General features: G+C 69.9%; 92 protein-coding genes and 1 tRNA gene (1 of these 93 cut by a window edge). 29 read left to right on the top strand and 64 right to left on the bottom strand.

Translation table 11 applies throughout. The features are described from left to right. Window positions 1-75 precede the first annotated feature (75 nt). The 20 genes from OG878_RS13615 to OG878_RS13710 form a co-directional block, all read right to left on the bottom strand. Complete coding sequence (locus tag OG878_RS13615; RefSeq protein WP_328887046.1) at window positions 76-891, bottom strand: F0F1 ATP synthase subunit delta; 816 nt, start codon at window positions 889-891, stop codon at window positions 76-78. After that, window positions 888-1433 (bottom strand): F0F1 ATP synthase subunit B, encoded by a 546-nt coding sequence (locus OG878_RS13620; protein WP_277328386.1) that lies wholly within the window; start codon window positions 1431-1433, stop codon window positions 888-890. The genes OG878_RS13615 and OG878_RS13620 overlap by 4 nt, the downstream gene beginning before the upstream one ends. A gap of 42 nt (window positions 1434-1475) precedes the next feature. Continuing rightward, window positions 1476-1706 carry an ATP synthase F0 subunit C gene (atpE, locus tag OG878_RS13625; RefSeq protein ID WP_024884520.1) on the bottom strand — a complete coding sequence of 77 codons (231 nt, stop codon included), beginning with the start codon at window positions 1704-1706 and terminating at the stop codon, window positions 1476-1478. Between the two features lie 74 nt (window positions 1707-1780). Further along, complete coding sequence (gene atpB / locus OG878_RS13630; protein WP_277328385.1) at window positions 1781-2638, bottom strand: F0F1 ATP synthase subunit A; 858 nt, start codon at window positions 2636-2638, stop codon at window positions 1781-1783. Between the two features lie 189 nt (window positions 2639-2827). Then, entirely contained in the window at window positions 2828-3265 is a 438-nt protein-coding gene (locus OG878_RS13635; protein WP_277328384.1) for a hypothetical protein, read from the bottom strand. Window positions 3266-3526: 261 nt separating this feature from the next. Beyond that, a complete protein-coding gene (locus tag OG878_RS13640) occupies window positions 3527-4912 on the bottom strand; it encodes an MraY family glycosyltransferase (protein ID WP_328887047.1) in 1386 nt (461 codons plus the stop codon). Between the two features lie 92 nt (window positions 4913-5004). After that, the gene (gene glyA / locus OG878_RS13645) at window positions 5005-6270 is read right to left on the bottom strand and encodes a serine hydroxymethyltransferase (RefSeq protein WP_328887048.1); all 1266 of its coding nucleotides are present in this window, start codon (window positions 6268-6270) and stop codon (window positions 5005-5007) included. 88 nt (window positions 6271-6358) lie between these two features. Then, window positions 6359-7000 (bottom strand): arsenate reductase/protein-tyrosine-phosphatase family protein, encoded by a 642-nt coding sequence (locus OG878_RS13650; protein ID WP_277328381.1) that lies wholly within the window; start codon window positions 6998-7000, stop codon window positions 6359-6361. Beyond that, window positions 6997-7644, bottom strand: coding sequence for an L-threonylcarbamoyladenylate synthase (locus tag OG878_RS13655; protein ID WP_328887049.1), 648 nt, complete (start codon window positions 7642-7644; stop codon window positions 6997-6999). The genes OG878_RS13650 and OG878_RS13655 overlap by 4 nt, the downstream gene beginning before the upstream one ends. Window positions 7645-7702: 58 nt before the next feature. Further along, window positions 7703-8548 carry a peptide chain release factor N(5)-glutamine methyltransferase gene (gene prmC / locus OG878_RS13660; protein ID WP_328887050.1) on the bottom strand — a complete coding sequence of 282 codons (846 nt, stop codon included), beginning with the start codon at window positions 8546-8548 and terminating at the stop codon, window positions 7703-7705. Window positions 8549-8590: 42 nt separating this feature from the next. Beyond that, window positions 8591-9667 (bottom strand): peptide chain release factor 1, encoded by a 1077-nt coding sequence (prfA, locus tag OG878_RS13665; protein WP_328887051.1) that lies wholly within the window; start codon window positions 9665-9667, stop codon window positions 8591-8593. Window positions 9668-9853: 186 nt separating this feature from the next. After that, window positions 9854-10078, bottom strand: a complete 225-nt coding sequence (gene rpmE, locus OG878_RS13670; protein WP_019764351.1) for a 50S ribosomal protein L31 — start codon at window positions 10076-10078, stop codon at window positions 9854-9856. Between the two features lie 358 nt (window positions 10079-10436). Then, window positions 10437-11543 (bottom strand): LCP family protein, encoded by a 1107-nt coding sequence (locus OG878_RS13675; RefSeq protein ID WP_328887052.1) that lies wholly within the window; start codon window positions 11541-11543, stop codon window positions 10437-10439. A 346-nt stretch (window positions 11544-11889) separates the two neighbouring features. Beyond that, entirely contained in the window at window positions 11890-13899 is a 2010-nt protein-coding gene (rho, locus tag OG878_RS13680; RefSeq protein WP_328887053.1) for a transcription termination factor Rho, read from the bottom strand. A 384-nt stretch (window positions 13900-14283) separates the two neighbouring features. Continuing rightward, window positions 14284-15201 (bottom strand): homoserine kinase, encoded by a 918-nt coding sequence (thrB, locus tag OG878_RS13685; protein ID WP_328887054.1) that lies wholly within the window; start codon window positions 15199-15201, stop codon window positions 14284-14286. 303 nt (window positions 15202-15504) lie between these two features. Then, window positions 15505-16575, bottom strand: a complete 1071-nt coding sequence (gene thrC, locus OG878_RS13690; protein ID WP_328887055.1) for a threonine synthase — start codon at window positions 16573-16575, stop codon at window positions 15505-15507. A 6-nt stretch (window positions 16576-16581) separates the two neighbouring features. After that, a complete protein-coding gene (locus tag OG878_RS13695; protein ID WP_328887056.1) occupies window positions 16582-17883 on the bottom strand; it encodes a homoserine dehydrogenase in 1302 nt (433 codons plus the stop codon). Between the two features lie 96 nt (window positions 17884-17979). After that, window positions 17980-19371: a diaminopimelate decarboxylase gene (gene lysA / locus OG878_RS13700; protein WP_328887057.1), complete on the bottom strand. Its 1392-nt coding sequence runs from the start codon at window positions 19369-19371 to the stop codon at window positions 17980-17982. Window positions 19372-19397: 26 nt separating this feature from the next. Beyond that, window positions 19398-20462: an ArgS-related anticodon-binding protein NrtL gene (gene nrtL / locus OG878_RS13705; protein ID WP_328887058.1), complete on the bottom strand. Its 1065-nt coding sequence runs from the start codon at window positions 20460-20462 to the stop codon at window positions 19398-19400. Window positions 20463-20517: 55 nt separating this feature from the next. Further along, on the bottom strand, window positions 20518-21000 hold the full coding sequence (locus tag OG878_RS13710) for a response regulator (protein ID WP_328887059.1): 483 nt from the start codon (window positions 20998-21000) through the stop codon (window positions 20518-20520). Between the two features lie 206 nt (window positions 21001-21206). On the opposite strand from OG878_RS13710, the gene OG878_RS13715 reads away from it, so the two are divergent. Then, window positions 21207-21278: transfer RNA gene (locus OG878_RS13715), tRNA-Arg, on the top strand. Window positions 21279-21427: 149 nt separating this feature from the next. On the opposite strand, the gene OG878_RS13720 is transcribed toward OG878_RS13715, so the two are convergent. The 12 genes from OG878_RS13720 to OG878_RS13775 form a co-directional block, all read right to left on the bottom strand. Further along, a complete protein-coding gene (locus OG878_RS13720; protein ID WP_328887060.1) occupies window positions 21428-22897 on the bottom strand; it encodes a tyrosine-type recombinase/integrase in 1470 nt (489 codons plus the stop codon). Continuing rightward, on the bottom strand, window positions 22894-23085 hold the full coding sequence (locus OG878_RS13725; protein WP_267007958.1) for a helix-turn-helix transcriptional regulator: 192 nt from the start codon (window positions 23083-23085) through the stop codon (window positions 22894-22896). The genes OG878_RS13720 and OG878_RS13725 overlap by 4 nt, the downstream gene beginning before the upstream one ends. Then, on the bottom strand, window positions 23082-24245 hold the full coding sequence (locus OG878_RS13730; protein WP_328887061.1) for an AAA family ATPase: 1164 nt from the start codon (window positions 24243-24245) through the stop codon (window positions 23082-23084). The genes OG878_RS13725 and OG878_RS13730 overlap by 4 nt, the downstream gene beginning before the upstream one ends. After that, window positions 24242-25141, bottom strand: coding sequence for a bifunctional DNA primase/polymerase (locus OG878_RS13735; protein ID WP_328887062.1), 900 nt, complete (start codon window positions 25139-25141; stop codon window positions 24242-24244). Before OG878_RS13735 ends, OG878_RS13730 begins: the two co-directional genes overlap by 4 nt. Before the next feature lie 86 nt (window positions 25142-25227). After that, entirely contained in the window at window positions 25228-25827 is a 600-nt protein-coding gene (locus tag OG878_RS13740) for a hypothetical protein (protein WP_328887063.1), read from the bottom strand. An 11-nt stretch (window positions 25828-25838) separates the two neighbouring features. Then, complete coding sequence (locus tag OG878_RS13745; protein WP_328887064.1) at window positions 25839-26027, bottom strand: hypothetical protein; 189 nt, start codon at window positions 26025-26027, stop codon at window positions 25839-25841. A gap of 161 nt (window positions 26028-26188) precedes the next feature. Beyond that, window positions 26189-26440 carry a hypothetical protein gene (locus OG878_RS13750; RefSeq protein ID WP_328887065.1) on the bottom strand — a complete coding sequence of 84 codons (252 nt, stop codon included), beginning with the start codon at window positions 26438-26440 and terminating at the stop codon, window positions 26189-26191. A gap of 139 nt (window positions 26441-26579) precedes the next feature. Continuing rightward, window positions 26580-28802, bottom strand: a complete 2223-nt coding sequence (locus tag OG878_RS13755; protein ID WP_328887066.1) for a cell division protein FtsK — start codon at window positions 28800-28802, stop codon at window positions 26580-26582. 339 nt (window positions 28803-29141) lie between these two features. Next, window positions 29142-29513, bottom strand: coding sequence for an RRQRL motif-containing zinc-binding protein (locus OG878_RS13760; RefSeq protein WP_328887067.1), 372 nt, complete (start codon window positions 29511-29513; stop codon window positions 29142-29144). Continuing rightward, complete coding sequence (locus OG878_RS13765) at window positions 29513-30166, bottom strand: GGDEF domain-containing protein (RefSeq protein ID WP_328887068.1); 654 nt, start codon at window positions 30164-30166, stop codon at window positions 29513-29515. The genes OG878_RS13760 and OG878_RS13765 overlap by 1 nt, the downstream gene beginning before the upstream one ends. Continuing rightward, window positions 30163-31179 carry a DUF2637 domain-containing protein gene (locus OG878_RS13770; protein WP_328887069.1) on the bottom strand — a complete coding sequence of 339 codons (1017 nt, stop codon included), beginning with the start codon at window positions 31177-31179 and terminating at the stop codon, window positions 30163-30165. The genes OG878_RS13765 and OG878_RS13770 overlap by 4 nt, the downstream gene beginning before the upstream one ends. Then, on the bottom strand, window positions 31176-31469 hold the full coding sequence (locus OG878_RS13775; protein WP_328887070.1) for a hypothetical protein: 294 nt from the start codon (window positions 31467-31469) through the stop codon (window positions 31176-31178). The genes OG878_RS13770 and OG878_RS13775 overlap by 4 nt, the downstream gene beginning before the upstream one ends. A 464-nt stretch (window positions 31470-31933) precedes the next feature. On the opposite strand from OG878_RS13775, the gene OG878_RS13780 reads away from it, so the two are divergent. Beyond that, a complete protein-coding gene (locus OG878_RS13780; protein WP_328887071.1) occupies window positions 31934-32320 on the top strand; it encodes a GntR family transcriptional regulator in 387 nt (128 codons plus the stop codon). 216 nt (window positions 32321-32536) lie between these two features. Here OG878_RS13780 and OG878_RS13785 read toward each other — a convergent pair whose 3' ends face one another. Next, window positions 32537-33067 (bottom strand): flavoprotein, encoded by a 531-nt coding sequence (locus OG878_RS13785; protein WP_328887072.1) that lies wholly within the window; start codon window positions 33065-33067, stop codon window positions 32537-32539. Window positions 33068-33096: 29 nt separating this feature from the next. Continuing rightward, window positions 33097-34332 carry a helix-turn-helix domain-containing protein gene (locus tag OG878_RS13790; RefSeq protein WP_328887073.1) on the bottom strand — a complete coding sequence of 412 codons (1236 nt, stop codon included), beginning with the start codon at window positions 34330-34332 and terminating at the stop codon, window positions 33097-33099. Between the two features lie 454 nt (window positions 34333-34786). On the opposite strand from OG878_RS13790, the gene OG878_RS13795 reads away from it, so the two are divergent. Beyond that, window positions 34787-35053 carry a DUF7660 family protein gene (locus OG878_RS13795; protein ID WP_328887074.1) on the top strand — a complete coding sequence of 89 codons (267 nt, stop codon included), beginning with the start codon at window positions 34787-34789 and terminating at the stop codon, window positions 35051-35053. 139 nt (window positions 35054-35192) lie between these two features. Here the strand turns inward: OG878_RS13795 and OG878_RS13800 are convergent, their stop codons facing one another. Together OG878_RS13800 and OG878_RS13805 are read right to left on the bottom strand one after the other, a co-directional pair. Beyond that, window positions 35193-36584 carry an IS1380 family transposase gene (locus tag OG878_RS13800; protein WP_328885304.1) on the bottom strand — a complete coding sequence of 464 codons (1392 nt, stop codon included), beginning with the start codon at window positions 36582-36584 and terminating at the stop codon, window positions 35193-35195. Between the two features lie 497 nt (window positions 36585-37081). After that, the gene (locus tag OG878_RS13805) at window positions 37082-38311 is read right to left on the bottom strand and encodes an IS110 family transposase (RefSeq protein WP_328891083.1); all 1230 of its coding nucleotides are present in this window, start codon (window positions 38309-38311) and stop codon (window positions 37082-37084) included. Window positions 38312-38612: 301 nt separating this feature from the next. On the opposite strand from OG878_RS13805, the gene OG878_RS13810 reads away from it, so the two are divergent. After that, window positions 38613-38747 carry a hypothetical protein gene (locus OG878_RS13810; protein WP_328887075.1) on the top strand — a complete coding sequence of 45 codons (135 nt, stop codon included), beginning with the start codon at window positions 38613-38615 and terminating at the stop codon, window positions 38745-38747. A 601-nt stretch (window positions 38748-39348) separates the two neighbouring features. Here OG878_RS13810 and OG878_RS13815 read toward each other — a convergent pair. From OG878_RS13815 to OG878_RS13850, 8 genes are all read right to left on the bottom strand, one after another. After that, window positions 39349-39795: a hypothetical protein gene (locus OG878_RS13815; RefSeq protein ID WP_328887076.1), complete on the bottom strand. Its 447-nt coding sequence runs from the start codon at window positions 39793-39795 to the stop codon at window positions 39349-39351. A gap of 1516 nt (window positions 39796-41311) precedes the next feature. Beyond that, the gene (locus tag OG878_RS13820; protein ID WP_328887077.1) at window positions 41312-44251 is read right to left on the bottom strand and encodes a type I restriction endonuclease subunit R; all 2940 of its coding nucleotides are present in this window, start codon (window positions 44249-44251) and stop codon (window positions 41312-41314) included. Further along, the gene (locus tag OG878_RS13825; protein ID WP_328887078.1) at window positions 44248-45429 is read right to left on the bottom strand and encodes a restriction endonuclease subunit S; all 1182 of its coding nucleotides are present in this window, start codon (window positions 45427-45429) and stop codon (window positions 44248-44250) included. The genes OG878_RS13820 and OG878_RS13825 overlap by 4 nt, the downstream gene beginning before the upstream one ends. Beyond that, window positions 45426-46934: a type I restriction-modification system subunit M gene (locus OG878_RS13830; RefSeq protein WP_328887079.1), complete on the bottom strand. Its 1509-nt coding sequence runs from the start codon at window positions 46932-46934 to the stop codon at window positions 45426-45428. Before OG878_RS13830 ends, OG878_RS13825 begins: the two co-directional genes overlap by 4 nt. Then, on the bottom strand, window positions 46931-48424 hold the full coding sequence (locus tag OG878_RS13835; protein WP_328887080.1) for a type I restriction-modification system subunit M: 1494 nt from the start codon (window positions 48422-48424) through the stop codon (window positions 46931-46933). Before OG878_RS13835 ends, OG878_RS13830 begins: the two co-directional genes overlap by 4 nt. A 781-nt stretch (window positions 48425-49205) precedes the next feature. Continuing rightward, complete coding sequence (locus OG878_RS13840; RefSeq protein WP_328887081.1) at window positions 49206-50696, bottom strand: hypothetical protein; 1491 nt, start codon at window positions 50694-50696, stop codon at window positions 49206-49208. A 485-nt stretch (window positions 50697-51181) separates the two neighbouring features. Further along, a complete protein-coding gene (locus OG878_RS13845; RefSeq protein WP_328887082.1) occupies window positions 51182-51511 on the bottom strand; it encodes a DUF6233 domain-containing protein in 330 nt (109 codons plus the stop codon). Window positions 51512-51513: 2 nt separating this feature from the next. Beyond that, complete coding sequence (locus OG878_RS13850; protein WP_328891230.1) at window positions 51514-51852, bottom strand: hypothetical protein; 339 nt, start codon at window positions 51850-51852, stop codon at window positions 51514-51516. A gap of 486 nt (window positions 51853-52338) precedes the next feature. Between OG878_RS13850 and OG878_RS13855 the strand changes: the two genes are divergently transcribed. Beyond that, window positions 52339-54450 carry a SpoIIE family protein phosphatase gene (locus OG878_RS13855; RefSeq protein WP_328887083.1) on the top strand — a complete coding sequence of 704 codons (2112 nt, stop codon included), beginning with the start codon at window positions 52339-52341 and terminating at the stop codon, window positions 54448-54450. Here the strand turns inward: OG878_RS13855 and glyA (OG878_RS13860) are convergent. Then, complete coding sequence (gene glyA, locus OG878_RS13860) at window positions 54420-55730, bottom strand: serine hydroxymethyltransferase (protein WP_443049253.1); 1311 nt, start codon at window positions 55728-55730, stop codon at window positions 54420-54422. The two genes, OG878_RS13855 and glyA (OG878_RS13860), sit on opposite strands and share 31 nt — an antisense overlap. A 252-nt stretch (window positions 55731-55982) precedes the next feature. Between glyA (OG878_RS13860) and OG878_RS13865 the strand changes: the two genes are divergently transcribed. Further along, window positions 55983-57620 (top strand): hypothetical protein, encoded by a 1638-nt coding sequence (locus OG878_RS13865; protein ID WP_328887085.1) that lies wholly within the window; start codon window positions 55983-55985, stop codon window positions 57618-57620. Between the two features lie 191 nt (window positions 57621-57811). Next, on the top strand, window positions 57812-59755 hold the full coding sequence (locus OG878_RS13870; protein ID WP_328887086.1) for a S53 family peptidase: 1944 nt from the start codon (window positions 57812-57814) through the stop codon (window positions 59753-59755). 175 nt (window positions 59756-59930) lie between these two features. On the opposite strand, the gene ku is transcribed toward OG878_RS13870, so the two are convergent. Then, window positions 59931-61025, bottom strand: a complete 1095-nt coding sequence (gene ku / locus OG878_RS13875; protein ID WP_328887087.1) for a non-homologous end joining protein Ku — start codon at window positions 61023-61025, stop codon at window positions 59931-59933. A 78-nt stretch (window positions 61026-61103) separates the two neighbouring features. Between ku and ligD the strand changes: the two genes are divergently transcribed. The 7 genes from ligD to OG878_RS13910 all read left to right on the top strand — a co-directional run bounded on the left by ligD (window position 61104) and on the right by OG878_RS13910 (window position 69748). Continuing rightward, the gene (gene ligD / locus OG878_RS13880; RefSeq protein ID WP_328887088.1) at window positions 61104-62000 is read left to right on the top strand and encodes a non-homologous end-joining DNA ligase; all 897 of its coding nucleotides are present in this window, start codon (window positions 61104-61106) and stop codon (window positions 61998-62000) included. 150 nt (window positions 62001-62150) lie between these two features. After that, on the top strand, window positions 62151-64283 hold the full coding sequence (locus OG878_RS13885) for a HEAT repeat domain-containing protein (protein WP_328887089.1): 2133 nt from the start codon (window positions 62151-62153) through the stop codon (window positions 64281-64283). Next, window positions 64280-64594 (top strand): zinc-ribbon domain-containing protein, encoded by a 315-nt coding sequence (locus OG878_RS13890; RefSeq protein WP_328887090.1) that lies wholly within the window; start codon window positions 64280-64282, stop codon window positions 64592-64594. Before OG878_RS13885 ends, OG878_RS13890 begins: the two co-directional genes overlap by 4 nt. A gap of 113 nt (window positions 64595-64707) precedes the next feature. Continuing rightward, window positions 64708-65472, top strand: coding sequence for a hypothetical protein (locus tag OG878_RS13895; protein WP_328887091.1), 765 nt, complete (start codon window positions 64708-64710; stop codon window positions 65470-65472). After that, on the top strand, window positions 65469-66788 hold the full coding sequence (locus OG878_RS13900) for an ATP-binding protein (RefSeq protein WP_328887092.1): 1320 nt from the start codon (window positions 65469-65471) through the stop codon (window positions 66786-66788). The genes OG878_RS13895 and OG878_RS13900 overlap by 4 nt, the downstream gene beginning before the upstream one ends. 52 nt (window positions 66789-66840) lie before the next feature. Continuing rightward, entirely contained in the window at window positions 66841-68220 is a 1380-nt protein-coding gene (locus tag OG878_RS13905; protein ID WP_328887093.1) for an FtsW/RodA/SpoVE family cell cycle protein, read from the top strand. 70 nt (window positions 68221-68290) lie between these two features. Next, window positions 68291-69748: a peptidoglycan D,D-transpeptidase FtsI family protein gene (locus tag OG878_RS13910; RefSeq protein WP_328887094.1), complete on the top strand. Its 1458-nt coding sequence runs from the start codon at window positions 68291-68293 to the stop codon at window positions 69746-69748. Window positions 69749-69817: 69 nt separating this feature from the next. Here the strand turns inward: OG878_RS13910 and OG878_RS13915 are convergent, their stop codons facing one another. Genes OG878_RS13915 through OG878_RS13925 form a run of 3 tightly spaced genes read right to left on the bottom strand, consistent with a single transcriptional unit; the run spans window position 69818 to window position 72758 of the window. Beyond that, window positions 69818-70681: a hypothetical protein gene (locus OG878_RS13915; RefSeq protein WP_328887095.1), complete on the bottom strand. Its 864-nt coding sequence runs from the start codon at window positions 70679-70681 to the stop codon at window positions 69818-69820. A gap of 53 nt (window positions 70682-70734) precedes the next feature. Continuing rightward, on the bottom strand, window positions 70735-71631 hold the full coding sequence (locus OG878_RS13920) for an ADP-ribosylglycohydrolase family protein (RefSeq protein ID WP_328887096.1): 897 nt from the start codon (window positions 71629-71631) through the stop codon (window positions 70735-70737). Next, window positions 71628-72758, bottom strand: coding sequence for a ferritin-like domain-containing protein (locus OG878_RS13925; protein ID WP_328887097.1), 1131 nt, complete (start codon window positions 72756-72758; stop codon window positions 71628-71630). Before OG878_RS13925 ends, OG878_RS13920 begins: the two co-directional genes overlap by 4 nt. A 178-nt stretch (window positions 72759-72936) precedes the next feature. On the opposite strand from OG878_RS13925, the gene OG878_RS13930 reads away from it, so the two are divergent. The 5 genes from OG878_RS13930 to OG878_RS13950 all read left to right on the top strand — a co-directional run bounded on the left by OG878_RS13930 (window position 72937) and on the right by OG878_RS13950 (window position 79107). Next, window positions 72937-73872 carry an AurF N-oxygenase family protein gene (locus OG878_RS13930; RefSeq protein ID WP_328887098.1) on the top strand — a complete coding sequence of 312 codons (936 nt, stop codon included), beginning with the start codon at window positions 72937-72939 and terminating at the stop codon, window positions 73870-73872. Between the two features lie 41 nt (window positions 73873-73913). Beyond that, window positions 73914-74666 carry a TetR/AcrR family transcriptional regulator gene (locus OG878_RS13935; RefSeq protein ID WP_328887099.1) on the top strand — a complete coding sequence of 251 codons (753 nt, stop codon included), beginning with the start codon at window positions 73914-73916 and terminating at the stop codon, window positions 74664-74666. A 33-nt stretch (window positions 74667-74699) separates the two neighbouring features. Beyond that, a complete protein-coding gene (locus OG878_RS13940) occupies window positions 74700-74966 on the top strand; it encodes a hypothetical protein (protein WP_328887100.1) in 267 nt (88 codons plus the stop codon). Between the two features lie 86 nt (window positions 74967-75052). Continuing rightward, a complete protein-coding gene (locus tag OG878_RS13945) occupies window positions 75053-77755 on the top strand; it encodes an outer membrane protein assembly factor BamB family protein (RefSeq protein ID WP_328887101.1) in 2703 nt (900 codons plus the stop codon). A gap of 179 nt (window positions 77756-77934) precedes the next feature. Further along, entirely contained in the window at window positions 77935-79107 is a 1173-nt protein-coding gene (locus OG878_RS13950) for a C40 family peptidase (RefSeq protein WP_328887102.1), read from the top strand. 162 nt (window positions 79108-79269) lie between these two features. On the opposite strand, the gene OG878_RS13955 is transcribed toward OG878_RS13950, so the two are convergent. Next, window positions 79270-79470 (bottom strand): hypothetical protein, encoded by a 201-nt coding sequence (locus OG878_RS13955; RefSeq protein WP_328887103.1) that lies wholly within the window; start codon window positions 79468-79470, stop codon window positions 79270-79272. A 758-nt stretch (window positions 79471-80228) separates the two neighbouring features. Between OG878_RS13955 and OG878_RS13960 the strand changes: the two genes are divergently transcribed. Both OG878_RS13960 and OG878_RS13965 read left to right on the top strand, forming a co-directional pair. Beyond that, window positions 80229-80891, top strand: a complete 663-nt coding sequence (locus tag OG878_RS13960; RefSeq protein WP_328887104.1) for a CAP domain-containing protein — start codon at window positions 80229-80231, stop codon at window positions 80889-80891. A 99-nt stretch (window positions 80892-80990) separates the two neighbouring features. Continuing rightward, entirely contained in the window at window positions 80991-82205 is a 1215-nt protein-coding gene (locus OG878_RS13965) for an IS30 family transposase (RefSeq protein ID WP_328887105.1), read from the top strand. A 205-nt stretch (window positions 82206-82410) separates the two neighbouring features. On the opposite strand, the gene OG878_RS13970 is transcribed toward OG878_RS13965, so the two are convergent. From OG878_RS13970 to OG878_RS13990, 5 genes are read right to left on the bottom strand one after another with little or no spacing between them, the layout of a single operon-like run. Next, window positions 82411-83658 carry a styrene monooxygenase/indole monooxygenase family protein gene (locus OG878_RS13970; RefSeq protein WP_328887106.1) on the bottom strand — a complete coding sequence of 416 codons (1248 nt, stop codon included), beginning with the start codon at window positions 83656-83658 and terminating at the stop codon, window positions 82411-82413. Window positions 83659-83701: 43 nt separating this feature from the next. After that, window positions 83702-84352, bottom strand: coding sequence for a GTP-binding protein (locus OG878_RS13975; RefSeq protein WP_328887107.1), 651 nt, complete (start codon window positions 84350-84352; stop codon window positions 83702-83704). Beyond that, window positions 84333-84746 (bottom strand): DUF742 domain-containing protein, encoded by a 414-nt coding sequence (locus tag OG878_RS13980; RefSeq protein ID WP_277328339.1) that lies wholly within the window; start codon window positions 84744-84746, stop codon window positions 84333-84335. Before OG878_RS13980 ends, OG878_RS13975 begins: the two co-directional genes overlap by 20 nt. Beyond that, a complete protein-coding gene (locus OG878_RS13985; RefSeq protein ID WP_328887108.1) occupies window positions 84743-85222 on the bottom strand; it encodes a roadblock/LC7 domain-containing protein in 480 nt (159 codons plus the stop codon). The genes OG878_RS13980 and OG878_RS13985 overlap by 4 nt, the downstream gene beginning before the upstream one ends. After that, on the bottom strand, window positions 85219-88242 hold the full coding sequence (locus OG878_RS13990) for a sensor histidine kinase (RefSeq protein ID WP_328891231.1): 3024 nt from the start codon (window positions 88240-88242) through the stop codon (window positions 85219-85221). The genes OG878_RS13985 and OG878_RS13990 overlap by 4 nt, the downstream gene beginning before the upstream one ends. A gap of 363 nt (window positions 88243-88605) precedes the next feature. Here OG878_RS13990 and OG878_RS13995 point away from each other — a divergent pair, with 363 nt between their 5' ends. Continuing rightward, window positions 88606-89391, top strand: coding sequence for a protein phosphatase 2C domain-containing protein (locus OG878_RS13995; protein ID WP_328887109.1), 786 nt, complete (start codon window positions 88606-88608; stop codon window positions 89389-89391). A 120-nt stretch (window positions 89392-89511) separates the two neighbouring features. Here the strand turns inward: OG878_RS13995 and OG878_RS14000 are convergent, their stop codons facing one another. Beyond that, on the bottom strand, window positions 89512-90009 hold the full coding sequence (locus OG878_RS14000; RefSeq protein WP_443049105.1) for a MarR family winged helix-turn-helix transcriptional regulator: 498 nt from the start codon (window positions 90007-90009) through the stop codon (window positions 89512-89514). A gap of 225 nt (window positions 90010-90234) precedes the next feature. Between OG878_RS14000 and OG878_RS14005 the strand changes: the two genes are divergently transcribed. Together OG878_RS14005 and OG878_RS14010 are read left to right on the top strand one after the other, a co-directional pair. After that, window positions 90235-91083 (top strand): lysozyme, encoded by an 849-nt coding sequence (locus tag OG878_RS14005; protein ID WP_328887110.1) that lies wholly within the window; start codon window positions 90235-90237, stop codon window positions 91081-91083. Between the two features lie 216 nt (window positions 91084-91299). Next, window positions 91300-92064, top strand: a complete 765-nt coding sequence (locus OG878_RS14010) for a polysaccharide deacetylase family protein (protein ID WP_328887111.1) — start codon at window positions 91300-91302, stop codon at window positions 92062-92064. Window positions 92065-92353: 289 nt separating this feature from the next. On the opposite strand, the gene lon is transcribed toward OG878_RS14010, so the two are convergent. After that, a complete protein-coding gene (gene lon / locus OG878_RS14015) occupies window positions 92354-94777 on the bottom strand; it encodes an endopeptidase La (RefSeq protein WP_328887112.1) in 2424 nt (807 codons plus the stop codon). 160 nt (window positions 94778-94937) lie between these two features. Between lon and OG878_RS14020 the strand changes: the two genes are divergently transcribed. The 5 genes from OG878_RS14020 (at window position 94938) to OG878_RS14040 (ending at window position 102790) form a co-directional block, all read left to right on the top strand. Continuing rightward, window positions 94938-95759 (top strand): nucleotidyltransferase domain-containing protein, encoded by an 822-nt coding sequence (locus OG878_RS14020; RefSeq protein ID WP_328887113.1) that lies wholly within the window; start codon window positions 94938-94940, stop codon window positions 95757-95759. 213 nt (window positions 95760-95972) lie between these two features. Continuing rightward, window positions 95973-96665: a spermidine synthase gene (locus OG878_RS14025; RefSeq protein ID WP_328887114.1), complete on the top strand. Its 693-nt coding sequence runs from the start codon at window positions 95973-95975 to the stop codon at window positions 96663-96665. A gap of 236 nt (window positions 96666-96901) precedes the next feature. Next, window positions 96902-97639: a response regulator transcription factor gene (locus tag OG878_RS14030; RefSeq protein WP_267001914.1), complete on the top strand. Its 738-nt coding sequence runs from the start codon at window positions 96902-96904 to the stop codon at window positions 97637-97639. Continuing rightward, a complete protein-coding gene (locus OG878_RS14035) occupies window positions 97636-98712 on the top strand; it encodes a HAMP domain-containing sensor histidine kinase (RefSeq protein ID WP_328887115.1) in 1077 nt (358 codons plus the stop codon). Before OG878_RS14030 ends, OG878_RS14035 begins: the two co-directional genes overlap by 4 nt. Window positions 98713-98971: 259 nt before the next feature. Continuing rightward, window positions 98972-102790, top strand: coding sequence for a multifunctional oxoglutarate decarboxylase/oxoglutarate dehydrogenase thiamine pyrophosphate-binding subunit/dihydrolipoyllysine-residue succinyltransferase subunit (locus OG878_RS14040; protein WP_328887116.1), 3819 nt, complete (start codon window positions 98972-98974; stop codon window positions 102788-102790). A 95-nt stretch (window positions 102791-102885) separates the two neighbouring features. On the opposite strand, the gene fxsT is transcribed toward OG878_RS14040, so the two are convergent. The 7 genes from fxsT to OG878_RS14075 form a co-directional block, all read right to left on the bottom strand. After that, complete coding sequence (fxsT, locus tag OG878_RS14045; protein WP_328887117.1) at window positions 102886-105879, bottom strand: FxSxx-COOH system tetratricopeptide repeat protein; 2994 nt, start codon at window positions 105877-105879, stop codon at window positions 102886-102888. Window positions 105880-105969: 90 nt separating this feature from the next. After that, window positions 105970-107355, bottom strand: coding sequence for an aKG-HExxH-type peptide beta-hydroxylase (locus tag OG878_RS14050; RefSeq protein WP_328887118.1), 1386 nt, complete (start codon window positions 107353-107355; stop codon window positions 105970-105972). Continuing rightward, window positions 107352-108497 carry an FxsB family cyclophane-forming radical SAM/SPASM peptide maturase gene (locus OG878_RS14055; RefSeq protein ID WP_328891233.1) on the bottom strand — a complete coding sequence of 382 codons (1146 nt, stop codon included), beginning with the start codon at window positions 108495-108497 and terminating at the stop codon, window positions 107352-107354. The genes OG878_RS14050 and OG878_RS14055 overlap by 4 nt, the downstream gene beginning before the upstream one ends. A 284-nt stretch (window positions 108498-108781) precedes the next feature. Further along, entirely contained in the window at window positions 108782-108991 is a 210-nt protein-coding gene (fxsA, locus tag OG878_RS14060; protein ID WP_443049106.1) for an FxSxx-COOH cyclophane-containing RiPP peptide, read from the bottom strand. Window positions 108992-109091: 100 nt separating this feature from the next. Continuing rightward, complete coding sequence (locus OG878_RS14065) at window positions 109092-112565, bottom strand: SAV_2336 N-terminal domain-related protein (protein WP_328887119.1); 3474 nt, start codon at window positions 112563-112565, stop codon at window positions 109092-109094. Window positions 112566-112572: 7 nt separating this feature from the next. Then, window positions 112573-113622, bottom strand: a complete 1050-nt coding sequence (locus OG878_RS14070) for an AAA family ATPase (protein WP_328887120.1) — start codon at window positions 113620-113622, stop codon at window positions 112573-112575. 118 nt (window positions 113623-113740) lie between these two features. After that, window positions 113741-115343 carry the 3' portion of a VMAP-C domain-containing protein gene (locus OG878_RS14075; protein ID WP_328887121.1) on the bottom strand. 419 nt of this gene lie beyond the right edge of the window, so 1603 of the gene's 2022 nt are visible here — the last part of the coding sequence; its start codon lies off the right edge, out of view; the stop codon is at window positions 113741-113743.

Raw genomic sequence — 115343 nt, forward strand, 5'->3', positions numbered from 1 at the left:
ACCCCCAGGAATCTTCTGCAATTTCTGCACGGCCCAACCGGGCCGCTGGTCTTGCTTGTTCTGTTGCTGCGCTTGTCAGCCGGCCATGCGACGGGTCGCCTCGTCGAGGCGCTCCGCGATGGTGCCGTTGATCTGCTCGTCACCGACGCGCACCGCGATCCCGCCGAGGACCGTCGGGTCCACATCGAGATTCAGGTGCATCGGCCGACCGTAGATCTTCGCCAGTGCGGCACCGAGGCGCTGCTTCTGCTGATCGCTCAGCGGCACTGCCGACGTGACCACGGCGACCATGCGGTCCCGGCGCTCCGCGGCAAGCTTGGAGAGGGACTCGAGTCCCGCTTCCAGGCTACGTCCCCGGGGCTGGGTCACAAGCCGCACGACCACGCGCTCGGTGGCGGGCCGCGCCTTGCCGCCGAGCAGGCTGCGCAGCAGCTGGCCCTTGGCGGCGGTGGACGCGGACCGGCTGGTCAGCGCGGCGCGCAGCTCGTTGTCGGACGCGACGATCCGGCCGAACCGGAACAGCTCGTCCTCGACGTCGTCGAGGTCTCCGCTGCGCTGGGCAGCGGTGAGGTCTGCGATGTTCGCCAGTTCCTCGACCGCGTCGACCAGGTCGCGCGACTGCGACCAGCGGGAGCGGACCATGCCGGAGACCAGGTCGACGGTCTCGCCGCCCACCTGACCGCGCAGCAGCCGTCCGGCCAGCTCCGCCTTGGCCTCTCCGGCCTGCGACGGGTCGGTCAGGACCCGGCGCAGTGAGACCTCGCGCTGGAGCAGCGCCGTGACGGCGGCCAGCTCCTCGGCGAGCTTCTCCACGTCGACCGACGTGCTGTCGGTCAGCGCGTCGAGACGCTCACGTGCGGCAGCCAGCGCCTCGCGGCTCGCGCCGTTCATCGGACGGCCTCGGCCTTCGCCTCGAGCTCGTCGAGGAAACGGTCGATGGTGCCGCTCTGCCGGGCGTGGTCCTCGAGGGACTCGCCGACGAGCTTGCCGGCCAGGTCGGTGGCGAGCTTGCCCACGTCCTGACGCAGCGCGGAAGCCGCGGCCTTGCGGTCGGCCTCGATCTGGGCGTGACCGGCAGCGATGATCTCCTCGCGCTGCCGCTGGCCTTCCGCCCGCATCTCCTGCAGGATCACGGCGCCCTGCTCCTGAGCCTCCTGGCGCAGGCGCGCGGCCTCGTGGCGGGCCTCGGCGAGCTGAGCCTTGTACTGCTCAAGAACGCTCTGGGCCTCGGTCTGGGCCGCATCGGCCTTTTCGATACCGCCTTCGATGGCCTCGCGGCGCTCGTCCAGAACCTTGTTGATGTTCGGGAGGAGCTTCTTGGCGAGGAAGCCGAAGACGATGAGGAAGGCGATGAGGCCGATGACGAGCTCGGGAATCGGCGGGACGAGGGGATTCTCCATCTCCTCGGCCGCGACCGTAAGCAGCTGGCTCACATCAGTGCCTTTCGTCTGAGTGGCTGGTCGTGGATCCGAAGATCACTTGCCGTAGACGAACGGCATGACCAGACCGATGAGGGCGAGCGCCTCACAGAAGGCGAAGCCGAGGATCTGGTTGGCGCGGATGAGACCCGCAGCCTCGGGCTGACGGGCGAGAGCCTGGGTGCCGTTACCGAAGATGATGCCGACGCCGACGCCGGGGCCGATGGCGGCGAGGCCGTAACCGATGGAGCCGAGGGAGCCGCTGACGGCAGCAAGGGTCTGGGACATGCCAGTTCTTCCTTCTCTTTCACGGACCGGTGGGGGTTGGCCACCGGACGAATAAGGGTCGGAGCGCGAGATGCTCAGTGGTGCTTGGCGAGCGCGCCCTGGATGTAGGTGCAGGTCAGCAGTACGAAGACGTACGCCTGAAGCGCCTGGATGAAGAGCTCGAAGGCGGTCATCACGATGGTCATCACGAAGGACACGCCGGCATAGGCAATACCGATGCCGTTGAGCAGGTACCAGCTGGCGATCGTGAACAGCAGCAGCAGGGTGTGGCCTGCAAACATGTTCGCGAAGAGTCGCACCGCGTGGGTGAACGGCCGGACCAGCAGGTTCGAGAAGAACTCGATGGTCATGGCCAGCGGCAGCACCGGGCCGAGCGACTTGTCGTACCCGGTGAAGTTCTTGAAGGCACCGACGAAACCGTGGCGCTTGAAGGTCAGGCTCACCCACAGGACGTAGACGATCACCGCCAGCACGGCCGGGTAGGCAATGATCGCCGTCACGGGGAACTGGGCGACCGGGATGATCGACCAGAGGTTCATCATCCAGACGAAGAAGAACAGCGAGACCACGAGCGGGACGTACTTCTCGCCCTCGCGCTTGCCGATCGTCTCGTAGACGATGCCGCGGCGGATGAAGTCGTAGCCGGCCTCGGCGACCATCTGCAGCTTGCCCGGGACGACCTTCGGCTTACGGAAGGCGGCCCAGAAGAAACCGACGATGATGATCGAGCCGAGCAGAGCCAGCAGCATCGGCTTGTTGAAGTACAAGTTGCTGCCCGCTTCACCCCACAGGGGCTCGAACAGGAACGAGTGCAAGCCGGGTGCCGGGAAACCACAACCGTCGAAGATGTGGCAATCGGTCTCGAAGGCGAGCACCTGTGTCGGGTCAGCACTCACCGCGGGCTCCTTCAGCGTGGCGCATAGGTACGGCATCCTCGTTGTGTCGGCGCGGCGCGCAGCCGCGGTTCGGCACTGGACTGGTGTTACGGATGTGTGAGCGGCAGTCAGGCATTGAGCCTCGCGATCGAGCAGGCGTCAGCTCACATGCCCGCGCCCGCAGTGCCGCAGTTGGAACCGGACGATAGCAGGGTCCCGAACGTGCACTTATTCCGCCCCTACCTTTCACGTCTTCGAGCCCGTGTTCTTGGGCTTGTCACCCTGCTCGGACTCGGGTTCGACGTAAAGGATCTTGGCCTTCATGTGCGCACGCGCCTGTGCGCCGATCCACACGAGTGTCGTCGCGACCAGAGTGATCGCGAAGGCCTTCGGGTTGAACAGCGTCGTGTTCTTGAATGCGGCGACAAAGATGAACAGCAGCAGGAGCTGAGCCGTATACAGCATCAGCCCCATCGCCTGGAACAAGTGGGGCAGGGACTTCGCGGTCCGTTGCAGGACCACGAGGCCGATCCCCATGAAGAGGATCACCACGATCGTCGCAACGACCGCGCCCAGGGCACCCTTGCCGCCGGCGACGCCACCGCTGATGGCGGCGGCAACAGCGCCGGCGACAGCGGTGGGTACGGCGGCGTGAAGGAGAGTCCGGACGTCGTTGGACGGCATGGCGGCAGCTCCGCTTGCAGGGGGTGGGCAGTGTGTCGTCATGGACGAGCGTAGGCCCGGTCCGGGGCGATTCCTCGGGCCGATGGACCGTCTCACTTGGGTCCTTCGGCTCCGTCACCGGGCTTAGTGAACGGTATCACAAACTATTTGATGAGGTCTTTACCAAGAAAGTGTGGTCGCCGTCACACATGAGTGTGAACCCGCGCGTGTGAGCAAGGCAACGCGGCACGCTGTCTGGTATGGCCGTTGGTGCCCGAATTGTCAGCGGGTCGAATCAGCCTTGTGCCTGTTCGGGAAACGCGAATGGGGGCCGATCGCGGTCGCTCCGTTGACGCCCGAGACTCCGACGACGACCGGAGCCCGGCCGTGGGGATCGTCGACGTCCTGGTCCATCGGGGCTTCCCGGGACTCCTGTTGGGCCTCGTGCGCCGCCGAGAGGGCCGCCGCGGGCTCCCCTCCGCGACGGTTCCGGCGGCGGTACCTGGGCGGAACGAAGCGTTCCGCCCAGCGCGGCGCGCGCGGGGTGAAGCGGGGCATCAACAGCAGGATCAGACCCACCGCACTGAGCCCGACGATCACCAGCACGATCCACAGCGACGCCGAGTGCACGGAGTAGCCGACCGTCCCGAAGGCGATCAGGGCCGACCAGAAGTACATGATCAGCACGGCCCGGCTGTGCGAATGGCCGATCTCCAGCAGCCGGTGGTGCAGATGGCCGCGGTCCGCAGCGAACGGCGACTGGCCGTTCCACGTACGCCGCACGATCGCCAGCACCAGGTCGGCGGCCGGGATCGCGATGATGGTCAGCGGCAGCAGCAGCGGGATGAACACCGGCAGCATCGCGTGGGTGGCCTCGCGCTCACTGCCCGCGAAGAGCTTCATCGCGTCGGGGTCGACCTGCCCCGTGACGGAAATCGCACCGGCTGCCAGCACCAGACCGATCAGCATCGATCCGGAGTCGCCCATGAAGATACGGGCGGGGTGCATGTTGTGCGGCAGGAAGCCGAGACACATGCCCATCAGGATCGCGGTGAACAGCGTCGCGGGGGCGGCCGCCTCGATCATGTGCCCGTACCAGAGCCGGTACGTGTAGAGGAAGGACGCGGCGGCGGCGATGCACACCATGCCGGCTGCCAGGCCGTCCAGACCGTCGACGAAGTTGACCGCGTTGATCGTGATGACGACGAGCGCGACGGTGAGCAGCGTGCCCTGCCACTGGGTGAGGGCGACCGTACCGATGCCGGGAATGGGCAGCCACAGGATCGTCAGACCCTGGATGACCATGACCGCCGCGGCGATCATCTGCCCGCCGAGCTTGATCAGCGCGTCGATCTCGAACTTGTCGTCGAGGACGCCGATCAGCCAGATCAGGGCGGCGCCGGAGAGCAGCGCCCGGGGTTCGTTGGAGAGCTGGAAGACGCCATCGAGGTTGTACAGGTGGTCGGCGACGATCAGTCCCGCGCACAGCCCGCCGAACATCGCGATGCCACCGAGCCTCGGTGTCGGTTCGCGGTGGACGTCACGCGCCCGGATCGCGGGCATCGCTCCGACCGCGATGGCGAACTTCCGCACCGGACCGGTCAGCAGATAGGTCACCGCGGCTGTGACACACAGTGTCAGCAAGTAATCACGCACGGGCTGCCCCACAGATTTCGCCGGCCATCTCAGCCCACACCTTAACCACGTCGGCCTCATGGTTGAGGACACACAGGTACCGGTGAGGGTTGCACAGGCCGCGTCTACCCCGGATAGGGCGGATATTTCCCTGCCAGTTCCTTGATCTCGGCGCGGACGTCGCCTTCCTCACGTACGGCCGCGCCGAAGAGCACCGCGATCCGCGCCATGTCGGCCTCGTCCATGCCCTGGGTGGTGACGGCGGCGGTGCCGAGCCTGATGCCCCGGGCGTCGCCGTACGGCAGGGCGCAGGTGTCCAGCACCACGCCGGCCGCCGCGAGCCGCTCGCGGGCGGTACGGCCGTCGACGCCGAGCGGCGCCGGGTCCGCGACGATGAGATGGGTGTCCGTGCCGCCGGTGGTCACGTCGAAGCCCTCGGCCTCCAGACCGGCCGCCAGCACCCGCGCGTGCGTCACCACCCGATGGGCGTACGACGCGAAGGCCGGTGTGGCCGCCTCTCCGAATGCCACCGCCTTGGCCGCGACCGTGTGCATCTGCGCGCCGCCCTGGGTGAACGGAAAGACCGCCCGGTCGATCCGCTCGGCCAGCTCCGCGCCGCACAGGATCATTCCGCCGCGCGGCCCGCGCAGCACCTTGTGCGTGGTGGCGCACACCACGTCGGCGTAGGGGACGGGACTGGGCGCCGCTCCCCCGGCGATCAGCCCCATCGGATGCGCGGCGTCGGCGATCAGATACGCGCCGACCTCGTCGGCGATCTCGCGGAACGCCTCGTAGTCGGGGTGGCGGGGGTACGAGATCGAACCGCTGACGATCGCCTTGGGACGGTGGGCCCGGGCCAGGGTGCGCACCTGCTCGTAGTCGATCAGGCCGCTGTCGGAGTCGACCCCGTAGCCGACGAACTCGAACCAGCGTCCGGAGAAGTTGGCGGGCGAGCCGTGGGTGAGATGTCCGCCGTACGGGAGCCCCATCGCGAGGACCGTGTCGCCGGGCCGCAACAGCGCCGCGTACGCCGCGAGGACGGCCGACGAGCCGGAGTGCGACTGGACGTTGGCATGCTCGGCGCCGAAGAGGGCGGTGGCCCGCTGGACGGCGATGAGTTCGGCGGCGTCGGCCAGCTCGCAGCCGCCGTGGTGGCGGGCGCCGGGATAGCCCTCGGCGTACTTGTTGGCGAGCGGCGAACCGAGGGCTGCGAGGACCGCGGGCGAGGTGAAGTTCTCGGCGGCGATCAGCTGCAGTGTGCTCGACTGCCGGTGCAGCTCCCCCAGCAGCACATCGGCGATCTCCGGGTCCTGCCGGACCAGGGCGCCGAAGTCCTGCGGCAGGGCGGTGACGGGGGCGGAGGAGGGTGCGGCGGGGGTGGTGACCGACATCGGACGGCTCCGGGCCTGGGGAGGGGAGTGCGTGGCGTCGCATCCAATGTAGGCCGGTACCCGCGCGGCCGCCCGCTGCCCCGATGCGTCAGTGCGGCGCCGGTACACCCGTCAGTGCGGTGACCACCGGGTCGAGGGCCTGGTTGATCTCGTCGCCGATGGAGCGGAAGAACGTGATCGGGGCGCCGTACGGGTCGTACACCTCGTCGGCCTCGGCCGTGGGTGCCAGCAGCCAGCCGCGCAGCGCGGCCGCGGCGCGGACCAGCGCGCGGGCACGCTCGACGACCCCCTCGTCGCGCGGGTCGGGCAGCGTCGCGGGGTCTATGGCGCGGACCAGCCGGGTGAATTCCTTGAGTGTGAAGGTCCTGAGGCCGGCCGAGTGACCCATCGAGATCACCTGGGCGCGATGGTCGCGGGTCGCGGTGAGGACCAGGTCGGCGCGGATCACGTGCTCGTCGAGCAGTTCGCGGCCGACGAAGCCGGAGGCGTCGGCGCCGAAGTCCGCGAGGACGATCTCGGCGTTGGCCTCCATCGGGGCGCCTTCGTGCCCCCAGGTGCCGGCACTCTCCACGATCAGGCCGCCACTGAGCGGGTCGCCGAGGCGGTCCACGAGGGCATGGCGGGTCAGCCGCTCGGTGATCGGCGAGCGGCAGACGTTGCCGGTGCTGACGTGGAGGATGCGGAAAGTGTCGGCCTGCCCCGCTATGCCACGCCCCTCAGGGGCGGTCAATTGGCCACCTCGAGGTCGGGTACCACCTTGCGGAGTTCCTCGACGGAGAGCGCACCGGCGCGCAGCAGTACGGGCACCTTGCCGGTGACGTCGACGATGGACGACGGCACGATGCCGGGCGTCGGGCCGCCGTCGAGGTACACGGAGACGGAGTCGCCGAGCATCTCCTGGGCGGCGTCGCAGTCCTCGGGGGACGGGTGTCCGGTGAGGTTGGCACTGGAGACGGCCATCGGGCCGACCTCGGTGAGCAGCTCGATGGCGACCGGGTGCAGCGGCATCCGGATGGCGACGGTGCCGCGGGTGTCGCCGAGGTCCCACTGCAGCGAGGGCTGGTGCTTGGCGACGAGCGTGAGGGCCCCCGGCCAGAAGGCGTCGACGAGCTCCCAGGCCTGCTCGGAGAAGTCCGTGACGAGGCCGTGCAGGGTGTTCGGGGAGCCGATCAGGACGGGGGTCGGCATGTTGCGGCCGCGGCCCTTGGCGTCGAGCAGGTCGGCGACGGCCTCGGTACCGAAGGCGTCTGCACCGATCCCGTACACGGTGTCGGTGGGCAGCACGACCAGTTCGCCGCGGCGGACGGCGGACGCGGCTTCACGCAGACCCGTCGTACGGTCGGTCGCGTCGTTGCAGTCGTATCGCCGTGCCATCAGCCGGCCTCCTCAAGCATGTACGTGTAGGGCGGGTACGGGTGGTGCGGGGCGCCGGTCACGGCATGGCCTTGCGGGCCGTGGCGAACCGGGGGCGCCCGTTCAGGTCGGGGTGGTCGGCCGCGTCGGCCCAGCCCCGCTCCTCGGTGAAGATCCACGGCACCTGACCGCCCTGGGTGTCGGCGTGCTCGACGACGACGAGACCGCCGGGGCGCAGCAGGCGGTGCGCGGTGCGCTCGATCCCGCGGATGGTGTCGAGGCCGTCCTCGCCGGAGAAGAGCGCCATCTGCGGGTCGTGGTCACGGGCCTCGGGTGCCACGTACTCCCACTCGGTGAGCGGGATGTACGGCGGGTTGGAGATGACCAGGTCGACCTGGCCGTCGAGCTCGGGAAGGGCCGTCAGAGCGTCTCCCCGGTGCACGGTGACCCTGGACCCCTCGGCGTTCTTCCGCGTCCAGGTGAGGGCCTCCTCGGACAGCTCCACGGCGTGCACGCGCGAGCGCGGCACCTCCTGGGCCATGGCGAGGGCGATGGCACCCGATCCCGCGCAGAGGTCGACGATCAGCGGCTCGACCACGTCCATCGCACGGACGGCGTCTATCGCCCAGCCGACGACCGACTCGGTCTCCGGGCGGGGGACGAAGACGCCGGGACCGACCTGGAGCTCCAGATAGCGGAAGAAGGCGCGGCCGGTGATGTGCTGGAGCGGTTCGCGGGCCTCTCGGCGGGCGACGGCCTCCCAGTACCGGGCGTCGAAGTCCGCGTCGGGCACCCGGTGCAGCTCGCCCCGCTTGACGCCGTGCACGAACGCGGCGAGTTCCTCGGCGTCGAATCGCGGTGAGGGCACACCGGCGTCGGCCAGCCGCTGGGTGGCCTGGGCCACCTCGGCGAGCAGCAGGTTCATCGCGGTTCTCCGTACGGGTTCACGGGCGGGGCGGGGTGGGGCTCATGCGGCAGCGAGCTTGGCGGCGGAGTCGGCGTCGACACAGGCCTGGATGACCGAGTCCAGGTCCCCGTCGAGCACCTGGTCCAAGTTGTACGCCTTGAAGCCGACGCGGTGGTCCGAGATGCGGTTTTCCGGGAAGTTGTACGTACGGATCTTCTCGGAACGGTCGACGGTGCGCACCTGGCTACGGCGGACGTCCGAGGCTTCCTGCTCGGCCGCCTCCTGGGCCGCGGCCAGCAGTCGCGACCGCAGGATACGCATGGCCTGCTCCTTGTTCTGGAGCTGGCTCTTCTCGTTCTGGCAGGAGGCGACGACACCGGTCGGCAGGTGCGTGATGCGGACGGCGGAGTCCGTGGTGTTGACGGACTGGCCGCCGGGGCCCGAGGAGCGGTAGACGTCGATACGGAGATCATTGGCGTGGATCTCGACGTCGACCTCCTCCGCCTCGGGCGTGACGAGGACACCGGCGGCGGAGGTGTGGATACGGCCCTGGGACTCGGTGGACGGCACCCGCTGCACGCGGTGCACGCCGCCCTCGTACTTCATCCGGGCCCACACGCCCTGGCCGGGTTCGGTGGCGCCGTTGCCGCCCTTGGTCTTCACGGCGACCTGGACGTCCTTGTAACCGCCGAGCTCGGACTCGGTGGAGTCGATGATCTCGGTCTTCCAGCCGACGCGCTCGGCATACCGCAGATACATCCGCAGCAGGTCACCGGCGAACAGGGCGGACTCGTCGCCGCCCGCACCTGCCTTGATCTCCAGAAGCACGTCCTTGTCGTCGCTGGGGTCGCGCGGGACCAGCAGGAGGCGGAGCTTCTCGGTGAGCTCCTCGCGCTGCTTCTCCAGCTCCTTGACCTCTGCGGCGAAGTCGGGGTCGTCCGCCGCGAGCTCGCGTGCGGTCCCGATGTCGTCCCCGGTCTGCTTCCAGGAGCGGTACGTACCGACGATCGGGGTCAGCTCGGCGTAGCGCTTGTTGAGCTTGCGCGCGTTGGCCTGGTCGGCGTGGACCGCGGGATCCGCGAGCTTCTTCTCAAGATCGGCTTGTTCACCGATCAGTTCCTCGACCGCCTCGAACATCGGTGGCTCCTGGGGTGGGGTGTCCCCTGCTCCGTGAGAGCTCGGGGAAGTGACTCGACGTGCCTGCTGGACGACGTGGGGCTGTCCGGGCCGGGGTACGGGGAAGGCCCCGCACTCCCGGCCGGAAAAAAACGCCGGTCCTGGCGCCCCCGGGAAGAGGACGCCAAGAACCGGCGCAAGGGCTCGCTACTTGCTGGCGGAGCCTGCAGCCTTGCCGAAGCGGGCCTCGAAGCGGGCCACGCGGCCACCGGTGTCGAGGATCTTCTGCTTGCCCGTGTAGAACGGGTGGCACTCGGAGCACACGTCGGCGCGGATGGTGCCGCCGTCGATGGTGGACCGGGTGGTGAACGACGCGCCACAGGTGCAGCTGACCTGCGTCTCGACGTACTCGGGGTGGATGTCGCGCTTCAAGGGTGTCTCCTAGGTTCGGGAGGGCGCCGGGTCGTACGCGCGGATTTGCGCATCCGTGAACCGGGGCCGACGTACCAGTCTGCCAGGACTGGCCGTATCTCCCAAAACCGGGGTCGTGCCGCAACTATTCCCGGACGTCCGGAAACGTTCCGTCCCGGCCGGCCCACCATGCGGTGAGGCCGTGAGGGCTCTTCCATCATCCCTGGTGGATCGGCCCTGGTGGATCGCCGCGCGGCGTCGGATGCGGCGCATCGCAAGGTGCAGGCGCGTCCTCATGCGGGCGTATGCGGGATTTCCGACAACGCAGCGAGGTGCCGCAGCTGTCGTCGTGCGCCCGCCGGGGATGACGGGACAGCCCTCAGCGCACGACCTTGCCGGCGTCGCCCTTGTCGCCCGCCGACTTCGCGGTGGCGGAGGCGGGGATCGGCTTGTCCTGCTCGAGCGCGGTCCACACCTGCTTCGCGGACTCCTCCAGCGGCACGACGCGGTTCGGGTCGGCCGGGTCGTACTGCACGGGCAGCGTGACCATGCTGACGTTCCTCGATCCCAGGCCCTTGAGGCCGTTGGCGAAGCCCGTCAGCTTCTTGACCGAGCCCAGGTCGGAGTCGGTGGTGAGGGCCTTCGTCGCCGTGTCCGCGAGATCGAACAGCGTCTTCGGGTTCGAGAACACCCCGACGCTCCTGGCCTGTTCCATCAGCGCCTTGATGAAGGCCTGCTGGAGCTGGATGCGGCCGAGGTCGCTGCCGTCGCCGACGCTCTTGCGGGTACGGACCAGGCCGAGCGACTGCTCGCCGTCGAGCGTGTGGGTGCCGGGCTGCAGATGCAGATGGCTGTGGGAGTCGTCGATCGCCTCGGTGGTGGTGATCTCGACACCGCCCAGCTCGTCGATGAGCTGCTTGAAGCCGGTGAAGTCGACCTCGACGTAGTGGTCCATGCGGATACCGGACATCGACTCGACGGTCTTGACCGCGCAGGCCGGTCCGCCGACCTCGTACGCGGTGTTGAACATCGCGCGCCGCTCGCCCGCGACGGTCTCACCACTGGTGTCGCTCGTGCAGTCCGGGCGGGTCACGAGGGTGTCGCGCGGGATGGAGACGACACTCGCCGTGCGGTGGCCCTTGTTGAGGTGGACGACCATCGCGGTGTCCGAGCGGGCGGTGCCTTCGTCCGCGCCGTACTCCGAGTTCGCGCCGGAGCGCGAGTCGGAGCCGAGGACGAGGATGTCCTGGGAGCCGTTGTCGACGTCGGCGGGGCGGTTCTTGCCGAGCGCCGCGTTGATGTCGACGGCCTTGAGATTGCCGCTGAGCTTGACATACGCGTAACCCAGCCCCGCACCGCCCACGACGACCGCACCCGCCAGGGTCCAGGCGGCCACGACCGTCGCCCTGCGACGGCGGGACGGCTGCTTCCGGCGCTTGCCGGTGCCCCGTATTCGGCCGCTGCTGTTCTCACTCCGCCCGGTCATCCGTCTCCTCGCTCCTCGCCTGCTCCCGGCTACCCCCTGCAGTGGTGCGGGCACTGGTTTCATCGCTTTGTCGCCACTTTGTACGACGTGGTGACTCGAAGAAGGGTTGCACAGCGACATGTCGTGACGAGATGAAGGCGAACGCCGCACATGGCGACCGGGAACCACTGGTGACCCCCCGCTCACCTGCGGTTTCTTGCCCGATACAGGCATCGCTGGGGCGGACGGCACCGCGGTCGCCGTGTGGCAAAGGTCTCGGGCCGGGCGGAGACGGACCGGAAAAGGGCCGGCCCCGTCACCGAGGTGACGGGGCCGGCCCTGTGACGACTGTCCGAGCGGTACGACGTCAGTCGTTGCCGTTGCCCGGGGCGGGCGTCGTCTTCTGGATCTGGAGCAGGAACTCCGCGTTGGACTGGGTCTTCTTCATCCGGTCCAGGAGCAGCTCGATCGCCTGCTGCTGGTCGAGCGCGTGCAGCACCCGGCGCAGCTTCCAGACGATGGCCAACTCGTCGCTGCCGAGCAGGATTTCTTCCTTACGGGTGCTGGACGCGTCGACGTCCACCGCCGGGAAGATGCGCTTGTCCGAGAGCTTCCGGTCGAGCTTGAGCTCCATGTTGCCGGTGCCCTTGAACTCCTCGAAGATCACCTCGTCCATGCGCGAGCCGGTCTCGACGAGCGCGGTGGCCAGGATGGTCAGCGAACCGCCGTCCTCGATGTTGCGCGCGGCACCGAAAAAGCGCTTCGGCGGGTACAGCGCGGTCGAGTCGACACCGCCGGACAGGATGCGGCCCGATGCCGGGGCCGCGAGGTTGTACGCGCGGCCGAGGCGGGTGATCGAGTCCAGCAGGACGACCACGTCGTGACCCAGCTCGACGAGACGCTTGGCGCGCTCGATGGCCAGCTCGGCGACGGTGGTGTGGTCCTCGGCGGGACGGTCGAAGGTCGAGGAGATGACCTCGCCCTTCACCGACCGCTGCATGTCGGTGACCTCTTCCGGACGCTCGTCGACCAGAACGACCATCAGATGGCACTCGGGGCTGTTGACGGTGATCGCGTTGGCGATCGCCTGCAGGATCATGGTCTTGCCGGTCTTCGGCGGGGCCACGATCAGGCCTCGCTGGCCCTTGCCGATCGGCGCGACCAGGTCGATGATCCGCGTCGTCAGGACGTTGGAGTCGGTCTCCAGGCGGAGCCGGTCCTGCGGGTAGAGCGGGGTCAGCTTCTGGAACTCCGGGCGGCCGCGGCCGCTTTCGGGCGCCATGCCGTTGACCGAGTCGAGGCGCACCAGCGCGTTGAACTTCTCGCGGCGCTCGCCGTCCTTGGGCTGACGGACCGCACCGGTGACGTGGTCACCCTTGCGCAGGCCGTTCTTGCGGACCTGGGCGAGCGAGACGTACACGTCGTTCGGGCCCGGCAGGTAGCCGGAGGTCCGGATGAACGCGTAGTTGTCGAGGATGTCCAGGATGCCCGCGACGGGGATCAGGACGTCGTCGTCGGAGACCGGCGGTGCGTCGCTCGCGAAGTCGTCGCGGCCACGGCGGCCACGGCGGTCGCGGTAGCGGCCGCGGCGACCGCGACGGCCGCCTGCCTCGTCGTCGTAACCGTCGTCCTGCGGGCCGCCGCCACCCTGCTGGCTCTGACCCTGGCCCTGGCGCTGCTGGCGCTGGCCGCCCTGCTGGCTCTGGCCGCCGCCCTGCTCGTCGCCCTTGCCGCGGCGGTCGCGCTGACGGTCACGGCGGTCGCCGCGCTCACCGCGGTCGCCGCGCTGGCCGCGGTCGCCCCGACGGCCCTCGGCGGTGTCCACGGCGGCTTCGGCCTTCGCTTCGGCGCGGTCGTCGCCCTTCGGCTCGGCCTGCGTCTCCACCTTGGCCTCGGCCCTGGTCTCCGGCTTGACGTCCGGGCTGCCCGCCTGTGCGGTCGCACGGCGCCGGCGGCGCTCACCCGTGGGCTGGTCGTCGCTGGCCGGCTGGCCGGGGATGTCGATCTGCTGCTGGGCCGTGGCCTTCTCGGCGGGCGCGGCGGCGGACTCGTCCCCGGTGCGCGCCTTGGAGGTGGTGCGGCGCTTCGGCTTGGTCTCGGCGTCCGCGGCGGCGGGCGCTGCGGCGGCCTTGGGCGCGCCGCTGCCGGCCTGCGCCTCCTTGATGACCTCGATCAGCTGGCCCTTGCGCATCCGCGCAGTGCCCTTGATGCCGAGGCCGGACGCGACCTGCTGCAGCTCGGCCAGGACCATGCCATCGAGGCCGGTGCCGGAGCGGCGGCGCCGTGCGGTGGTGCCAGTGGCAGCACCTTCGGCGGGCGCAGCGCTGTCGACACTCTTGTCGGCAGTCACGCCCATCAGATCGGTGGTGTCGCTCACGAAGGGTCCTTCCCTGGAGCGGACGTCGGCCTTCTGGCTCGGCGACCGGTTGTGCTGTCCGACTGCGGTCTTTTGATCTTGCGGACCGTGCCGGGGCGGTGGTCCGCCGGGTACGGCGGAGAAATGAATGTGCAAGGGTCCGACGCGAGCATCCCCCTGCTCGGCCCACTCCTGGACGAGCGAGGGGTGTCGTGCCGGTTCCGGAGCGTGCTCGAAACTGCTCAGGCAGGCTGCTCAGGCAGTTGGGGAGGCTCTCGGAAGAAATGGTGGCCCCTGAAAGGGACACGAAGCAACGCGCCAATTAGACGTCGGTTGCAGACTTGAGGTTAACACTACCGGCTCCAACAAACATTCCCCCTCTCACTCACCGGCAATCACTTCTCGCTACGGGGCGAGCGGCAGGACGCTCGCGCCCGGGGCGTCGAGAGTGAGCCGATTGGCCGCCCAGCCCTCGCCCGCCAGCCGTGCGACCTTGTCGGCCGCACCGTCCTCGGCCAGCGCGAGCACCGTCGGCCCGGCACCGGAGATGACTGCAGGGACGCCGTCGGCGCGCAGTCGGTTCACGAGTTCCACGCTCTCGGGCATCGCGGGGGCCCGGTATTCCTGGTGCAGCCGGTCCTCGGTGGCGGCGAGCAGCAGCTCCGGGCGCCGGGTCATGGCCTCGACGAGGAGCCCGGCGCGTCCGGCGTTGAATGCGGCGTCGACATGCGGGACGGTGCGCGGCAGCAGTCCGCGGGCGGTCTCGGTCAGCACCGGTTTGCCCGGGACGAAAACCACCGGAACGATGGAATCGGAGGGATCCATCCTGATCGCGCGTGCGGACGCGCCGTCCATCCAGGCCAGCGTGAAGCCGCCGAGCAGGCACGCCGCGACGTTGTCGGGGTGGCCCTCGATCTCGGTGGCGAGCTCCAGCAGCGCGGCATCGTCGAGCCGGGCGTCGCCGCCGGTCGTGACGGCGCGGGCCGCGACGATGCCGGCGCAGATGGCGGCGGAGGAGGAGCCGAGGCCGCGCCCGTGCGGGATGCGGTTGGCGCAGACGATCTCGAGACCGCGCGGCTGTCCGCCGAGCAGGTCGAAGGCCGAGCGCAGGGAGCGTACGAGGAGGTGACTCTCGTCGCGGGGCAGCGTGTCGGCGCCCTCGCCGGCGATGTCGATGTGCAGCCCGGAGTCGGCGACGCGGACGACGACGTCGTCGTAGAGCCCCAGCGACAGGCCGAGGGCGTCGAAGCCCGGGCCCAGGTTGGCGCTGGTAGCGGGGACGCGCACCCGGACGGCGGCGGCTCGGAAGGCGGGACCGGCCATCGCTTCGACGACTCTCCTTGTGAGGCAGTGGGGGCTGTTGCTGCGGGGATTTCTGCGGAGAAGGTGGTGCCCGTGCTGGAGTGGCGCAGGGGGTGTGGCGGTGGATATGTCGTGAGCCGGTGGAGAACCCGATGGCCACGGCCACACCACCGCGGCATGTGCGGCGGGGCGGGTTGACTACAGCTTATCGAAGGAAGGTTCTGTGTCGACATAGGGCGCACGGGAGGCGCACGATGCGTGTCGCACGCCTCCCATGCGCTCTCCGCCCCGGAAAAGGGCGGTTGAGCTGCCGATGTCGGTTTTTTACGCGAGGCCCAGCTTCTCCGCGGCGGCGACCGCGTCGACCGGTACGGTGACCGGCTGCGGGGCGCCCGCGACGGCCCAGTCGGGGTCCTTGAGGCCGTTGCCGGTGACCGTGCAGACGATCTTCTGGCCGCGGTCGACCTTGCCCTCTTCGGCGGCCTTGAGCAGACCGGCCACCGACGCGGCCGAGGCGGGCTCGACGAAGACACCCTCCCGGGAGGCCAACAGACGGTAGGCGGCGAGGATCTGACGGTCCGTGACCTCGTCGATGAAGCCGCCCGACTCGTCACGCGCGGCCAGCGCGTACTGCCAGGAGGCCGGGTTGCCGATCCGGATCGCGGTGGCGATGGTCGACGGGTCCTTGACGATCTCACCGCGGACGATGGGCGCGGAACCGGAGGCCTGGAAGCCCCACATGCGCGGCGTGTGCGTGGACATGGCGTCCGCCGCGTACTCCGTGTAGCCCTTCCAGTACGCGGTGATGTTGCCCGCGTTGCCGACCGGGAGGACATGGATGTCGGGGGCGTCGCCGAGCGCGTCGACGATCTCGAACGCCGCGGTCTTCTGGCCTTCGATACGGACCGGATTGACCGAATTGACCAGCGCCACCGGGTAGTTGTCCGAGAGCGAGCGGGCGAGCGTCAGGCAGTCGTCGAAGTTGCCGTCGACCTGCAGGATCCTGGCACCGTGGACGAGCGCCTGGCCCATCTTGCCGAGTGCGATCTTGCCCTGCGGCACGAGGACGGCGCAGACCATGCCGGCCCGCACCGCGTACGCGGCGGCAGAGGCGGAGGTGTTGCCGGTGGAGGCGCAGATGACGGCCTGCGCACCCTCCTCCTTGGCCCGGGTGATCGCCATCGTCATGCCGCGGTCCTTGAAGGACCCGGTGGGGTTGGCGCCCTCCACCTTGAGGTGCACCTCGCAGCCCGTGCGCTCGGAGAGGACCTGAGCGGGGACGAGCGGCGTACCGCCCTCACGAAGCGTGACGACCGGCGTCGTGCTCGTGACCGGAAGACGGTCCCGGTACTCCTCGATGATGCCGCGCCACTGATGGGTGCCCTTGCTGGTCATGGGTCCTTACTCCCCTTCAACACGCATGATGCTGGCGACACCGCGCACGGTGTCGAGCTTGCGCAGCGCCTCGACGGTCGCCGAGAGGGCGGCGTCGGGCGCGCGGTGGGTGACGACGACGAGAGAAGCCTCGCCGCCTCCGTCCTGGCGGCCTTGCTGGCGGACCGTATCGATGGATACGCCCTGTTCGGCGAAGACCGTTGCCACCTGGGCGAGTACGCCAGGCTTGTCGGCCACGTCGAGACTGATGTGGTACCGCGTGACGACCTCGCCCATCGGGCTGACCGGCAGCCGCGTGTACGCGGACTCGCCGGGGCCGGTGGCCTCACCGAGCTTGTTGCGGCAGACCGCGACCAGGTCGCCGAGGACCGCGGAGGCGGTCGGCGAACCACCCGCGCCGGGGCCGTAGAACATCAACTGCCCGGCGGCCTCCGCCTCGACGAAGACCGCGTTGTACGCCTCGCGGACGGAGGCCAGCGGGTGGCTGAGCGGGATCATCGCCGGGTGCACGCGTGCGGTGACGGACTGGCCGTCGGCGGCGCGCTCGCAGATGGCGAGGAGCTTGACGGTGCAGCCCATGCGGCGGGCCGAGGCGATGTCGGCGGCAGTGACCTCGGTGATGCCCTCGCGGTGCACCTCGCCGATCTTCACCCGGGTGTGGAAGGCGATGCCGGCGAGGATCGCGGCCTTGGCGGCGGCGTCGAAGCCCTCGACGTCGGCGGTCGGGTCGGCCTCGGCGTACCCGAGGGCCGTGGCCTCGTCGAGCGCCTCGGAGTAACCGGCGCCGCTGGTGTCCATCTTGTCGAGGATGAAGTTGGTCGTGCCGTTGACGATGCCCAGCACCCGGTTGACCTTGTCGCCGGCGAGGGACTCGCGCAGCGGCCGTACGAGCGGGATGGCACCGGCGACGGCGGCCTCGTAATAGAGGTCCCGGCCGTACTGCTCGGCGGCGGCGTGCAGGGCGGCGCCGTCCTCGGCGAGCAGCGCCTTGTTGGCGGAGACGACGCTCGCGCCGTGCTCGAAGGCGGTGGTGATGAGCGTGCGGGCCGGCTCGATGCCGCCGATGACCTCGATGACGACGTCGATGTCGCCCCGTTTGACCAGGGCGGTCGCATCGGTGGTGATCAGCGCGGGGTCGATGCCCTCGCGCACCTTGGAGAGCCGGCGGACGGCGACGCCGGCGAGCTCCACCGGCGCGCCGATGCGCGCGGCGAGGTCGTCGGCGTGCGTCGTCATGATGCGCGCCACCTCTGAGCCGACCACACCACAGCCCAGCAGCGCCACCTTCAGCGGACGCGTACGCATCATCCGACCTCGTTTCTCATCCATGCTCATGTGTGGACCAGTCTCACTCACCGGACGGGAGTTTCTGCTACGCGTCCGGATCCTGAGACGTCTATTTCATCAACCGACATCAAGACGCAGGAGATCTTCCTCCGTCTCACGCCGGACGATGACCCGCGCCTCGCCGTCGCGCACGGCGACGACGGGCGGGCGCAGCGCGTGGTTGTAATTGCTCGCCATCGAGCGGCAGTAGGCGCCGGTGGCGGGTACCGCGATCAGATCGCCGGGCGCGAGGTCGGACGGCAGGAACGCGTCCTTGACCACGATGTCCCCGCTCTCGCAGTGCTTGCCGACCACACGTACGAGCATCGGTTCGGCGTCGGAGCGACGGGAGACCAGCGCGACGGAGTACTCGGCGTCGTACAGCGCGGTGCGGATGTTGTCCGACATGCCGCCGTCGACACTGACGTACGTACGCAGCCCCTCGAGGTGCTTGACGGTGCCGACCTCGTACAGCGTGAACGCGGTGGGGCCGACGATGGCGCGCCCGGGCTCGACCGAGATCCGCGGGGTCGCGAGGCCAGCCGCCTCGCACTCACGGCTGACGATGTCGCCCAGCGCCTTGGCGATCTCGTGCGGCTCGCGCGGGTCGTCGTCGGAGGTGTACGCGATGCCCAGGCCGCCGCCGAGGTCGATCTCCGGCAGCTCGACACCGTGCTCGTCGCGCACCTCGGTGAGGAGTTGCACCACGCGCCGGGCGGATACCTCGAAACCGGCCATGTCGAAGATCTGCGAGCCGATGTGCGAGTGGATGCCGACCAGTTCGAGGCCGTCGAGGGTGAGCGCCCGGCGCACCGCCTCGGCGGCCTGTCCCCCGGCCAGCGCGATACCGAACTTCTGGTCCTCGTGGGCGGTGGCGATGAACTCGTGGGTGTGCGCCTCGACGCCGACCGTCACCCGGATCTGTACACGCTGGCGCCTGCCGAGCTGCTGCGCGATGTGCGAGACACGGACGATCTCCTGGAACGAGTCGAGGACGATCCGCCCGACACCGGCCCGGACGGCCCGCTCGATCTCGGCGACGGTCTTGTTGTTGCCGTGGAAGGCGATGCGCTCGGCGGGCATTCCGGCGTCCAGCGCGGTGGTCAGCTCGCCGCCGGAGCAGACGTCGAGGTTGAGCCCCTCCTCCTTGAGCCAGCGCACGACGGCGCGCGACAGGAACGCCTTGCCGGCGTAGAAGACATCGGCGTCCGGTCCGAACGCGTCGGCCCAGGCGCGGCAGCGGGCGCGGAAGTCGCTCTCGTCGAGGAAGTAGGCGGGCGTGCCGAATTCCTCGGCCAGCCGGGTCACTTCGATCCCGCCGACGGTGACGGCGCCGTCGTCGTCACGGGAGACGGTGCGGGCCCAGACCTTCTCGTCGAGGGCATTGAGGTCGGCGGGCGGAGCTGCGTAGTGCCCCTCGGTCAGGACGTCGGCGTGACGGGGACCGGCGGGGTGTGCGGATCGGCTCATGGTGTTGCTCTGCTCTCTCGGATCTCTCAGAGGTGTTCGGGTGCGCGGATACCGAGCAGGGACAGGCCGCCGGCCAGCACCGTCCCGGCGGCTTCGGCGACGGCCAGCCGGGAGCGGTGGGCGGCCAGGGGTTTCTCGTCGCCGACGGGCAGCGGGGATGCGCAGTCCTGGAAGTCGAAGGAGGCGTGCGCGAGGTCCTCGAGCTGCCGGGCGAGCCGGTCGGGCGCACGGTGGCGCGCAGCGGCGGCGAGGGCGTCGGGGTAGTCGGCCAGCGCGCGCATCAGTGCGGGTGCGTCGACGTCCTCGTCGTACGAGCCCTCGAAACCCAGAAGCGCGGCGCCACGGGTGAGGGCGCGGGTCCGGGAGTGGGCGTAGCGGACCAGGAACAGCGGGTTGGCGACCGTCTGCACGAGCAACTCGTCGCCGAGCGGGGCCCGGTCGTGCCCGGCCGGTCGCAGCAGCCCCCACCGGGCGGCATCCGGTCCGAGCCGCCCCAGCAGCTCCGCCGCTCCGGCACCGGCCGGTACCGGCCGGACGACGGTGAGGGTCCCGTCCGGCTCCCCTGCGGCGTCGACGCTCACACCGAGCCGTGCCCACTCCGGGTCGGGCGTCCCGTCGCAGCCGGTGCGCGCCGAGGCGCCCTGGGAGCGAGCGATCGCTGCCAGCGCGTGGGCGGTGACCGCGGCCCGGACGTCGCGGGCGTGGCGGAAGTGCAGGCGGTCCCCGGCGAGTGCGTCTCCGTGCCCGTAACGGGCACCGCGCTCCCGTACGTCATGGATGAGCGCTTCCCGCACGCGGGCGTCGGCCGTCGCGTCGAGCGTGAAATTCAGGAACCCCGGACCGGTGACCTCGACCCGCCCGATCCCTGGCATACCGGCGACCCGGTCCCGCAGGATCGCGGCCACTTCCCGGGCCGGCCGCGCGGCGGCCCCGGCCAGCTGGAGAGCGACGGCGCAGGCGTAGTCCCCGCTGCCGCCGGGCCGCGTCCGCTCCACCCGCACGCGCGCCGGCACGGGCGCGCGCAAGGCGTCCTCGTCGACCGCGCGGCGCACAGCGTGCAGCACGGTCCTGGAGAGATCGGCGGGGGTCACGGGACAAGCCTAGGGGAGAAAGGGGGGCGTTCCGCGACCCGGTTTCGCCATGCGGTCAGCCCGCGGCGCTCTCGGCCCTTCCCGCACCGTGTCTGCCGTCGAGCGGCGTCGGCTCCTCCTGGTTCGCCAGCCGCCGTACGAGCCGTACCAGTTCGCTCGGCTCGAAAGGCTTCGCCAGGAACGCGTCGACCCCCGCTGCGACACCGTTGTCCACCTCGTACTGCGTACAGGCGCTGATGATCGCAACGGGCAGATGTCTGGTCCGCGGGTCGGTCCGGAGCCGGGTGGCGGTCTGCAGGCCGTCGAGCCGGGGCATGACGACATCGAGAGTGATCACATCGGGGCAGACCCGATGCACCAGATCCAGACACTCGACACCATCGGCCGCGGTCACGACCTCGAAGCCCTCCAGCTCGAGATTGACCCTGATCAACTGCCGGATGACCTTGTTGTCGTCGACAACAAGCACGCGGCCACACGCCCCTGACACACTCCGAGGGTAGGCGGGGCGTAGGGGCTGCGTCCGGGTTTTGCCCATTTCCGGCCCCGGACGGGTGCCGGTCGAGGGGCTCCGCTGCAGGCACGGCGACGCTCTCGCGCAGGCGGGCCGACGCCGCGAAGCGTGGCGGAGCCGGGGCGCGGCGAACGGGAGGACGCGGATGGTGACCGCGTGGAAATACCTGTTCACGGACACCCTTCGGAAGCTGGTAGTGTTTCACCTGTCGCCGAGCAGCACAGCGATACGCCCCCGTAGCTCAGGGGATAGAGCATCGGCCTCCGGAGCCGGGTGCGCAGGTTCGAATCCTGCCGGGGGCACTTCAGTCCGGACAGCGTGATCAAGCCGCTGACCAGGCAAAGTGCCAAGCACAGAGGGTCGGACCCAGTCTCACTGGGTCCGACCCTCTGTCGTTGTGTGTCACTGATCGCGAGTGAGTAGCGAGTGAGTTTTCAGGGTTGATCGCAGCTCACTCGCTGGTCTCCTCCCCCCATCCCATGGACTTCTCGATCTTCCGGTTGTTCAGCTCCTCGTGTCCGTCGATACAGCCCGCGTACCGGCGGTGCACCACCTCCGGCGAGTTCCCGGCGCGGCGGGACACCTCCGCCACGGGGACGCCGGCGTTCAGCCAGTTGGTAATGCATGTGTGCCGCAGGTCGTACGGCCGGTGGGCCAGCGGCGAATCGGTCTTGTCCGGCGGCAGCGCGTAGGGGCGGGCTTCCTGCCATACCCGCCAGTAGCTGGTGGAGCCGAGGACTCCCCCGCGCTCGTTGGCGAAGAGCCGACCGTCCTTGGCCGTCCCGAACTCCTCGATGTGGGCACGGAGCATGGCAACCAGCACGGGCGGGATCGGCACTGGGCGGTCGGTGTTCGCCTCACGTGATTTAAGGCCGCGCCGGTCGTGCCGGAGACCGGAGTCCGTCCACTTCGTTCCGACCACCGGGCGTGTCTCGCGAAGAGTCAGGGTGCCCCACCCCTTTTCGGGGAGGTAGCAGTCCTTCTTCCGGAGCCCTACCGCTTCGGCCGGCCGAAGCGCGGCGTAGAGCTGGACGGCGAAAAATCCGACCAATCTACGGCCGCGATTGCGGTGAACGCTCCCCACGTACGAGACGGCAGTCAGAAGCTGCGCGCCTTGATCCTGATTGACCAATACGCGCGGGTCCACCGCGTCCCCGGCACGCGAGCCGCTCCGCCGTATGTTGGCGAGCGGGTTGCTTTCCAGGTACCCCGCTTCGATCGCGTACTCCATAGCCGTGTTCAGTCCCCGTCGGCGGCGTTTGTACGTCTCCCCCGCGGCTGGCCGGTCATCCAACTTGAAGGAAAGCCGGTACTGAACGTCCCGCAGAACTTTCGGGTCCATCAGGGATGAGAGCGGCAGCGAGTGCAGCGAGAGCCACGTACAGGCGGCCAGCAGGTCCGGCGGCGGCTCTTCGTCCTTGTGGGTAGGTACGACACGCCACCGCACCGCGTAGCGGACTTCCTCCAGCGTCGGCGCGTTGGCTCCGTCGCCCATCATGGCGAGCGCGGTCGTTGCGAGGCTGTCCGCGATACCCTCGCGGGTCTTCGCGGCGGTACTGCGCCAGCGAGCGGCCAGGTACTCGGGGCAGAAGTCCCACCACTTCGGGTCCGGCCTGGTGTTCCCCTTCTCGACGGCGGCGCGAAGTTCGGATTCTGGGAGACCCGTATCCGTATCGAAGGCCTCGCCCCTTCGCATGGCCTGCCAGAGTTCCGAGCGGCGGCTCTGCGCGAGCGCGTCCGTGGTGAAGCTCGCGGCCTTCACCTTTCCGGCGACGATCCAGCGCAGCTGATAGGGGGCTTTCTTGCTCTTCACCTTGTTGACCTTCCACACCCTTACGTCAGTGGAAAGGTCTGCGGCTTCGGGCCCTGCGGGGCGAGCACTCTCGCGCCCGCCCGGAGTACCACTCTTGCGATTGTTCACGCGGTCTCCTCAAGACCGGTGATCCACCGATCCAATTCCGAACGCCGGATACGGACGGCTCCGTTCGGCAGCTTGATAGCCTTGGGCCCTTTCCGGAGCTGCCGCCATCGATAGAAAGTCGCGCGGGGAACACCGATCTCCGTGATGACCTGGGAGATGGTCAGCATCTCGTCTCGGGCCACGGTCAGGTCCCCCCCTGCTGCCCGGCGCGGGCAGACCGATCGGACAGCCCGGACAGCTCCGTTTCTGACTGTCCGGGTTGTTTGTGCTGGTCAGGTGGGGTGACCGGACAGTCGGACAGCTGGGACACCTGTTGGGTGGTCTGTGTCCGAGTGTCGGTGTCCGGGTAGTACCTGCCGCTGCCGTCTTTGGTGAGCTGTCCGTCGGTGGCCATGCGGGAGCAGGTGCGCCGGACGGTGTCCGTATCCACGTGCGGGAGTGCGTCGGCAATGTCCTTGGGTTTGGCGCCGGGGTTGGCCCTCACGTGCCGGAGGATGGCGGCTCGGGTGTCGCCGATGGTGTGGTCGGACGCGGGCCCGTCGAGCAGGTGCCAGGCGCCGGAGGCTTCCTGAAACTGGAGGGCGTATTCGGCTTCGTTCACGTCGCGGCCGGTGACGTGGAGGATGCCGTCAGCCTGTCCGCGGGCCCGCTTGAGGACGAGCGTGGCGTCAGCTGCTCCGGCGATGCCGTTGGTTCCGGAAACCTCAGTCAGGAAGTCCTCGGAGGCCATCTTGCGGACGTGGTGGACCAGGACGACGGCGATGCCGTAGTGGTCCGCGAGCCGCTTGGCGTAGCCGACGGAGACGTAGTCCGCGTCGTAGGCGGACACGCCTTGCGGGGCTTGTCCGCGCATCTTGGCGAACACGTCGATGACGACCATCCGGGCGTCCGGGTTGCGCTCCAGCCATTGGGCGATGGCTTCGCTGCCGCCTTGTGGGAAGGGCGGGCATTCGGTCACCAGGGTCAGACCGGCCGGCGCTTTCTGCCCACCGAGCAGCTTGCCCATCCGGGTTTTCAGCCGACGCGGGGTGTCCTCCAGGGCGAGGTAGAGGACGGGGCCGCCTTCGACGGGCACGGAGTCGAACGCGTGGCCTCCGGCCGCGACGGACAGACCGAGCCCGAGGGACAGCCAGGACTTGCCGACCTTGGGCGGTCCGGCGAGCAGGCTGACGCCTTCGGCGACGATGCCGGGCACGGCCCATTTCGGCTCGGGGAACTCTGTGGCCATGAGTTGGTCCGCGGTCCACGCGGTGCGGGGCCGCTCACGCACCGGAGGTGCCGTGGGGGCGGGCTGCGGACCGCTGGGGACGGAGTACAGGTGCAGCGGGGGAATCGGGGACGCGTTCATGCCGCCACCTGCCGGGGCCGGTTGGCTCCGGCGCGCAGGCCGGAGGCGATGGTGCGGCGTGCCTCGCGCTCGCCCTGGCCGACGCTGAGCGCGGCGGAGACGAGCCAACCGGTCACGTCGTGTTCGTCCAGCCCTCCCCCGGCGACCAGCTGCCCCAAGGCAACGGAGGCGATGTAGAGCGAGGCGTTGTGCTGGTGCGGGCCGGAGTCGGTCACGCGGGCCAACTCGCCGTCGACCGCGGCCCGCAGGAACGCGGAGCGCCGATCGTGTGCGGCGAGCGCGATCGTGACCGGCCGCTGCGGAGGCAGCAGCGCGGGGCGCAGCAGCTGGGCGAGCCAGCCCGGCAGCGGCGCTGCCGGAGCGGCGTGCACGACTTCGTAGGGCCGTCCGGCAAAGGTGCTGCCCGCGCCGACTACGAGTCCTCCCACGGCCCGGGTGTCGACCTTCCAGCCCAGCCCGCGCGCGCTGTCACCGGCGGTGTTGCGCAGAGGTTCACCGTCCGGGGCGGCGAAGTACAGGTGCGTGCCGCCGCTCCAGGTGCGGACCGTGTAGGTGTCGGTGGGGAAGGGCTGGCTGTGGCGCTCGCAGAGCACAGCGAGCACGTCGGCGCCGTCGGTAACCCCGTGTTCGGCCCAATCCGCGGGCGGGGTGTCCTGCGGGTGCTTGGGCCGGTCGAGGTCGACGACGACCAGACCGGACGGGCCGGTCGCTACGCCTACGTTGTACGCGGCGCGCTCCCAGCATCGTTCGATCCGCCCGGGGTCGGTCGTGGCGCGCTCTTCCCAATTCCGGATCGCGGGAGGCTTGTCTCCGGGGATGAGCGGGAAGACGTGCCAGCCGCGGCGTGCGGCGTCCAGCGCCGCGGACAGCAGCGCGTGGTTGCGGTCATGCGTCATGCTGGTAGTTCTCCTGTTTCTGTCGAAGGGACGGAGAGCCGAGGCGGTCGCGGTCTTGTGGTGAGAGGCGACCGCCTCGGGCGTAGCTACTGGTTCGGGTTGGGCAATTCGGGCAGTCCTGCCCGTGTGAGTGCCTGCGGGTCGAAGCCGGGGAGAGTGGCGCGGGCGGTGAGTGCGGCGGCGAGCGCGTCGGCGTAGGCGACGGATTCGCGGGCCACCTCGATCTGCGTGCGGCTGCGCAGCATCTCCATCCGCTCGATGTGCGCGTGATCCTCGCGCCGCACAACGTTCTGCCGTTCGTGCGCCACGGTGTCGCGGCGGTCGGTGCGCCAGTAGCGGGCCGCGATCCCGTACGCCACCGCGGTGGCCAGCACCCAGAGCAGGAGCGGCAGGGACAGCCCATCGGCGTATCCGGCGACGCCTGCGAGGGCGAGGCCGCCGGAGGTGGCGAACGCGGTTGCGGCGAGCACTCCGTCACCGCCACCGCGCCCAGCAGCGGCGAATGCGCCGGCCGTCGCGGCTCCGGCGGCGAGGACGACCATCAACGCGGCGTTGCCGGTGCTGTGTTCGGCGCCGTTGGCGTTCCAGATCCGGCCCAGAATCAGCACCGTGGATGTAGCGAAGGCGGGTGCCGCCTTGGGGGCCGCAAGGGCGACCCAGTGGCGGGCGACGATCTGTTCGTTCATGGCGGGTCCCTTCACAGGTTCGGGATGGCTTTGATGACGGCGGTGGTGAGTTCGTTGATGGGTCCGGAGGCGCCGGTGGAGGCGAGGAAGAACCCGAACATGACGGCGATGAACGCGGAGCCGTAGCCGAGGGTGTTGGAGCGGAGCAGGAAGAACAGGACCAGCCCAAAGAGCAGGACCAGGGAGACGGTGACGGCCATGACGTAATTCGCTTCCGGTGGGAGGGAAAGGGTGAATACGCTCTGCACGCCCCGGGTGCTGGCAAGCTTGGGGGCATTGACCGGCGACCACGCCCGCCTAGCTCCTGCTCGGAGCGGGGCCCGTCTCATGACGGGTGGTCGCCGGTCGCACGCTGGAATGGTCAGCGGGTGCCGTCGCGGTGGAGGCGGGCGGCGACGTTGTAGAGGTGGCGTCCGACGCGTATGCGCTTGCCGGTGGCCTTGCAGCGACGGCAGTCCTTGCCGCGCTTCGTGCGGCCCTTGCGGTCGGTCTTGACCGCGTGGCCCATCCCGCGGCACTTGCGGCAGTCTCCAAACGGCGAGGCCGCACAAAAGCCGCCGTAACCGAAGGTGACGAGAAGGAAGAGTGCGCTAGTGACCAGGACAGGGGTCATCAGGGGCCTCCTGGGCCTGTTTCAGGGGTTTTCGCAGGTGGGGCGCTCGTGGCTAGCTCCCTGATCAATGCGGGTTTTGGCCGCTAGCGGCGCCGCTAGACCTAGCGGGGTGTGACGCTAGGTCTAGCGGCGAACCGAGTCAGCCCGCGTCTTGATTTCCGTTACGCTCCGCAATCGCGGCGAGGATGCGGGAGCGCTCGATACCGCGCCGGTTGGCGCCCTTCCCGGCCTCGGTCTTGCCCCAGACCTGACCGGTGTTGATGCCATGCGGCTTCAGCGCAACGGCCAGCTGCTCGGGCTCCCACCCGCCATACACATCCGGCCGCAGCTCGGCCAGGCGTGCGACGACAACCTCGGACCACAGCTTCGGCTCCTCGGCCGGCACCACCGCGAGGATGTCGGCGAGCAGGTCGAATCCAGCGTTTTCGCTGGTCTCGAACGTCTCCCCGGCTGCGTGGCCGGTGAGGGTTCCGGCGGCTTCGCGCAGGCGGCGGGCCCGCAGCCCGATCACCTCGGCGGTGGGCGCGTCGACGTAGACGGACGAGACGATCCTTGCGTCGGCGCCTTCACCGACGAAGTAGTGGATGCCCTTGTCCTTCCAAGAGAACATCGTGGCCCGGATTCCCCGCTTGTAGCTGGACGTGCCGAGGACCATGTCGTTCTCCAGCTGGCCCATGACCTTCAGGCACCACCGGGCCGACGCGTTCGCGCTGATTCCGGTCGGCAAGGCCTTGGCGTCCGGACGCTGCGTGGCCAGGAGCAGCACGATGCCGGTGGCGGGGCCGCGCTTGACCAGGTCGGTGCAGATTTCCTCGAACTCCCCGCCGTGCTTGGGGTGCTCGAACCAGACCTGGCACTCGTCGACCCCGATCACGATCGGGTGCAGTCCGAGCTTGGGCTTGTTGGCCAGCTCGGATGTCACCTTGGACTCGGGGCAGATATCCCGAGGCAGGGACCGGATCATCTTCGCGCGCCTGCGGAGTTCGGTGCGCAGTTCTCGCAGGTCAGCGAGTGCGTATTTGATGTCCTCGTCGTCGTCTCCGGCCCGGTGGCGGTGCGAGACGCGCTCGCCCACCGGGTCGAGGTCGCCGGTGCCCTTGAGGTCGTAGGTGTGGACTTCGGCCCGGGTGTCGAGGGCAGCGATGAGCAGGAGCAGGCGGAGCAGGAACGTCTTGCCCATGCGCGGGATGGCTCCGATGACACCGGCGATGTACATCAGGGTGATGTCGACCCAGCGTCCGCGCTGGTCAGTGCCGAACGAGACCGGCTTGAACAGGTCGACGGAGCCACCCTTGATCAGGGGCCATGCGGGCTTGGCGGCGGTCGACATGTCCTGATCGCCGACCCAGAGGACCAGGCGCCCGGTGTGCTCGTCCGGCACCGCTTCGGGCCACACGCAGCCGAGCGGGCGGCGCAGCCCGGAGGCGAGCTTGTCGCGCCGTTCGATGACGTCGGTGACGGTGACGCCGTACGGGAGGTCGCCCTCCGCACGCCATCCGGGGCCGTCGCGGGTGATCGGAGCAGTGAACGTGAACCCGTCCCGTCCCTTGCTCTGCACCTGATTGATCGCCGTGATGCCCAGCGCACCGAGGGCCCGCAGCACGATGTCGGACGTGAGCTTGGGTGCCTTGGTCATCTCCACGGCCCGGGTGATGACCGGGGCGTCGGCCTGCGTGCCGGCCGACCCCAGCGCGAGCAGCACCGCCCCGACCGACAGGGCCTGCACCCAACCCGGGGCGAGGACGTAGATGGCGAGCGCGGCACCAAGCCCGACGAACATGGCTAGCACCGTGATCAGGGTCCGCAGTCGCACCCGGCCGTCCCGCTGCCGGGACAGCTTCAGATACTCGGCCGCGTCCTCGCGCCGGACGGAAGCGAGTCGGACCGGCTCCCCCTCACGGTCGGCAACCCACCGCAGCGTCCCGCCCACGAACTTCGCCGCACCCCGCGGCGACTGGAACGCGAGACGGGCCGCGTAGTACGGGGAACGCAGCGCGTGGTACCCGGCCAGGTGCCCGTAGTGGCCTGCGGCCCAGCGGGTGGCGGTCGTGAACTCGGTTCCGGAGCGCAGCCACTGCGGGACGATCGCCCTGCGTTTGGCGCCCATGATTCGGCCCATGAACCCGGGCCCGACTTCCGCCGGACCGTCGACCATCACGGGCTCGGTCGGGTCGTCCGACCCGCTGCCCGACCGTGCGGTGTGTGGGTCGGCCGACCGGTCGGCGGTGAGGTCGGCCGACTCGGAACGGGCCGACCGTGCCTTGTCGAGGTCAACCACATCCGCCCCGGAGTCGGGTCCGGCGTTGGTGGCCATGTCGGCTTCGAGTCGGTTGAAGAGTTCGTTCTCGTCGTCGTGATTCACTGACTGTCCTTCCCGGACAACTGGGGTTGGAAAGGGGTCCGGACGGCGCTTGCCGGCAGGCGTCCGGGCCCCGCTTTTGGGGATCACTAACGTCGGGCGGGAGATCATGGCGGAGAGCAGCGGCGGCATATGGCTGGAGAGGTTTGCCCTATCGCACTGCGTGGCGGGGCCGGTGGTCTTTGCCTCGTACGCGCTGACCGCCGCATCCTGGAGCACCTCGCTGGGATGGGGCCAAGCGGCAGGCCTGGTGTGGTTCGCAGGCTGGTCACTGCTGGTGTGGGTCAAACGCCTCCGCTCGCGCAACCGGGCTGAGCGAGCGGACGCCAAGCAACGCGCTGTTCAGGAGGCGTAGGCACAGGCGGGGCACATGCCGAGCGAGGTCGGGATGCAGTACCCGGCGTCCGTGCGGCACTTGGGGCAGGTACGGCGGGCGGTCATCGCTTTGGCGAGTGCCGTCGCACGTCCCGGTGTCATCGGGCGTACGGACTTGGCCAGGTCGATGCGGTAGAGGTAGGCGACTGACACCCCCGCTTTGCGGCGGCGGGAGCGGCGCATGACCTGTGCGGCGACCGGTTGACCACCGGGCCGCAGACCGCGGGCGCGGAGCTGGCGGCGAGTGGCGTACCCGTCGGGTGCGTACTTCCACGGGAAGGTCGGTATCCCGTGCAGGGCGCCGGTCGGGTCGTAGCACTTGCCGAACGCCGGGGCCATCAGGCCGCCACCCCTGGGGCCGTTTCGGCCCCGGAGCCGCGGCGGCCGGCACGGCGGCCGGACCAGGTGGCGAACAGCCTGCCGAGCCCGGCCCGGCGGACCCCGGCCCGGCCCTGCTTTGCCGCGTACATCGCTTCATCGGCCCGACGGAGCAGACTGGACAGGTCCTCGCCCGGGTGGTCGGCGGCGCGGACCCAGCCGAGCGACACCGTGGTCTGCACCGCAGGGGCAGGGTCGAGACCGTCCGCAGGGCGGGCGAGCACTCCGTGCAGGACCGCGAGAAGGTCGGCGGCGGTGCCGTGGTTGTCGATGACGACCGCGGCGAACTCGTCACCCCCGAGCCGTCCGGCAACCCCGTGCTGGCCGACGTAGTGGGCCAACCGTTCCGCGGTCGCCTTCAACAGCGCATCCCCGGCTGCGTGGCCGTAGCGGTCGTTGATCTGCTTGAAGCGGTCGACGTCCGCGAGGACCACGACCGCCCGCGGGTCCTTGAGCAGGGTGGTGGCGCGGCGGGTGAACCCATCGCGGGTGCGGAGCCCGGTGAGCGGGTCACGGCGGGCGGTGTGCAGACAGCGACGCATCCACACCGTGTGGACGGACCACCCGGCCACGAGCGGACCGGCCGCGGCGAGGGTGGTTAAGAGGGTGCTCATGCCGCCACCGCCCCGGCATCGTCACCGTCGTTGTCCTGCCCGGTGTGGGTGTCGACGGCGTGCAGTGGCTGACCGGCGGCCCGCTCACTCTTGAGCGTGTCCCGCAGAACGCGGGCGGTGGCCTGCGAGACGTGCACCGCGGTCCGGATCCGGTCCGCGGTCAGCTCCGAGTCCTTCCAACCTGCCGTGGTCGCCCGGGCCTCGGACAGGATCTCGTCCGGGGTCCGCTTCCCCTTCGTCTTACTCGGGGTACGGCGTGTGGGCCGCTTCGCGGACGGCTTCGGCTTGGCCTCGGGGCCGCCATTCGGCTCCGGCTCCGGCTTCTCGGTAGGCGGCTCTGCCTCGCTCGGAGGATTGAGCTCCCCGAGCTTCATCAGCACCCGTTCCGGGCGGGGCGTCTTCGACCGCCACAGGCGACCGTGCCGCTCGCGCAGCTCGGCGCGGGTCAGCTGACGCTCCCGCTCGCGGGCCAGCGCATCGGCGTAGGAGGTGATCTCCCACAGCGTCATCCGCCGCCACAAGGCGAACGTGGAAGGGAAGGCCAGCAGCCAGCGTGAGGCGCGGATCTTGTCCATGCGGCGGCCGGTCACCGCACCGATCCGTACCGCGTAGATGTGGGCACCGATCTCGGAGAACACCACCCACAGCAGCGGCATCGTCCCGTGAGCGACCTTCGCCCATGTGCCGTGGCCTGCCGAGACGTTCAGACCGCAGGTCACCAGGGTGAGGACCCAGGGAACGAACCGCACCCAGGCAAGCGCCATGTCCATCCGGATCAGCAGCAGATTCGCCACGGAGAACACCGGGATGGACACGTCCATGCCGACCGGCACCATCCACGGCTCACCGAACCCCCACCGCAACGCAGCAGCGGACACCGCGTCGAACGAGGAGATCAAGCCCAGAGCACCGACCCCAGCCGCAGCGAGAGCGCCTAACCCGGCCAGACCCATTTCCGGGCGGGTCAGCGGCGGTACGGCCGGCCGATCCGCGGACTGTGTGGTGGTCGTCATGCTGCTGCCGCCTTCCGGGACGGCCGACGGCGGCCGACGGGCCGCGATAGCGAGACGACGTTGAACAGCTCCGGCGCGAACGCCTCGATCGCCTCCGCGGCGACCCGGCTCACTCGGTCGGGGAAGTCGGGGTTGTCCGCGAGGATGTCGCGGGCCGCATCCATGCGGGCCGCACGTTCCATCTCGCTCTCGCCCTCGACCCCGAGCCACAGCTCAACCGGGGTCCCCAGAGCCAGTTCCACAAAGTCGGTGTCTGAGACGACCTCGTGGCCGCCGATGAATGAACGCATTGAGCACTCCTGTAATCGAAGGGACGGGGAACCGGGCGGTCGTGGCCTTGTGGTGAGAGGCGACCGCTCCGGGGTGAAGTCGTAGTTCCGGCTCCCCTCAGCCTCGCCCGTACGAGACGGGCAAGGGAGGCAACCGGCCGCAGGCGCCGTGCGCTGCGAAGTGGTTGAAGCTGCGCTGTTCAGCGCACGGCTCTCGCCGCGCGCGCCGCCTACTTGGGCCAGGAGAGGCGACGAATCCCGATTCAGTTGTCAAGGAACGAACGCTTCCTTCGAACCCGTCTCACGGGGCCCTCCGGGCGCAGGCAGTGCGGTTCTCTCGGCTTCACCGGTGCAGGCGAGCCTTGACGCGTGATCCAGATTGACCTAGGTCAATTGCTCACAGGGAGGAAGTTACCTAGGTCGATCCGAGTCGTCAAGGGGAGCGCCAAGAATGAAATTGACCTAGGCCGGTTAGGCTCGACCCCATGGAGAAGAGCCCTGGCACACCGCGCCCTACGGCCAAGGACATCGCGGCGGACATCCGCCACGAGATCGTCAACGGCGACCTCGGCCCCGGCGATCAGCTGCGAGCCGCCCGCGAACTGGCCAAGGAGTATGGGGTGACGTTGGTCAAGGTGCAGAACGCTTACCGCGAGCTCAGTGAGGAAGGTCTCGTGTTCTCCCAGCAGGGGCGCGGCACCTTCGTGGTTGACCCTTCGCAGCCCGTCGATGATGGGCAGCGAGGAGGATCGGCGTTCGTGGCGCTCGCGACGGAGATCAGCGCGATGCACGAGACGATCCGTCAGCTTGGGAAGCGACTTGAGCGCCTTGAGCAGATCGTGAACTCCGGCGGGTCAGCACCCGCTCAGTGACGACATCGGCCCGCTGGACCAGCCGAGTCGCCTCCATACGCGCCTTGTTGAGACTCGCTCTGATCAGGGCGCACTGAGCCGGGGTAAGTCCCGCTCCGCTGCTTTGCTGTTCGAACGTCTCTGACATGCGAGACAGCTTGGGCGCGGAAATAACGATGGACCCGGACACATTGTCCGGGTCCATCGTCTTTGCAGGTCAGTGGTGTTGACCGTACGTCACTTCATTGCTCGATCAACAGCATCCAGTACTGCGGTCCACGGGAGTTCGCGTCCGGAGGGAGCCTCTCGCGGTTCGTACAGCGGCCACACATCCGGCCCGTAGACAAGGTGAACTTGCGCTTCGCGCAACGCCTCAAGGTGGCGCTGCCAGGCAGGGTGACGGGCGTGGGCCGCATTAACTCGAGGGAAGACCACGACAGGAAGTCCGATGGTCCCAATGGCTTCGGCCACCTGGGTCAGCGCCTGATTGTCCGCAATACCCGTCGCAAGCTTGGCGACCATGTTCGCGCTCGCAGGGGCGACCACGTAGCAGTCAACGGGCGGGTGCGGCCGTGCGTCTGCAGGTAGCCGCGACTCGTCCCGCACCGGGAGACTGGTCAGCTTCTCCAGCCGCTCCACCTCGCCGCTCATCCGGAGCCAGTTGCCCGCGGTCGGTGTCAGCGTCACGGCCACCGTCCAGCCGCGTTCGATCGCAGGCTCGACCAGCCCGGTGCGGAGGGCTTCAACTCCGCCGGCCGCCGATCCCACGACTCCGAGAACTCCGCGCTTCGCCGCTCTCACTGCACCGCCCTGCATCGTTGGGCCATCACGAACACCTCGGACGAGCGAGAGCCCGCAGTCATGGGGGACTGCTTGGTCAGGTCCCGCAGCGTCTCGCGCACTCTGGGATTGTTGCGCACGAGCTGCGGCGACGTCCGTTCGGCCGTGCGCAGTTCCGCGAAGGCGTCGTCTCCGTGTCCCGCGAGCGAGAGCGCGCGGGCGAAGTCGATCCGATGCGAGACGCTGCGCTCTTGGGGCATGTGGTCCACGTTGATCCGGCCGTTCTCCACCACGTACGCGACGTTGTCGAGATCCAGTTCAATGGACAGCCGGTGCAGCAACACGTTCGTCGGGCCGAAGCCGGTCTGCCAGTAGTTCTCATCCGAGCCGAGGTCTTCCGCAAGCTCTTCGGCACGGTCCAAGAGTCGGGTAGCCGTCGGACGGTCCTGGTGCCGAGCTGCGGCGACAGCCGCCCGCAGGTGAATCATGCCGAGCAGGCTCAGCGCGGCAGGGTCACCGTCCGCCACTCGCGGGGACAGCCAGGTCGCCGTTACGTCGCCCAGCTGCATCGCCGCCTCATAGCGGCCGTTGGCGAGCAGGGCGTGCGTTCCTGAGCGGGCGGCCGACGCCAGCACGAGCGGGTCATCGGACGCATCTGCCGCCTGCATCGCGCGCTCCGCCGCGAGCCATGAGATATCGGACTCCCCGATCTTCGCGAGCGTCGTGGCGGCAAGGTGGTGCGTGCGGGCCGACACCGCCCAGCAGTCGTGGCGATCCTCCTCGCGGCGCGCTGCGCGATCCTCCAGCTCCTGAGCGGTTTGGAGGAGCGCAGGAAGTGCAGCGATCACGCTGCCGAGCCGACCGCCCTGGTAGTCGTTCCACGCGTTCTCGACACGCACAGCGGCCGGAGCAGGGGTCGGAAGCTGAGCGCCTGCTTCCGGCCCGAAGAGAAGTCGGGAGAGCCGCCGCGGACTCATGAGCGCGTCGCGGACGGCCGGCACATCGTCCTGCTGCTTCTCGTCCTCCACAAGCATGGACTGCCCCACAAGGTCCCCGAGGGGAACCCGCAGGATACGTGCGAGTTCCGCGAGCATGTCGATGCGTGGCGGCTTGCGTCGTCCGGACTCGGCTTTCGCCAGCCAGTCAGTGCTACGGCCGACCAGCCCGGCCAGCACCTCTTGCGTGTATCCGCGGCGCTTCCGGTAGAACGCGATTCGTTCGCCGATGCTGAGGTGATCTCCAAGACCACGCATGGGGTGTTGCCTCCCGCTGCTGAGTAGGGGCGCCTTCACGGTACCGAGGCGGTGGTGAACGCGTAAGAGATCCCAGCGGTGACCACCGTAATCAGGGTGTAGGGCTGAACGGCGAAAGGCCCGGACGGATTGTCCGGGCCTGTGCGACCGCGCTAAAAGGTGTCCCAGCTGTCCGACTGTCCGGTTGGGGCGCTGACCTGCGACAACCGCCCGGACAGTCAATATGAGAGCTGTCCGGGGTGTCCGGTCACAGACGGGCTGCAACACCCCGGGTGTTACAGCCCGTCGGCGAAGCCGACCCTGGTAGGTCGCAGGCGCCGGAGGCGACTTCCCTCTACGGTTGTGCCCGCAGCTGGGTGTCTAGCTGCGGGCACAACGACGCGCTCACAACCGACAACGACTAAGTCGCAGGTCAGCGTACGGGCGTTGGCTGCCTAGCTATACGGTGCCCGACATGGACCCCCTTCTGAGTGCCGAGGATCACATACCGAACCGGGAGGCCCTGGTTGCCTTTCTCGCGCGCCTTCGCGAGGACCATGCGCAGCACGGCGCGGAGTGGGAGAACCAGACCCTGGACCGCTTCCTGGAGGCCCTGGGGGCTTGGATCGCGGACGCTCAGGGCTCGTATACCCACCTTAAGCAGGACCTGCCTCCCGAGGGCGGCTGGACGTTCTTTGCCAGGGCGCTAAGCCTTGATCCACCGACGTGGTTTGGGGAGTGATCTTGTGACCGGTTTCGAGCCGGTTTCAGGTCGGCGCTCGGGTATGGGCAGGTTGTAGTCGCTGGTCTGCCCAGCTTTTCCACGGGTTCGGTTCCGGTTGGGCCCTGGCGGCGGGCGGGTCGGGTAGGGGCTGTTCGCGTCAGCCGGGTGGGCCGTGAACGGTGTGGAAGAGGTGTGTCCAGGCGTGCTGCCAGGGCCAGTTGTGTGGCAGGTGCAGGGTGATGCGGCGGGCGGAGCGGGCGATCCGGGCCGGAACGTGGACCAGGTGGGTGCGGATCGTGGCGGTGGTGGCTTTGGCGTGGAAGGCGGAGGTCAGGGAGCCAGTGGCCCGCAGCAGGTTGTAGGTCATCGCCCACAGGGTGAGCCAGGCGGCGTTGGCGTGGAAGTGCCCGGAAGGCAGGTGGGCCAGGGCGCCGGCTTTGGTGTCCGCGATGACCTGCTCGATCACGGCGTGGTGGCGGTGTTCCCGCTCGGCCTGCAGGGTTGCGGCGGGCTGGTCGGTGAAGAAGGGGTGGTAGCGCCAGACGGGGAACAACTCGCCCTGTTCACCCACGACGGCGGGTTTGGCGAGGTCACGGACCCGGCGCACGATCAGCCGGGCGGTGATCTGCTCGCTCTTTTTGCGGCTCGCGAAGGCGGTGTATTGGGGTATCTCGGCGACTTCGGCGTCCGAGATGAGTTCACCGGTGGCGGGGTCGGGCACCGCGGTCGGGTAACTGATGTGCTGCCATTCCTCGTCGGGGATGCTGTGGACGGCTCGTTTGATGGAGGGGTTCATGCTGGTGGTGAGCGAGAAGTGGGCTCCGGCCCGGTGGCAGGCGGCGATCACACCGGCGTTGTAGAACTGCGAGTCGGCCCGCAGGATTCGGGTCCCGGTGCAGCCGGCCTCGCGGGCGGTGGCCAGGGCCTCGCTCACGAATTTCGGGGCGCCGCGGGAGTCTGCTGCTTTGCCGCGTCGCATCCGCACGCCGGCGATCACCGGCCTCGATTGCGGGGTGCAGACCGTGGCGAGCAGCGGGTGCAGGGTGCGGATGCCCTTGAACCGGCCGTACTCGGCGCCCTGTTTCGCCCGCCCGTAGACGCGTTTGTGGGTGGAGTCGACATCGATGAACGCCATCTCGTCCGAGCCCGGCAACAAGGGGGTGTGCGCGGCCAGTGCGGCCAGGAACCGGCGGTGGACAGCGTGGAGTTGGAGGGCATGACCGTGGGTGAACGAGCGAAGGAAGGTGCCCAGCGTGGACGGGGCACGGGCACCTGCGAACACGGCCGGCATCGCGCCGTGCCGCAGGACGTGAAGGTCGTCGATGCTGTCCGCACCCGCGGCCATGCCGCCCACAATGCTGGTGACCTTGGCATCCGCCGCAGCCCCAGCCCCGTTCTTCGCGCCGGTCAGCTTCACCTTCTCGGCCACCAACCGCGACAGCCCGCACCGCTCGGCCAGCCGCAGCACCGGCAGCAGCCCGGCATACGCGATCAGGTTCGGGTCATCGAACGCAGCGGAGACCGCTGCCGGAGTATGGGAAACTTGCATCTACGAGGTGCCTTGCTGATTGTGCGTGCTGGAAGCGTCAGAACTCCCATCATCGCAGGTCAGCAGGCACCTCTTCTTGATTGCTCATCCACAGCAAGCGAGCCACTCGGTGGATCGAGGCTAAGTGCCGCCCGAATCTACGAGTGACCGCATGTCCGCTGCGTGCCCGACCAGGCGGCGCCCATCGGGGAGTAGCGGGGAACAGCGGTTCAGCGCCCGCCTGCGCGCAGTTCAGCGAGTTGCCTGGTCAGCCGCGATCCGCATACGGGGTCTTCCAAGCTGGTGCTCCGAAGCCCAAAGCGTCGGCACCGCGTAGCCCCGCTCGACCGTCGCGTACCTTGACCGCGTGGATGAGGAACCGGTGGTCATCAAGCTCACGCACGACCAAGCGTTCGTGCTGTCGGACTGGCTCTATGAGGTGATGATGAAGTCCGACGAGCTCGATGCAATCGTCCCGGACCGTGCCGTCTGGTCAGACATCCCATGCCGTTTTGGTGTCAAGTGGTGGCCGAGAGGGTCGCGTGGTGTGACCACCCGGTGGACTCGTCGTAGGGGGTGCGTGTCTTGAGGCATCCGTGGAGGATGCCGACGAGGCGGTTGCCGAGCTGACGCAGGGCGGGGTTGTAGCCCGCGTCGCGGGCGCGCTGTTTGTCGTAGTAGCGCCGGGCTCCGGGCGAGGTGTTCAGCGCCGAGAACGCCTGCCGGTGCAGGGCGTCAGCGAGGCGGTTGTTGCGTGCGTAGCGGGCCTGAACGGCGTGTGTTCGGCCGGAGGCACGGGTGATCGGGCTGGTGCCGGCGTAGTTCTTGCGGGCCTTCGCGGAGGCATAGCGGGTGGGGTCGTCCCCGAACTCGGCCAGCACCCGGGCGCCGGTGATCGCGCCGATGCCGGGCATCGACAGGTAGATCTCAGCGTCCGGGTGCTCACGAAAATGCGCGCTCACCTGCTCTTCCATCATGGCTATCTGCTCGTTCAGGGCGATCAGGAGCCTGGCGTGCGCGGTCGCGGCGGCGCCGTAGGCGGCCGCGACCGGGGTGGCGACGCCGAGCTGGGGCTCGCGGAGTGCGGCCTGGATCGCGCCGGCCTTCTGGTCGCGGTGGTGGCGTCGGTGCCGGGCCAGGACCGCGGTGATCTGCGGCTTCGTGAGCTTCGCCGCCTGCTCCGGGGTGGGCGCCTTGACCAGCAGTTCCAGGGCATCGGTGCTGGTCAGCTCCAGGGACGCGTAGGCAGTCAGCGCGCCCGGGAAGTACTCGCGCAGTGTGTTGCGCAGCCGCTGGAAGGTGCGGGTGCGTTCCCAGATCAGGGTCTGGTGGGCGCGGGCGACCACGCGGACGGCCTGGGCTTGGTCGCTGTCGCCTGCGACGGGTCGCAGCTGGGGGCCGTCGATGCGGACCATATCGGCGAGCGCGTGTGCGTCGCCCTTGTCGCTCTTGGCCCCGGAGGTGCCGTACCGTTCCTTGAACCGCGCGGCCTGGCGCGGGTTGATCGCGTAGACGCGGTAGCCGGCTGCGATCAGCGCCTGCACCCAAGGGCCGCGGTCGGTCTCGATCCCGACCGCTACCTTCTCGGACTCCAGGTCCTCGCCGCCGTGCCGGGCTATAAGCGTGTGCAGCTTGGCGATGCCCTCCACACCCTCGGGCAGCTGGGCTGAGGCCAGTTTCCGGCCTGTCTCGTCCTGCAGCTCGACATCGTGGTGGTCCTCGGCCCAGTCATCGCCTATGAACAGCAACAACACTCAACTCCTTGCCCTCGTCCGGTACTTGCCTGCAGCCGACGGAAGGCACGGCTCGCGCCCTAATGGATCCAGTGCTCACGCCCAACCGCCCGGCGGGCACGCCATCCCATCAGCAGTCAGGCCTCCCGGCCGACCAGCAGGGGCACGGTCTGACCACAGAGCTCGAATGGCTCCGGCATGGAGAGTGCTCACCTGCTGGCGGCTACGGACCGTAGTCTCTCTCACGGCCCGATGAATCCCATTAGGCATCTACGCGATCTCCGGCACCCTGGAGAAGTCGTTCGTTGAGATCTTCATGCCCGACTACGCCGGTCGCCTGGAGCAGGCACGGCAGCGGTTGCTCGACTCCGTGGGTGGCGACGAGGGCGAGGAAGTCGAGGCGACACAAGGCGTGTCAGGCGAGCCATTTGGCGATGACATCAGCGGCTGAACCAACACTGCCGGTTACCGGCGAATCCCGCCGGACTCACGCGGCAGGTGGACCCAGCACCGGCCAGGATTGGCCGTGGTGCGCGACGCCCACGGACCGACCTGATAGGGATGCGGCCACAGCTTCAACCCCTCCAAGTGCCGTACTGACCAAGGATATTGAAGAGTCGCGCCGTCAGCACCTCGTGCAGGTCAGCGGCCGAGATCTCATGCGTCGACGCTGAGCGGGAACATGCTACTCAGCCCCCACAGCTTGCGGCTTTCTTCCTCTTCGTCGCGGACATCCCAACGCTCGTCGGCAGGGTCTCGGGGCCTCGCCTCACTACTCTTCTGGGCATCCACAGCGTCGTAGAACGCGTCGCCACAGTCATCGGATTCGCCCGTCAGAAGCACATGGGCTTCCAGCGCAACGTAGTCGAGCGATTCCCATCCGGGCCACCCATCGCCCCAGTCGCTCAGAGGACGCCCCGCCAGTCGCTGGACCCCGGAGCTGCGAGAACCCACTCCGCGAAGATCCGTGGCGAGAACCAGGGCAAGAAGGCGAGCCCCATGAGACTCCACCGACCTCTGCGATAGGAGTACTCGCCGCGGTGCGAAAGCCATCAGCCAACGTCATCTGTCTCAATGATCGTGAACCAGTTCCTCAGCTGACCTTCGCTGGGAAGATCGTCAATTAGTTCAAACTGGTTTCTGGCTACGAACCGTTCACTGGGCTTGTTCCGACTATCAATCCGACCAATGACGAGAGTCGGCTGGTCCCCTTCCTCAGCCAACATGTCTGCAAAGACGTCATCCAAGGCTTGATCCGCGACCTGTCCACCTGCCCCCCGGTAGGGACACGCCACGCCGACGGCCTTCAATGCTCTGATAGGCCCGTCGAAGCCCAGCTGACAGCGGAGCGGAGTTTCGACACCAGGATTCCTGAGACGCGCGTGAGAGACACACACCGCAAGGTCGCCCGCTGCGAACCCGAGCAGAAGGCGACCACCGTATGCGGCATCATGGTTGGCGTCAGCAAGCGCGTCTCCGGAGCGGAACCAAGTCTGCACCTCCTGCTCCCACCTGCGGTGATGCGGCGCCGAACGGCCGTTGGGGAGCTTTCGCGCTGGCTCCACGCAAGTGAAACTTTGGAGTAGGGCTTTGTCCGCTTTCGTAGCCACCCGCCACGAAAGTTCGATCAAGCCCGCTTACGCACCTTACGGCGAGGGACACTCCCAGCCCGCAGGCGATCACGGAGGGCGAGTACTGTGGCTCGACTCAGGGGCGCGTTCACGGCATCTTTGTAGCTTCGCGCCGGTGCGTCACCGCTGGTCATCCATGGGAACACTTCTGCGCTTGTTTGCGAGGTCGCGGTGATCACCATCACTTGCGACGCTTGGCCCTGGTAGCTACCTAGTTGCACCTGCATCTGGCTCGCCCCCTGCCGCCTGATCGTAAGCGTCTGCAGCGTTTTGCAGAAGTCGGATCAACTCATCAAGTCTACTACGAGTAAAGACGTAGCGGCCCAGAACGTCAACCGTTACAGCCCCAAGGCTGGCCACCTGACCCGCTACGTCATCAGGCGGCCCAACCACGAACGGCGGATCAACGTGGCCGATCATGAGATACACAGCGTCGGGGCCATCACCCGTGGGCACCCCCAGGGAAATGGCGAACTGATTGGCCACCTGCGGCTTAGGCTGCTCAGGGGGCCATTGCACACTGAGCGTATACACTCTCGCGTCCGGGTTGTCTGACATGCTCACCACTCCAGTGTGTCACGACGGCTACCGAGGTAAACATGGCAGGTCGAGCGAGCACAACGCCGCCTGAAGCAGGAATTTGGCGGCCCTGACTGCCCCGAAAATCCGGTCACACTCAGCTAAGACTTGCGATCCACCGCCCCGGTGCGAGTACGCTCCGTGACCGCAGATCAGCGTAGCGACGGAGCGTACTCGCACCGGGGCGGTGGATATGCGCTTTGCTAAATCTTTGTCCAAATCTCTAGATGCGAACACCAGCAGGTTTGGTCCACAGTGTCCGATACCCAGGTTCACAACGCCACATAGAATCGACATCCGAGCCGAGGCGAAGCACTCTCTGCAGGACTGTGAATCATTAGGTCAGTGGCTGCACCAGAAGGGCACTAGATATGGCGGACAGCCACAGTCAACGTCGGTCCATACGCAGCCCGGCACAGGCAGCGACCGGCTCATGAAGTGACGCCGCACTCGGTGAGTGTCTAACTGCGTGACAACGCCGGCGCACGGCAGCGAACAACCGTGGACCGCCAACGGACTATCAGCACAGTTGACAGGCACACCAGCACAGGTGGCAAACCCCTAGACACGTTGCTTCGGGACGAAGAGGTCGGTTCCCGGGAGAGCACGGAGCCCCGGCCGTCTCTGGGCCGCACGGGGGTGCTCAACGACGACCAACGCCGACAACCACTGACAGCTAAGCCGCAGGTCGCAGCGTTGATGGACTACACGGTCACAGCTCAGAGACCCGACCCTTCACTTCTAGGTGTCCTCTTGGGAGGCCCTGGGGAGGGAGCCCTTCTCTCCTGACCAGGACAAGGAGCAGCTAGTAGTACTCCCGGATGTATCCCAGTGCCTTCCCGAAGACATCCTGGTCGCGGATCTTGAACTTGATGTAGAGCGCCTTGCGGAGCGCCTGCTGGACGAGACGATCGCCTTCGTTGGTGTCCTGCCATCCGTCAAAGCGGACCGTGCGGACGACGGAGTCAACCTCGTCGACGACCTTCTCGGCGATTATCGGGGTCTCCTCGCTCTTGAGTGACTCGAAGAGGTCAGTCAGGGCGGCCTTTCCGCGCTCCTCGCGTGGCACCTCGGCGGCGGCCTTCTCCGCTGCGACTGTGTCTCGCGCCAGCGCGAAGAGTTCCTTGAGGAACTCCAGTGATGCCTGCTGGGAGTGGGCGTACTTCTCCCGCAGAGCATTCAACCGATGGCCGAGCTCGATGAAGGCCGGGTTGCCGACGTGCTTGGCGATGCGAGCGGTGATCCACTTCTCGACCTCGACGGGGTCGATATCCTTGCGCTTGCCGGTCATCAGGTCCTCGATGACCTGAGCGTCGAGGACGATGGTCTCCAGGTCGGTGCGGGGGACCTCGACGGTGACGTGATTGTTTATGAGCTCGAGGGTCTTGGCGCCTAGCGTGTGCCAAACCAGTCGGCCCGTAACGTCGGTGAGCTGCACAGACTGGTAGACGTCAGTCAGCCAGCGGTAGTCCGACTCGTACTCGGACAGGATTGGGTCCGGGGAGAGGGTCTCCCATAGCTGGGCGACGACGCTGTACGCAGCTCCGAAGGCGTCGCGGGACTCGTCGGAGTCGATCGCGGTCTGGGCCTGGATCAGACCCTCATAGCCGCCGACGGTGCGGTCGACGCCCGGGAAAAACGCCAGAGCGGCTTCGATCGCGGGGCCGAGCTGCTCGCGGAGTACAGAGATATTGGAGATGACCTGCTGTACGGACTTGTCGTCGAATTCGAAGGCTTTGGCGACGTCGTCGAAGATGCCGAGGTAGTCCACTATCAGGCCGTGGGTCTTCGCTGGCGGGTAGACCCGATTCGTGCGGCAGATTGCCTGGAGCAGGGTGTGCTCGCGCAGGGGCTTGTCGATGTACTGGGCGTAGAGGATCGGGGCGTCGAAGCCGGTGAGCAGCTTCGCGGTCACAATGATGATCTTCAATGGGTCGGCCGGGTCGTTGAAGCGGGTGGTGATCCGCTCCAGCTCCTCCCGGTCCGGCGTCCACTGCTTCCACGCCGGCTTGTCACCGCGACTGGTGGACATCACGATCGTGGACACGTCCGGACCCAACAGGCGGTCAAGTTCTCCCTTGTACGCCACGCAGGTGGCCTTGTCGTAGACCACGACCTGCGCCTTGAAGCCCTGCGGCTCGACCTTTGTGGTGAAGTGCTCGGCGATGTCGGCGGCGATCTTGCGGATCCGGCCGGGGGCCTTGATCAGCGCCTCCAGGGAGGCGGCTTTCTTTGACAGGGTGCTGCGTTCTTCCTCGGTGAGCCCGTGGCGGTCGGCGAGCTCATCGAAGGCTGCTTTGATCTCCTCCTCGTCCAGGTGGATCTCCGAGAGGCGTGGCTCGAAGTGCAGCGGCAGGGTGGCGCCGTCGCGGATGGAGTCGGAGAAGGAGTAACGCGAGAGATACCCGTGCTCGTCGGCCTCGGAGCCGAACCACATGAACGTGTTGCGGTCGCGCTTGTTGATCGGTGTCCCGGTCAGCCCGAACAGGAACGCGTTGGGCAGCGCCTCGCGCATCTTGCGGCCGTAGTCACCCTCCTGGGAGCGGTGGGCCTCGTCGACCATCACGATGATGTTGTTGCGCGCGTCCAGCACACCGGGTGCTTCGCCGAACTTGTGGATCGTGGTGATGATAATCTTCCGCGCCCCCGCAGCTAGGAGCTCTTGAAGCTCCTTGCGGGACTCCGTTGAGACCAGGTTCGGTACGTCGGAGGCATTGAACGTCGCGGTGATCTGGGTGTCCAGGTCGATCCGGTCGACGACGATGATCACCGTCGGCGAGGTCAGCCCCGCCATCGCGCGCAGCTTCTGCGCGGAGAACACCATCAGCAGCGACTTCCCCGACCCCTGGAAGTGCCAGATCAGCCCCTGCTTGATCCGCCCGTGCAGCACCCGCTCCACGATCAGGTTGGTCGCCTGGAACTGCTGGAACCGCGCGATCACCTTGATCTTGCGGTGCTTCTTGTCGGTCGCGAACAGCGTGAAGAACCGCAGGAAGTCCAAGATCACATCCGGATCCAGAACGCCCTCGACCGCCTCCTTGACCGCCGCGAGGCCTACCTTCACCGGCATGTGGTCCTCACCGGACTCATCCGCCCGCCACGGCCCCCACAGCTCCACCGGCATCCCGACCGACCCGTAGCGGAAGTCCTTGCCCTCAGTGGCGAAGTTGAGCACGTTCGGCACGAAGAACGCTGGGACGTTGACCTCGTAGTCCTCCTTCACCTGCGCCGCCGCATCGATCCAGGTGTACGCCGGCCGCACCGGCGACTTCGCCTCCCCCACGACCAACGGGAACCCGTTGCACCAGATCACCAGATCGAAACGCCGCTCTAACCGCCCGACCCTGTAGGTCACCTCGGTCGACACGATCCAGTCGTTCGCACTGTGCTCACCGGGGTGGCCGAAGTCGATCAGTCGCACCGTCACATGCTCACCATTGGGGCCGAACGGCATCGACTTCTGCCCCGTCAGCCACGCCGCGAACTCCTCATTAGCCACTACCGGGTTCGGCGTGTTTCGAGCCGAGATCAGGATCGCCCGAAGCTGGTAGATCATCTGATCGGCCAGCTGCGGCTCCGCCTCGATCGCCGGATTGAGGCGGATCAACGCCTCCCGCACCTGCTGGTCCAGCAGCACCTCGTCCGTACGCCGCGGCAGATGGCGCCCCGGCACGAACCGCACGTCGGCTGAGGTCACGCGATCTCGGATGAAATCGCGCACCGTGTTCGCCTCGTTGAAGGTCACCCGGCACCTCCGAAGATCTCGGCAGACACGGTGCCTCGTGAGGTATCCAGTGCGAGGAGATCGGACTGCGCCAACTTCGCCGCTTCATCGAATCGCGTAAGCCTGTCAAGGAACTCGTTCTGTTCCTTAGCGGTTGCCTTCGGAAACGCCAAGCGAGACAGCGACTGACGGTTGATCTTGACCATGCTTGTCGCACTCCCAGCGGCGCTTCTCCTCATGTGCTTGCGCCCATGTGGGCTCGCGAGAACTGCCTCTGCAAATGCGGGCTGAACGTCGTCAACGAGATGCAGACGCATCATCGTGTCCGGGAACGAGACGTCTGACCGATCCTCCGTGAAAATGCAGGGGCGGCCGACGGCCTTGACTGTGTTCGCTCGCGAGATCAACAGGTCTCCCTGATTGAGTCTGGCCGCCCTCACCTCGGAACTGTCCGGAACGTTCTTCAATTGGCCGGCGCGATAGCCGAACGGGCCGATGGCTGCCAGTGACAGCACATAGTGGCCTGTCACCTCGTCGACAGGTGCAGCGGACCACCCGCTCTCGGGGGACCGAGCCCATACACGCTCGAACGGCACAGTCTCTCTGTCCACGAGGCTGCCGATCGAATTGCCTAGCCATGCGTACCTAGCACTGAGGACTGCCGCCATCGCGCTCACGACTGAACGCCGGTGCCCCTCGATGGCCCAGAGAAGGTCGGCGAGGCGCTGCTGTTCGTCGAGAGGTGGGAGGTCGAATTCGTAGTTCGCCAGCTCTGTCCAGTTGATGTACGGGTTGACCGAACCGCGGGAGTTGGCAACCGCGTACGAGTGGAACACCTCAGCGCTGAGGACGAACGGCAAGAACCGCTGGAGCAGGACCGACTCATCACGGCTCTCCAGCACAAATGTCTTTTCTCCAGTGATGCCCTCAAACTCCGGGACGGCTGTCTTACGCAGGTAGGAGCGCCGTGAGACGTAAAGGACGTGGCCAGGCTTGAACCGCTTGTAAAACATCGGCCCGATCGGGTCGCGCCCGATGACGCCCCACCGGGTGATTGCGAGGTCGTTGCTAGGGATGTGCTCACCCGCGAGGAAGCGTTCGAGTCCAGACGTCTCGGCATCGACGCGATCGGTGACGTGCTTGGCGACGTCGCCGAGAGCGACGCGCTTCCAAGCGGACTTGTCCAGGTTGAGGTTCACCGAGACACCTCCTCGCCGAGCATTGCCAGGACTTCCTCGACCGCCCGGTCAGACTCCGCTGCGGCCGCACGCCACTTCTTCAGTGCGACATCGAGCGACTCACCATCAGCGCTAGCGCTGCTGCCCGTCGCTGAGGTGACGTACGAGGAGATGGCCAGCGAGTACCCACGCTCGCGGACCTCATCAATGGTCGCCACGGCTGCGAGGCCGTCGACGGCCTCGAAAGCCTGGTAGGCATCGAGGATCCTCGTCTGGTTCGCTGCGCGGAGGAATGACTGCGCCCGCTCGCGCGCAACCTCCTTGCTCGCATCGATCAGCAGAATTCTGCCTCGCCTCTCGCGTGGCTTCTGCGTACGCAGGATGACAACGGCTGCTGGCATCGGCGAGTTGTAGAACAGCCCTTCACCAAGCCCGAGCACGCACTCGACCATGTCGGATTCGACCAAGCCCTCCCGCACGACGACCTCGTCCCGACGGAACAGCACACCGTGCGGCAGGAGAATTGCAGCACGGCCGGTCCTCGGGTCGAGGCTCTTCGCGATGTGCTGCAGGAAAGCGTAGTCAGCCCGGTTCTGTGGCGGTACGCCCCACATGTTGCGGCCGTAGGGGTCCTTCATGAACGCGGCCCGATTCCAGGTCTTGATGGAGTACGGCGGGTTGGCCAGGACGATGTCGAAGGTCCGCAGCTGGCCGTGGGCGTCGAGGAGTGCCGGCTTGGCGAGGGTGTCGCCGTGGCCGATGTGGCCGTCGGCTATGCCGTGGAGGAAGAGGTTCATCTTCGCGATCGCCGAGGTGCCGTAGTTGAGCTCCTGACCGTAGAGGCGCAGGTTGCGCCATTCCTTGCCCCGGCGCTTGAGCTCGGCGACGGTGGAGATGAGCATGCCGCCGGTACCGCAGGTGGGGTCGTAGACCGACTCCCCCGGCTGAGGTTCCAGCATCATGGCCATCAGGTGCACCAGGGTGCGGTTGGTGTAGAACTCCTGGGCGGTGTGGCCGGAGTCGTCGGCGAACTTCTTGATCAGGTACTCATAGCCCTGCCCGAGCTCATCCTCGGGCAGGTTCGCCACCGACAGCGTCTTGGTGGAGAAGTGCTCGATCAGATCGGACAGGGTGTCGTCGGGGAGCAGGTCCTTGTTGGTCCACTCGCCGTCGCCGAAAACGCCGGTCAGGGTGTCAGGGTTGGCGGACTCGATGGCCCGCATCGCGCCCTTGAGCGCTGTGCCGACATTGCTGGTGACCTTGCGCAGGTCGACCCAGTGGGCGCCGTCGGGGATGGCGAAGCGGTGATTCTCCGGGAGGTCGGCCATCTCCTCGTCGCCGTACACCCCCAGGGCGGCGGCGTGCTCCTCGTCATAGACGTCGGAGAGGCGCTTGAGGAAGACCAGCGGGAAGATGTACTGCTTGTAGTCCCCGGCGTCGATCAGCCCCCTCAGCAGCACTGCGGCACCCCACAGGTAGGACTCCAGTTCCCGCTGGGTGATCCGCTTCGGACTCCTCGTGGTCATGCGCCCAGCCCCCACTTCGCCAGCTCGGCCTCCAGCGCTGCGCGGGTCTCGCGGGTCTTCGCGCGCGCGGTCTCCAGTCCGGCCAAGGCCTGCTCCAGCGTGATCTGCTCGCCGACCTCGGCCGGCTCAACGTACAGCGGGATGTTCAGGTTCCAGCCGTTGGCCTTGATATCCTCCAGGGTCGCGACCGCGGCCAGACCGGGCTGGTCGGCGTACTCCTGATGAGCCTTCAGAAGAGTCTCGGCGTGGTCGGGCTCGAGGGTGTTCTGGTTGCGGCCGCGCTTGAAGAGCAACTCTCCATTGACGAAGAGCACCTTGTCCTGCTGCTCGGCGGGGCGCTGACAGCGCAGGATCAGCACGCAGGCGGCAAGGCCGGCGCCGTAGAACAGGTTGGGCGCCAGGCCGATGACGGCCTCCACGAAGCCGGCTTTGAGGATGTGCTCGCGGATGCGGCCCTCGGCACCCTGGCGGAACAGGGCGCCCTGAGGGAGGACGACCGCGGCCCTTCCTCCGATGGGTGCAGCGGAGGTGAGCATGTGCTGGACCCAGGCCCAGTCGGCGTATCCCTTCGGCGGCACCCCGCCCAACTCATTTCGACCCCACGGATCGGAGGCCCACTGCTCGTGGCCCCAGTTCTTCAACGAAAACGGCGGGTTGGCGATCACGCAGTCGAACCTGGCCAGCCGGCCGTGGTCGAAGTAGGCCGGGTCGCGCATCGTGTCGCCGCGCTCGACGTGGAAGTCCTCCATGCCGTGCAGCAGCAGGTTCATCCGGGCGATCGCGGAGGTGGTGAGCACCTTCTCCTGGCCGTATAGCTTGCCGAGCACGGTCTTCGGGTCACCGCCGCGGGCCTTGATGTGCTGGATGACCTCGATCAGCATGCCGCCGGTGCCACACGCTGGGTCGTAGACCGTCTCGCCCTCCTGGGGGTCGAGGATGTTGACCAATAGCGCGACCACCTGGCGCGGGGTGTAGTACTCGCCGGCCTTCTTGTTGGACTGGTCGGCGAACCGCTTGATCAGGTACTCGTACGCCTGTCCCAGCACGTCGGGGGCGGCTTGGGAGATTGAAAGGGTCTTGGTCGAGAAGTGCTCGATCAGGTCAATCAGCTTGCTGTCTGGGAGCTTGTCCTTGTTGGTCCAGGTCGCGCCGCCGAAGATGCCGTACAGCGTGCCCTGGTTGGCCTGTTCGATCCCGCGGAAGGCGGTCTTGAGCGCCTCACCAACGTTCTCGGTGCGTTCGCGCACGTCTGCCCAGTGACATCCCTCGGGGATGGTGAACCGGTGATTCTCCTCGAACGCCGCATATGTGTGGTCGCCACCGGACTCGTCCAGCGCGCGGGCGTACTCCTCGTCGTACACATCGCTGATCCGCTTGAAGAACATCAACGGGAAGATGTACGCCTTGAAGTCCGCTTGATCGATGCTGCCCCGCAGCAGATCAGCCGCCTTCGCCAGATACGACTCCAGCTCCCCCAATGTCAACGGCATCGGAAGCTCCTGCTCCCCCACGCCGACCGCACTTGACCCCACTCGATCACTGCCCGTTTCTACACTCGACTTGCTCGGCTTGCCGTCCCGGCGAGCACATGTCGGAGCCTAGCGGGATCCGCCAGGGCTGTACCGAATACGGTCAAAGTTTCGACCTCACAGTCCAGTCCTATAGCTCCGCCGCATAATGCGCGTCGAGGACGAAGGTGTCTAAAACCGTGCAAGGTGCCACAAGGGCGACTTATCCTGCCGGTTCCCGTTCCCGGAGCTGGATGCCGACCGGACGGGGGGAGGCTCGACAATCCCACCGCACGGAACTGGACGCGAGCTATACCAGCTCCTTGACGAGGCGCCCGCCGATGATGAGGTCGCCGACCACAACGGCTTTACCCCTTCCGGCGGGAGGAGCTCGTTCAGTGTGTCCGCGACGAGGAGTCCATGAAATGAGCCACGGGCGGCTGTGCCCGTACGCCTGTGGACCGTCGCAGCACGAGGAGCTTCGATCGGCTACCACGAGTGAGTAGCGAGTGAGTGAGCCACCGGTCCAAGCCCGGTCAAGCGTTCTCACAGCTCAGATGGGTAGCCGAGCCTCATAGAGCTACGCCCTCCGGAGCCGGGTGCGCAGGTTCGAATCCTGCCGGGGGCACCGCAGTCCGGACAGCGTGATCAAGCCGCTGACCAGGCAAAGTGCCAAGCACAAAGGGTCGGACCCAGTCTCACTGGGTCCGACCCTTTGTCGTTGTGCGTCACGGATCACGAGTGAGTGGCGAGCGGGCACATCTCACGCACGGCTGAGAGCCGCCCGGGCGGGCGACGGTACGGCAGCGGGCAGGGCATCCGGCTCCTCGGCACCGCCCTTGGCCGCCGCGCGGCGCCGCGCCACGTACGCGCTCGCGATGAGCAGGAGCGCGACGGTCCCGGAGAGCACGGGCCAGTACACGTAGCGGAAGTTGGACTCGGGCGCCGTGGGCAGGTAGGCGAGGAGGTACACGAGCGAGCTGGCCCCGATGAGCCGGAGTTCTCTGCTGTAGGGGCCGGGCCAGCGGCGGCGCAGCACGAGCACCAGGGAGACGGCCAGCCAGAACCAGCCTTGGAAGAGCATCGGCAGGTAGCGGACGGAACCGGTCACATAGTTCTGCAGGGCGGACCTCAGCGTCTCGTTGACGGGATTCTCCGCCGCGATCTCGTGCAGGCGGCCGCCGGGCTCGGGATAGGTGCCGTTCTGGAAGAACTGGTTGTCCTGGAAGAGCAGCTTGGTGAAGACCCGGACCCGGTACTCGGCGTAGCCCCTCCAGTGCTTCGGCATCTGCTGCGTCCACATCCGGACCAGCACATCGGCGTGCCGGCTCAGCTCCGTCACGTCGAACGGCCGGTCGTAGGGAAAGCACTGCAGGTACGCGTCGGACGGGATGTTCCGCTTCCGGCAGTCGATGGCGGCGGTGACCATACGGTCGCGGAAGTCCGCGCTCCCGCCGGCCTGTTCGGCCGCGGTGCGCACCTGGGCCGGGGTGAGCACATGGACGAGGTCGTCCACCGGGATCACCGCGTACACGCGGGTGGCCAGCGGATGAGTGGCCGCGGACACGCCGGCGCTGCCGGCGACGGTGACCGCGACGAAAACACCGATGGCGGCCAGCCAGCGGCGGCGGCCCGGGGCGGGCCACACTGCGAGGACCAGCAGGGCGAAGACCGGGAACACGGCGGGCAATCCGTTCTTACGGACCATGCCGGCGTACACGATGAACAGCACGCCGAGCACCAGCAGGGCCCAGCGGGTCCTGGTCCGGCCCTCCGGCAGCTCACGTGCGGTGAGTGCGACCGCGCAGGCCGCGAGGAGTGCGTACGCCAGGTGCACGTCCTTCCACACCACCCCCGTGAAGTTCATGATGTGGGGCGCGAGGCCGACGGCCAGCATCGCGAGGGAGAGGCCGCGGCTGCCGGTCTTCTTCCAGACCAGGCGGGCGAGCACCCACAGCGACCCCCACAGCACGGCGGTCTGAAGGGCGGCCATCGCCGAGACGGCTCCCGTGGTCCGGATGAGGATCCGCCACACCAGCGCCAGCACCGGCGGATGCCAGTCGCTCACCGGCTGGTCCCCGAGCGCCTGCAGCAGCTGGTACTTGCTGTCCCTGCTGAAGTATCCGGGGTGGAAGACGGTGGCCACGGCGTAGCCGCAGACCGTCGCGACGGCCGCCAGGCACCATGGCCACAGCGTGCCGTGCCGCCAGGCCCCGCGCAGTGCCTTGGTCACCTGATCGATCGTTCTGGGCATGGGGGCGGAGACCTCTCCGGGGTGGGTGACGAAGCGCAAAACCGGGCGTCGGCGTGCAGGCGTTCCGTCGCGGTGGTGACCCACCGCAACACGTCCAAATGCCCGTTATCGCACGAGTTATCCGCGTCACCACGACGTCACGCGCAGGTGCGAGCGGGGTCACCCCTTCGGCTCAACGAGCCCGAACCACACCGCCCCCTCCCCTCCCAGGCCGCCGCGCGTGACTCCCCGTGCACCCCCTTGTCGGCGCGGCAGTTCAGCAGCACCGGGCCCCGGCCGCTCGTGTCGCCCCTTACTCCTCCCCTCGCAGCACGGAGGCCGTGGGCGCAGGGAAATGGGGAGTCCCGGAGCCCCCATGTGGATCGTGAGGGTGGGATGGTCGCGACGATGGACGTGAGCCTGTTCGGACTTGATGCGGGCGTGGCGGAAGATCCACCACTGGCACCGGATGCAGGCACCCGGAGCGGCCCGCATGCTCTACCCCATTACCCCAGGCCCGTCTGCGGATTGCAGACCAGGCACGGCTCGATGTCCGGCTCGTTCATCGCAATGAGCGCCTCTTCGCGGTTGATGAACCCCATCTGCGCGGTGTACGCCGCACAGCCACCGCGATGCAGCAACGCAGGACCGCCGGACCGCTGGGGCTGGAGTTTCCACGACAGCTCGGCCCTCGCCCGCTCGCGGCGCTGCTGCTCCTGCCGCTCCTGGACCTCGAGCTCGCGGACCCGGTTCCGGGTCTGGCGCAGCTGCCAGTCCAGCCACTCCTCAAGGGCCCGGAGCTTGTCCAGGCGGGATATCGACCCGGAATCGGACACGGCTACACCGCCTCGCCCGCGGTCTCATGGGCGTGCTTGAGAGCCATCCGGGCGTCCACCACACCGCTGTCGAGCGTTGCCCAGTACGAGTGGGTGGCCACCTGGGTGCTCAGCCGGAGCAGCTCCGCCCGGTACCGGGCCACCTCCGCGGCCTGCTCCGCCGTGTACCCGGGACTGTCGGCCTTGCCGGAGCGGAAGCTGGTGTACGGCTGCTTCTCACCTTCCCAGCCCGGCATCGGCTCGGCCGACCACGGCAGGCCGGCGGCGTACCGCTCGTACGCGGCGCGGGTCCGGTGCAGCGCGAGCTGGGCGTCGCGCAGATCCTCGGGAAAGTCGTACATGGGCACACACGAATGGTACGCGTGTTCGATTTTGGGATGCGAGCGCCGCGCCGGTGGCTCCGCTCCCGGTGCGCTGTCGTCCTGTGACACCGACGAAACGCCTCAGAAACCGCCGGCAGCGCCTTCGACCTGCGACAGCGCGTGACACATCCACGGCCTCCGGGGCCGGGTGCGCAGGTGCGGATCCTGGAAGGGCGCCGGAGAATCGGGTGCCGTGCAGAACCCCCCGATCAGCCGAGAGGCTGTGCGGCGGGGTGTTCATCACGCACCCCGGCAGAGCATCCGGGTCCCGTCCCTCGCAGGTTGTACGCCCTCCCCCGCCCGACCACGCCTGATCGCCTCCACGACTGCGTCCCGTCGATGGAGTGCTGCGTATCCGGTTCGGAGGGACGATGGAGGAGGCCGCAGCGAGGCGGGATACGCAGGGCGCGGCCGGGCCGGGCCGGCACGAGGCTGCCGTGCAGGTGAGCGGAAGGAGTGCCGGGGATGAGTACGGCCGACGCGTTCCGGGCCGGGCTCCGCCGGGCGGGTGTGTCGGCGCCCGGTGGTCTGCTGGATGTGTTGAGCCTTGCCGCGGTGGTGCTGGACGACCGCGGACGGATCGTGTTCTGGAGCCCGCAGGCCGACGAACTGTTCGGCTACTCGGCCGAGGAGGCGCTGGGGAAGTACGCGGCCCGGCTGCTGGTGGACGAGCAGGATCTGGAGACGGTGATCGAGCTGTTCGCCAGGGTGCTGGAGAGCGGGGAGCCCTGGGCGGGGAGTTTCCCGATCCGGCACAAGGACGGCGTCACCCGGCTGGTGGAATTCCGCAACACGCGGCTGCAGGACGAACAAGGGAGCCTCTACGCGCTGGGCATCGCCACCGACCAGGGCACGCTGAACCGTGTGGAGCAGAACCTGTCGCTCTCCATGCGGCTGGTCTCGCAGTCCCCGTTCGGCCTGGGCGTCATGGACACCGACCTGCGGTTCGTGCTGGTCAACCCGGTGCTTGCGCGCATCGACGGCCTGCCGCCGGCCGTGCTGGCGGGGCGCCCCGCCAGCACGGCGCTGCCCTTCCTGAACGAGGCTTCCATCGAGTCGGACATGCGCGAGGTCCTGTCCACGGGTGTGCCGCTGCTGGACCGGTTCGTGGCCGGCCGCAGTCTGGGCGACCCCGGCATCGACCACGCCTGGTCGGTGTCGTTCTACCGGCTGGAGGATCCTGGCGGGCGGGTGCTGGGGCTCGCCACCTCCGTGGTGGACGTCACCGAGCAGCACCGGGCGGCCGCCGACGCCGCCCGGGCCCGGCGCAGGCTGGCCCTGATCGCCGACGCCTCCGTCCGGATGGGCACCACCCTCGACCTGGAACAGACCGCCCGCGAACTGGCCGAGGTGTGCGTACCGGAGGTCGCCGACCTGGCCACCGTGGATCTCCTCGAGTGCGTCGTGCTCGGCCACCGCACCAGCGCGGACACCTTCGGCCCGGCGCGGTTCAGGGCGCTGGCGGTGGCGTCGGCCTACCCGACCGAGGCGACGCGGGCCGTCGATCCCCCCGGCGACATGGCCCAGTACGACGCCGACCGGATGATCACCCAGACCGTACTCACCCGCCGTCCCGTGCTCAGGGCGAAGGTGACCGGCCACGATCTGCGCCGCGTCGCCCGGGACCACCAGGCCGCGGCACTCCTGGACACGGCCGGGGTGCACTCGTATCTGGCGGTTCCGCTGATCGCCCGCGGCGAGGTGATCGGCGCCGTCGGCCTGATGCGTGCCCGCAACCCGGCGCCCTTCGACGAAGACGACACCGTCCTGGCCGGGGAGCTGGCTGCCCGCGCGGCGGTGTCCATCGACAATGCACGCCTGTTCCAGAGCCAGCGGCACGCCGCCCTGACCCTCCAGCGCAGCATGCTGCCGCAACGGCCTGCCGACCGGATGGGCCTGGAGATCGCCCAGCGCTACCAGCCCGCCGGCGCCACCAGCGAGATCGGCGGCGACTGGTTCGATGTCATCGCGCTGACCGACGACAAGACAGCCCTGGTCATCGGCGATGTCATGGGCAGCGGCATCGACGCCGCCGCCACCATGGGCCAGTTGCGCACCGCCACCCGCACCCTGACGCAGCTCGACCTCGATCCGGCCGATGTCCTGCACTATCTCGACCGGGCCACCGCCGACGTGGAACACACCATCGCCACCTGTGTCTACGCCGTCTTCGACCCCCACAGCTCGCAGTGCCGCATCTCGCTGGCCGGCCATCTGCCACCGGTCGTCATGCGGCCGGGTCACGCCCCCGAACTGCTCGACCTGCCCACCGGCGCCCCCCTCGGAGTGGGCGGAGTCCCCTTCCACACCACGTGCATCGACCTGGATCCCGGTGATCAGCTGGTCCTGTACACCGATGGCCTGGTCGAAACCCGCGACCAGGCCATCGACGACCGGCTCGATCTCCTGCTGTCCCTGCTCGCCGGTGCCCACCGCGACCTGGAGGAGACCTGCGACCTGCTCCTGCGGGCACTGCGCCGCCCCGGTGATCCCGATGACGTGGCACTGCTCATCGCCCGGCTGCCCGCCGAGGCGCCCGGGACCGGTCAGCCGACCGGCAGCCCCGGTGCCGGGTAGACGTCCATCAGGTTCTTCACCTCGGCGCGCACCTTCTCGACAGCGGCTTCGTCGCCCGTGCGCGCCGCCTCGACCACCCGGTCGATCCACTCCGCGACCGTGCCCATCTCCTGGACGGGGATCCCGCGCGAGGTGAGGGCCGGGGTGCCGATGCGGATGCCGGACGGGTCGAAGGGCTTGCGGGGGTCGTACGGAACGGTGTTGTAGTTGACGACGATCCCGGCCCGGTCCAGGGCCTTCGCCGCGATCTTGCCGGGCACGTCCTTGCCGGTGAGGTCGATCAGCAGGAGGTGGTTGTCCGTGCCGCCGGAGACCAGGTCGAAGCCGCGGGACGCCAGCTCCTCGCCGAGGGCGCGGGCGTTGGCGACCACCTGGTGGGCGTAGGCGCTGAAGTCGGCGGTCGCGGCTTCCTTGAGAGCCACGGCGATCGCCGCCGTCGTCTGGTTGTGCGGGCCGCCCTGAAGGCCGGGGAAGACGGCGCGGTCGATGGCGCGGGCGTGTTCCGCCCGGCTCAGCAGCATCGCGCCGCGCGGGCCGCGCAGGGTCTTGTGCGTGGTGGTGGAGACCACGTCGGCGTACGGGGCGGGTGAGGGGTGCGCGCCGCCCGCGATCAGGCCGGCGATGTGGGCGATGTCGGCGACCAGGACCGCGCCGACCTCGTGGGCGATCTCGGCGAAGGTGGCGAAGTCGATCGTCCGGGGCACGGCGGTGCCGCCGCAGAAGATCACCTTGGGGCGCTCGGCGCGGGCCAGGTCACGGACCTCGTCCAGGTCGATCCGGCCGGTGTCACGCCGGACGCCGTACTGCACCCCGCGGAACCAGGTGCCGGTCGCGGAGACGCCCCAGCCGTGCGTGAGGTGACCGCCCATCGGCAGCGACATGCCGAGCACGGTGTCGCCCGGCTCGAGGAACGCCAGGTACACGGCGAGGTTGGCGGGCGAGCCGGAGTACGGCTGCACATTGGCGTGGTCCATGTGGAAGAGGGACGTGGCCCGTTCGACGGCCACCGCCTCCACCTGGTCGATGACCTGCTGGCCCTCGTAGTACCGCTTGCCGGGGTAGCCCTCGGAGTACTTGTTCTGAAGCACCGTGCCGGATGCCTCCAGCACGGCTGCGGAGACGTAGTTCTCACTGGGGATCAGGCGCAGGGTGTCGGCCTGGAGCTGCTCCTCCGCGGTGACGAGGGCGGCGAGCTGCGGGTCGGTGGCGGCGAGCGCGGGGCGGCGGTTCTCGGGTGTCGTCACGGGATCCTCCCGGGTCTGGGCGCATTGCTGCGGCATGGACCCGGATGCCCAGGCGGACGGCTCTCCGGTGGTGACGCCTCCGGACAGGCTCGGAGTGTGCCGCTTCCTCGTGGTCGGTTCCACGGAGCACCCCTGCCGGGATGCGCGCCAGTCGCAGCGCCTCCGAGTCTACTGACGGATGCCGGAACCGCGACATATCAGGCTCGATTGACACCGTTCCGGGTGGCGAGGATGGTGGTGGTTCCGGGCGGGGTGAGCGGTGCCGCGCCCAACGGTTGGGGGGCCGGGATGAGTTGGGACGAGCGACCTTTCGGACCGGATGCCTCCCCTCCGGTACCACCGCCGCCCTCCCGCCCGCCCACCGTCGGACCACCGCCTCCGGGGGCAGCGCTGCGCGGCGTGGCGGCCGGGCTGCTCAATCTCACCGGACTCGGGCTCGGCTACGCCCTCATGCGACGGTGGTTGAGAGCCCTTCTCTGCTGGGCGGCGACGGGGGCGCTGCTGCTCGTGGCGTTGCCCGCCGATCCCGATGGCCTGACCGCGGGTCCGGTCGTCGTGTACGCGGTCGTGCTGGCGGCGGCCGCCGCGGACGGGGTACGGATCGCGCGGCGCACCGCTGTCGGCGGATCGTGGCGGCCGGTGGTGGCAGCCGGGGCCGGGCTGGTGCTGCTGGCGGTGCCGGCGGGCGGCGTGGTGTTCTACGGCTCCGCACAGGACGAGGCGCTCGAGCGGATGCTGCTCGACCGGCTGGGTGAGGGCGACCGGACCGTGCGGGCCGCTTCCGGCCGGACCTTCGACGCCGCGCGGGCCGACTACCGTTCCGCCCTTGCGGTCTACCGGGACCTCGGTGAGGACCATCCGGGGTCGCGGGCGGGCAGGCTCGTACCGGCGCGACTGCACGCGTACTACGAGGCGGTCGCCGCCCCGTACCGGCAGGGCAGGCATTGCGAGGCCGTTGCACCGCTGACGTATCTGCGGACCGTGCCCGAGTCGGTCGACCCGAAGCTGCTGGGCGACCTCGCCGACTGGCCCGACGGGCCGCTGGCCGCATCGCTGTACGCGTGCGGGGTGTCGAGGCTGGGCGGACCGGCCGTGGAGCCGTCGGGCGGCGAGCTGGCCGAGCTGCTGCGTACGTTCCCCCGTTCGGCGCAGGCCGGAAAGGTGGGCCCCGCGGTCTCCAGGAAGATCTCCGAGTTGGTCGCGGCGGTGGGCAAGGGGAGTCCGTGCGCGGCCACCGAGACACTGCGCGGGCTCCGGACGACCGTGGCGGCGATGCCGGAGACGTCGGTGTCCGCGCGGGCCCGGGAGGCCGACCGCGGGATCGAGAACGGAATGTACGCGTGCGGGGTGGACCAGTTCCGGTCCCGGCAGTTCGCCGAGGCGCGCAGGACGCTGACGGAGTTCGCCGCCACGTACGGCAAGGACGGCCGCAGGGCGCGGGCCCGGGACATCGCCATCGCCGCGGAGATCGCCGACGACCGGCCGGCGGCGGGTGAGCGGCTGCCGCCGGCAGGACGTCCGGGCGGTTCGCGGATGGAACTCGTCATCAGCAACGACGCCCCGAGCGGTGTCGAGATCCTCTACACGGGACCGGTCACCGGCCGCGTCTCGCTGAAGGCGTGCGGCAGTTGCCGGCGGTTCGCCTCGGAGGCGTCCGGGTCCGCGCTCGCCTGCAAGGCCGGGGGCAGGAGTTATCCGAAGGTGCGGTTGCGGCTTCCGGCGGGCGAGTACCACTTCCTGTACAAGCACGGCACGGGTACGGGCACGGGCGTCGAGAGCTACGCGTCGGGGTCGCGCATCCAGCCCGGCTACACGTACACGAGTTGTACGTATGTCGTCGAGAGTCCCTACGGGCTCGGTCCGCCTTCGGCGTCCGAGCCGGTGAGCGTTGCTCCCGTGCTCCTTCCCGCGCTCGCCTCCCGGTGATCCCGGAGGGAGCCATCGGGGTACGTTTCGGCCCTTCTCTGTCCGAACTGCCCCTTCGGCAGCTCCTCTTGACAGTTTCTTGGTGAATGCATGCCCCTTACATAAAGGGTTCCTCGCCAAAGTGGCGGATTACATGTGCACATCATCCGGCACATGCTCCACACGCGAAGAACCTCATCGCAGGGGGTTACATGACAATCAGCCGCGCCAGACGTCGCGCCGGGCTGAGCATGGCAGCGACACTGCCGCTGCTCGCCGGTGCGCTCGCCCTCGGCATACCGTCCGCCAGTGCGGATTCGGCGCCCGGCGGTCGCGACGCGCTGCAGGGTTCCAAGCCTGCCTGGGCCAGCGCCGAGGCCGACCAGGGTGCCACGGCCGACAACGGCAAGGTGAGTGTCCGGGTCCACCTGGCCGGGCGGGACGCGAAGGGGCTGGCCGCCTACGCCGCCGCCGTGTCGGACCCGCAGTCCTCCTCGTACGGCAAGTATCTGAGTGCCGAGGAAGCGCAGGCCCGGTTCGGGGCGACCCAGCAGCAGATCGACCAGGTCAGCCAGTGGCTGGAGTCGAACGGGCTGACCGTCACCGGTGCCAACCAGCACTACGTCTCCGCCACCGGCGATGTCGCCGCGGCCGAGAAGACGTTCAGCACGCAGCTGCGCAACTACCGCAAGGGCAGCCGGACCTACCGCGCCCCGTCCTCGAACGCCTCGGTGCCGGCCGGGCTGAGCGACGCCGTCCTGGCGGTCTCCGGTCTGGACAACGCGCCCCACAGGTCGAGCCACGACGAGACGCTGCCGCCGCCGGACGCGGTGTTCCGCAACGCCGGTCCGTTCTCCTCGTACTTCGGCTCGAAGACCGCCTCGACGCTGCCCAGCGCCTACGGGTCCAAGGTGCCGTACGCGATCAAGGGCTACACCGGCCAGCAGCTGCGTGCCGCGTACGGTGCGGGCAGCTGGACCGGCAAGGGCGTGACCGTCGCGATCACCGACGCGTACGCCTCGCCGACCATCGCGAAGGACGCCGCCGAGTACGCCAAGCGCAACGGCGACGCCTCGTACCGTAGCGGGCAGCTCCGCCAGGTGCTGCCGGACGACTACACGAAGACCGAGGAGTGCGGGGCTTCCGGCTGGTACGGCGAGGAGACCCTCGACGTCGAGGCCGTGCACGCGGTCGCGCCCGCAGCCGACATCGTCTACGTGGGCGGCGCGTCCTGCTACGACGCCGACCTGCTGGACTCGCTCAACAAGATCGTCGACCACCGGCTTGCCGACATCGTCTCCAACTCCTGGGGCGACATCGAGGCCAACGAGACCCCTGACGTCGCGGCCGCGTACGACCAGGTGTTCAAGATGGGCGCGGTCGAGGGCATCGGCTTCTACTTCTCCTCCGGCGACGCGGGCGACAACGTCGCGTCCACCGGCACGAAGCAGGTCGACGTCCCGTCCAACTCCGCCTGGGTGACGTCGGTCGGCGGCACCTCGCTGGCTGTCGGCCAGCACGACGCGTACCAGTGGGAGACCGGCTGGGGCACGCTGAAGGCCAACCTCGCCGAGGACGGCAGGAGCTGGACCGGCTTCCCCGGCGGGTACACCTCGGGCGCGGGCGGCGGCACCAGCTCGACCGTGAAGCAGCCGTTCTACCAGCGCGGTGTCGTCCCTGACGCGCTCGCACAGGCGAACGGCAAGCACCGGATGCGTACCGCCCCGGACATCGCGGCGGTCGCCGACCCGAACACCGGCTTCCTGGTCGGCCAGACCCAGACGCTGCCCGACGGTTCGCTCGGCTACGACGAGTACCGCATCGGCGGTACGTCGCTGGCGGCCCCGGTCATCGCGGGTGTCCAGGCCCTCGCGCAGCAGGCCCAGCACGGCCGGCCGCTCGGCTTCGCCAACCCGGCCATCTACGCCCGGTACGGCTCGGCGACGTACCACGACGTCACCGACCACCCGCTGGGCGCGGGCCGTGATCTCGCGGTGGCCCGGGTCGACTTCGCCAACGGCTTCGACGCGGCGGACGGCCTGCTGACGTCGGTGCGCAGCCTCGGCAAGGACGCCTCGCTCAAGGCGGTCAAGGGGTACGACGACGTGACGGGTGTCGGTACTCCGGCGGCCGGATACGTGAACTCGTACCGCTGACACCGGCGCACGGCCCGATCCGACGGCTGCCCCGGAGCTCCGGCTCCGGGGCAGCCGTCCGCGTACACCGGTCCATGACCCGCAGCACCCCTGCGGTGACCGGGACACAGGTCCTGATCACGCCGTCGGCACCGGCGACGCGCCACGGACTGCGGGCTGCGGGTCCCCCGTCCCGTCAGGCCGAGGCGCGCTTCTTGGCGGAGGTCTTCTTGGCCGCCGGTTTCGTGGCCGACGACGACTTCGCCGTCTTGGCCGCCGTGTTCGACGCCGTCTTCTTGGCCGCCGACTTCGTGGTCGACCGGGCGGCGGTCTTCTTGGCGGGCGTTCTGCCCGGTGTGGTCTTCTTCGCGGCGGTCTTCCGGGCGGCGCCGGCCGGGGCCGCCTTCTTCTTCGCTCCGGTTCCGCCGCTCTTCTTTCGTCCGGCGAGCGAGGTGACCTTGGCGACCGGGGCTTCGGTGCCCTCCTGCGCCTCCTCCGTCCCCTCCTCCTCGCCACGGGCCTTCTTCGCCGCCCGGACGCTGTTCTCCAGCGCCGCGATCAGGTCGATCACCTTGCCGCCGCCGCGCTCGTCGGCCGCCGCGGGTTCCAGCGCCTCGCCGGAGGCCTTCGCGGCGATGAGGGCCTCGACCGCCTCGCGGTAGTCGTCGTGGAGCGTGTTCATGTCGACCTTGCCGAGGGTGGCCATCAGGGCGTCGGCCAGGTCGAGTTCGGCGTCACGGACGGTGACCTCGGTCTCCGGGGCCACACCGTCGGTGGTGCGGATCTCGTCGGGCCAGAGCAGGCCGTGCATCGCGATCACGTCGTCGACGACGCGCAGCATGCCGAGCCGTTCACGGCCGCGCAGGGCGTACTTGGCGATCGCGACCTTCTTGCTCCGCTTCAGGGCCTCGCGCAGCAGGGTGTACGGCTTGGCGGCCGGTACTCCATTGGCGGAGAGGTAGTAGGCCGCATCCATCTGGAGCGGGTCGATCTCGGAGGCGGGGACGAACGCGACGATCTCGATCGTCTTGGCCGTGGGCAGCGGGAGCGAGGCCAGGTCCTCGTCGGTGATCGGGATCATGGTGCCGTCGGCGCCCTCGTACGCCTTGCCGATGTCTGCGGCCGTCACCTCCTCCTCGTCGAGCTCACAGACCTTCCGGTAGCGGATCCGGCCGCCGTCGGCGAGGTGGATCTGACGGAAGGAGATCGAGTGGCTCTCCGTGGCGTTGACCAGCTTGATCGGGATGCTGACCAACCCGAAGGAGATCGCGCCGTTCCAGATGGACCTCACCGTTCACCCCTGTCGCCGCAGACACCGATAGGTACCGATTGGTACCTATAGATCCTGAATTCATGTGATTCTTATCGTATGACGCCGATCACTGAGGTGGAGGGGCGGCGCCTGGCGCTCAGCAACCTCGACAAGGTGCTGTATCCGGCCACGGGCACCACCAAGGGCGAGGTTCTCCATTACTACGCGGCCACGGCGGCCGGGGCCCTGCTCGCGCATCTGCACAACCGGCCGGTGTCCTTCCTGCGCTATCCGGACGGGCCGGACGGGCAACTGTTCTTCACCAAGAACCCGCCGCCCGGTACGCCGTCCTGGGTACGGATCGCCGAGGTGCCGCGACACGTGGCGCAGCGGGCCGGACAGGTGGTCGTACAGGATCTGGCCTCGCTGATGTGGGCGGCGAACCTGGTGGTGGAGTTCCATACGCCGCAGTGGCAGGCCGATGCTCCGGGGATCGCCGACCGGATGGTGTTCGACCTCGACCCCGGCTCCCCGGCGACCGTCGTGGAGTGCTGTCAGGTGGCGCTGTGGCTGCGCGAGCGGCTGGCGGCGGACGGGTTGCCCGGGTACGGGAAGACCTCCGGGTCGAAGGGGCTGCACGTCCTCGTACCGCTGGAGCCGACCCCCGCCGATCGGGTGTCGGCGTACGCGAAACGGCTGGCGGTGGAGGCGGAACAGGAGCTTCCGGGCCTGGTCGTGCACCGGATGACCAGGGCGCTGCGGCCGGGGAAGGTGTTCGTCGATTTCAGCCAGAACGCGGCGGCGAAGACGACCGCCGCCCCGTACACCCTGCGCGCCAGAACCGAACCGGCCGTCTCCGCGCCCGTCACCTGGGCGGAGATCGAGGACTGCCGGACCCCTGCCGAGCTGGTCTTTCTGGCCGCCGACATGGCCGGGCGGCTGGAGCGGCACGGGGATCTGCTCGCCCCTCTGATCGATCCGGACCGGGGCCGGCCGCTGCCTGACGCACCCTGATCGGAGCCTCCGGGACCGGGTCCCCGGCCGCGCCGCCCGCCGTTGCCGCCCGCGCAGCAAAAGGCCTGCATGTGGCGGGTGGATTGTCCGAGCCGTGGTGCACACTCTGCGCAGACACTGCTGCGTGAGGTCGCGTGGGGAGGCGAGGGCGTGTTCGCAGGGATCGACGAGGTCGGCTGGGCCTCGATGGAGCATGCCTACGGGCCTGCGGATGATGTGCCCGGGCTGCTGCGGGGCCTGGCGTCCGCCGATCCGCTGGAGCGCGAGGGTGCACTGGACGGCATGTACGGGGCCGTTCACCACCAGGGGGATGTGTACGACTGCACGCTGGCCTGCATTCCGTTTCTCTTCGAACTGGTCGCGCACCCGGGGATCCAGGACCGGGGCAGCCTCGTCGAGCTGCTCACCAGCATCGGCGGCATCGATCTGGACGACGAGGACGAGATCGACGAGGAGGAGATCGAGGGCGCGGCGAACTACGCGATGGCGGCCGTCGCCGTCACCGCGGGCGCCGATGTGTTCCTCGAACTGATCGCCGACGAGGACCCGGGGGTACGGCTGGCCGTGCCCCCGGCACTCGCCACACTGCACGGCCACCCGGTGCGGGTCCTCGCACTGCTGCGGGAGAGGCTGCCGGTGGAACCGGACGAGGAGGTGCGGCTCGCGCTGGTGGAGGCCGTCGGCCGGGTCGCGCTGCGGCACCGGACGCTGGCCGGGCAGGCCGCGGACTGGCTGAGCCGGCTCGCCGCGGAGCCGTACGCCCCGGGGCTCCGGCTGGCCGCGCTCGCCCAACTGGCCCGGTGCGCGCCGGAGGCACTGCCGGGTGAGGTCGTACCGGTGGTGACCGGGCTGCTGCGCGAGCTGCGTACGGCACCGGCCGGCGCGGCGGACCCGGTGGCCGCCCCGGAGCCGCTCGACGCATCCGCTCCGGCCGCCGAGTCCGCCGACGAGCGGGGTGCGCCGGTGACCCTGGTGGGCCAGTTGCGTGCGCTGGCCGCCGCGGAGTCCGCGGGGCGCACCGCCCCCTGGACGGCCGATCTGCTGCGGACCTTGCACATCGGGCTCGACGACCGCGTCGCCGACCGGACCGCGCTGCTGACCGACCAGCTGCGCAGCCCCGATCTCCGCCAGCGGATCGACGCCGTGCGGATGAGCGCCGGGCTGATACGGGCCTGGCGGGGCCCGTACGAGGAGCTGGTCCGGCTCGTGGGCGAACAGCTCGCCGTCCCGGAGCCACAACTGGCCAAGGCCGCCTCGCATGTACTGGAGGAGCTCTTCGGCCTCGCCGCACCTGCCGCGGACGCGCTGGCGGCGCGAGTGGCGGCGGACCCCGGGGCCTGGGTGACGGAGTGGGAGAGCGGGCCGCCGGGGCTGGGCAGCGCGGTGAAGGCGCTGGCCCGGCTGGGTGACGCCCGGGCCGTGCCCGCGCTGACCGCCGCCCTGGAGCGGTCCGAGGTGCCGCACGACGTGGGGTTCGCCATCGGGCATCTGGGGGCGGCGGCGGCCCCACTGGCCGGGGTGCTGCGCCGCCGGCTCGGCGAGATCCCGCTCGACGAGGGGGCGTACGACCGGGCGAATCCGCTGCTCGGCGGGCTGACCGCACTGCGGGCGGGCGAGGCCGCGCCGCAGGTGCTGCGGGTGCTGCGGGGGGCGCCGGAGTACCGCGGGGAGTGGCTTCGGACGTCGGCGCTGCAGGCGCTCGGTTCGTTCGGGCCCGCCGCGCGGTGCGCCGTACCGGAGCTGCGTGCGCTGATACGCCGCCCCGGGACCGCGGCGGCGACGGAGGCGGCGCGGGCGCTGTGGGCGGTCGACGGGGATGCGGAGGCCGTGCTGCCGGTACTGGTCGAGGGGCTGCAGGCGCAGCAGGTGCACGAGCGCCGGTCGGCGGTGAGCGCGCTGGGCACGCTGGGAGCCCACGCACTGGGGGCGGCACCGCTGCTGCGGGCGCTGCTGTCGCACGACGAACCGTGGCTGCGGGTGGACGCGGCGATCGCGCTGTGGGACGTGTCCGGGCGGGCCGGGGAGTCCGTGCCGGTCATGCTGGCGGCCTGGGAGAACAACCGTCATGTCAGGGTCCGGGTGGCGGAATGCCTGGCGCGGATGGGTGTGGCTGGTGCAGGGTCTGATGCGGCACATGTGCTGCGTGCCGAACTCGCCTCCGTTCGCCGTCACAACGCGATGGACGGCGGGTACGGCAGCCACGACACCTATGACGACGAAAAGCTGCTGGCGCTCTGCCGGCAGGCACTTCCGGTGCACACGGGGAAGGGACCCACAACATGATCATCTTCGGCACGCGAGGTTACCTCTACCAACTGGCCGTTCTGACGCTGGTCTGCGGATGGTGCGGCAACCCGGCGGCGCACACGCTGCGCAAGCGGGTCACGAAGTTCACGCTGTTCTTCGTGCCGCTGTTCCCGTTCTCGACGAAGTACGCAACGCAGTGCACGTTCTGCGGCGGGGAGCAGAAGATTCCGAAGGAGCAGGCCGATCAGCTGCTGACGCAGCACCTCGCCTCGCAGGACGGCAACCCGTTCGGGCAGGCGCAGCAGCCGGGGTACGCGCAGGACGGGCAGAACCCCTACCAGAACTGAACAATCACCCCTCCAACGGAACCGAAACGACATAAAGGACTTCCTTCCGAATAAGGTCGATGGATCACGGGTCTGCGGACTCATGGACCGGACGGCCGGGAAGGGAGGGAACGATGCGCCCGCACCGCCGGGTGACGCACCGCGCTTCGGCGGTCCTCGTGGCCGCCGTCGGCGCCGCGTCGCTGGCCGGCTGCGGCACCGACGGCGGACAGCTGCGGAGCGCCGGACCGGCCCCGACCGTCATCGGGCCCGCCCGGCTCTGGCCCCAGCTGCCACCCGCCTCCGCCGCTCCGTACGACTACGGCGAGGGCGCGACGGCGCGCATCCCCGGAATCACGGTCCCGCACGACGATGTGCACACGCTGGACCCGGTCGCCGTGGTGCAGGCCGACCTGATGGCCACGACAAGCCGGTCCAGCGGTTCGGACGAACTCCCCGCCGACACGGTCCGCAGGATCACCGCGTGCCGCACCGCACCCACGGCCTGCCCGGTCCTACAGCCCTACTACCGCGATCTGACGGGCAACGGCCGGGACGACATGGTGCTCGGCGTGCGGCGGAACGACGGGCGGCTCTCCGTACGGGTCTACATGGCGAACTCGGACGCACTGACCCGGATCATGGCCGTCTCGGACGCCGTGATCAGCGTGGAGCTGGCCGGGCGGGACGTGATCATGCGGGTGCCGTCGGCGATCGCCGGGTACGAGTACCGGACGGTCTGGTCCTGGGACGGCCGGCAGCACGCGATGCTGCCGACGCAGGACGAGATCCTGCGCAAGACCGCGGAGACGGCGCCCAGCGCACGGCCGAGCGCGGAGCCCAGCCCTCGGCCGGCCACGACGTCGCCGTCGCCCGGCGTCTCCGAGGGGCGGCGATGAGACGACACAGCCTGCGCGCGCCCGCCTGGACCGGGACGCTCACCTGGAAGGCCGCGGTGTTCATCACCGTGATGTGCTGCGCCCTCGCCGCGCTGCTCGGCGTGCTGGTGCACACGGCGGTGACCCGGCGGACCGTCAGCGAGGCCCGCGCCAAGGCGCTCTCCCGGCTGGACGGCGTGACCAGGGCGTACGAGGAGGGCGAGGCACTCCCAGCGGATTCCGGTATCGACCCGCCCGGTCTGCCCGCCTCCCTGCGCGACCTGGCGGTGCACGGGCGCCGGGGCACCGTCGTCGCCGACTCCCACGGCCGGCCGGCCATGTGGGCCGCGGGCCCGGCCGACGGGCACGCACTGGCCACCGAGATCGACTACAGCATGAGCGCCCACACCATCAACGGCCTCGACCGGGCCATCATCGGCTCCTCGGCGCTGGCGATCGCCGCCACGCTGCTGGTCGGCGCATTCGCCGTCACCCGGGTCACCCGGCGGCTGCACCAGACGGCCCGGGTGGCCCGCCGGATCGGTGCGGGCGATCTCGACGCCCGCGTCGACGACCCGCGCGCGTCGGACCCTTCGCGCCCGCAGGACGAAGTGGCGATCGTCGCCGGTGCGCTGGACACGATGGCGTCCACGCTCCAGTGCAAGCTGCTGGCCGAGCAGCGCTTCACCGCCGATGTGGCGCACGAGCTGCGCACCCCGCTGACCGGTCTCTCGGCCGCCGCCGAGCTGCTGCCGCCCGGCCGCCCGGCCGAGCTGGTGCAGGACCGGGTGCGCACCATGCGGGCACTGACGGAGGATCTGCTGGAGATCTCCCGGCTCGACGCCCGCACCGAGGAGGTCGACCTCGCGGTGCACGCGCTGGTGCCGCTCGCCGAGCGGACGGTGAGCGCGTCGGGGACCGAGACCGTGATCCGCGTCGTGGGGGCGTGTGCCGGGGCGAGGACCGTGCAGGTCGAGACGGACAAGCGGCGGCTGGAGCGGGTCCTGGGCAATCTGATCGCCAACGCGCACCGGCACGGCCGCCCGCCGGTGGTCCTGACGGTCGACGGGCCGGTGGTGACCGTACGCGACCACGGGCCCGGCTTCCCCGACTATCTGCTGACCGGTGGTCCGCAGCGGTTCCGCACCGAGGGCGGCGGCAAGGGTCACGGGCTCGGACTGACCATCGCCGTCGGACAGTCGGCGGTCATCGGCGCCGAACTGGTCCTCTCCAATGCACCGGACGGCGGGGCGGTGGCGCGGCTGACGCTCCCGGAGTACGTACCGCTCGACACGGACGAACCCGCAGGCGGCGACGGCCGGACCGGACCGACATAAGCGGGGATCCACATAAGGGAAATAACGCCCACCACTTGCTACGTTGCGTGGCATGACCGCACCGAGGCCGGACGCGCCTCCGCCCGAGCTACGCCTGCCCAAGCGGCGCGGGGTCGAGCTCTCGCTCCTCGTCGGGGCCGTCCTCATCTCCGTCTACGGCTACGCCGACGTCGGCCTCGCACGCGACGACGCGGTCCCGCCCGATGTCGCCGGCTACGGTGCGGGCCTCGGCCTGCTCGCCCTCCTCGCCCATCTCGCCGTCCGCTTCCGTGCCCCGTACGCCGATCCGCTGCTGCTGCCCATCGCGGTCCTGCTCAACGGGCTCGGCCTGGTGCTGATCTACCGGCTCGATCTGGAGACGCCGAAGGACCAGGCGGCGCCCACCCAGCTGATCTGGTCGACGCTCGGCGTCGCGTTCTTCATCGTGGTCGTCGTCTTCCTCCGCGACCATCGGGTGCTCCAGCGGTACGCGTACCTCTCCGTCGCCGCCGCCCTCGTCCTGATGATCGTGCCGATCTTCTTCCCGGCGGTGAACGGTGCCAAGATCTGGATCCGGATCGGCGGATTCTCCTTCCAGCCCGGCGAGTTCGCCAAGATCCTGCTCGCCGTCTTCTTCGCGGCGTACCTCTCCGCCAACCGCAACGCCCTCGCCTACACCGGCCGCAAGGTCTGGAAGCTCCAGCTCCCCACCGGCCGGGTGCTCGGCCCGATCGTGGCGATCTGGCTGCTGAGCGTCTGCGTGCTGGTCCTCGAACGCGACCTGGGCACCTCGCTGCTCTTCTTCGGCCTCTTCGTGATCATGCTGTACGTGGCGACCGGCCGGACCGGCTGGATCGCGGTGGGCCTGCTGCTCGCCGCCGTCGGCGCATTCGTCGTCGGCTCCTTCGAACCCCATGTGCACAGCCGGGTGAAGGACTGGCTCGACCCTTTCGCCACCATCGCTGCGGGCCAGGGAGCCGGCCAGCTCGCCCAGTCACTGTTCGCGTTCGCCGCGGGCGGGATGCTCGGTACCGGGCTCGGGCTCGGCCACTCCGTCCTCATCGGCTTCGCCGCCAAGTCCGACTTCATCCTGGCCACGGCGGGCGAGGAACTCGGGCTGTCCGGGCTGACCGCGATCTTCCTGCTCTACACGCTGCTGGTCGCCCGCGGCTACCGGGCCGGCCTCGCCCTGCGCGACCCCTTCGGGCGGCTGCTGTCGATCGGGCTCGCCTCGATCCTGGCCCTCCAGGTGTTCGTGATCGCGGGCGGCGTGATGGGACTGATCCCGCTGACGGGCATGGCGATGCCGTTCCTCGCCCAGGGCGGTTCGTCCGTCGTCACCAACTGGATCATCGTGGCGCTGCTCATCCGGGTCAGCGACCTCGCCCGCAGACCCCACCCCGACCAGGTGGAGACCGGGGTCGTCGCACCGGTCGCGGAGAACCGGCAGTGACCGCGCACGCGCCCGGACGACCGGAAGGACGCGCCGTGACGCGCCACACCCCGCACCGCCGGGAGGACGCGTGATCCGCTACATCCGGCGGGCCGCCGCCTTCTGCCTGCTGCTGCTCATGGCGCTGCTGCTGAACGCCGCCCGCATCCAGGTGTTCCAGGCCGACGAGCTGAACGACAACCCCGCCAACCGCCGCCAGACGATCGCCCGTTACGGCCAGCCGCGCGGCAACATCCTGATCGGCGGGCGGTCCGTCACCGGCTCCAGGAACACCGGCGAGCAGCTCAGGTACGAGCGCACCTACACCGACGGCCGGCTGTACGCGCCGGTGACCGGCTACGCCTCGCAGACGTACGGCACGACGCTGATCGAGAACGCCGAGGACGACATCCTGTCCGGCACCGACCCGATGCTCGCCCCGCTGCCCCTGTGGAACGAGATCACCCGCAGCCAGCAGCCCGGCGGCGACGTCCGCACCACCATCAAGGACTCGATGCAGCGCGCCGCGTACGACGGTCTGGGCGGGCGGCGGGGCGCGGTCGCCGCCCTCGAACCGTCGACCGGCAAGATCCTGGCGCTGGTCTCCACCCCGTCGTTCGACCCCGGGCGGCTCTCCGGCACCGGCTCGTCGGTCACCGACGCCTGGCGGCAGCTCAACGCGTCGAAGAGCCAGCCGATGCTGAACCGGGCGATCCGGCAGACGTATCCCCCCGGCTCCACCTTCAAGATCGTGACGGCGGCGGCCGCACTCGACGCGGAGGTGGTCACGGACCCCGGCGCCTACACCGACACGCCGTCCCCGTACGTGCTGCCGGGGACCGACACCGAGCTCCCCAACGAGGCGCGCGGCTGCGAGGAGGCGTCGCTCTCGGAGGCGATCCGGGTGTCCTGCAACACGGTGATGGCCCATCTCGGGGTGGAGGTGGGCCTCGACGGGATGGTGGACGCGGTGCGGAAGTTCGGCTTCAACGACACCGGGCTGAAGATCCCGTCCGGGGTGGCCAAGAGCAACTTCGACACCGATATGAGCGACGACCAGCTGGCCCTGTCGTCGATCGGCCAGTTCGACACGACGGCGACTCCGCTGCAGATGGCGATGGTGGCGTCGGCCGTGGCGAACGGGGGCGACCTCATGTACCCGTATCTGGTCGACCGTACGACCACCAAGGACGGCACGACCGTCCATCAGAACACCGCGCGCCCGTACCACCGGGCGATGACCCCGCAGACGGCCGCGCAACTGCAGCAGATGATGGTCGACGTGGTGGAGCGGGGCACCGGATCGAACGGGGCGATCGACGGGGTGACGGTCGGCGGCAAGACCGGCACCGCCCAGCACGGCATCGACAACACGGGTACGCCGTACGCCTGGTTCATCTCCTGGGCCCGGGACCCGCGCTCCGGGCGGCCGGCGGTCGCGGTCGCGGTGGTCGTCGAGGACGCCGCCGCGAGGCGGGCGGACATCAGCGGGGGCGGCAGCGCCGCCCCGATCGCCCGGTCCGTCATGGAGGCGGCGCTGCGGGGCTGACGGTATGGACGCGAGGCTCCGCGGGTCCCTGTGTGCCGCGCGGTGGCCCGGGGCACTGCAGCCGGCAGATCAGCCGATCGGCTTGCGCGACTCGGCCCTGACCTGGGCCGTGTCGGCCGCCGCCTGCTCCAGGTCGACGTCCTTCGGGTCCTGGGCCGCGATCTCGGCCGTGACCAGACCGACGAAGGCCGCCGTGTTGTCGTCGCCCCAGGCACACATGGGGATGGTGCTCGTCCGTCCGGCGTCCTTCGACGTCACGACCTGACAGGACACCGTGATGTCGTACCCGTCGGGGGTGAACTCCCTGGCGGGGACGACGACGGTCATGCCCTTCTCCCCCGCGGCCCCTTCGAGGATCTTGTCCCGGGTGAGCTCGGGCATCTTGATCCGGCCCCACATACCGGAGATGACCAGGACGCCGCCCTTGGCGGAGGTGTACTGCGTGACGACGGCCTTCACATCGCGGACGCTGAGGTCGCGGACCTCCTCGACCGCCTTCCCGTCGGTCGACGAGGTGTCCGCGGCGAGGGTGTACTCCTCGTCCAGCAGCTTCTTGGGCACGGTGAGCTGATACGTGGCGTCGGGGAAGCCGCCCGCGACCGACTTTCCGGCTCCGGCCACCTGGGAGACGGTGTAGGCGAGGGCGCCGACCGCCACCAGCGCGGCGGCCGCGATCCCGATGATCAGGCCGGTCCGCTTCTTCTTCGGCGGCTGCGCACCGGGCCAGGCGGGCATGCCGGGCTGCCCCCACGGCCCCTGCGGCGCGCCCTGCGGCGGCAGTTGCTGCTGCGGGTATCCGTACGAGGGCTGCTGGCCGGGCGACTGGTGCGGGGGCTGCTGACCGTACGGGCTGTTCGGCTGCGCGTACGGGTTGTTCTGCTGGGGCGGCTGCGGCCCGTACGGGCCCTGCGGCGGCTGGGGCGGCATGCTCATGGCACTCACGTTACGTCACGCATACGAACGCGATTTCGACACGGGCGGCCGCCTCAGCTCAACGGCTCGCGGCTGCGCAACCACTGGGCGGGAACCCCGTCGACCCCGGTCGCCGCGGCGACGACCCCACCGGTGATGGCGCAGGTGGTGTCGACATCGCCGAAGCCCTCGGCCGTGGCCCAGAGCGCCGCTTCCAGGTCGTTCGGATGCCGGGCCGCGGTCCAGAGCGCGAACGGGACGGTGTCGTCCGCCCGGATGCGCTGCCCGTTGCCGAGCAGATCGGCGGCCCTCCACGGCTCGGTGCCGAACGGCACGGAGGCGGCGCGCCGGATCCCGTCCCGCACCGGCCCCTCGGGGGTACGGTCCGCGACCGCCGTCAGCGTGAACTCGCCCCGCACCTGCAGGGCCGCGGCAACGGCCACGGCCACCGCGCCCGCGATCCCCTGCGGGTGGGCGTGGGTGACCTCGGCCGACAACTGCGCCTGCCGGGCCGCGTGGCCGAGGTCCGTATGGAATCGGGCGCCGAGGGGTGCGACGCGCATGGCGGCGCCGTTGCCGAGGCTGCCGCCCTCGAACAGTTCGGGCGCGAGGATGCGCCAGTCGGCCGGGGCGGTCAACAGCTCGGGAAGCAGGATGTGCATGCCGTGCCCGTACCCGCGGGCCGGGTCGATCTCGTACGCCAGGGCGAAGCAGGCGGCGAGCCGGTCCTGGTCCACCTCGCCGTGCTCGTCGAGTACGCGCTGCAGGGCGCGTGCCATGGCGGTGTCGTCGGTCCAGTGCCAGACCGGCTCGGCGGGGGTGCGGCGGGCACGGACCTCGTTGTAGGCCTGCCGGGGTGCGCGGAAGAGCGGGAACCACCGCTCCCCGAACGCATCGCCGAGCGCGAGTCCTTCGAGACTGCGGCGGGCGGCCGCCGCGTCTGCGGGCGCGGCCGTGGACGGAGGCCTCATGCGGGTGATTCTGCCGCGCCCCCGGGGACCTCGCCCTCGGAAATCGCGTCCTCGACCTCCGCGACCCGGGCCTGCTCCTCCGCCGCGAACCGCTCCCGGTCCAGTTGTTCGGCGATCTCCTCGTCCTGGGCCATCAGCAGGTCCAGGTTGGAGTCGCCGAGCTCGAAGACGCCCATGTCGACGTAGGCCTTCTGGAGCCGTTCGCCCCACAGGCCGATGTCCTTGACACACGGCACGATCCGGCTGAACAGCAGCTTGCGGAAGAGCTGCAGATACTCCGAGTGCTCGGAGAGTTCCTTGGCCTCCTGCTTTCCGATGCCGAAATTCTGCAGCACCTCGACACCGCTGAGCCGGTCCCGCATCAGGTAGCAGCCCTCGATGACGAACTCCTCGCGTTCACGCAGTTCGGCGTCGCTCAGCTGCTTGTAGTAGTCGCGCAGGGCCATCCGCCCGAAGGCGACATGGCGGGCCTCGTCCTGCATGACGTACGCGAGGATCTGCTTGGGCAGCGGTTTGGTCGTGGTGTCGCGGATCATGCCGAAGGCGGCCAGGGCGAGTCCTTCGATGAGGACCTGCATGCCGAGGTACGGCATGTCCCAGCGCGAGTCGCGGAGGGTGTCGCCGAGCAGCCCCTGCAGGTTGTCGTTGATCGGGTAGAGCATCCCGATCTTCTCGTGCAGGAACCGGCCGTAGATCTCCGCGTGCCGCGCCTCGTCCATGGTCTGGGTCGCGGAGTAGAACTTCGCGTCCAGGTCGGGGACGGACTCCACGATCCGGGCGGCGCAGACCATGGCGCCCTGCTCACCGTGGAGGAACTGACTGAACTGCCACGAGGTGTAGTGCTTGCGCAGCTCGCCCCGGTCCTTCTCGGTCATCTTCGCCCAGTGCGGCGTGCCGTAGAGCGTGAGGGCCTCGTCCGGGGTGCCGAGCGGGTCGGCGGGGTCGACCTCCAGGCTCCAGTCGATGCGCTTGTTGCCGTCCCACTGCTTGTCCTTGCCCTTCTGGTAGAGGGCCAGCAGGCGCTCGCGGCCGTCGTCGTAGTCCCAGCTGAAGCGGGCGGCGCCGGAGGCGGGCACCTGCCACAGCATTTCCCCGGGGGCGGTGGTGTAGAGGTCGTGTGTCGACACGGACGGCTCCTTCGCCTCGCATGCTTCGATAAGTTCCGTGGCGCTTGCGTCAGTTGGCAGGTTCACACGTTGGTAGACGCCGGGTCAACAAGTCACGTGCAAGGGATTGACGGTCTTGCTGACAAGCAGTCTCATAAGAAGTGACCGCCGGTGACCCATGTGTGAGGTGCCTTCAGCCATGACGACAGTGACCGAACGCGACGTGCAGATGCTCCGCGACGCACTCGGCCCGCTCCGGGACCGCGAGCAGATCGCCGAACGCCTCCTGGAGTCCTCGGCCAAGCACTCCTTCGACCCGGACACCGAGCTCGACTGGGACATGGCCATCGAGGACGGCAAGTGGTTCTGGCCGCCCGAGCTCGTCTCGCTCTACGACACCCCGCTGTGGCGGAAGATGTCCGAGGAGCAGCGGATGGACCTGGCCCGGCACGAGGCTGCGTCGCTGGCCTCGCTCGGTATCTGGTTCGAGATCATTCTGATGCAGCTGCTGGTCCGGCACATCTACGACAAGCCGGTGACCAGCAACCACGTCCGCTACGCACTCACCGAGATAGCCGACGAATGCCGGCACTCGATGATGTTCGGCCGCATGATCCAGTGGGGCCGCGCGCCCAACTACCCCGTACCGCGCCTCTACCACAACCTCGCACGCGTCCTGAAGACCGTGTCCACCACGCCCGGTTCCTTCGCCGCCACCCTGCTCGGGGAGGAGATCCTCGACTGGATGCAGCGGCTGACGTTCCCGGACGAGCGCGTCCAGACGCTGGTGCGCGGCGTGACCCGGATCCATGTGGTCGAGGAGGCGCGGCACGTGCGGTACGCCCGCGAGGAACTGCGCCGCCAGATGGTCACCGCACCGCGCTGGGAACGCGAGTTCACCCGGCTGAGCTGCGGAGAGGCGGCGCGCGTCTTCTCCGTCTGCTTCATCAACCCGCAGGTGTACGAGAACGTCGGCCTGGACCGTCGCGAGGCCGTCGCCCAGGTGAAGGCCAGCGGTCACCGGACGGAGGTCATGCAGTCCGGCGCGAAGCGGCTGACGGACTTCCTCGACGACATCGGTGTGCTGAACGGGGTCGGGCGCAGGCTGTGGAAGAGCTCGGGCCTGCTGGCCTGAGCCGGCTCCCCCCACCGGGGGGACCGCTTACGCTTCGCGGTATGACCTCTGCCGCCGCAGCCCCGCCGACCCGTGCGTACCGACGGCTCAGCGTCGAGGAGCGCCGTACCCAGCTCCTCGGCGCCGCCCTCTCCCTCTTCGCGCACCGGGCCCCCGACGAGGTCTCGCTCGACGAGGTCGCGGCGGTCGCCGGAGTCTCCCGCCCGCTCGTCTACCGCTACTTCCCCGGTGGACGGCAGCAGTTGTACGAGGCGGCGCTCCGGTCCGCCGCCGACGAGCTGAAGCTGTGCTTCGCCGAGCCCCCCGCGGGGCCGCCCACGGAGCGGGTGACCCGGGTGCTCGGCCGCTACCTCGCGTTCGTCGACGAGCACGACGCCGGGTTCAGCGCGCTGCTGCGCGGCGGGAGCGTCGCCGAGACCTCCAGGACGACGGCGATCGTCGACGAGGTGCGGCGGGCGGCGGCCGAACAGATCCTGCTCCACCTCGGCCGGGGAGACACCCACGCACCGGGACCACGGCTGCGGATGATGGTGCGGACCTGGATCGCGGCCGTCGAGGCGGCCTCCCTGATCTGGCTGGACGAGGAGAAGCAGCCCCCCGCGGACGAGCTCCGCACCTGGCTGGTCGACCAGCTGATAGCCATGCTCGCGGCCACCGCCACCACGGACCCGGAGACCGCGGCCGCGGTGGCCGACCTGCTGCCGCTGGAGACCGCCGAGGGCCCGGCCGGGCGACTGGCGGACCGGCTCGTCCCGGTGGTCACCGAAGCGGCGCACCTGCTGCCGCCGGACTGAGCCACCGCACACCCCCTGCGTCAGACTGGGGCCGTGAGAAGCGAGAACACCACCTTCAGGGGCGGCCCGCTGGACGGGCGGGTCCTGCCCGTCCTCGTCGGCGCGACCGGCCATCCGCCCAAGTGGTACGAGATCCCGGTGCCGGACGCCGACGGCGGTCCGGCCACCGTGTACACGTACCGGCGCGTCCCGGCCGGATACTCCAAGCGGCTGGGCGTACAGCGCGGCTGGGTGTACGAGTACGCCCCGGAGGGCCGCGAGCGCCACACTCCCAAGTGGCCCTGGTCGAAACCGAGCTGACCCGCGCGCGGGTCCGGGCTGAGCGGGTCCGCCGGTCTAAGATCGACGGATCCATGGTCACGAGAACGGTCACAAGGGGGTGCGCCATGGAGGCGCTGCGTCAGAACGATCCACGCCGCTTCGGTCCGTACACCGTGGCGGCACGGTTCCGCGAGACCGCGAGCGCCGTGCAGTACCTGGCGCGCGACACGGTCCTCGACGACACCGTCGTGATCACCGCGGCCCGGCCCGAACTGGCCGCGTTGCCCGCCTTCCGCCGCCGCTTCCAGGCGGAGGCACGCACGGCGGACCGGCTGGCCGGCGGCTGGGTCCAGCCCCGGATCGCCCCCCGCGCCGACGAGGACGCCGACGACCGGCTGTGGACGGCCGTGGCGTACGTACCGGCGCTGACACTCGCCGAGGCCATCGACTTCGCGGGCCCGCTCCCCGAGCGGGCCGTGCGGATACTGGGCGCGGGCATTGCCGAAACCCTCTCCCGGGTGCACGCCACCGGGGCCGTACTGGAGGGGCTCGCCCCCAGGACAGTGCTGCTGGCCGAGGACGGGCCCCGGCTCACCGCCTTCGGCCCGCTGGGCGCGGCGGCCGAGGCCGAGGCCCGAACGGGCGGGCAGCTGTCCGTACGGCTCGGCTATCTCACCCCGGAACAGGTCGGGGGCCAGGCGGCCGGACCGGCCTCCGACCTCTTCGTGCTGGGCCTCCTGCTGGCGTACGCGGCGACCGGGACGACCCCGCTCGCCGACGGCCCGGCGGAGGAGGCGGCCGAACGGATCGCCCGTACGGAACCGGAACTGGACGGGGTTCCGGAGGAGTTGCGCGGCCTGATCGCACGGTGCCTGGCCAAGGACCCGGCGGACCGGCCGACCGCGGGAACGGTGGCGGCGGAACTGGCGCTGGAGGGTGCGGCGGGCCTCGCCAAGGGCGGCTGGCTGCCGGAGCCGGTGTCGCGGGCGGTCAGCGAACAGGCCGACCGGGTGAGGGGGCTGGCCGCCAGGACGGAGGCTGCTGCCGACCCGCCCGGCGGAGCGGTCGACACGTCCGACGACGACCTGTCCGACACGCCCACCGAGGATCCGGACGGCACGCCCACCGGCCCCTCTGCCGACTCCCCCACCCACCCCCTGCTCGGCGCGCTCGGCCACGGTCCCGCCGACTCCCACCCCGACAGCCCCGGCGGCGGGGACGACGACCCCCGGACCACCCGTATCGGCAGCGTCGGCAGCCCTCGTGCGCCGGAGCCCGACCGGCCGACCACCCAGCTGTCCATCCCGCGCGAACGCAGCGGTCCGCCGGCCGAACTGCCCACCGGACTGCCGCCCGTCGCACCGCTCGTGCCGCGTCCCCTTCCCGCCCCCGGGGACCAGGCCGCCCCACCGGTGTCGGCCACTCCGGCACCGGCACCCACCACGCCCGCCGCGCTCCCTGCCCTCCCTCCGGCGCAGGCTCCGGCCCCCGAAGCCCCCTCCCGGCTCGCCTTCGACCGTCGCGCCCTGCTCCTCGGCGGCGCCGCCGGGGCTGCGGGGCTCGCCGTCGGGGGCGGGGCCGTGTTCGTCCTCGGGTCCCACGATTCCGGGCCCGCCGACGATGCCAAGCCCGCGCCGACCCCCAGCCGCCCCACCGTGGCCGGGCTGCCGCCGCGCCCGCTCTGGGTGTACACGCACCCGGATGCCCAGCCGGCGCCGCTGACCGCCGCGCTCTGGCTCGACCGGCTGCTCGTCCTGACCAGCGACACCCAGGCCGTCGGTATCGATCTGCGTACCGGACGCCGGGCCTGGGAGTGCCCGGACGGAGCCAGGGGTCAGGCGGCCCTGCCGGTGGGGGACGATCTCTGCTTCGTCGCCGGGCCGTCCGAGTTCCTCTGGCTGTCGCCCAAGGACGGCCAGGTCGCGCACCGGGTGGCGTACGAGGACCAGTTCGAGGACGCGCCGTATCTGAAGGTCTCGGACATCGTCGGCCAGTCCGGCGCCGTGATCTGGTTCACCGGCTCCCATCAGGTCACCGTCAAGGCCCGGAAGCCGAAGAAGGGCAAGAAGCCCGGGCGGGACACCCAGGTCACCGTGTCGTTCCTGTTCGCGTACGACGTCGTGCAGCGCAGGGAGCTGTGGCGGACCCCCGTCCCGACCGGACGCGAATCGGCCGCCCCCGCCTATCGCTTGATCGCCGTCCGGCCGGACGACATCGTCGTACGGCAGAAGAGTGCGACGCTCACTCCCGGCGACGTCAGGGCCGCCAGGGGCAGGGCGGTCTTCCGCTGCTTCGACCAGGAGACCGGAAAGCTGCTGTGGACCGGGTCGTTCGGCAGAGTCAGGCCGGACGGGGCGGCCGCGGGGGACGACCAGGGGCTGTTGTACGCGGCGGCGGGCGACGATCTCCAGTCGTTCGAGATGCCCGGCGGCAAGCCTGGGTGGACCCTGAACGGCACCGCCGGCTCCGTGTTCGGCACGCCGGTGCCGGCCGGAGCGCTCCTGCACACCACGAACGTCAACCAGGAGGTCGGCGCGGTCGACCGGGCCACCGGAAAGCTCCGCTGGCAGCGGTCCACCGAGGCGGCGCCCGGGGACTTCGCGCCGTCCGTCACCCTCAGCCCCTCCGGCAAGACGCTGCTGGCGGCGGGCAGGACGCAGGTCACCGCGTTCGCGGCGGCCGACGGACGGCGGCTGTGGAAGTTCCAGGACATCGGGGCGCAGGATCCGAAGGGAGCCACGGTCACCGCTCCGTACCGGGTACTGACGTTCGGGAAGACCGCGGTGGTCCAACGCGACCGGATCTTCTACGCGTTCCCGGTGGCGTGAAACCCCGGGAACCCGGCCCGAATCCGAAAGAGGACACCCTGCACCCGCCTTCCGGGGGAACCCCGCGGCCGCCACGCCGCGGGGTTCTTGCATCGTCCGGCACCCGGTGACGGTATGGATGCCTTGCGCTCACTCATGGGGTAGTCCCACGCGATCGCCCCTTCGCCGGAGGTGATCCCGTGTCAGGCACGGTCCTGCGCACTGTCTGCTCGGCGGCACTCGTCGCCCTCGTCGCGGCCTCGCCCGCCGTGGCCGTCCCGGCGAAGCCGGAGCCCGGCCCCTCGGGCGTGGCCACCGGCGGCGGCCCGGACTCCACCAAGACCATTTCCCAGCTGCTGACCGAACTGCGGAAGCTGTACCAGCAGGCTGAGGAGGCCACCGAGACCTACAACGGCACGGCAGCGGATCTCAAGAAACGGACCGCACAGGCGAAGAAGCTCGGTTCCGCCCTCTCCACCGCCAGGCGCGCACTGACCCGCAGCCGCGACGACGCAGGACAGCTGGCCCGTGAGCAGTACCAGGGGCGGTCCGACTTCTCCTCGTACGTGCAGCTGCTGCTGGCCCGCGATCCCGAACACGCCCTGGAACAGGGGCATGTGATCCAGCGGGTGGCCGCCGGCCGGGCGGCCGCCGTCAAGCGGCTCACGGGGGCGGAGAAGCGCGCCGACGAACTGGCCACCGCCTCCCGGAAAGTGCGCGACAGACAACGGGTGCTGGCGGCGCGGCAGAAGAAGCAGCGCGACACGGTGAAAGCGCGACTGCGGAAGGTCGAGGCACTGCTGGCGACGCTCTCCGCCCAGAGGATCGCCCAGCTGTCCCGGCTGGAGCAGCAGGCCACGGCGAAGGCCCAGGACGCCCTGCTCGCCTCGGGGGCCCTGTCCTCGTCCCGCACACCGTCCGAGGAAGGAGGCGAAGCGGTGAACTACGCGGTCCGGCAGCTCGGCAAACCGTATGTGTGGGGCGCGGAGGGGCCCGGCTCGTTCGACTGCTCCGGGCTCACCTCGCAGGCATGGGCGGCGGCGGGCCGGGCCATTCCGCGGACGTCGCAGGAGCAGTGGCGCCAGCTGCCGAAGGTGGGGCTGAATGCGCTGCGCCCGGGTGACCTGGTGATCTACTTCCCGAAGGCCACACATGTGGCCCTGTACATCGGCAACGGCCTGGTGGTGCAGGCGCCCCGGCCGGGGACACAGGTGAAGGTCTCGCCGGTGGCGTCGAACCCTCTGCTCGGCGCCGTACGGCCGGATCCGCAGAACAGGCCGCTGCGTACGTACCGGCTGCCGCAGCTGGCCCAGGGCCCGTCGGGCGGCTCGGACACGGGGTACAGCGCGTCGTCCGCGCCGGCCGGCGCGTAACCGGATCACAGCGCAGCCGGACTCCGTACGCACGTCGGCCGAGCCGTTTCCGCGGGGCGCTGTGGATCTGTGTGCCGGGGCTGTGGAGCGCGTGCCTGTTCGTGGTGTGTGCGCCGCTGCGGCGGATGAGGCCGTTGCCGGACAAGGTCTGAGCCCGGGGACTCAGTCCTCGTCCGGGGCGCGCCGCCAGGGCCGGGCGGCAGCGACGGCGACGGCGACGGCGACGGCGCAGCCGCTTTCGTCGTCCACCGTCACCCCCGGGCACTCCGCGCCGTCCGGCACCCACGCGCCCCGGGCCATCAGGAACAGGCCGACGACGACCGGCACGACGTACAGGGTGAGCAGTGCTCCGCGAAACCTCATCCGGAGACCCTGGTACCGGTGCCGGTCGGGACTCGTTCCTGCCTGCACCCCTCCGAGGCGGCGGTGCAGGGTGAACCACGGCAGCTGTGTGGGCTCCCGTGGGAGCGGACGAACCTGAAGGGCGTAGAAGGCCGGCTCAGGTCATCGGTGCCGCGAGGACGGCACATCTGCCGCCCTCGGCGGATCGGCGCCGTGCCTGCCGTTCGCGTGTGCGACGTCCCGCTCAGCCGTCGCCCGGGCCCTCTGCAAGTCGAATGCGGACCGAGACCGGACACCTCGTACCGCGCGGGTCGTCGGCCGCCGGCCCGGCCGTGCCGGCCCGAGCCAGGCGTGCAGCGAGGCCGGCGCACCCGTCGCCGCGTGACATCAGCCACACGGACTTTTGGCTCTCAGGTCGTCGCATAGTAGATCGAGGCTTGGCGGCATAGTGCGTTTTATCCGTCTTGATGCAGAAATACTCCGAGCCGGTTCGAGTGATATTCGACCCGCTCAACACTTTCGCGCGTTCGGGCGGTGAACAACGGCTTCTGACGGACCAACGGACTTCTTCACCACCCCGGGAGCCGGATCAGCACGCCTGCGCGCCCGTTTCAAGAGCCGTCCATGGCTACGGGCCGAGGTAGTACTGCCGCTTGTTGCCGCACCCCGACAGCAGTTCTAACAATGTCGGCCGCAAGGCGTCTCCGCGGCCCAGGTGCAGGAACTGGGCAGAGCCGGACCCCCTGGGGGCGCTCCGCGATCACCGAGCGAGGTCACGCATGAGGAAGCACCGCAGGAAGTCGTACTACCGGCCGATAGCCATCGCTGTCATCGCCGTAGGAGCCGTGGGTGTGCCCTCCGCCGCCATGGCCTGTCTGGGCACTCAGGGTGATGCGGGCGGTCGCCCCTCCGGCCACTGGGCGAACGTGAGCTCCCACCAGCGGTGGACGGGCTCGTCCTGGGGTCATGGGCCGACTGCGGGGGCGTCGAAGAGCCCCACTGCGGCTCCCGGCGCACCGCAGACCACCGCGTCTCCCAGCGCACCTGCTACGACCGCACCGGCATCCGGGGACACGGCCCGTGTACTGACGCTCGTCAACAGCGAACGCAGCAAGGCCGGATGCTCTCCGCTGACGACGAACGCGAAGCTGACCAAGGCCGCTCAGGACCACAGCAAGGACATGGCATCCCACCGGAACATGTCCCACACGGGTTCCGACGGGTCGTCGCCCGGCGACCGGATCACGCGTGCCGGTTACAGCTGGAGCTCCTACGGCGAGAACGTCGCCTACGGCTACTCCACGCCCGAGAAGGTCATGGCGGCCTGGATGTCCAGCCCGGGCCACAAGCGCAACATCCTCGACTGCTCGTTCAAGGAGATCGGCATCGGCCTCGCGCAGCCCAGCAGCTACTGGACTCAGGACTTCGGCACGGCCCGATAGGGACACTGCGGGGATGGTGCGCATTCTCCATCGGGTGAAGGCCCCGACCGGTTCCTTGGGTTCTAGTGGTTGTCGCAACACCCCAGCTCAGGGGATGCGATGGACTACAAGATCCGCAAGGACCGGAAGCCGCAGGGACCGAGGAAGCTCGCTGAGGAGCGGGCGGCATACTTCCAGCTCATGCAGCAGGGCATGAGCAATCCGCAGGCGTGCAGGACTCTTGGGATCAACCGGCGGACCGGCCAGCGCTGGCGGAACGGACGCAACGCGTCCGGCAAGGACAAGGCGGCACCACCGATTCGTTCGGCGGTGCCGCCCTCCTCGTCATCCCGGTACCTGGGCCAGGCCGACCGGATCCACATTGCTGACCGGCTACGGGAGAAGGCCACGATCCGGGCGATCGCCGCCGAGCTGGACCGCAGCCCGTCTACGATCAGTCGGGAGATCCGCCGCAACCGCCACTCCATCAACGGCCAGTACCGCCCGTTCGCGGCCCAGGCCCGCGCGGACGAGCGCCGGCCACGGCCGAAGCCAGGAAAGATCGTCCGGAGCCCCGAGCTGCGGGACGCCATCCAGTCATGCCTGGACGAACTGTGGAGCCCGGAGCAGATCTGCCACGCTCTGCGCAGGCAGTTTCCCGACCGGCCGGAGATGCACGTGGTCCACGAGACGATCTACCAGGCCCTCTACGTGCAGGGCCGCGGGGAACTGCGACGCGAACTCGCCGGCGCCCTGCGGACCGGACGGGCCCGCCGCAAGCCCCACCGGCAGGCCAACTGCCGCCAGTCCCGCTTCGCCGATCCCATGGTCATGATCAGCGAACGCCCGGCAGAGGCGGACGACCGCGCTGTTCCCGGCCACTGGGAGGGCGACCTGATCATCGGCAAGGATGGGGGCTCAGCCATCGGCACTCTGGTCGAACGCGCCACCCGCTACGTCATGCTCCTCCACCTGCCCAACGGCCGAAATGCCGAGCAGGTCCGCGACGCGCTGGCCCAGACCGTGCAGACGATGCCATCCCACCTCAAACGGTCCCTGACCTGGGACCAGGGCTCCGAGATGGCCGCCCACAAGAGCTTCACCCTCGCCACCGACATCCCGGTCTACTTCTGCGACCCGGCCAGCCCTTGGCAGCGCGGCTCGAACGAGAACACCAACGGCCTGCTGCGGCAGTACTTCCCCAAGGGCACCGATCTGGCCGTCCACGGCCCCGAACACCTCACGGCGGTCGCCGCCCAACTCAACGGCCGCCCACGCAAAACGCTCGGCTGGGAGACCCCAGCCGAGCGCCTGCATAAACTGCTCGCAGCCTGATCAAACCGACCACGTGTTGCAACGACCCCTAGAAACCGCCTTCGCCGGCCGGGGCCTTCACCATTGGTGCATTTCCGTGCGGGTGGGCAACCGTCGCCGCATGTCATGGCACAGACGGGGCAGGCGCCGCGGCGGCGGTCTGTGGGCCGTCCGAGGACGGCCCACCACCACCGGCGTTGACCGACGCAAACCGCTGCTTCGCAGGTCAGGCGGCCGATGCGGCCACGGCCACCTCGGCGAGGTACGCGTTCGTCTTCTCCGGGTCGAAGAAGAAGTTGTCGAAGTCCGCCGGGTTGTTGAAGCCGTTGGCGAAGCGGTCGGCGACCGGCTGGAGCTGGCCGGCGGCGCCGATCAGGTTCAGCACGTGCTCCGGCGGGACGCCGAGCATCGCGTTCGTCCACTTCACGACGTGCTGCGCGGTGTCCCAGTAGCGGTCGAACGTGGACTGCATCCAGTCCGCGTCGAACGGCCGGTCGCCGTGCTCGATGATCGACTGCAGATACGCGTTCGCGCACTTGGAGGCCGAGTTGGAGCCCTGGCCGGTGATCGGGTCGTTGGCGACGACCACGTCCGCGACACCGAGCACCAGGCCGCCGCCGGGCAGCCGGCCGATCGGCTTGCGGACGGTCGGGGCGTATCGGCCCGCCAGGGTGCCGTTGGCGTCCGTCAGTTCGACCTTGGTGGCACGGGCGTACTCCCACGGGGTGAACTGCTCCATGAGCTCCAGCGTCTTCGCGAGGTGCTCGGAGGGGTCCTTGATGCCCTGGAAGACGTCCAGCGGTCCACCCGGAATGCCCTCCCAGAACAGGATGTCGGCACGGCCGGACGTGGTCAGGGTCGGCATCACGAAGAGCTCACCGACGCCCGGGACCAGGTTGCAGCGGACCGCGTCGAACTCGGGGTGCTCGGGACGCGGGCCCATGCCGTGGACGTACGCGACGGCCAGTGCGCGCTGCGGGGCGTCGAACGGCGAACGGGACGCGTCCCGGCCGAACATGGAGACCAGCTCGCCCTTGCCCGCGGAGACCATCACCAGGTCGTAGGTGCGGGAGAAGTAGTCGAGGTCCGAGACGGCCGCACCGTGGATGACGAGCTGGCCACCGCGCTGGGCGAACGTCTCCATCCAGCCGGCCATCTTGACGCGCTGGTCGACGGACTGGGCGAATCCGTCCAGCTTGCCGACCCAGTCGATGGGGCGCGAGGAGTCGGGGGCCGCGACCGAGACGCCGAGACCCTCGATGCGCGGGGCCTGGGACTCCCAGAAGTTGAGCTGGAGGTCACGCTCGTGCTGCAGCGCGGTGTCGAACATGCACTGCGTCGACATGACCCGGCCGGACCGGATCTCGTCGGCGGTGCGGTTGGACATCAGGGTGACTTCGTACCCACTGGACTGCAGTCCGAGGGCGAGCTGGAGACCGGACTGGCCGGCGCCGACTATGAGTATTTTCCGCATCGCGGTTCTCCGTTACATCTGCGTGTTCGAGCGCGTGGTCTGTCTATGCGGGTGCGACGTCAAGAGCGTGGCCCACCAGGGCCAGCAGCGACTCGACGACGGTGATCCTGTTACGCGCGTCCATGATCACAACGGGTACGTGCGGGGGCACGGTCAGGGCCTCCCTGACGTCCTCCGCCTCGAAACCGGGCGTCCCCTCGAAGTGGTTGACGGCCACGATGTACGGCAGTCCGCAGCTCTCGAAGTAGTCGAGCGCGGGGAAGCAGTCGGCGAGCCGCCGGGTGTCGGCGAGCACTATCGCGCCTATCGCGCCGCGCACCAGGTCGTCCCACATGAACCAGAAGCGCTGCTGTCCGGGCGTGCCGAACAGGTACAGCACGAGGTCGTCGTCGAGCGTGAGCCGGCCGAAGTCCATCGCGACGGTCGTGGTGACCTTGTCGGGCGTCGCGGCGAGATCGTCGGTCTCCTCGCTGGCCTGGGTCATCAGCGCCTCGGTCTGCAGCGGGGTGATCTCCGAGACCGAACCGACGAGGGTCGTCTTGCCGACGCCGAACCCGCCCGCGACCACGATCTTCGTGGCGATGGGGGCTCTGGTGTGATCCAGCTGCCAGGCCTGCAACGACTCCTCGGCCCGGTCCTCCGGTCCCGGCTGACGCGGGGCGGACAGCAGCGAATCAGAGACGACGGAGTCCATTCAGCACCCTTTCGAGCAGTGCGCGGTCGGGCTGACCGGTTCCGTGACCGGTTCCGTACACGCGGATCTTTCCCTGGTCGGCCAAGTCGCTGAGCAGCACTCGGACCACGCCGAGCGGCATCTTCAACAGGGCCGAGATCTCCGCGACCGTACGCATGCGGCGGCAGATTTCGACAATGGCCCGGAGCTCCGGCATCACGCGCGTCGTGAGACTGCCGTTGGTGAGCTCGCGGCGCTCCTCGGGCGCTTCCAGCGCTGCCACGAACGTCTCGACGAGGAGGACGTGACCGAAGCGGGTGCGGCCGCCGGTGAGCGAGTACGGGCGGACCCGGGCGGGCCGACGGTCGGCCCCGCGGACGGGCAGCCTACGGGCGGGTTCAACGGCGGGGGTCACTGGGCGCTCTCCATCGATTTGCGCAGCTCACTGCGGAGTTCGGGGGTGAGTACGTGTCCGGCACGGCCGACGAAGAGCGCCATGTGGTACGCGACGACGCTCATGTCGCAGTCAGGGGTGGCGTGCACGCCGAGCAGGGAGCCGTCACTGATCGACATGACGAAGACGCTGCCCTCCTCCATGGCGACCATGGTCTGCTTGACGCCACCGCTGTCCATCAGCTTCGCGGCACCGATGGTGAGGGAGCCGATACCGGAGACGATGGTGGCGAGGTCGGCGCTGGAGCCCCGGGGGCCGTCCTGTCTGCCCGCCGCCCTGGCTGCGTGGTGGCCGGGATCGGAGGAGAGCAGCATCAGTCCGTCGGACGAGACGACCGTGACCGAGTGGACCCCTGGCACCTCCTCGACGAGATTGCTCAGCAACCAGTGAAGGTTCCGGGCCTCGGTACTCAGCCCGAATGTGCTGGGCGCAGTCAACTGCGTGCCTCCTCGACTGTGTCCCCCGTGTCATCGGTTCGACCGCCGGAGCGGTCTGCCAGTTCGGTGTGCGGGGTCTGCGCGGTGCGCTCGTGCGGGTCGACTCCGAGGGCGGGGCCGGCGCCTTCGGCGATCTCCGCCTCGACATCGCGGCGCCCGTCCATGGCCCCCCGGTGGAAGCCGCCGAGGCGGCGGCGCAGGGCGTCCTTGTCCAGGCCGCCCTTGCGCGCGGCGGCCGGGGCGGTGGCGGGCTTCGCGATCTTGGGGGTGCGCTTGGGCAGCCCCTTGTCGGTGAGGCGCTCGGGCTGCGTCTGGTCCGGCTCCGGGCTGCGGGGGCCGGGAAGCGTCGGCTCGGCCACGGGTGCGGCAGGGGCGGGAGCGGCAAAGGGCTCGGAGATCTCGTCCGCGGTGCGCTCGTGGCGGTCGGGGCCGATGGCGTACGGGTCGGACTCCGCCGGGGCCGCAGGGGCCTGCGGGACCTCCCGGAAGTCGGGGAGCCGGAACTGCATGGTCTTCTCGACGTCGGTCTCGGCGTCGAACAGCTCGGGGGCGGGTACCTCGGATGCGACCGGTTCCGCGGCGAACGGCTCGGCGAACGGCGGCTCGGCGGCCACGGGCGCCGGTGCGAACGGCTCGGATGCGATCGGCTCTGCAGGCACCTCTGCCGCGAACGGCTCGGGTGCGGGCACCTCGGTGGCGGAGGTCTCCGCCGCGGGCATCCCCGGTGCGGCCGCCTCGGCCGGCGGCGTGTCACGGAGCGTCTGCTCGGCCGCGGCGATCAGCGGGTCGCCGGGCAGCGCGGGCGTCCGGCCCGGCAGCGAGTTGGAGTTGGCCTCCGCGACCGAACCCGGCAGGTTCAGCGCGGGCGCCGCCCCCGGCACCGGTACGGGCGGCGGAGTGGCGGTCGCCGGCGCCTTCGGCAGCAGCGCCTGCGGTACGACGACGACCGCCGTCACACCGCTGCCCTTCTGCTCGCGCAACTGGACCCGCACCCCGTGACGCGCCGCCAGCATCGACGTCACCCGAAGCCCGAGGCCCGCGCCGTCCGCGCTCTGCTCACCCGACTCGAACGAGGAAGGGTCGGCCAGCCGGGCGTTGAGCTCGCCCATCCGGACCGACGACATCCCGATGCCCTCGTCCTGCACGGAGAGCATCACCTCACCGGTCTCCAGCAGCCAGCCCGAGAGCTGGACGTGCGAGTCGGGCGGCGAGAAGGAGGTCGCGTTCTCCAGGAGTTCGGCGATCAGGTGGCTCAGGTCGTCGGCGGCGAAGCCGGCGATCTGGGCATGCGGCGGCAGCGACTGGATGGTGACCCGCTCGTACCGCTCGATCTCGCTGACGGCCGCGCGCAGGACGTCGACCAGCGGGATCGGGCCGGCGTGCCCGTGGCCGTGCTCGGCGCCGGCGAGGACCAGCATGTTCTCGCTGTGGCGGCGCATGACCGTGGCCATGTGGTCGAGTTTGAAGAGGGTGGAGAGCCGCTCCGGGTCCTGCTCGCGCTCCTCCAGGCTCTCGATGACGCCGAGCTGGCGCTCGACGAGGCCGAGGGTCCGCAGCGAGAGGTTGACGAAGGTGTGGTGGACCGTGTTCCTCAGCCGCTCCAGCTCGGCGGTCAGGTCGGCCGTGCGGCGCTGGAGTTCGGCGCGCTGAAGGGTGAGGGCCTCGCGTCCGGCGATCAGCTCGCTGCGCTCGTGGTCCAGGTTCGCGAACCGGCCGTTGAAATCCTGCAACAGCCCGTGCACCTTGCCGTGCAGGGCGTTGAGGTTCCGTACGACCTGGGCGAACTCGTCGTTGCGGCCGGTGTAGCGGACCGGCTCGGCGGTGCCGGGCTCGGCGGCGAGGCGGGCGGCGCCGATCCGCAGGACGGCGAGCGGCTGGGTGAGCGTGCGGGCCACGGCGGTGGAGACGCCGACCGCGATCAGCAGACAGCCGCCGAGGAGCGCGATGTGCAGTTCGAGCGCGGTGACGTCGTCGTCGCGCAGCTGCTCCAGACGCTGGAGGCGGGCGGTGCCGAGGGCGGACTCGACGCTGCGCATGCGGTCGACCCGGGCGGAGAGCGCCGCGGCGACCTTCTTCCGGCTGGCCCGCTGGTCGGCGTCCGACAGTTCGGGGCGGTCGGTGAGCGCACCGAGGTACTTCTCCGCGCTGGTGACCTCGGGACCGGTGACCGTCGAGGAGAGCTTCTCGCGGGCGGCGGAGCCCGCTGCCTGGTCGAAGTCGGCGAGCGAGGCGAGCTCGCCGACCCGGGCCTGCTGGGCGGCGGCGCTCAGCTCGTCACGGTTGCGGTCGTCCTCGGTCGGACCCTCGTCCTGGGGCTGCACGGGCAGCCCGGTGAAGGGGTCGATCTGCGGGCCGGGGTCCTCCTTGCGGGGCACCGAGAGCGCGGCGATCAGCAGCCCACGGGTGGCGGAGGCCTGCTCGGTGGCCCGGCCGAGGGCGAGCGGCGCGCGGGTGGCGTCGGCGGCGCGCGGCGGGGTCTTCTCGGCGAGCTCGTCGGCGAGGTCCTGGAGCTTGGCGATGACCTCGGAGTACGCCTGGTGGGCCGCGAGCGCCGAGCCCTTGCCGGTCAGCGCGGTGCGGCGCAGCGAGGGGATCGTGGAGAGGTCGCGGCGCAGCCCGGCGGAGGCCGTGGCGCGGATCTCGTCGATCTGCTGGTCGACGCGGGCGCTGCGGCTGCTGGGCCCCTCGCTCACCTTGCCGGACTTCTCGTCGCGGCCGCCGGCGATGTAGGCGGTCACCTCGTCGCGCTCGTCCGCGAGGGCGTGCGCGAGGGCCACCGCCTGCTGGTTCAGCTCGGCGAGCGTGACCAGCCGCTGGGACTCGGTCAGTTCGGAGGATGCGCCGAGGGCCGCGGGTGCGCCCGCGGCGATGACGGTGATGCCGACGACCGCGACGCCGGCGACCAGCCGGCTGCGTACGCGTACGGCGCGCCGAGTGGGCTCACCTTCGGCCGGAGGCAGAGGTGTCGCCCCGGAACCGCTTCGCTTGCTGCCCTTGCTCCGAGGCCGCTTCTTCTGCACCGGTGCTCGCAATCTTGACTCGTCCACCCATGAAGCAGAGGTGACGCTCGGTCACATGGAACGGCACCCCGCCCCCCTGGTACGGCTTCCGACCATTCCAGTGCTTTTGAGAGGGGGGCGCGCATCAACCGCTCCGCCACCCGAACGAGTGAACATCACTCCCGAGTTGGCGAACAAGTCTCCCCCCGTGCGCGAATTCGCACACCCGGGCCGCGGGCTGGAACTTCCGCGCAGGCTTTGGCAGGATGCCCGCCCGCACCCGCACGGAGCCGATCGTTCCGCTCGACGCGGACCGCTGACCTGCCGGTACGGCCCAACACCGGGCCGTGCAGGGCCGGTGAAGACGTCGTGCAGACTTGCCGCATGCGTATCGACTCCGCCACCGCTCCCGGCCGGCCCGAACGCCCCAACGAGGACTGGGCGGCCACCGTACTTCCGGCGTCCGGCCAGGGCGGGGTGCTGATCCTGCTCGACGGCGTCACTCCGCCGCAGGGCGGGACCGGTTGTGTGCACTCCGTCCCGTGGTTCACCGCGCGACTGGGTGGGTCACTGGCCGAACTGTCCGGTTCGCGGCGGGATCTGACCCTCACGGAGATCCTGGCCGAGTCCATCCGGCGCACCGCGGACGCACACCGCTCCTCGTGTGACCTTTCTCACGTACGGACGCCACAGGCGACCGTCGTGATGGCGCGTTGGAACGAACGCGAGATCGAACACCTGGTCCTCTCCGACTCGGTGCTGCTGCTCGAATCGCCCGACGGATCGGTGCGCGCACTGCTCGACGACCGGCTCGACCGGCTGCCTCCGGGTTCTCTGGCCACCGAGGCGATCGCCGACGCACAGGCGCGGAACAAGGAGGGCGGCTTCTTCACTGCCGCCGCCGATCCGGAGGTGGCGGCCCGCGCGGTGACCGGCCGGACGCCACGCGCAGAGGTACGGGCGGTGGCCGCACTGACGGACGGCGCGAGCCGCTGGACCGAGATGTTCCGCGAAGGGGACTGGACGGCCTGCCTCGGGGTGCTCCACAAGGAGGGCGCGCAGGGGCTGATCGACCGGGTCAGGGCGCTGGAGGACGCGGACACGGAGCGTACGTATCTGGGGCGCAGCAAGACGCACGACGACGCGACCGCGCTCTACGCGGTGCTGTAGGCCGCCCGGGTGGGGGCCGGCCGGGGACGCGGGGGCGCTCCCCGGAGCGGGTGGCTTTCCCGCGGGGGCGGGGTCCGGGAGCGCCCGAGGGTGCCGGTCCAGGTGCACGCCCTGCCGGCGTCAGTCCTCGGCCCGGGCATTCAAGTGGTGCAGCAGCCTGGCCAGTTCCGCCACCTCGGCCCGGTCCCAGTCGGCCAGTTTGCGTACGTACCGCTCGCGCCGGGCGTCGCGGACGCTCCGGTAGCGGGCGAGTCCCTCCTCGGTGAGATGCACGAGAAAGGCCCGCCCGTCGGCCGGGTCGGGCTCGCGCGCCACCAGTCCGAGGTCCTCCAGGGCGCGCAGCTGACGGCTCATGGTCGCCTTGCCTACCCCGAAGTACCCCGCGAGATCGGTGGCCCGCTGCTGCCCCGCCGACTCCAGCCGCACGAGGAGTCCGTACGCCGCGGCCTCCAGGTCGGGGTGGACCTCGCGCGCCATTTCGCCGGAGTTGGACCGTGCGCGGCGCAGGAAAACGGCCAATTCCCGCTCCAGTGCCAGGAATTCCTGGTCCACACCACTCGTCCCGGTCGCGCCGGGGTCACTACCGCTCTCGCTCCCGTGCACGTCAACACCCCTCATGAGCTTTCCCGCCACTGAAAGTTTCTTTCACCGCCGGCCATCGCCGCAGCTCGGTCAGTATTTCGCAGGCGTAGACCAACGGCAGCGCCCAGGCCCTCTTCCGCCGTGCGGGTCTACGTGCGTAGCGTCATGAATGACATGTCCACACCATGACATGTCATGGGGGCGCGCCGAGTCGCACCCCACGGTCGACAGTTCCCCCCACCGAGGCCTCGGAGGCACGCAATGCCCGTGCACAGATCCGGATCCGGAACGACCCGACGCTCGCGCTTCGCGGCGATGGGCACTCTCCTCGCAGCTCTCTCGCTTCTGCTCACCCTGCCCGGCGCGGCCACCGCCGCCGACTCCCCCGCCGGCGTCACCCTCCCCGCACGCGGGACAGCCAGGATGGGCATGGGCGTCGTCGCCCATGACGGTCAGGGCGGAGTGCCGCGCGACACGAGGGCCGTGCAGACCGAAGGCGTGGACGTCGCCAGCTACCAGGGCAACGTCAACTGGGCGACCCTCTGGAACAGCGGCGTGAAGTGGGCCTATGCCAAGGCCACCGAAGGCACGTACTACACCAACCCCTACTTCGCCCAGCAGTACAACGGCTCGTACAACATCGGCATGATCCGGGGCGCGTACCACTTCGCCACCCCGGACACCACGAGCGGCGCCACCCAGGCCAACTACTTCGTGGACCACGGCGGCGGCTGGTCGAAGGACGGCAAGACGCTGCCCGGCGTCCTCGACATCGAGTGGAACCCGTACGGCGACCAGTGCTACGGCAAGACTGCGGCGAGCATGGTCTCCTGGATCCGCGACTTCGTGAACACGTACAAGTCGCGCACCGGCCGCGACGCGGTGATCTACACCGCGACCAGCTGGTGGCAGACCTGCACCGGCGACAACGCGGGCTTCGCCGCCACCAACCCGCTCTGGGTGGCCCGCTACAACACCACCGTCGGCACGCTCCCGGCCGGCTGGACCTACTACACGATCTGGCAGTACACGTCGTCCGGTCCGACCGTCGGTGACCACAACCACTTCAACGGCGCCCTCGACCGCGTACAGGCTCTCGCCAACGGCTGAGCCCCCGCCCCCGCAGAGCCCCGGTGACGCACCCCGTCACCGGGGCTCTGCCGTGTCCACCGCACCGGCATCCCCGACGGACCCCGGCACCGACCAGGCACTTCACGCCGCAAGCAGCACCCCGAGCCCGCTATGCACTCGACGTATACGCCGTGTGTATAGTTCCTGCTCGTCGCACATCGCGTGCGCCGTTCAGCCATGAGGGAGTGACCCGCCTTGCGCAGGAAGACGAAGTCGATCGGTACGGGGTTGGCCGCCACTCTTGTGACGGCGCTCACTCTGACGCTCAGCGGCTGCTCGACGCAGACCGTCGCCCCGGCCTCGCAACGGGCGTCCGCGGCATCCGATGCCAAGGGCTCGTTCGGCCCCGTGGACTGCCGTAAGGCGAAGTGCATAGCGCTGACCTTCGACGCGGGTCCGGGCGACGACACCCCGCATCTCCTCGACATCCTCAAGGAGAAGAAGGTGCACGCCACCTTCTTCCTGCTGGGCAAGAACCACGTGCTCAAGCACCCCGACACCGTGCGCCGCCTCCAGGCGGAGGGCCACGAGGTGGCGAACCACACCTGGTCGCACGAGATCCTGACGGACAAGAAGCCCGCCGAGATACGCGCCGAGCTGGAGAAGACACAGGACGCGATCGCGGAGATCACCGGCAGGAAGCCGCGGCTCATGCGCCCGCCGCAGGGCCGGACCGACGACACGGTCTCCGGCATCAGCAAGGAGCTGGGGCTCTCGCAGATCCTGTGGAGCGCCACCGCCAAGGACTACTCGACGACCGACTCCGCACTGATCAAGAAGCGGATACTCGACCAGGCGAGCAAGGACGGCATCATCTTGCTCCACGACATCTACAAGGGGACCGTGCCCGCGGTGCCGGGGATCATCGACGAGCTGAAGAAGCGCGGCTACACCTTTGTGACGGTCCCGCAGCTGATGGCCCCCACCGAGCCGGTACCGGGGGCCGTCTACCGCCCCTGAGTGCGACCGGTCACCACGCACGACAGGGCCCCGGCAGCGGTACGCCGGGGCCCTGCCGCTCAGCTGCCGCCACCCGCAGTGACCCGCGGGGCGTTCGCGGGTCACCGGGTCCGTCCAGCCGGTGGTGCCGTCGATCCGCACCACCCGCCTGCCGGTTTCCGCCGCTGCGAACGACTGCCCACCACCGTTCGCACCCCGGTACATGCGGAACGGCCCGCACCGCCCTCTCGGGGGTGCGGGCCGTCCGACCGGCCGCGCACGTCATGCCACGCCCGTCACGCCATGGCGCTCACGCCGCGGCCGGGATCCTCTCCTCCGCCGCCCTGGACGAAGCCGGGGCGAGGGCGATCTCCAGCACCTGACGCACATCCGTCACCGGGTGGACCTCCAGCCGGTCCAGGACCTCGGCCGGGACGTCGTCCAGATCCGCCTCGTTCCGCTTCGGGATCACCACGGTCGTGATCCCCGCCCGGTGGGCGGCCAGCAGCTTCTGCTTCAGCCCGCCGATCGGCAGCACCCGCCCGGTCAGCGACACCTCACCGGTCATCGCCACATCCGTACGGACCAGCCGCCCGGAGAGCAGCGAGGCCAGCGCCGTCGTCATCGTGATGCCGGCGCTGGGGCCGTCCTTGGGGACCGCGCCCGCCGGGAAGTGGATGTGCACTCCGCGGTCCTTGAGGTCGGCGACGGGCAGTTCCAGCTCGGCGCCGTGCGACCGCAGGAAACTCAGCGCGATCTGCGCGGACTCCTTCATGACGTCGCCGAGCTGACCGGTGAGGGTCAGTCCGGAGGCACCGGTCTCCGGATCGGCCAGCGACGCCTCCACGAAGAGCACATCGCCACCGGCACCGGTCACCGCGAGTCCGGTCGCCACGCCCGGCACCGCGGTGCGGCGCTCGGCCGGGTCCTGGGCGGACTCGGGAACGTGGTGCGGCCGTCCGACGAGACCCCGCAGGTCCTCGTCGGTGATGGTGAACGGGAGTTCCCGGTCGCCCAGTTCGTGCTGGGCCGCGACCTTGCGGAGCAGCCGGGCGACGGCCCGCTCGAGGTTGCGTACGCCCGCCTCGCGGGTGTACTCGCCGGCCAGCTTGCGCAGCGCCGACTCGTCGAGGGTGACCTCGCCCTTCTCCAGACCGGCCCGTTCCAGCTGGCGCGGGAGCAGGTGGTCGCGGGCGATGACGACCTTCTCGTCCTCGGTGTAGCCGTCGAGCCTGACCAGCTCCATGCGGTCGAGCAGGGCCTCCGGGATGGCCTCCAGGACATTGGCGGTGGCCAGGAAGACGACGTCGCTGAGGTCGAGCTCGACCTCCAGGTAGTGGTCGCGGAAGGTGTGGTTCTGCGCCGGGTCGAGGACTTCGAGCAGCGCCGCGGCCGGGTCGCCGCGGAAGTCGGAGCCGACCTTGTCGATCTCGTCGAGCAGGACGACCGGGTTCATGGAACCGGCCTCCTTGATGGCGCGGACGATGCGTCCGGGGAGCGCACCGACGTACGTACGCCGGTGGCCGCGGATCTCCGCCTCGTCCCGCACACCGCCGAGCGCGACGCGGACGAATGTGCGCCCCATGGCGTGCGCAACGCTCTCGCCGAGGGACGTCTTGCCGACGCCGGGGGGACCGACGAGGGCCAGCACCGCACCGCCACGGCGTCCGCCGACGACCCCGAGGCCGCGGTCGGCACGGCGTTTGCGTACGGCGAGGTATTCGGTGATCCGTTCCTTCACGTCCTCCAGGCCCGCGTGCTCGGCGTCGAGGATCTCCTTGGCGGCGCGGATGTCGTACGCGTCCTCGGTGCGTTCGTTCCACGGCAGTTCGAGGACGGTGTCCAGCCAGGTCCGGATCCAGGAGCCCTCCGGGCTCTGGTCGGAGGAACGCTCCAGCTTGTCGACCTCCTTGAGCGCGGCCTCGCGGACGTGCTCGGGAAGGTCGGCGGCCTCGACCCGTGCCCGGTAGTCGTCGGACTCGTCCTCGGGGTCGCCGTTGAGCTCGGAGAGCTCCTTGCGCACGGCTTCGAGCTGCCGCCGCAGCAGGAACTCGCGCTGCTGCTTGTCGACACCCTCCTGGACGTCCTTGGCGATGGACTCGGCGACGTCCTGCTCGGCCAGGTGTTCGCCGAGCCACTGGATGGCGAGCTTCAGCCGGGCGACCGCGTCCGCGGTCTCCAGGAGCTGCACCTTCTGGGGGGTGGTGAGGAAGGGGGAGTATCCGGAGTTGTCGGCGAGCGCGGAGATGTCGTCGATCTGCTGGACCCGGTCCACGACCTGCCAGGCGCCGCGCTTCTTCAGCCAGCTGGTGGCGAGGGCCTTGTACTCCTTGACCAGGTCGGCGGCGGCACCGGGAAGCGGCTCGGGGACGGACACGTCCACACGGGTCCCCTCCACCCAGAGGGCGGCCCCGGGTCCGGTGGTCCCGGCCCCGATCCGCACCCGGGCACGGCCACGGATCAGTGCACCCGGGTCGCCGTCCGAGAGCCGGCCGACCTGCTCGACGGTGCCGAGCACACCGGTCCCGGTGTACGTCCCGTCGATCCGAGGAACGAGCAGCACCTCGGGCTTGCCTCCACCCGGCCGGACGGCTGCCTGAGCGGCCTCGACGGCTGCCCGCACATCGGCGTCGGACAGGTCGAGAGGAACCACCATTCCAGGCAGCACGACCTCGTCGTCGAGCGGCAGCACGGGCAAGGTCAGCGGAGTGACCGCGTTGGACTCAGTAGCCATGATCTCCCCTTCGGCATTCAAGTTGAGCTATGCAGGCTCAATGCTCCTGAGTTGCTTTATGTTCCCGGAGCTGCGTTCGCTCTGAGCGATCTTCTTCCGCCGCGCCCGTCAGCTGCGAAAACCGCTCGCGCCCGGCCGCACTCCGGGGGAGAGTGCCCGTATGGGTGACACAGAGCTGCGCGACAGAGGCCTCGCCGAGGACGGGACGATCAGACGCGAGGGCTCGCTGAGCCGCGTGCCGGTGGTGTTCGCCCCCGTGGTCGAGGCGGCCCGCTCCCGGATCACCGATGCGTTCGGCCCCGCGCGGCTGCACAGTGCCTACCTCTACGGCAGCATTCCGCGGGGCACCGCCATTCCCGGCGTCTCGGACCTGGATCTGCTGCTGGCCCTGCGCGACGAACCGACCGAGGCCGACCGGGCCGCCGCCCGCTCCGTCGAGGCCGCACTCGACGCCTCGTGCGACCCGATCGACGGCGCCGGCATCCTCCTCTTCGCTGCCGGCACCCTCCTCAGCCGGCTCGAACGCAACGACATGGGCTTCTTCGTCGCCTGCCTCTGCACCCCTCTCCTGGGCGACGACCTCGCCACGCAACTGCCCCACTACCGCCCCACGCCCCTGCTCGCCCGTGAGACCAACGGCGATCTGCACCTGTCGCTCCCCCGCTGGCGCAGCCGGGCCGCCGGGGCCACCACCGACGCGGAACGCAGGAACCTCAGCCGCGGCGCCGCCCGACGTGTCGTCCGGTCGGGCTTCACGCTGGTCATGCCGCGCTGGGGCGGCTGGACCAGCGACCTCGTTGAGTCGGCGGAGATCTTCGGCCGCTACTACCCGGAGCGGCTCGACCAGATGCGCATCGCCGCGGCCACCGCCCGCGCCCCCTCGACGGACCCGGCGGTCCTCAGCCTGCTCATCGACGATCTGGCGCCGTGGCTGGCAGCCGAGTACGTCGCGGTGCACGGCGAGAAGGCCCCCCGGCCCTGACCCCACCGGGCACTCCGGCCCGAGGCTCCGGCGGCGGCGGCCGGGAGCGGCATCGAGCCACGGGGGCGCACCGACAGGGAGCGCGGCGCACGGCCGGAACCGCGCGACCATGCCCTTCGACTCCTCACGCCCCGCCCGGAGCCGCCGTTCTCCTGGCCCCGGCCGCCCCGTCCGGCAAGGATGGCGGGAACCCACCTACCGGAGACCGAGGACATGCCCACCGCCTACCGCCGCACCGCTCACAGCCCCGTCACGCTCGACCGCCGCGAAGGACCGTACGGGGAGGTCGTCCTGCGGGAGCGGGGGGACGACTTCGAGATCATCGCCAATGGCTGCTTCCTGATGGACACCGCGGACGGGCGCTCCGAGCGACTGCTGATCGACGCCGCGCTCGCGGCGCTGCCCGCCGGGCCGACGCGCCCCTCGGTGCTCATCGGGGGGCTCGGGGTCGGCTTCTCGCTGGCGCATGCCGCAGCCGAGCCGCGCTGGGGGCGGATCGCGGTCGCCGAGAGGGAACAGGCGATCATCGAGTGGCACCTGGACGGGCCGCTGGCCCGGATCTCCGGTGCGGCGCTCGCCGATCCACGCACGGCGATCCTGGCGACGGATCTCGTCGCATATCTCCACACGACTACGGACCGTTACGACGCCTTGTGTCTGGACATCGACAACGGGCCGGACTGGACGGTCACCGAGGAGAACGGAAGCCTGTACTCCGCCGCGGGCCTCGCGGACTGCCGGGAACGGCTCAATCCGGGCGGGGTTCTGGCCGTGTGGTCCGCACAGCCGTCCGCCGCCTTTGAACAGGCCTTGAGAAATGCCGGATTTGATGGCGTAAGAACAGAAGAGGTGCATGTCGCCCGAGGTGTGCCCGACGTGGTTCATCTCGCACTTCGGGCCGGCTGAGGTCCCCCCACCGGGTATGCGGGGCCCCCGGACGCCCGGGGGCCAAGCGCCACAAGGCAGACACTCCGCCGCCTGCTCGCGTCCAACCCGTTCCCCTGCCGTTACACCCTGCGTAGCCGGGAGCAGCCCACTGCCTTTACGCTGCTGAGCGGCAAACGGGATCACCCACGAAATTCACAAGCGAAGACCGTGCGTCCGGGGGAATGACCTCCGCGAGAACGGGCAGGGGCGGGGCGATGGAACAGACACACACCACCCACAACGGTGTCGCGGCCACCCCGGGCGCGCAGCGCCGGGTCCTGGTGGTCGAGGACGACGCGACGATTGTCGACGCCATTTCCGCCCGCCTGCGGGCCGAGGGCTTCCTGGTGCAGACGGCGCTCGACGGCCCGGCGGCCGTCGACGCGGCCGAGGCCTGGCAGCCGGATCTGATGGTGCTCGACATCATGCTTCCGGGCTTCGACGGCCTGGAGGTCTGCCGCCGGGTGCAGGCCACACGGCCCGTGCCGGTGCTGATGCTGACCGCCCGGGACGACGAGACCGACATGCTGGTCGGCCTCGGTGTCGGCGCCGACGACTACATGACCAAGCCGTTCTCCATGCGTGAACTCGCGGCCCGGGTGCACGTCCTGCTGCGCCGGGTCGAGCGTGCGGCACTGGCCGCGGTGACACCGCGCAGCGGCATCCTGCGCCTCGGCGAGCTGGAGATCGACCACGCGCAGCGCCGGGTCCGGGTGCGCGCCGAGGACGTCCACCTGACGCCCACCGAGTTCGACCTCCTGGTCTGCCTGGCCAACACGCCGCGCGCCGTGCTCTCCCGCGAGCAGCTGCTCGCCGAGGTCTGGGACTGGGCGGACGCCTCCGGCACCCGTACCGTCGACAGCCACATCAAGGCGCTGCGCCGGAAGATCGGCGCGGAGCGGATCCGTACCGTGCACGGTGTCGGTTACGCCCTGGAGACCCCGGCGCCATGAGCCGGACCGGTTCCGGACTGCGCCCTTTCTCGATCAAGGCCAAGCTGGGCACGCTCGTCGTGGTCTCGGTGTTCATCACGACCGGGCTGCTGATGGTGGCGGTGCGCACCAGGACCGAGCTGCGGTTCATCACGGTGTTCTCGGTGATCGCGACGCTGCTGATCACCCAGTTCGTGGCGCACGGGCTGACCGCGCCGCTGGACGAGATGACGAGGGTGGCCCGGTCGATCTCGCAGGGCGACTACACCCGGCGGGTGCGGGGCGCCGGCCGGCGTGACGAGCTCGGCGACCTGGCGCAGACGATCAACCTCATGGCGGACGATCTGGAAGCCGTGGACCTGCACCGCAAGGAGCTGGTGGCCAATGTCTCGCACGAGCTGCGCACTCCCATCGCGGCGCTGAGAGCCGTCCTGGAGAACGTCGTGGACGGGGTCTCCGCCGCAGATCCCGAGACCATGCGCACGGCACTGAAACAGACGGAGCGCCTCGGCAGGCTGGTGGAGACGCTGCTGGACCTGTCCCGTCTGGACAACGGGGTGGTCACCCTGAAGGCCCGCCGCTTCGAGGTGTGGCCGTATCTCTCGGGCGTGCTGAAGGAAGCGAACCTCGCCGCCTCGTACCGCCGGCTGTCCTCCGGTTCCGGGAACCACACCCGTACGGACGTACATCTGCACCTGGATGTGTCCCCGCCCGAGCTGACCGCGCACGCGGACGCGGAGCGGCTGCACCAGGTGGTGGCCAATCTGATCGACAACGCCGTCAAGCACAGTCCGCCGCACGGCCGGGTCACGGTGCGGGCGCGGCGCGGGGCGCTGCCGGAGTCGCTGGATCTGGAGGTCCTGGACGAGGGCCCCGGCATCCCGGAGTCCGAACGGCGCCGGGTCTTCGAGCGTTTCAACCGTGGCGTCGTGCCGTCCCCGCACGGTCCGGGCAGCGACGGCGGCACGGGGCTGGGGCTGGCCATCGCCCGCTGGGCGGTGGATCTGCACGGCGGTCGCATCGGAGTGGCCGAATCAGCTCGCGGTTGCCGCATCCAAGTCACTCTTCCGGGGATCCCTCAGCCGCGCAGTTGACATAGGGTTCGAAGCGGAAGGGCACGTTCTACGTCTCGTCCCACGCGGGGATACGGTCCATGGGGCCGTAACCACGGTCTCGCGTACCCGGAGTGAAGCGGAACCAAGCTTGTTTCCCGCCATTTCGTGCGCCGAAACCCGCTCTTTGATGTGACTTGCACGACGAAGACCGGCCCGGTCTGCATGGAACGGTCAAGGAGGCGTAGCCTTGATTTCCGCTGTCCATCACCTTGTGAAGCGGAAGAGGGCGGTTGCCGCCGTGTCGTCTCAGTCCCCCAGTAACTCGAGCATCTCGACCGACCAAGCCAGCCCGGGCTCGAACCCGGCTGCCGCTTTCGGCCCCAATGAGTGGCTCGTCGACGAGATCTACCAGCAGTACCTCCAGGATCCCAATTCGGTCGATCGCGCCTGGTGGGACTTCTTCGCCGACTACAAGCCGGGTACGTCCGGCACGGCGGACAAGCCCGTTCCCGGCGCCGCAGCCGCGGGGGCTGCGGTGACCGCGGCCCCGGCCGCCACCGCACCGGTCCAGGTCAACCACGCCGCAGCGGCACAGCCCGCGGCCCCGGCCCCGGTCGCCGCACCTGCTGCACCTGCCGCACCCGCCGCTCCGGCGAAGGCGGCGCCTGCCGCACCCGCGGCACCCGCCGCGCCGGCTGCTCCGGCCGCGAAGGCCCCCGCCAAGGCGGCCCCGGCCACCACGGCGGCCGCAGGCCCCGAGTACGTGACGCTGCGCGGCCCGTCCGCCGCCGTTGCGAAGAACATGAACGCCTCGCTGGAGCTGCCGACGGCCACGTCCGTCCGCGCCGTTCCGGTGAAGCTGCTGTTCGACAACCGCATCGTCATCAACAACCACCTCAAGCGCGCCCGTGGCGGGAAGATCTCCTTCACGCACCTCATCGGGTACGCGATGGTGCAGGCCCTCAAGGCCATGCCGTCGATGAACTACTCCTTCGCGGAGAAGGACGGCAAGCCGACGCTGGTCAAGCCGGAGCACGTCAACCTCGGCCTGGCCATCGACCTGGTGAAGCCGAACGGGGACCGCCAGCTGGTCGTCGCGGCCATCAAGAAGGCCGAGACGCTCAACTTCTTCGAGTTCTGGCAGGCGTACGAGGACATCGTCCGCCGCGCCCGCATCGGCAAGCTCGGCATGGACGACTTCACCGGAGTCACCGCCTCGCTGACCAACCCCGGCGGCATCGGCACCGTCCACTCGGTGCCCCGCCTGATGCCCGGCCAGGGCCTCATCATGGGTGTCGGCGCGATGGACTACCCGGCGGAGTTCCAGGGCACCTCCCAGGACACCCTGAACAAGCTGGGCATCTCGAAGGTCATGACGCTGACCTCGACGTACGACCACCGGGTCATCCAGGGCGCCGCCTCCGGCGAGTTCCTGCGGATCCTGGCCCAGCTCCTGCTCGGCGAGAACGAGTTCTACGACGAGATCTTCAAGGCGCTGCGCATCCCCTACGAGCCGGTCCGCTGGCTCAAGGACATCGACGCCTCGCACGACGACGACGTCACCAAGGCCGCCCGGGTCTTCGAGCTGATCCACTCCTACCGGGTCCGCGGCCATGTCATGGCCGACACCGACCCGCTGGAGTACCGCCAGCGCAAGCACCCCGACCTGGACATCACCGAGCACGGCCTCACCCTGTGGGACCTGGAGCGGGACTTCGCGGTCGGCGGTTTCGCCGGCAAGACGATGATGAAGCTCCGCGACATCCTCGGTGTGCTGCGTGAGTCGTACTGCCGCACCACCGGCATCGAGTTCATGCACATCCAGGACCCGAAGCAGCGCAAGTGGCTCCAGGACCGGGTGGAGCGTCCGCGCCCGAAGCCGGAGCGCGAGGAGCAGCTGCGGATCCTGCGCCGCCTCAACGCCGCCGAGGCGTTCGAGACGTTCCTGCAGACCAAGTACGTCGGCCAGAAGCGGTTCTCGCTGGAGGGCGGCGAGTCCGTCATCCCGCTGCTCGACGCGGTCATCGACTCCGCCGCCGAGGCCCGCCTCGACGAGGTCGTCATCGGCATGGCCCACCGCGGCCGGCTGAACGTCCTGGCGAACATCGTCGGCAAGTCGTACGCGCAGATCTTCCGGGAGTTCGAGGGCAACCTCGACCCGCGGTCGATGCACGGCTCCGGCGACGTGAAGTACCACCTGGGCGCCGAGGGCACCTTCACCGGTCTGGACGGCGAGCAGATCAAGGTCTCGCTGGCCGCCAACCCCTCGCACCTGGAGGCGGTCGACCCGGTCCTGGAGGGCATCGCCCGCGCCAAGCAGGACATCATCAACAAGGGCGGCACGGACTTCACGGTCCTGCCCGTCGCGCTCCACGGCGACGCGGCCTTCGCGGGCCAGGGCGTCGTCGCCGAGACGCTCAACATGTCGCAGCTGCGCGGCTACCGCACCGGCGGCACCGTGCACGTGGTGATCAACAACCAGGTCGGCTTCACCGCCGCCCCGGAGTCCTCGCGCTCCTCGATGTACGCCACGGACGTGGCGCGCATGATCGAGGCGCCGATCATCCACGTCAACGGCGACGACCCCGAGGCCGTCGTCCGGGTGGCCCGTCTCGCGTTCGAGTTCCGCCAGGCGTTCAACAAGGACGTCGTGATCGACCTCATCTGCTACCGCCGCCGCGGTCACAACGAGGGCGACAACCCGGAGTTCACCAACCCGCAGATGTACACCCTGATCGACAAGAAGCGCTCGGTGCGCAAGCTCTACACCGAGTCCCTCATCGGTCGCGGCGACATCACGCTGGAAGAGGCCGAGCAGGCGCTCCAGGACTTCCAGGGCCAGCTGGAGAAGGTCTTCGCGGAGGTCCGCGAGGCCACGTCGCACCCGGCTCAGACGCATGTCCCGGAAGCGCAGCCCGAGTTCCCGGTGGCCGTCACGACCGCGGTCTCCGCGGAGGTCGTGAAGCGGATCGCCGAGTCCCAGGTCAACATCCCCGAGCGGATCACGGTCCACCCGCGCCTGATGCCGCAGATGCAGCGCCGCGCCGCATCGGTGGAGAACGGCACGATCGACTGGGGCATGGGCGAGACCCTGGCCATCGGTTCGCTGCTGATGGAGGGCACCCCGGTCCGGCTCGCCGGCCAGGACACCCGCCGCGGCACCTTCGGCCAGCGTCACGCGGTCCTCGTCGACCAGGTGACCGGCGAGGACTACACCCCGCTGCTCTACCTCTCCGACGAGCAGGCCCGTTACAACGTCTACGACTCGCTGCTCAGCGAGTACGCGGCGATGGGCTTCGAGTACGGCTACTCGCTGGCCCGCCCGGAGTCGCTGGTCATCTGGGAGGCCCAGTTCGGTGACTTCGTCAACGGCGCGCAGACCGTCGTCGACGAGTTCATCTCCTCGGCCGAGCAGAAGTGGGGCCAGACCTCCGGCGTCACGCTGCTCCTGCCGCACGGCTACGAGGGCCAGGGCCCGGACCACTCGTCCGCCCGCCCGGAGCGCTTCCTCCAGATGTGCGCGCAGGACAACATGACGGTCGCCATGCCGACGCTCCCGTCGAACTACTTCCACCTCCTGCGGTGGCAGGTGCACAACCCGCACCACAAGCCGCTGGTCGTCTTCACCCCGAAGTCGATGCTCCGCCTCAAGGCGGCGGCCTCGAAGGTGGAGGAGTTCACCACCGGCGGCTTCCGCCCGGTGATCGGCGACGAGTCCGCCGACCCGAACGCGGTCCGCAAGGTCGTCTTCTGCGCCGGCAAGGTCTACTACGACCTGGAGGCCGAGCGCGAGAAGCGCGGCGTCACGGACACCGCGATCATCCGTCTGGAGCGCCTGTACCCGCTGCCGGGTGCCGAGCTCCAGGCCGAGATCGCCAAGTACCCGAACGCCGAGAAGTACCTGTGGGCCCAGGAGGAGCCGGCCAACCAGGGTGCCTGGCCGTTCATCGCCCTGAACCTGATCGACCACCTGGACCTGGCCGTCGGCGCCGACGTCCCGCACGGTGAGCGCCTGCGCCGCATCTCGCGGCCGCACGGCTCGTCCCCGGCGGTCGGCTCGGCCAAGCGGCACCAGGCGGAGCAGGCTCAGCTGGTCGCCGAGGTCTTCGAGGCCTGATCAGCGACTGTACGAACCGGAGGGCCCGGCCCCGCGAGTGATCGCGGGGCCGGGCCCTCCGGCGTGTGCGGGGTGCGGCGGTCTCCGGCGGGACGTCAGATCAGCTGCGGCTCGAAATCCCAGAAGGGCCGGTTGCGCGAACGCGCCGAGACCGTGTGCACGTGCTGCGCCCCCAACGTCGCGACCAAGTCGTCCAGCGCTTCGCTCTCCACCTTGTCGGCTCGCCGACGGTCCCGGGTTCCGCGCAGATCCGCCGCATACGCGATCCGGGCGGACAGGCTGAGCGGATGCGTGCGGCCGAGTGCCTCGGCTGCGCGCGCGATGACCGATTCCGTCAGGGCAGCCGCGGACTCCGGCTCACCCACCAGATTGCGCAGCGCCGAGGCGTTGATGGCGACGCCGAAGGTCCACGGGTGGTTCTCACCGACGGCGCGCGTCATGTCCAGGAGGGCGTTCTCGCCCAGGACGTGCGCCTGCTCCCGCTCTCCGACGTTGCGCAGGATCAGGGCATGGTTGGAACGGACCCCCGCTACGTACGGGTGGTTCTCGCCGAGCATCCGTACGTACCCGTCGACCACACGCTCGCTTATCGCCCGCGCCTGGTCGATGTCCGCGTGCTCGCGGGCGAAGCAGCTCTGTCCGGCCGCGAACATCATGGTGAGGGGGTCGTCCTCGCCGAGCACCCGCTCGCTGCGCTCGAGTACGCGGGTGAAGAGGGACTCCGCTGCGGTCCGATCGCCACCGCGGTAGAGACACAGGGCCAGATTGTGTTCGGACAGGAGTGTCTGCGGGTTGTCCTGGCCCAGCACGATGTGGTGCATGCGGGTGCTTCGCGCCTGGAGGGACTCGGCCTCGGCGTACCGGCCCAGGAGCCGCAGATCGGTCGAGTAGTTGATCTCGGAGCTCAGCGTCCAGCCGTGGCGGTGGCCCAGGCGGTCCCGGTGCTTGTCCAGAGTGCGCCGGTTGAGCTCCCGCGATTCCTCGTAGCGGCCGAGCAGACGGAGCGAAATGGCCAGGTTGTTCTGGGCCGTGATGGTGCGGGAGTCGTCGCCGAGGATTTCGCGGTAGGAGTTGACCAGCCGCTGGGACAGCTCCAGCGCGTCCTCGTACTTGCCGAGCCCCCGGAGATCCGCGGCAAGGCCGTTGGAGGCCCGCAGGAACTCCAGGTCCTTCTCGCCCCGCTCCCTGCGCAGGTGGTCGACCGCGGCCTGCTCCATGGCTGCGGTCTCCGCGTAGTTGCCCACGGACCTCAGCAGGTTGGCGTAGTTGTAGGTGAGGTCCCAGATCCGCGGGTGGGTCTCGCCGAGCAGTTCCTTCCAGGCGGTCATGGCCCGCCCGGCAAGCTTGATGCCCGCCCGGTACTCCCCGGAGAAGTACATGTAGCGCAGGCAGTTGAGCACCAGGGTGTGGACCGCAGGATCGGTGCTGTTCAGGACATCGGCCCATTTGAGGTGCGGTGTGATCTCGGCGTAGGCGGGCCACTGCCGGGAGTCGATGGGCCGGCCGGGGTCCGCGGCGGTGAGCGCGCGGCGTACGACGCCGGCAAACTCCTCCCGGTCCCGCTCGGGCATGTCCTTGCCGATGATCTGGTGCACCATGCGGTGCAGGTACACCGATTCCCCGGCGATGGACACCTCGTCGACGGACGACTCGTGGGACTCCAGCCGCACCACGGAGTACTGGCGGAGCTGGCTGATGGCACGGTTCCAGAGCAGCGGGTCGTTCATCAGCCCGGCCAGTTGCTCGGGCAGGTCGCCGGAGGGCATGTCCTTCAGCAGCCGCACCGGAATCGAACCCGGCGCGAAGAAGCTGCACAGGCGCAGCAGGTCGACGGACTCGGGAACGGTCTCCCTGAGTTTGTTCAGCAGTATCGACCAGGCGGTCTGGAAGGCCAGAGGGAAGTCCGCGGACACCTTGACCACGTCCTGGTCGATACCTCCGGCGAGGAGTTCGATGTACTCCTCGACGGACATGTCGGAGTCGTTGAGCCAGCCTGCCGTCTGGTCGAGCAGGAGGGGCAGATCCTCCAGGGCCTCCGCGAGTTGGTCCGCGTCGGAGGGGGTCAGCCGGGGCGCACGGCGGCGGATGAAGGAGACCGACTCGTCCCTGCTGTAGACCGGGACCTCGACGAGATTGCTGTTGTGCTCGCCCCACTCGGGATTGCGCGAGGTGATCAGCACATGGCCGGGGCCGGTCGGCACCAGATCCCAGATGTGCTCGGGTTCGTCGGCGCCGTCGAGGACGAGCAGCCAGTGGGAGTGCGGATCGCCGCGCCGCAGGGAGTCGCGTACCGCCCGGAGCCGCTCGCCGTACTCGGCACCTGTGGGCAGACCGAGTTCGGGAGCGAGTTCGGCGAGCTTCTGGCGGTACAGGGCCCGGCGGTCGGCCGGTACCCACCAGACCACGTCGTACTCGGAGCCGAAGCGGTAGACGTACTCGGCGGCCAGTTGCGTCTTCCCCACACCGGACATTCCGTGGAAGGTGACGACACCGGCGCCCCGCCCGGCTCCCTGGAACGCGTGATAGGTGTCGCCCAACAGGCGCTCGCGTCCGGTGAAGCGTGTGTTGCGGCGGGGAACCCCGCCCCAGACCTCGGGGGTGTCCGCCGGGAAACGCGGGCCGGGCCTGGTGTCTGCCTGGTCGGGCAGCGGGTCCGTCGGCAGGGACAGGCTGACCAGCATGCGGCGTTCGGCCTCGGCGGCACCGACGTTGGTGAGATCGGCGGCTCCGAAGACGGAGGTGGCGGCAGGCAGCGCCGATGTGGTGAGCGAGACGGCCGCGAAGCGCTCGCGGTCGACCGCGACGACATGCCGCAGCGCCCTGTTCCACTCGTCATGGCTCCGGGGGCCGAGCTGGAAGTACCACTCGCTGAGGACGACGAGGATGCGCCCCGGAGCGAGCATCAGGTCCTGGAGCGATTCCTCCAGCGTGGCATCGTCCTGCGGATCCCAGCGCTGATAGACGACATGCACTCCGCGCCGTTCGAGACGGTCCCCGATCCAGGCCGCCCAGGCTCGGTTGAATCCGGCGAAACTGATCGTGACGGATTGCGTCCCCGATGCTTCAACTTGCTTACCTGCTAGGGGCATTCAGCCGTCTCCCTGCATCATTACAAGCCCTACTAACGTGTCATCAGGAAATGTCGGTGACGGTGAATCACTGCCACGTGGGGGCCGCCGTCACACACGACCGGAGTCGTTCCTCTGCTGCCATATCACGCGGGCCGTGCTCACATAGGCGCGCGCGCGGGCCAGGTGGCCTGTCGGTGGCGGACAATCCGCCAGACGGTGGTAGAGCGAGATCAGTTCATTGATGACGACCCTTCCCTCCGGGGTGAGCGCGCCGGACCCGGCGAGAACCGGCAGAACCGCACCGGTCTGCTCCCGGCTGCGTGTGTGTTCGGTCCAGGCGAGGTCACGCAGCCCGGCACTCTGCGCGCCGAGCGCACACCGCTGCCAGAACGCGGCGAGCGCGAGATGGGCGTACGCGCCCTGGAACAGCCCGTCGAAGGGCCGGGGGTCGGGTCGCCAGGGCGCGAAGTGACGCGGCGTCGCGTCCTCGCGGTGCAGCGGAACCAGAGCGGCGAGCGCGGCAAGTTTGGTGTGCTGAAGTTCGTGCACGAGCGTCGAGGCCAGGAGGGCCGGGGAGGCCGGCCTGCTGCTCAGGACGGCGCCGAACGCCTCGCGGCGGGTCCCGCTGCAGTGGGCGGCCCCGTCACCGGCACCGCCGGATCCGGGCGGCGGTGCGAGGGGGACCAGACATCGCAACAGGGTGGCCGCCTCGGCGAGCCGATGAGGCCCTCCGATGCGCAGCAGTGGCGTCACACGCGACCAGGACGCCGCCCAGGCGCCCTGTTCCCCGGTATCCCGTGGGGCTGCGTCACCGAGGCCGTGGCGGCGCTGCCCGCTGCCGGACGTGCGGTAGGGGTCGAGGTCGTCGAGCGGTACGGGGACACCGCCCGCCACCAGCGGCGGAAGTGCGAGCAGGGGCAGCCAGCGCGGGTCGGCGGGCCCGGCCGCGCGGCCGCCGAACCGGACGACGAGGTCCGACGCGTCCCTCTGGCGTACCGTCAGCTCCTCCCCGTCGAAGTGGAGATCGGCCTCGCCCGGCAGCGTGCGCAACGAGCCGAGCGTCGGGAGCGGCAGCGTGGTGGCGACGGCGGTGAGCCGAGCGGTGAAGGGCAGTGCGGACCGGATGGCCGCAGCCGCGGCCATGGCTCCGAGGTGCGAGAGATCGGCTCGCAGCACCGGTCCGCCCCGTCCGGAGAGCAGACCGTACAGGCAGCTGCGGACCCATGGGCCCGCCAGCGGATAGAAGATCACCGATCGCGCGGCGTCCCGGTCGGCTCGCTCCGCCGCCGCCAGCAGCGTCCAGTGGTCGTGGACCCGGTCGAGCCGGTCGGCGGGGCAGACCTCCACGGGGGCCTGGCCGGCGGCGTCGAGCAGCGCCCGCAGCGAGGCGATCCTGCGGGTGTGCTGGTCCCGGGTGAGCAGGTCGAGCGCCTCGGGCCCTCCCTCGGTCCGGCCCAGCTCGCGCAGGACCTGGTCGGGGACGGCGGAGGTCATGTGGGGGCTCCCGCGACCGCGTCGGACAGCCCGGCCGCGACGTGGCGGATCAGCCGGTCGAGGTCGGCGCAGTAGACGGAGGGGTTGATGAAGCCGTGTCCGGCGCGGTACCGGTGGGCGTAGTGACCGCCGCCGCAGACCGTGAGCAGGGGGCAGGAACGGCACGTGGCGGCGAGCGCACCGGCGCCCGCCTGACGTGCGGCGACCCCCGGGTGGCGCAGGGCCAGGTCGAAGCTGTGCCGGAAGACGTCGAGTCCGGTGGCGGCTGCCGTGTCGTAGGCCGATTTGAGGGAGTCGACCTGTTCGATCGAACCGTCGGTCTCCACGACCACGGCGTTGACCGGGTCGAGGCCGAGGGCCTCGGCCGCGGCAGGCAGCCCGAGCAGGAGCGCGAGACATTCCTCGAAGAGCCGTATGCGGGTCTCACGTCGTCCGGCCGGCCACCAGCGGTCGAAGACGGCGCACAGCCAGTCGCCGTACGGGGTGGGCCGGCCGCCGGTACGGTGCGCTCTCGCTGCCGTGGCGTCCTGCGGCCGGACGCCGGTCAGACCGGGGGGCGGGGCGGACCAGTTCCCGTGCGGCAGCAACAGATCCAGTGTGGGCGGGCGAAGTTCGAGGAGCGAGGCGTACATCTCGAGGGGATCGCTCTGCAGGTCGACCACGGTGAGGATGCCTGCGTAGGCCCCGGAGTGGTGGTCGGCGAGGAGCCGCGCGCCCCGCAGGGCGGCGGGCCAGGACGGGCGGCCCGCGTGGTCGACGCGTTGGGCGTTGTGGGCGGGCAGACCGCCGTCGAGGCTGATGCCGACCCGAATGCCCGCGCGGGCCAGGGTCACGATGCCGGCGTCGGTGAGCAGCGTGGCATTGGTCTGCACGGTGGTGTGCAGGACGCAGCCTTCGGGAAGCCCGTCACGCACCCGGTCGGTGAAGGCCGCGAGCCGCTCGGCGCCGGCCAGCAGGGGTTCGCCGCCGTGCAGTACGAGGGCCACCTCGGTCAGCCCGTGGGCCGCGGCGTGCTCGGCGATACGGGACGCGGTGCGTTCCAGGACATCGGCGGGCGCCGCGGCCGGGCGGTCCCGCCAGGTGCGGTCCGGACCCGCGTACAGGTAGCAGTAACGGCAGGCGAGGTTGCAGCGGCCGTGCATCTTGACGATGAACTGCCGGAAGGGCACCGCGTCGTGGCGTTCGGGCCAGGTGCCGGACGGCGCGCGCGTGCTCGTCCGTCGAGACACGCCGGCCCCCTCGCTGTGCGACCCACGGCACGCCCTGCCGGACGGCCCCGCCGTCAAGGGGAGTCTCTCTGGCTCTGCGGGACCGCAAACGCCGCTGCCGCGTAGTTGCCCTGTTCGCTGGGGTGGACGGCCGAAACCGGCCGGTTCGCCCGCCCGGCACGGGCCCGTTGCCCTGCCGGGGTGCCCGGCCCGACCGCTCAAAGGGCGCTCTGGAAACCCCACAGCATCTCCCCCGGCCCTTCGGAACGACCGCGCAGGTCCTCGATCACCGCCTTGAGGACCGGATGGTCCACGGTGCGCAGCGTCTCGAGATCGATGTCCAGCAGATCGGGGAGGACCCCGGTGCTGCCGCCCTGCGACCCCTGCGTCATCGGACTTGCCTCGTCGTTGCGTGCGGACACGCTCATCACCGCTCCCGGTTACCGTCGTACTCGGCTCACTGCCCTGCGCCCGTCCATGGGCGCAAGGCACCTGGTGTTCCGGCTGCGAGCGCACGCCGTTGTGCGCTCACCGCTCAAGCTCGGCAAGGCGGGCCGCGGTCGACTCACCCGCCGCGCCGCCGCCGTCCGGCATCGTGCGCCACTCCTGGGCGGCCGCTCGGTAGGCCTCGCGTGCCGCTCGGGGCCGGCCTGCTTCTTCATAGGTCATACCCCGACAGTGGTTGGCCTGAGCACTCAACTCCACTGCTGCCAGCAACTGTTGCGGATTCTCCTGTTCGGCCGCGGCCGTCCGGGCCGATTCGGCGGCGTCCCGGAACGCCTCGGCCGCCTCGTCCAGACGGGTCGGCCGGTGCAGCACGTGGTACGCGTCGACGTGCGACCGGCCGAGTTCCAGCAGGCAGCGGGCGGCGGTCAGGGGATCGCGTGCCTCGCGGGCCGCGAGCCCGAAGAGATACTCGGCCTCCCGCAGATCGACCCGGTCCTCGGTGACCCGGTGCCGCAGCATGAGGGCCCGGCCGAGCATGAGCAGCCGGCCCGCCTGGTCGTTGCTGTCCGACGGGGTCTCCGTGCGGCAGTCGCGCAGGATGCGCACCGCTGTGCCGATGTACGGCCGCCCGTCGCGCAGTTCGGCACGGCGCAGCATGATCTCGCCCCATTCGGCGAGCAGATCCGCGTGGGCCCGGGAGTCCCGCGGCACACCGCGGGCGGCCTGGCCGAACCACTCCGCCGCGCGACCGAGTTCGTCCGTGTCACCGGTGTGCTCGTACCGGGCCACGCAGACCCTGCCCGCCCTGATCTGCAGCAGGGCGCGCGTGCGCTGGTCGCGTACGGTTGCCAGCGCCTGCTCGACCAGGGTCGATGCCTCGTCGGGCTCGGTGCCCGAGGCCAGCAGGGCATCCACCAGGTCCAGCAGGATCCGTGTCTGCGTGCCCGTGGTCTGCGCGCCCTCGTCCCCGGCGAGCACCTTGCGCAGCGAGCGGGCCCCCTGCCCCGCGTACAGCCGGGACTGCTCGGGATCGGCGGTCGCCCGGGCCAGGTGCAGCAGTGTGCGGCCGTGTGCCAACGGCAGGCTCATCGGGCGGTTCTCCTGGTCGGGCCAGACATCGGCGAACGCCTCCAGCATGCCGACCGCCCCCTGCAGCAGGGAGCTGTCACCGCTGAGCCGCCACTGCGCCTCCATCGCCCGCACCCGCTCCAGGGTGAGCCGCAGCGCTTCGGCGGGGTCGAGTCCGGGCGCCGCGCAGGCGACCGTGTACTCGGCGTCGGCCCGGCGCAGAAGGCTCAACGCCCCGCGCCGGTCGCCGCGCCGCCACCGGTCGTCGGCAGCGGCGTGCAGCACCTTGGCCAGTACGGCCCGTTCACGCACCGCCCCGGGCTGCTCGGCGGCGAGCTCCGCGGCACGCTCGGCCTCGCGCAGCAGCTCGCTGCCGCCCTGGACCTCCCAGAGCCGCAGCACACAGCGGGCGTACTCGGCCCACAGCTCGGGGTCGGCGCCCGCGTAGGGCTCGCGTTCGGCGGCACCCCGCAGCAGCTGCACGGCGTCGATCAGGTACTGCACCATGCTGTCCGAGTCGAACTGGCGCAGGAGCGCGCGGGCGCTCTGCACCGCCGCGTGCGTCGTGCGGTCGGTGGCATCGCTGCCCACGTGATCGCCGTAGAGCGCGAACTGCTCGGGCAGAGGCATGAATCGCTCCAGTACGCGGGCCGCGACCTCGGCGAAGGGGTGAGGGACGCGCGACCCGCTGCCACCGCTCCCCCCGTTCTCGTCACCCTCTTCGCCCTCCCCGTCCTCGCCGTGCCCGCCGAAGCCGCTGCCGTACGTGCGCGGCCCGATCTCCATGGCGTACGAGGAGGCGCCCCGGCCCTCCCCGAGCTGCGCGAAGGCCAGTGCGGGGAAGTTCGGCCCGCCCTTGCCGAACCGCTGCTCCACGTACTCCGAGCAGTGCTTGAGCACGAGCAGCGCCTCGTCCCGTCCCAGCGGGCCGAGCAGCGCCTCCTGGACGCCGGGCGCGAACTCGTACCACTGCCCGCTGCCCGTGACGTCGGCCCTGCTGCGTGACAGCAGTCCGCTGAGCAGCACCTCGGCAAGCTCGGACGGCCCCGAGTCGGGCAGCATCGTCCGCTGCACCAGCTGCATCACCGGCAGATACAGCGGGGCCGCGGCGAGATAGACCGCCAGCTGTCCGGCGACCGGGGAGGCCGCCGAGCGGAAGCGGCTGACCAGCTGCAGCGAGGACGGCCGGTCACCCGGGCGGGGTGCGGGCGCCGCGGGCTGGTCGGCCCGTACCCAGCCGACCGCGCCGGAGATCCGGCCGGCGCCGGTGCCGGAGAGCAGCCTGGCCCAGGCCGCGAGCGCACCGGCGACCGGCGGGAGCACGGGGACGGCGAGGGCGCCGGGGCGGGTGGTGGGCACGCCTCCGGGCTCCTCGGTGATCTTGAGGGCCGCGGCGCCGGAGAGCCCCTCGCCGCGCGAGAGCTCACCGTAGGTGACCGGCAGCCGGGTGCGGTTCCACATGCGCTGCGGCAGCGGCTGGAGCACGGCGGTCGGGGCCTGCCGGGCCAGTTGGTGGAGCAGCCGGTGGGCGCGTCCGCTGTGCCAGAGCGGTCCCGCGCAGTCGCTGACGAGTACGGTGACGCGGCGGCCGGTGGGATCGCTGAGCCGGTCCGCGGAGTTCAGCGGCGCGGCGGCCGGGTCGGGGCTGCGGCTGACCGCGCAGGAGCCGTCGGGTCCGCGGTGCAGATAGCGCACCTGGACATCACGGAAGGCTCCCAGCTGTCCGAAGATCTGCTGGAGTTCGACGAACATCCGGTCCCAGACGCGCATCGACGACGAGGCGTCCATGACGAACTGCAGGAGCGCATCGGCCCGGGAGACTCCACGGAACACCGGGATGATCAACCCGCCCGCACGTGCGCTCAGTTCGGCGGTGGCCGTCTCGTCGAGGGTGCGCCGCGAGGGCGGCACGGCCGGGCGATAGCGCTGTAACGGGCGTAAGGCACGCTGGAGTTCGAGGGGAGCAGGGAGCGCGGGGGCGGCGGGGACGCCCAGCGTGAGGGAGGCGGCGCTTCGGCGTCGGCGGCCGCGCGGGCCGTCCTCCTCGCCGGCGCGGCCGTCGTCCTGCGCCGCGGGCTTCGGCAGCGGTACGGGATGCAGGGCGACGCGTCGGTCGGCGTCCTTGGGGTCCTTCTGTTCCGATTCCGGGCGACCGTCGTCCGGTGCGGTGTCCGTGCCGGCCCCGCGGCCGGTCTCGGGCCGGGTCGCCGGCTCGACCGGCCCTTCGCGGGACGGCCGGTCGCGCGCGGACGTCCCGGTGGCGCCGTCCTGCCCTTCCTCCCCGTCCGGCGCGCCGGGGCGGCGGGTCCACCGGGCGAGCCAGAGGGCGTCACAGAGCTGTTCGGCGTCGGGGTCGAGCCCGGCCGCACGCAGCCGGGCGACGAACACGGGCAGCAGCCCGCCGGCGTACGGCTCCGGCGCGGATCCCCGCCCGTCCGGTGTGCGCCCCTGCCCGTCCGGGCCGGGCCGTGCCGCGGCGTCCGGCATCAGCTCATCACCTCGGCCGGTCGAGTCGCTGGATGAGCAGGTCGGCGAGCCGGTCCCGGCCGGCGGGGGCGGCGGCGTCGGTCAGGTAGATCGCGTTCAACAACTGGTCGGTGGCGAGAAGTTCACTGCGCGACCGCTCCAGGAAATGGGCGATGAGGTCGTCCCCGGAGCGCGCCGCCTCGTCACCGAGATGGGCCCGTACGAAGGTGGCGAGCCGCTGGTGGTCGGGGCGGCCCAGCTCCAGGTGGATGCACCGGCGCATCAGCGGCGCCGGGAAGTCGCGCTCGCCGTTGCTGGTGAGCACGACGAACGGAAAGGCCGCGCACTGCACGCGCCCGCCCTTGACCGTCACCTTCGTGCCGTCGTCGGTCAGCACCTCGGCCTCGCCGTCGGGCAGCCGGTCGGCGATCCGCTCCAGCTCGGGAATGCCGAACTCGCCCTCCTCCAGGACATTGAGCAGGTCGTTCGGCAGGTCGATGTCGCTCTTGTCGAGCTCGTCGATGAGCAGCACACGGGGCCGCTCCGAGGGCAGCAGCGCGGTGCCGAGCGGGCCGAGCCGGATGTAGCTGCCGACGTTGTCCGCCGCGTCGGCCCCGGCCGTCCCGGCGGCAGCGCGGTGCGCGGCGATCTGCACGTCCTGCAGCCTGGCGATCGCGTCGTAGTGGTAGAGGCCGTCGAGGAGGGTGGAGCGGCTGACGATGGGCCAGCGCAGGACCCGGCCGAGCCTGAGTTCATGGGCGACGGAGTGCGCCAGCGTGCTCTTGCCGGCGCCGGGACTCCCGGTGACCAGCAGCGGGCGGCGCAGATAGAGCGCGGCGTTGATCATTTCGAGCTCTTCGGCGCCGGGCCGGTGGAGCTCGGCGAGATGCCGGTGGCCGCCGAGGCGACGGGTGGCGGAGCCGTCGGTGAGCGCGCCGCCGTCGTCGTCCTCGTCGTCGGGGTCCGGGGCGCCGCGGCCCGCGAAGTCCCGCCAGGGCGGCGGGGGCGGCAGCTGTCCGATGCCCTCGTGCGGTTCACCGGCCCCTCGGTAGATGAGCCACTCACTGGGTTCACTCATGCGTGTTCCTCGTCGTCACTCGTCCGCCAGGGCCTGTCGCAGGGGGCAGCCGTCGAACGTGCCTCACGGTAGCGATCCGGACACACCTCCGTAAGGGGCGCACCGGTGCGGCGGCCGTTCACGGCGCCTCCAGGAGCTGACCGGAACCGGGCAGCGGATGGTGCGGATCGTCGTAGTACAGGGCGACGCCGTCCGACCAGTACGTCTCCGTACGCCCCGCGCGCACCCCCCGCCGCAGCTCATGGATCCGCTGCGGCAGGCGCTCGGAGGTGCGGACCTCCGCGACGGTGTCGGCGGCGCGCCGGTGGAACTCCGTGCAGACTGCATCGGTCTCCCCGGTCCGCCGCCACAGGGCCACGCCGAAGCCGCCGTCGAGCACCCGCAGCAGCCCGGCCGTGGTCTCGGGGTCCGGCCGGTCGCCGTACCGGCAGAGCACCGGCACGGTCTCGTACGCCAGGGCGTGCAGCACTGTCACCTCCGGTACGCCTACTCCCATGCCGTCCTCGCAGTCGACGACTTCGGCCTGCATCACGGAGCTCCTGGTGCTGTTCCAGCGGGTCCTGCGCAGCCGGTCCAGGTCGTCGGTCGGCGGTCCCTGGTCCGAGCGGCGGACGACCACCGGGCGTACGACCCCGAGCGGCAGCCCGTCCGGTGTGACGTGCCAGCCGTCGACATCGAGGCCGAGCAGCGCGGGTACGACGGCGACCTGGAGCACGGCCGGGCTGTCCGGTTCGTCGCACCGCCGGAACGCCTCGGCGAGCGGGGCGGCGAGCCGGTCCGGCAGGGCGCCGAGCGCCGTGCCCTGGCTGTCCTCGGCGACGGGCAGCACCTCCCCGGTGGGGCGGACGACGCCGATCCGCCAGTCGTAGCGGTCCCGTTCCCAGCCGCGCGGCTCCAACTCCAGCAGGACGAAGGCGCGTTCGCCGTACGGGGCCGGCCCGCCCGTCGGGGCGGTGGCCCGCTGGTGCTCCTGCTCCCGGCGCCGGCGGACGGCGCGCCAGTACAGCACGAGTTCCTGCCGGAAGTCCCGGGAGAGGTCCTCCTCGGCGATCCGTTTCACCCATTCCCAGAGGGACTTCGTGGCGGCCCGGGTGGAGGGCACGTCGAAGGGGCGGTCGGCGGCGAGGACGCCCATGCAGTAGCGCAGGATCAGCTCGAGCGCGGCGTCGCGGTCGCGGGCGCGGGCGTCGTACAGCGCGCCGAGCCCGTCGCGCCAGCCGCGCGGCGCCGGACGGAGGTCGCGCGCATGGACGTTCGGCAGGCCGTCGAGGAGTGCCAGCAGATTGCGGGTGCTGACCGGGGGCGGGAACTCGGCGAGCCTGCCCAGCAGGTCGATCCGCCGCTTGGGGCTGAGCACCCGGCCGGGCGGGCCCGGCAGTTCGCTCTGCACGTCGGCCCAGGTCCGCTCGGTGGAGACGGGGCTGTTGTGCCGGTCGGCGTGGTAGCGGTCGTGGGCATGGAAGACGGCCTGGTACGTGTCGTCAGACTCGGCCTCCACGGGGCCGGCGGGGACCGTCAGGGAGCGCAGCCGCTCGATGCCGACGGCGGTGCCGCCCTGGTGGTCGTCGAGCCGGGACTTGATCACCCCGACGACCTCGCCGCGGGCCACGTCCACGACGGGGCCTCCGGACATCCCCGGCTCCAGCCAGTCCCCGTCGAGCCGGATCTGCTGGTCGGCGTCGGCCCAGCCGCCGTACGTGCCCTTCACCTCGCAGTCACCG

This window comes from Streptomyces sp. NBC_00316, assembly GCF_036158715.1.
Lineage (GTDB): Bacteria > Actinomycetota > Actinomycetes > Streptomycetales > Streptomycetaceae > Streptomyces.

What these genes read in the sequence shown, in the direction of transcription:
- OG878_RS14035 (WP_328887115.1), top strand. Translation starts at nt 97,636, where the DNA reads ATGAGCCGGACCGGTTCCGGACTGCGCCCTTTCTCGATCAAGGCCAAG.
- OG878_RS13810 (WP_328887075.1), top strand. Translation starts at nt 38,613, where the DNA reads ATGCCCGACTACGCCGGTCGCCTGGAGCAGGCACGGCAGCGGTTGCTC.
- OG878_RS13675 (WP_328887052.1), bottom strand. Translation starts at nt 11,543, where the DNA reads ATGACCGGGCGGAGTGAGAACAGCAGCGGCCGAATACGGGGCACCGGC.
- OG878_RS13730 (WP_328887061.1), bottom strand. Translation starts at nt 24,245, where the DNA reads ATGAACGCGTCCCCGATTCCCCCGCTGCACCTGTACTCCGTCCCCAGC.
- OG878_RS13800 (WP_328885304.1), bottom strand. Translation starts at nt 36,584, where the DNA reads ATGCAAGTTTCCCATACTCCGGCAGCGGTCTCCGCTGCGTTCGATGAC.
- OG878_RS14050 (WP_328887118.1), bottom strand. Translation starts at nt 107,355, where the DNA reads ATGACCTCCGCCGTCCCCGACCAGGTCCTGCGCGAGCTGGGCCGGACC.
- OG878_RS14070 (WP_328887120.1), bottom strand. Translation starts at nt 113,622, where the DNA reads ATGAGTGAACCCAGTGAGTGGCTCATCTACCGAGGGGCCGGTGAACCG.
- OG878_RS13770 (WP_328887069.1), bottom strand. Translation starts at nt 31,179, where the DNA reads ATGACGACCACCACACAGTCCGCGGATCGGCCGGCCGTACCGCCGCTG.
- thrC (WP_328887055.1), bottom strand. Translation starts at nt 16,575, where the DNA reads ATGACCAGCAAGGGCACCCATCAGTGGCGCGGCATCATCGAGGAGTAC.
- OG878_RS13850 (WP_328891230.1), bottom strand. Translation starts at nt 51,852, where the DNA reads ATGTACGACTTTCCCGAGGATCTGCGCGACGCCCAGCTCGCGCTGCAC.
- OG878_RS13790 (WP_328887073.1), bottom strand. Translation starts at nt 34,332, where the DNA reads ATGCGTGGTCTTGGAGATCACCTCAGCATCGGCGAACGAATCGCGTTC.
- OG878_RS14020 (WP_328887113.1), top strand. Translation starts at nt 94,938, where the DNA reads ATGGGTGACACAGAGCTGCGCGACAGAGGCCTCGCCGAGGACGGGACG.
- OG878_RS13905 (WP_328887093.1), top strand. Translation starts at nt 66,841, where the DNA reads ATGACCGCACCGAGGCCGGACGCGCCTCCGCCCGAGCTACGCCTGCCC.
- glyA (WP_328887048.1), bottom strand. Translation starts at nt 6,270, where the DNA reads ATGTCGGTCACCACCCCCGCCGCACCCTCCTCCGCCCCCGTCACCGCC.
- OG878_RS13740 (WP_328887063.1), bottom strand. Translation starts at nt 25,827, where the DNA reads ATGAACGAACAGATCGTCGCCCGCCACTGGGTCGCCCTTGCGGCCCCC.
- ligD (WP_328887088.1), top strand. Translation starts at nt 61,104, where the DNA reads ATGACGCCGATCACTGAGGTGGAGGGGCGGCGCCTGGCGCTCAGCAAC.
- OG878_RS14065 (WP_328887119.1), bottom strand. Translation starts at nt 112,565, where the DNA reads ATGCCGGACGCCGCGGCACGGCCCGGCCCGGACGGGCAGGGGCGCACA.
- OG878_RS13840 (WP_328887081.1), bottom strand. Translation starts at nt 50,696, where the DNA reads ATGCCCAGAACGATCGATCAGGTGACCAAGGCACTGCGCGGGGCCTGG.
- OG878_RS13895 (WP_328887091.1), top strand. Translation starts at nt 64,708, where the DNA reads ATGCGCCCGCACCGCCGGGTGACGCACCGCGCTTCGGCGGTCCTCGTG.
- OG878_RS13745 (WP_328887064.1), bottom strand. Translation starts at nt 26,027, where the DNA reads ATGGCCGTCACCGTCTCCCTGGTCCTGCTCTTTGGGCTGGTCCTGTTC.
- OG878_RS14030 (WP_267001914.1), top strand. Translation starts at nt 96,902, where the DNA reads ATGGAACAGACACACACCACCCACAACGGTGTCGCGGCCACCCCGGGC.
- OG878_RS13750 (WP_328887065.1), bottom strand. Translation starts at nt 26,440, where the DNA reads ATGACCCCTGTCCTGGTCACTAGCGCACTCTTCCTTCTCGTCACCTTC.
- prmC (WP_328887050.1), bottom strand. Translation starts at nt 8,548, where the DNA reads ATGAACCTGCTGCTCGCCGAGGTGGCCCAGGCCACCCAGCGGCTGGCC.
- fxsT (WP_328887117.1), bottom strand. Translation starts at nt 105,879, where the DNA reads ATGCCCCTAGCAGGTAAGCAAGTTGAAGCATCGGGGACGCAATCCGTC.
- OG878_RS13955 (WP_328887103.1), bottom strand. Translation starts at nt 79,470, where the DNA reads ATGAGGTTTCGCGGAGCACTGCTCACCCTGTACGTCGTGCCGGTCGTC.
- OG878_RS13965 (WP_328887105.1), top strand. Translation starts at nt 80,991, where the DNA reads ATGGACTACAAGATCCGCAAGGACCGGAAGCCGCAGGGACCGAGGAAG.
- OG878_RS14025 (WP_328887114.1), top strand. Translation starts at nt 95,973, where the DNA reads ATGCCCACCGCCTACCGCCGCACCGCTCACAGCCCCGTCACGCTCGAC.
- OG878_RS13830 (WP_328887079.1), bottom strand. Translation starts at nt 46,934, where the DNA reads ATGACCACGAGGAGTCCGAAGCGGATCACCCAGCGGGAACTGGAGTCC.
- OG878_RS13920 (WP_328887096.1), bottom strand. Translation starts at nt 71,631, where the DNA reads ATGAGGCCTCCGTCCACGGCCGCGCCCGCAGACGCGGCGGCCGCCCGC.
- fxsA (WP_443049106.1), bottom strand. Translation starts at nt 108,991, where the DNA reads ATGAGCGTGTCCGCACGCAACGACGAGGCAAGTCCGATGACGCAGGGG.
- OG878_RS13735 (WP_328887062.1), bottom strand. Translation starts at nt 25,141, where the DNA reads ATGACGCATGACCGCAACCACGCGCTGCTGTCCGCGGCGCTGGACGCC.
- lysA (WP_328887057.1), bottom strand. Translation starts at nt 19,371, where the DNA reads ATGAGCCGATCCGCACACCCCGCCGGTCCCCGTCACGCCGACGTCCTG.
- OG878_RS13865 (WP_328887085.1), top strand. Translation starts at nt 55,983, where the DNA reads ATGAGTTGGGACGAGCGACCTTTCGGACCGGATGCCTCCCCTCCGGTA.
- thrB (WP_328887054.1), bottom strand. Translation starts at nt 15,201, where the DNA reads ATGGCCGGTCCCGCCTTCCGAGCCGCCGCCGTCCGGGTGCGCGTCCCC.
- OG878_RS13935 (WP_328887099.1), top strand. Translation starts at nt 73,914, where the DNA reads ATGACCTCTGCCGCCGCAGCCCCGCCGACCCGTGCGTACCGACGGCTC.
- OG878_RS13945 (WP_328887101.1), top strand. Translation starts at nt 75,053, where the DNA reads ATGGAGGCGCTGCGTCAGAACGATCCACGCCGCTTCGGTCCGTACACC.
- OG878_RS13695 (WP_328887056.1), bottom strand. Translation starts at nt 17,883, where the DNA reads ATGATGCGTACGCGTCCGCTGAAGGTGGCGCTGCTGGGCTGTGGTGTG.
- OG878_RS13760 (WP_328887067.1), bottom strand. Translation starts at nt 29,513, where the DNA reads ATGGCCCCGGCGTTCGGCAAGTGCTACGACCCGACCGGCGCCCTGCAC.
- lon (WP_328887112.1), bottom strand. Translation starts at nt 94,777, where the DNA reads ATGGCTACTGAGTCCAACGCGGTCACTCCGCTGACCTTGCCCGTGCTG.
- OG878_RS13870 (WP_328887086.1), top strand. Translation starts at nt 57,812, where the DNA reads ATGACAATCAGCCGCGCCAGACGTCGCGCCGGGCTGAGCATGGCAGCG.
- OG878_RS13615 (WP_328887046.1), bottom strand. Translation starts at nt 891, where the DNA reads ATGAACGGCGCGAGCCGCGAGGCGCTGGCTGCCGCACGTGAGCGTCTC.
- atpB (WP_277328385.1), bottom strand. Translation starts at nt 2,638, where the DNA reads ATGCCGTACCTATGCGCCACGCTGAAGGAGCCCGCGGTGAGTGCTGAC.
- prfA (WP_328887051.1), bottom strand. Translation starts at nt 9,667, where the DNA reads ATGTTCGAGGCGGTCGAGGAACTGATCGGTGAACAAGCCGATCTTGAG.
- OG878_RS13995 (WP_328887109.1), top strand. Translation starts at nt 88,606, where the DNA reads ATGCGTATCGACTCCGCCACCGCTCCCGGCCGGCCCGAACGCCCCAAC.
- OG878_RS13890 (WP_328887090.1), top strand. Translation starts at nt 64,280, where the DNA reads ATGATCATCTTCGGCACGCGAGGTTACCTCTACCAACTGGCCGTTCTG.
- OG878_RS13775 (WP_328887070.1), bottom strand. Translation starts at nt 31,469, where the DNA reads ATGCGTTCATTCATCGGCGGCCACGAGGTCGTCTCAGACACCGACTTT.
- glyA (WP_443049253.1), bottom strand. Translation starts at nt 55,730, where the DNA reads ATGCCGCAGCAATGCGCCCAGACCCGGGAGGATCCCGTGACGACACCC.
- OG878_RS14055 (WP_328891233.1), bottom strand. Translation starts at nt 108,497, where the DNA reads ATGCACGGCCGCTGCAACCTCGCCTGCCGTTACTGCTACCTGTACGCG.
- OG878_RS13960 (WP_328887104.1), top strand. Translation starts at nt 80,229, where the DNA reads ATGAGGAAGCACCGCAGGAAGTCGTACTACCGGCCGATAGCCATCGCT.
- OG878_RS13835 (WP_328887080.1), bottom strand. Translation starts at nt 48,424, where the DNA reads ATGCCGTTGACATTGGGGGAGCTGGAGTCGTATCTGGCGAAGGCGGCT.
- OG878_RS13900 (WP_328887092.1), top strand. Translation starts at nt 65,469, where the DNA reads ATGAGACGACACAGCCTGCGCGCGCCCGCCTGGACCGGGACGCTCACC.
- OG878_RS13915 (WP_328887095.1), bottom strand. Translation starts at nt 70,681, where the DNA reads ATGAGCATGCCGCCCCAGCCGCCGCAGGGCCCGTACGGGCCGCAGCCG.
- OG878_RS13635 (WP_277328384.1), bottom strand. Translation starts at nt 3,265, where the DNA reads ATGCCGTCCAACGACGTCCGGACTCTCCTTCACGCCGCCGTACCCACC.
- OG878_RS14000 (WP_443049105.1), bottom strand. Translation starts at nt 90,009, where the DNA reads ATGAGGGGTGTTGACGTGCACGGGAGCGAGAGCGGTAGTGACCCCGGC.
- OG878_RS13855 (WP_328887083.1), top strand. Translation starts at nt 52,339, where the DNA reads ATGAGTACGGCCGACGCGTTCCGGGCCGGGCTCCGCCGGGCGGGTGTG.
- OG878_RS13655 (WP_328887049.1), bottom strand. Translation starts at nt 7,644, where the DNA reads ATGGCACGGCGATACGACTGCAACGACGCGACCGACCGTACGACGGGT.
- atpE (WP_024884520.1), bottom strand. Translation starts at nt 1,706, where the DNA reads ATGTCCCAGACCCTTGCTGCCGTCAGCGGCTCCCTCGGCTCCATCGGT.
- OG878_RS13930 (WP_328887098.1), top strand. Translation starts at nt 72,937, where the DNA reads ATGACGACAGTGACCGAACGCGACGTGCAGATGCTCCGCGACGCACTC.
- OG878_RS13970 (WP_328887106.1), bottom strand. Translation starts at nt 83,658, where the DNA reads ATGCGGAAAATACTCATAGTCGGCGCCGGCCAGTCCGGTCTCCAGCTC.
- OG878_RS13780 (WP_328887071.1), top strand. Translation starts at nt 31,934, where the DNA reads ATGGAGAAGAGCCCTGGCACACCGCGCCCTACGGCCAAGGACATCGCG.
- OG878_RS13765 (WP_328887068.1), bottom strand. Translation starts at nt 30,166, where the DNA reads ATGAGCACCCTCTTAACCACCCTCGCCGCGGCCGGTCCGCTCGTGGCC.
- OG878_RS14005 (WP_328887110.1), top strand. Translation starts at nt 90,235, where the DNA reads ATGCCCGTGCACAGATCCGGATCCGGAACGACCCGACGCTCGCGCTTC.
- OG878_RS13795 (WP_328887074.1), top strand. Translation starts at nt 34,787, where the DNA reads ATGGACCCCCTTCTGAGTGCCGAGGATCACATACCGAACCGGGAGGCC.
- OG878_RS13710 (WP_328887059.1), bottom strand. Translation starts at nt 21,000, where the DNA reads ATGGGCAAAACCCGGACGCAGCCCCTACGCCCCGCCTACCCTCGGAGT.
- OG878_RS13975 (WP_328887107.1), bottom strand. Translation starts at nt 84,352, where the DNA reads ATGGACTCCGTCGTCTCTGATTCGCTGCTGTCCGCCCCGCGTCAGCCG.